This is a genomic window from Sorangiineae bacterium MSr11954 (genome assembly GCA_037157815.1).
Taxonomy (GTDB): Bacteria; Myxococcota_A; Polyangia; order Polyangiales; family Polyangiaceae; genus Pendulispora; species Pendulispora albinea.
The window spans coordinates 3,705,343-3,820,685 of record CP089984.1; the positions used below are offsets into that span (position 1 = coordinate 3,705,343).

Genomic DNA, 115,343 nt, shown 5'->3' on the forward strand with positions numbered 1-115,343 from the left:
AGACCATGGCGGCGACCGGGAGACGCCGTCGCCGGTCGCCCGTGAAGACGATGGCGCACCGACGATCATCCGCCGAGAGCGCGCGCGCCGTCTCAATCCCCGAACTGGTGATAAGCCTTGGCGATCACCTTCCAGCCATCCTCGAGCTTGAGGAGGGTGAGAAAATCTTGGTACTGCGCGCCGAGCGCCGCCTTCTCCATATCGACCCGCACCACCGCGGTGGTCGGTGTAATGGCGAGGACATCGAGCCGCGTCGTGACGTCGGGCGCGCCGCCGACCTTTTCGATGATGTCGTAGAGGTTCTTGATCGAGCCGCCGATCAGCTCACCGGCGCTGAAGCCGTACATCACGGCGTCCTTGTGAAAAGCCTCGGCGAGGCGCGCGGGCCTCCCCGTGCGCAAGCCCTCGACATACTTGGTGACTACCGCGATGACATCCTCGAAGTCTTGGGTGGACACGAGCTTCGGATTCTTCGACATGGCATCTCCTCGGGAAGTGGGCCATCATCTGTAGGGGTTACTACAGAGACATATCTGTAAGGTTTGATACAGGCCGTCAACCTTTTTATGCACCGAGGCAAAGAACGCGAACAAGCGAACGAAAATGGCGAGGCAAACGACGATTCCTCCGCATCGGAGCAAAGGAACACCGCGCACCTTCGAACGAAGAGCCGCACTGGCGCGCGCGCTCGACGTCTTCTGGCGGCGGGGCTACGAGCCCGCGACGATCGCGGAGCTCTGCGCGGCCATGCAGATCAACCCGCCCAGCCTCTATGCGGCGTTCGGCAACAAGGCGCAGCTGTTCATGGAGGCCGTCCAGCACTACCAGCACGTCTACTGGGACGCCGCCTGGGAGCGCATGGAGAGCACCGCGAGCGTTCACGAGGCCATGGCCGGCTTCTTCGACGACGCCGTCCAGGTCCTCACCTCCCGAGCGGCTCCTCGTGGATGCCTCGTCATCTTGGCCGCCACGAACGTCTCGGCCTCGGCCGAAGCGCAGCAGGTGAACGATGCGCTCCGGGCGCTCCGTCGGGAAGGAAGGGCCCGTTTCTTTGGACGGCTGAAACGGGGTATCGAAAACGGGCAGTTACCCTCGGGGACCGATCTCGAAGCGTTGGCTTCCTCATTGAACGCCATGCTGGCCGGAATGTCGCTGCTGGCGCGCGATGGCGCCTCGCGTGCCGAGCTGGATCGCATTGCGACGACCGCCATGGCGCTGCTCCCCGCCAAACGAAGGACGAGGTCGCGCACCGAGTGAGCGCCAACTCGTGCTCGCCTCGACGCCCAAATGTCCACCGTCGTGCCTCCTATCGCTGCTCATCCTCGAATGGCAAGACCTCACAATGGTCCGTTGGCATGAATGCTCGCCGGAGAGGTGGCGCAAGCATTCACTCCCATTCGCTCCCATTCGGTGCCGACGAAGGTGGACCGGATAGGGCTCGATGTTCAATGGGACCCAGGTCCGTGCCGACCACGAGGCGATCGTACCCATGGGCTCACGCCGAGGCGTGCGTGCACCGTCTCGCGCGGGCTAAAATTGGATCGAGGAAAGGAGGCGCGATGAGCCATCTGCAACGATTCGGAAAGGTCAGCACCTACGAGCTCGAAGACGACTCCGAGACGGTGTACGGGATCGAAGCCGTGACGGGAAATGCGGCGCTCGCGCTCTCGACCGAGCCGTCGCGGCGGCTCTCTGCGTTGGATGTCGCCACCGCCCACGATCAATCGGTTTATTATTACCGGCAGGCGGCGGATATTCTGGCCGACATCGCGGCGTGGGCCTACTCCGACTGCCAGGTCCTCCTCGACGAGCTCCGCCATCGCGGCATCGTCGGATGCGGGGCGACGTGCAAGCAGGTCTCCGTCGCCAACCACCCGATGTTCGTGGTCGCGACGGCATTCTTCATTCGCGCCGGGAATGTCGGGGTCATTGCGTTCCGTGGGACGGAGCCCGCGAACGCGATCAACTTCCTGACCGACGCGAGCTGCAAGATGGTCGACTTTCTCGCCATGGGGCGCGTGCACGGTGGGTTCGTTCGAAATGTGCGCGCGGTATGGTCCGAGCTGGCACAAGACGTCCAGAAGGCGATCGACGAGCCCTCCGAGGAGAAGCGCCTCAAGGCTCTTTACATCACGGGGCATAGCTTGGGCGGGGCTATGGCGATCGTGGCCGCGGCCCTCATCTTCGGGCGCCCCATCTATGTGAATTGGCGACCGCTCGTGCGTGGCGTCTACACGTATGGCCAACCGATGGTGGGGGACAAAGAATTCGGAAAGACGTGCGCGCGATTCGAAAAACTGGTGTTTCGCCACATCTATGGAAAGGACCTGGTGACGCGGCTGCCGCCGATCACGGTGGGCAATTTCCAGCACTTCGGCAACGAGTACCACGGAAGCGAAGATGGTTGGACGCCGCGGAGCAAGGTGTCGCAACAAGTCGTGTCGGTCGCGTTGAGCCTCCCGATCGGGCTCGCGGCGTGGGTGTTCGATCAAGTACCGCTCTTGCATCGGGTCCGCCTGCCGTATTCGGTGGGCGACCATTCGCCCATCAGCTACTTGCAAGCCTTCCGCGACGCACGCGAGTGAACGCGCGGCCCGGGCGGCGTGGTGCCGTCGCTCACGTCATCCACCTCGCTCACCCACCGCCGCTCAGGCGTTGATCCGGCGATCGACGCGAAGCACGCAGGCGAGCAAGGCGCCGTGGATCCCGAAGATCGCGAGCGAGGAGATCACCGTGGCCACGCCGAGATCGCTCTTTCCGGCGAGGGTCGCTTCGAGCTCCGCGCCCAGGAGCCACAATTGCAGAACGACACCGACCCCCAAAAGGGCGAGCACGAAGGCGAAAATCGAGAGAGCCTGGCGGCGAAGCTGGATGTTCATGTCGCAACCCCCGTTGCATGGATATGGCCATCACGAATGGTGAGCAGGATGCGCGGTAGCGGGCGTTCGGGCGGGCCTTCGAGCGGCTCGGCCCCCGCGGTGCCCTCTTGGCAGGCGAAGACGCCCTGGTGGCAGGGACAAAACAATCGATCGTCGGAAGGACGGTACACCACGGCGCACGACAAATGCGTGCACACTTGTGAAAACGCGGCCCATGCGCCGGACTGCGTTCGAACCAGGATGCAGGGATCGGCGTCCGTCGGATAACGGAACAAGAGGGATTGGCCCGGCGAAAGCTCGTCGACCGCGCAGAGGCGCTGCTCGGCATACGCCTGGGTGGTGCGTGAGCGGCCGACCAAGGCGATGGTCGCGTTGGCTCCCACGAGAATGGCCGAGCCCAAGGTCAGGAATTTCGCGAGCTCGCGCCGGGTCACGTAATGGTCTTCGTCCCAGCGGATGGGGAAATCGCGGCTCCATTTGGGAGGAAGTGTCGGCAAATGAATACGCGGTTTCACGTTCTCGCTCATGGCAAAACCTCGTTCTCCAGCAGCGCGGCGACATCGTCCGACGGGACCCGGGCCTCGGGTCCGTTCTTTTTGGTGCGAAGCGCGGTGAGGCCCACGTCGATGCGCTCCGTGGCCAGCGGTACCAACACGAACACCTTGGTGCGCACGATCTCGTCTCCGAACTTCCACTCGTTGATGGCCCGGCCGCGCCGGGTCCGTTCGACCTCCTCGCGCGTGGCAAAGGTGAGCGCTTGCGATGGGCAGACGGTCGCGCACATCGGCTTCTTTCCGGTGCTGGTGCGATCGTAGCAATAATCGCACTTCATCATTTGATCGATCGACGCTTCGTATTTGGGGACGCCGAATGGGCACGACATCACGCAATTCTCACACCCGATGCACCGCGGCTTGAGGGACGATTGGGTGACCCCGTCGGGGGTCTGCTTGATGGCGTCGGCCGGGCAAACGCGCGCGCAAATGGGATCCTCGCAGTGCATGCACATCTGCGGCGCGGTCTGCACGGTGTTGCGGCGCTCGATGGTCTCCAAGTGGATCATCGATGTGCCGCGGTGGGTGTCGCACTCTTCGCACGCCTGCACGCACGACCGGCACCCGATGCACCGCGAATAATCGATGAAAAACGCCAGCTCGCTCATCGCAGTCCTCCCGCTTCCGGTCCAAGCTGCACGTTCTCGTCCGTCGGCCGGGAAGCTCGTTTCACGCGTACGGCGCAAATCTTGAATTCGGGTATCTTGGAGACGGGATCGATCGCGCGAATGGTGCAGTTGTTCACGGCGCGCTGAAGTGGCCAATGGTAGGGCACGAAGACGTGGTCCGGCCGAATGGTTTTGACGATCATCGCCCGCAAGGTGGTCGTTCCGCGGCGGCTCTCGATGGCGACGAAGTCTCCATCCTCCACCTCGAGCTTCTCCGCCAGGCGCGGGTGCATTTCACAATAAGGCTCCGGGGTCTGCTTCACCAAGGCCCCAATGCGCCGCGTCTGATTTCCGGAGAGATAATGCGCCACCACACGGCCGCTCGTGAGCGTGAGCGGATATTCCGCGTCCGGCTCCTCGGCCGCCGGCCTCCACTCGACCGGCTGGAAGTGGGCTTTCCCATCCGGGTGGGCAAACTTGCCTCCTTCATAGAGGCGCGGGGTGCCCGGGTGATCGAGATCGGGGCATGGCCAGAAGACCCCCTGGCGCTCGTCGATCTTTTCCCAGGTGATTCCATAATAATCGGACGCGCCGCCGCGCGACGCGGCGCGCAGCTCCTCGAAGATCGCTCGAGGTGAATCGAATTCGAATTTGTCCTTGGGGCCCACCCTTCGCGCCAGATCGCAAATGATCCGCCAGTCCTCCCGCGCCTCTCCCGGCGGGTGCACCACTTTGCGGTGGCGGATGACCCGCCCTTCGACATTGGTGGTCGTCCCTTCGTCTTCCTCCATGAGCGATCCGGGGAACACGACATCGGCGAAGCGCGCCGTTTCGGACAAGAAGAAGTCGATGACCGCGAAGTGCTCGAGCTTCTCCAGCGCCTCGCGGATGAAGCCTTGGTCGGGCAACGAGACCATCGGGTTGAAGCTCATGAGGAGCATACCTTTGATGGTGCCGGCGTGGGCCGCTTCGAAGATCTCGAGCGCGCTCAGCCCCTTGTGCGGAATGGTGGCCTCGGAGACGCCCCACACTCGGGCCATGTGCTCGCGGTGCGCCGGGTTCTCGATATCGCGATGACCCGGGAGCTGATCGCATTTCTGCCCTTGCTCGCGCGCGCCTTGCCCATTGCCTTGCCCGGTGATCATGGCGTAGCCGGAGCCTTCGCGGCCGATGCGGCCCGTCGCCACCACCAGGTTGATGGCGGCCATGCAGTTGTCGACGCCCTTGGTGTGGTGCTCGATGCCCCGGGAGTGCAAGAGGAAGCTGGACTCGGCAGGGCCCCAAAGCTCGGCGGCCCGCACGATCATCGAAGCCGGCACGCCAGCTATCTTCGCGGCGTATTCGGGGGTGTACCTTCGAACGACCCGCTCGACCTCGTCGAAGCCGGTGGTATGTGCGTCGATGAACGCCCGATCGATCCAGCCGCGCTCGATCATGACGTGGAGCATCCCGTTGAAGATGCCGATGTCGCCGCCGGAGCGCACCGGGATGTACAGATCCACCGTGCGCGCGATGGGGGTCATCCGGGGGTCGAGCACGATGATCTTGGCGCCCGCCTCGCGCGCGGACCAAAGGTAGTCCGTGGTGATCGGCGCGCACTCCGCGATGTTGGCGCCGGCCACGAGGATGCATTTCGACTTGCGGATGTCGCTCCAGGGGTTGGCCGCGCGGTCGTAGCCCAGGATCTTCTTGGACGCGGCCGCCGCCGAGACCATGCAGAGCCGCCCGTTGTAATCGATGTTCGCCGTGCGCAATGCGACCCGGGCGAACTTGCCCATCAAGTACGCCTTTTCATTGGTGAGCGAGGCGCCGCTCAGGACGGCGAAGGCGTCGTTTCCGTGCACGGCTTGGATGCGGTTGATGGCCGCGGCCGTGCGGTCGAGCGCGGTGTTCCAATCGATAGGACGAAAGCCTTTGCCCGGGGCGCGCTCGAGCGGCGCGAGCAGGCGATCGGGGTGGTCGCCTTGCAAATAGCGTTTGACCCCCTTTGGACAAAGCTTTCCCGAGTTGAACGAGAACTCCTCCCAGGGGTCGAACCCCACGATGCGCTCGTTCTTCACCTTCAGCTGGATTCCGCATTGCTGCCCGCAAAAACAGCAATGCGTTTTGACCACCCGATCCGGCTCCTCGGCCGACGTCCAGCCGCCGGGCGGGGTTTGATGGAGGTGGGGACCGAAGGACTCGACCAACTGCGGAATGGCGATGGGAAGTTTGGCCATGGGTCATTCTTCGACCGGAAGGTGCGCGTCGCGCGTGGCCCGCCAAAGCGCGTCTTGGGCCAGCGCCAGCATCTTCCGGCGGCAGGGGGGACAGATATCTTGATAATGCCCGTCCGAGGTGTCGTAGCGAATGTCAAGTGTTGCTTGCACACTCTTCAAATCGGCCGTGTGCAGCTTGGATGTATGGCCGCTGGTGCCACAACGCGCGCAACGCGCCATTCCTTCGCGCACGCCCTCCTCTTTGTAGAACTGAATGGAGAGCTGTGCCGGCCGTTGAAAAATGTGAAAGAACTTGCCGAACGGCAGATAGAGCAATGTGAAGATGACACTTATCGCGTGAAGCTCGGACAAAAACGAATAATGCACTCCGCGCAAAAGATGCGTGGATAGGGTGAGGAAGATCCCGGTGAGCGCCACCGCGAAGAGGAGCATCAGCGGCACCAGGTCGTTTGCCAGCTGCTGAAGCGCCAGCGCGCCGCGATCGCGCACCCTTCTCCAAAGTGAGAGCGCGATGCCGGCGAGGACCATGAGCGCGGCGATATCGAGCACGTTGAAGACCAGCGGGGCGATCGGGCCATTGCTGGCGAAATGCATCACCTTGATGCCCGACACGAAGACATCGTACATGAGGGGCGCCGCCGGCTCGCTCTCGAACCGAATCCAGCCAAAGGTAAGCGGGAAGGTGACGGCCGCGGCCAGCATACACCCCCACGCGATAAGCAGATGGGCGGCCCAGCGAAGGCGCGAGCGTTTGCCAATGAATCGCTGCGCGACCACGTTGTTCCAAATAGCCCCGAACAAGCGGGGCAAATTGCTTGGCATTCGTCGGATGAATGTCTGCCAACCGCGTCTCCAGTACATCCGTGTAGGCGGACGGCAGAGCCACATGCTGTAGCGGTATCCGATACCGAATGCCGCGAGCACCGTGGCCCCCGCATACGGCACCAATGCAGCGTCGAAATCGCGCAACTGACGACTTCCGACATAGATGCCCAGCATGACCAAGCCTGCGCTGGCCAAGCCCCACGAGGTCGCGTATCGCCCGTAGGAAAACGTTTGCGCGTTTGCCATTGCGCGCCGAACCTTAGAATCAACGAATCACGCCGACAACCTATTTGAACGAACTCGGCAAATCATGGATCGCCAATGCCGAGTCTTTGTACGTACATTAAATGCGTGTAAGGTTTCATGGAGCAACGCGCCGCGCACATGGATTTAGCTTGGAATGGTCATCCCCACATCGCTCGCGCGTTTTATCGAGCGGAAGGCTGGTGTTGAATCCGTGTGACAGTACGAAGAGGCAGCATAACGAAATAGCGGAAGTTTTGGTGTTGATGCAACATCTATTGCGACGGGCTGCGATCCTGCCGCCGTCGGGGTCACATCGGGCTTTCGTGCTTTGTTCCTGCGATGTTCCTGCCGGGTTTTCCCTGCTTTGAAGATGGGCGGCGCCGTCGGCCGGAGACCTCTCCCGCACGAGCGGCGTGCAGAGAGCGTCGTTCTTCTCACGAAAGCATCCTCCGCTTGGCGATTATGCCAAATTAATTAAATCGCCGATGGTCCAACGGCGAGCCGGCCGCCTTTCTGAAATCGGCATTGTCGCGGCGTCGAGATCGTCGCAATGGCGCGTGCGGCTGTTTGGATATGGATATTCATGATCCGCGTGCGTGTTGTATGCGCCGGCGTCTCGCTGCGGCCCCTCGCGGTCCATAGAGCTCCGTCGCCATCCGCGATGGGCATGCGCCGTTCTCGTCCGTGAAGGCGTCCTTCCCGGCACGGGGAGGTGCTCGCGGGCGCTGCTTGGGCGACGTTTCGGCCATGGGATGAGCTGGTCCATGGTACGATCGCGGCGACCCTCGATCCTCCACCGCCTAGAGCCCGCTGTGCACTCCGAATCGTTCCATGCGTGCCCCGCGCGTGAAGCCCGCGCGTTCCCCGAAGGAGCCGGGGACCGTTGAGCACGCCGGCGCGCCTGAAAGGAACGCTGTTCGTGTCGGGGACGCGTTTGCTCTACGTGGGCCCCCTCGTGGCCACGCGGCGCCATGCGCACCACGCGGCGCAGATTGTCATCGCGCCGGGGGGGCTGGACATCGAGGACAGCGTCAGCGGACGCATTCACGTTGGCGGGGCGGTCATTCCTCCGCATGTGCCCCATGGGCACGGCGCGTGTGCTCACGCGGCGCTGCTGTTCCTCGACGGCGACGAGCGGGCAAGCCGGGGGCTCGCGCGTGACGCCGAGCCTCGGTGCGAGGCATGGGGCCGTGACGCCCTCGACGTGATGGTCCCTCGCGATCCGACGCCGGAGATGGCGCGCGCGCTCATGGCCTCGATCCTGTCCGCCGTCGACCTGGGGCCGCCACCGGGGCCGCGACACCCGGCGGCTCGCCGGATGTGCGCGCTCCTCGATGGCTCCGGCACGGACGACGTCGACCTCGCGAGCCTCTCACGCGAGGCCGGGCTCTCGCCGCGGCAGATGCGCCATGCTTTCACGCGCGATGTCGGGCTCCCGATGCGCGCCTATCTACGGTGGAAGCGCTTGCGTCGCGCCGTCGCCGCGGTGGAGGCGGGCGCGAGCCTGAGCGCCGCCGCGGCCTCCGCCGGGTTCGCAGACAGCGCCCACCTGAGTCGCGTCTTTCGGGAGCAGTTCGGCATCACGCCCACGCAGGGGCTGAGCTCGATCACATGGCGGACGCTCGACTGACGAGGAACTCGGGGAACCCGTCGCGCGGGCGCGGCATTCCCGTCTGGTACAGGATGGCGTCCACGTTTCCACGATGGTGGATGTTGTGCGTGACCACGTGGAGGATGATCTCGGCGGCGGTCATCGTCACGACCTTCCCATCGGTGAAGCGCACCTCCCGCGGTCGCGCGAGCTCCTCGTCTTGGAGCGAGCTGGCGGTCTCCACGTACCAGCGGTCGATGGCGTCGGACGCGCGATCGAGCTCCTCGAGGGTGGGGAGCACTTCGCTCTGGGTCGCCTTGTAGCTGTGGGGAACACCCTGGAGGTGGGCCTGAAAGATGCGACTGACGATGTGGGCGTGATCGAGGACCCGCACGATCAGGTTTGCGCCGTTCTGCGATGCGAAGGAGTCGACCTTGCCAAGGGCGGCGAAGAGCTGTCGGTTGGCCCACGCGCCGTGGGTGACGAGCGTTTGAAGATGTTGCATAGCTCGAGGGTAGGTTGCGGTGGGATCGGGCGCTTGAACGCAACGGCGGTCTCCGCGTCCGGCGCTCGAGGCCGTCACCGCGACGCGATCACGTGCTTACGCAGCCCTGTTCGTCGCAGCGAGGGCCGTCGCCGCCATGATCGTCGCTGCCATGTTCGTCGTTGCCAAGGCGCGCGGGTTGCGACGGCGCGTTCTCGCCGGCAGCGCCGCGCGCCTGCTTCGATTCGCCCAGGAGCTGCGCGAGCGAGGCCCCGAGCCGTAGGTCATCGTGAACGCCGAACGTCCGTTGCCGGAGCCTCCCATCGGGATCGATGAGCACCGTCGTGGGGGTGCCCTGCATGGCGTAGGCCTTCATCGTCCGAGGAATGGGCCCGCCCGCCGGATCGGGCGCGTCGACGCCGACCGGAAATCGAACGCGGTATTCATGGAGGAACGCGCGCAGCGATTCGACGCGCATGGCCTCGTGGTGCTCGAACACGGTGTGCAATCCAATGACGACCAGGGGCTCGCGCGCAAAGAGCTCGGCCACCCGTTGCATTTGGGGAATGCCGCGCGCGACGCACCCGGGGCAGAGCATCTGAAAGGCGTGCAGCACCACCACGCGGCCTCGGAGCTGCTCGAGCGTGATCGGCGACGGGGTGTTCAGCCACTCCGTCGTGCTCCACGCGGGGGCGAGGGGAGGGATCCTCATGGGAAGCGCCCGCCCTTCACGATGTCCTTCGATAAGCCGGATAGGTCGTTCATGCGAATCGTCTCCTCGTTCAAACGAACGTTGCTCGCGCCGCCGGCCGCTCCTCAGCCGGGGCGAAGGAACTGCGCCCAGATCGCGCTTCGCGTCGTTTCGGGTGCCCGCTCGTGCTCGGGACAGTCGAGCCGCAGCTGCTCGCTCGCCAGGGGCGCGTCGACGAAGGCGCAGTGGTGCGGTGAGGCCCCGGCGCGGACGTTGGGGCGGAAATGTGTGCATGTTACACACATGCCGCTCACGGGGATGAGCCCCTGATCCTGCAGGTTGCGGATCGTCTTCACCACGCCGGAGAAGAACGCCCGCTGCTCCTCGGGCGTCAGATCCTGCACGGCCGCGGCCATGAACTCCGGCCACGAGCGCGCGCGGGCGCCGAGGGTGGCGCCCTTCTTGGTCGGCGTGAGCAGGCTGGCGCGCGGGTGGCGCGGATCCTTCGACTTGGTGACCAGCGACTTTTCGACGAGCACGCGCGCCGAGTCGCTGATGGTCGGGAGCGTGATCCCGAGGCGCTCGCTCAGCTCCGAGCCCGTGAGCGGGCCGTGCGCGACGAGCTCCGCCAGGATCTGCCCTTGCGTGGCCGATAGGCCCTCTTGGTTCGCCTGCTGCCAGGCCTGCTGCTTCATGGCGAGCGCGATCTTGTGCAGGCCGGTCGCGATGCGCGTGGCCATCGGCTCGGTGTGCTCCTCGAAGTAAGGCAGGCGCCTGCCGCTCATGCCTTATCTATGACTTAGGACTCCTAATATGTCCAGCGGTCGCGCTCATCTCCACGATCTGGCAGATGCGCGACAGCTCCTCGGGCGTGTGCGCGGCGAAGCCAAAGCGAAACGCGTTCACCTTGCCCCGCGCGAGGTGCGCGGAGCCCGGGTGGAGGATCAGCGACTGCGACCGCGCGCGCGCGACCAGATCCTCGACGTTCGAGGAGCCGGTCAACCGAACCCAGAGCGCCAGGCCGCCGCTGGGGCGCTCGCACGCGAGCTTCGCCGCGAGCACCGGGCTCGCCTGGAAGCACCGCAGCACATGATCGCGGCGCTGCATGTAGAGCTGCCGCGCGCGGCGGGCGTGGCGTTGCAGCTCGCCATCTTCGATGAGCTCGGCGACGGCGCGCTCGAGCACGACGTCGCCTTGGCGATCGAGGCACTCACGGGTCGCGCGAAGGCGCTCCACCATCGCGGCGCTGGCGATGACATAGCCGAGACGGACGGCGGGGGCGAGGAGCTTGGAGAGCGACGCGATGTAGACGAAGGGCGGCCCGGCGGGCGAGGGGGTCGCCGACATGGGGAGGAGCGGCGTTCCGTCGAAGTGGTACTCGTAGTCGTAGTCGTCCTCGAGGATGCAGGCGCCGTGCTTCTCGCAGATTTGGCGCAGGTGCATGCGCCGCTCGGGCGAGAGCGCCACCGTCGTCGGGTACTGATGGTGCGGCGTGACATAGACCGCCTTGAGCCGGCGCCGGTGCTTCTTGGCGACCACCTCGAGCTCCTCGGTGCAGAGCCCCTGCGCGTCGACCCCGATGTGCACCACCGTGGCGCCGGCGAGCTCGAACGCGCGCCACGCCGGCACGTAGCCGGGGTTCTCCACCGCCACCACATCGCCCGGTTTCAGGAACGCGAGCGCGAACAGGCTGAGCGCCCCTTGGCTGCCGTGGGTCAGGAACACGTGATCCATCGAGCACGACAGGCCCCGGGCGTGGTTGACGAAGCCCGCGAGCACCTCGCGCAGCACCGGATCGCCCGCGGGATCGCCGTAGCCGAGCCCGCCGGCGCGCGCGAGCGATCGAAGGGCGCGCCGCTCCGCGCGGGCGAGCGCATCGACCGGCGCGAGGCGCGCGTCGGGGTGCCCATCGGTCACGCGCACGGACGCTCCGCCGCGAACGACCGCGCGCGGAGCTCTCGCGCGCCGCGCTTCGGCGTCCCCCACGGGGAAGTTCGGCAGGTTCAAGGCCACGCGGATCCCGCGCGCCGGCAGCGCCTCCAGCCATCCTTGCGCCACCAGCTCGGAGGCGGCGGCGACGACCACCTTGCGATTGACGCCCACCTGCGCGGCGAGCGTCCGGCTGCCCGGCAAAAACGACCCCGGCGCGAGCCGCCCGCGCTGGATCTCGGCGACGAGCGCGCGCGCGAGCTGCGTCGTTCGGGGGACGGCGGCGTGGGGATCGAGCGCGAGATCGAAGCGCCACGGTCGTTTGTCTGGACCCGTCGACATATTCATTCTGGAGCCTCGTAAGGGACCAGTCTTGCGCTACGAGATACGAGACGCAAGCGCGGCATCGCCGCGGCAGCGGGTGCCGCCCCATCGGCGGCCGAGGAGCCATCATGCCCGACACCTTCCATTCTGCGGATTTCGACAAGACCCCACCCCGGCCACGGGTGGTGATGCCCGAGAAGCTCGCCCATCCAGCCGTGGAGACGGCCGGCGCGCACGGCGACTACTCGAGGGCCCGAAAGCACCCCGTCTTCTTCGTCGACCTGCCGTCGCACGCCATCAGCATGACCATCGGATGGCTCGACGCGGGCCAATCTTCGAACCGGCACCGCCACACGTACGAGACGGTGATCTACATCCTCGAAGGCGAGGGTTACTCCTATGTCGGCGGCAAGCGGGTCGCGTGGAAGCAAGGCGACGCCATCTATGTGCCGGTGTGGGCTTGGCACAATCACGTCAACACCGGAGAGGGCCGCGCGCGCTACCTCGCGTGCGAGAACGCGCCGATGCTGCAGAACATGGGCGGCGTGGCGCTGCGCGAGGAGGTCCCCGATCGCGGCGACCGACTCTTCGACGAGGACCACGAGATCGAAGGCGGTGCACCGTGAGCGCGCCGCTGCGGGGCATCGTCGCCTACCCCATCACTCCGTTCACGGACGCCGGGAGGGTCGACGAGCGCCTCCTCGAGACCCTGGTCGATCGCATGCTCGCGGCCGGGGTTCATGCGCTCGCCCCCCTCGGCAGCACCGGCGTGCTCCCCTATCTCTCCGATCCCGAGCGCGAGGCGGTGGCCGAGACGGTGGTGAAGCGGGTCGCCGGGCGTGTGCCGACCTTGGTCGGCGTCTCGAGCCTGACCACCGAGCGCACCGTGCACCACGCGCGGCACGCGGAGAAAATCGGCGCCAGCGCGGTGATGATCCTCCCAATGAGCTATTGGAAGCTCACCGACAGCGAAATCGAAGCGCACTTCGACGCGGTCGCAAAAGCGATATCCATTCCCATTGCGCTCTACAACAACCCCGCCACCGGAGGGCTCGATCTCGCCCCCGGCACCATCGCCCGGCTGCTGCGCATCCCGAATGTCACCATGGTCAAAGAGAGCACCGGCGACGTGAATCGCATGCATCGCCTGGTGCAGCTCTGCGGCGAGGATGTTGCATTCTACAACGGAAGCAACCCGCTCGCCCTCGCCGCCCTGGTGGCCGGCGCACGCGGCTGGTGCACCGCCGCGCCGCACGTCATTCCCCGCCTGAACGTCGAGCTGTACGAGGCGGTGGTCCGTGGTGACTTGGAGGGCGCCCGGCGGTCCTTTTACCGGCAGCTGCCTTTTCTGCAGTTCATCGTGGCCCACGGGCTCCCGCGCACCATTTCGGCGGCGCTCGAGCTGATGGGCACGCGCGTCGGACCGCTCCGCGCGCCCCTGCGGCCGCTCGAGCGGGAGCGGGTCGAGGAGCTGCGAACCATCCTCGTCGATCTCCAGATTCTTTCCGCATCATCGCGCTGAGCGATCGCGATCTGGGGTCCCGCCCGACGGAAGACATTCAATCGGGCAATGCAAACGCCACCACCGCATTACCGAGGGTGGTGCCCAAGCTGCGATGTCCGCCCGCGGCGATCGCCACGAACTGGCGACCGCGGGCGGATTCGTAGGTCATGGGGGTCGCCTGCGGGCCCGCGGGGAGCTCGCCGCGCCGGCGAGGCCGAACCCCGCGTTGGAAGGTGCGCCCGGCGCGAGCCCCGGCCCATCGTCGCAGAGCTCGATGCAAATGCCTTTTGGCGCGCGCCGCACGGTGAGCTCGAGGATGCCATCGTTCGGCAGCTCCAGCCCATAGCGGAGCAGCGCCCATTTTGGGTCCGCCTGGTCCGCCTGGTCCGCCTGGTCCGCCGTGAGCCCGAGGAGCGGAAGCAGCCACGTACGCGTGAGCCCGACCAAGGTCGTATGCGCCGCGGAGAAGGCGACGAGCGCCGCCGCGTGAAGGGGAAGATGAAGCGGCCAGCGCGCGCCGGCCCCGCGCGAAAGAGGCGCCCGTCGCGCCATCCACGCCACCGCCGGGAGCAGCACCAAGGCGCCATAGACGCCCGCGAGATCCATCACCAGGTGCTCGAGCGCGGGCTCGCGACCACCGCGGGCCAGTCGCTCCGCGTTCCAGCGGCCGAAGAGGAGCAGCCCAAACCCCATGGCCGCCGCCACCATGCCGAGGCGGCGAAGCCAGGCGGGGCGCAAGGTTCGGGGACGCCGTGCTGCCCTGCCTGTCCATGCCGCTGCCGAAGCGCTCATCCACCATGGGTTAGCACATGCCGCGCGCCGCAACATGACCGCACGCAACGAGGCCACGAATATCCGGCACGACGAGCACACCCGACCATGTCCGAGAACGAGCGAATGTCATATGCGACATTCCATTTCAATTCGAGCGCGAACGCAAAATAGATATCGAGCGCAAAATAGATATCGAACGCAAAAATGGATATTGAACGCAAGATGCGTATTGAGTACGTGAATCGATTCGTGAATGAGACCGAATTCGAAGTTGGGCCATCCCTTCGAATGACCATGGTGGCTCATCGAAAAAGCTCTCGATGTCGAACGCGTAGAGACAGAGACGGGCGCGCGCCTCGACGTGAGCTCGGGCATGGAGGGTCACGCGCAGGGAGATGATTGTTCGACATCCCGAAAGGGCTCATTTTCGAGGGGTGGGACGTCTTATCGCTTTGGCCGAGCGAATCGATCGCCGCGACGTGATTCGTGCAAGACTTGCCCAATGAAATCGAAGGATGAAGCCGAGCCTCCGGAGGCGCATTGGAGCTCTGCGCAAAGGCCGAGTCCCGACGAGGGCCGGGGCGGATCCCCGTACACCATCACGGACAGCGTGCGGGTCTCGGTCGACAATCGCACGCTTGTGTCGGTCGCTCCCCCCAAAACTCAGCCGGCATTGGGATGGCGCTTGGGCGGGGCCGATGGAACGCGGTTCTTGCTCCTCGAGCGCTTGGGTGGCGGCGGAATGTCGATCGTATTCCTCGCGCGCGATACGGTGCTCGATCGCAGGGTCGCCATCAAGTTTCTCGTCAACGAAGCGCGCAGCACCCCCGAGGGGCTGGAGCGCCTGCAGCTCGAGGCGCGGGCGTGCGCCCGGTTGAATCATGAAAATATCGTTCGCCTCTTCGATATGGGGATCGACCGAGGGATCCCTTTTCTCGTCATGGAATACCTCGAAGGGCGGCCGCTCGACGAGGTCGTGCGCGAGGGCGCGGTGGATGCCCGGCGCGTGGTTCGGATCATGGCCGACGTGGCCAAAGGACTCTCGCAAGCGCACCGGGCGGGCATCACCCACCGCGATCTCAAGCCGAGCAACGTGTTCATTGCAAAGGACGGCACGGCCAAGATCCTCGATTTCGGCGTGGCCATCTTTACCCACGAGCCGGGGGCCATGAACCAGGGGCTCTGGGGGACGCCGCGCTACATGTCCCCCGAGCAGTGGAAGGGCGAGCCGCAGGACGGTCGCAGCGATATCTGGGCGGTCGGCGTCATGTTCTTCGAGCTCTTGACCGGCTCCGCGCCGTTCGACGGCAGCACCATCACGGAGATCCGCGATGACGTCATTTCGCCCCAGCCCGCGCCCTCGCTGCGCGCGATCCGCCCGGAGATGCCGGAGGAGGCGGATTGGATCGCGCAGCGTTCCATGATGAAGCGCGCCGCCGATCGCTTTGGCACCGCCGACGAGCTGCTCGATGCGCTCGTCAAACTGCAGGTCGCCCTCACGCAGGTCATGCGCGCGCGGACCGACGACACGAACCTACGCGCGGCCCCAAAACCCGAAATGCGCCAGGTGACCGTCTTGTCGTGCGCCCCGGGCGACGCGCCCGAGCTCATGGACGAGCGGGGGCTCGAGGAGGCGACGGCGTTGCTCCACGACTTCTTCGAGGTTTGCTCCACGGTGGTTCGAGAGCTCGAAGGGACCATCTTGTTGCTGCTCGGGCCGCGCTTCGTCGCCTGCTTCGGATATCCGACCACCCACGAAGACAACGCCCCGCGCGCGCTCCGTGCGGCGACGCTCATCGTCGACGCCATGCAGGGGCGCGGCGGCGCGCGCATCGGGGTGGCGACCAGCCTCTCGATCGCGAGGCGCACGGGCCACGCGTCCGCGTCGGTGGCGTTTCAAGCGGAGGCGCTCCACGTGGCGCAAGGGCTCGAGGGGCGCGCGGGGCGAAATGAGATCCTCATCGGGCACACCACCGAGGCCCTGGTGCGGAGCAACTTCGAGCTCGAACGCTGCGAGGAAACCAGAGAGACCGGGCGCTGCTACCGCGTCCTCCGGCCCACGAACACGCGCTTCGATGGGATCGCGGACGGCCACCGGATCCCGCTGGTGGGCCGCGAGCGCGAGCTCGAGGTGCTCCGCGAGCTCTCGGAGCGGGTGAAGGCGGGCAAGGGTCAGTTCGTATGGATCGCCGGCGAGGCCGGGATCGGCAAATCGCGGCTGGTGGCGCAGCACCTCGAACGGGCCGCGGTCGATTCGCAGTCCATCGTGCGATGCCAGTGCTGGCCGCATTTTCAGAACAGCGCGCTCGAGCCCATCTTCGACGGGATCCTTCGCAAGCTGGGGCTGCGCCGCGACGCTCCCGCCCATGAGAAATTGGGCCTTTTGGAGGCGGCGCTCGCGGCGGCGTCGCTCTCCTTGCCGGAGCATCTCCCGCTCCTCGCGCGGTTCTTGGGGATCCCGACGGGCGATCGGGACGCTCCTTTGTTCATCAGCCCGGATCTGCTCCGAAGGCGGATGCAGAGCATCCTGGCGACCCTCCTCGAGCACATGGCCCTTCAAAGGCCCCTGGTGCTGCTCGTGGAGGACGCGCACTGGAGCGATACGTCGACCCTCGATCTGCTCGAGGTGCTGTTGGATCGCATGGTCGCCACCCGGGCGATGGTGCTCGTCACCGCCCGGCCCGAGTTCGATCCGTCGTGGCCGCGCTCTTCGCACCTGCACCGCATGGCGCTCGCGAGGCTGTCGTCCGAGGAGGTCGGCGCCATGATCGCGTTCGCAAGCCAGGGACGGAGCCTGCCTTCACCGATCGTCGAGCAGCTCGTGCAGCGGACCGATGGCGTACCGCTGTTCGTCGAGGAGCTCACGCGGAGCGTCGCGGACGCCTTCCACGAGGCCGAGCAGCGAGGGCTCCCGATCCCGCTCGATGCGTTCGCGTCCGGGAGCATCCCGGCCACCCTCGAGGATCTCTTGCGCGCGCGTCTGGGGGCGCTCTCCCGGGAGGGCCAGGACGTCGCGCGCGTGGCGGCCGTGCTCGACCGCGATGCCACCTACGACATGATTCGAATGATCTCGGGGCTGGCGGAGGCGTCCTTGCGAATCGGTCTCATGCAGCTGGTGGAGACGGGCATCCTCCGCAGGCAAGCGCACGGCACCTCGTCGGCGTACGCGTTCAAGCACGCGTTGGTTCGGGACGCCGCGTATCGATCGCTGGTCAAAAACGAGCGCCGGGAGGTCCACCGGCGCGCGGCCGAAATGCTGGTCGAGCACTTCCCCGAGAGCATCGAACGGCACCCGGAGCTCGCGGCCATGCATTTCATGGAGGCCGGCCGTCACGAGCAAGCCGCCATCTACTTCGAACGAGCCGGAGAGCGCGCCTCCGATCGTCTGGCCAACACCGACGCGGCCGCGCACTATGCGCTCGCGATCGCGCAGCTGCGCATGCTGGCCGAGGGCGAGGCGCGCGATGGGCACGAGCTCTCGTTGCAGCTCGCGCGCGGTATGGCGCTCATGGCGGCCAATGGGCCCATCTCTCCGGACGTGCAAGCACCCTATGCGCGGGTGAGGGAGCTCGCGCCCCTCGCGCGAGGCCGGGACATCGCGTCGTTTCAATCGCTTTTCGGGCTCAATCAATTTTATCTGGGCGCGGGCGATCTCGAAGCCGCGGCCGAGGTCGCGCGGGATTTGATCGCGCTCGCGGACGAAGCCGGCGACGAAGAAATGTGGATCCTCGCGCGGGCCGCGCTGGGGCCATGCCTCTCGTTCCTCGGGGACTTCGTCGAGGCCCGCCGATGCTTGGAGGCGGGGTTCGCCCTCTATGACGTGCGCAAGCATGGAAAGCTGGCCATGCGGATCGGCTTCGATCCAGGTGTCACTCTGGGGCTGCTTCTGGGGGAGGTCCTTTGGTTTCTGGGGTATCCCGATCGAGCGCTCGAACGGTCACGGGAGGTGGTGTCGCTCGCGCGCGAGGTCGGGCATCCGTTCAGCCTGGGGCTCTCGTTGGAGTTCCTGGCAAACTGCTGCGGTTATCGTGGAGCTTACGACGAGCTGCGGGGGGTGGCCGACGAAGCGATCGTCACGTCGGACAAATATGGTCTTCGTTTGGTGTCGACCCTCGGGCGGGGGTGGGCGCGCATCGGCACGGGCGATCGGTCGGGCATCGAGGATATCGAGCGGAGCGTGGCCGACTACCGCACCTTGAGCATCCGATTGGGATTTCCGCAGGTCCTCGCCGTGCTCGCGTGGGCGCAATGGCAAATCGCCGCGTTCGACGACGCGCTGCGCACGCTCGATGAAATGGCGGCCTTCATCGAGGCCACCGGCGAGCGCCAGTTCGAAGCCGAAATGTTTCGACTGCGCGGCGAAGTTTCGATGGCATTGGGCGCCGACCCCTCCCTTTCGCAAGAGTGCTTCGAGCGCGGCCTCACGGTCGCGCGCCGGCAACGCGCGCGGGGCCTGGAGCTCCGGCTCGCATATGGGTACGCGCGTCTTTTGATGAATCAATCCCGACCGGCCGCGGCGCGTGAGCTGCTGGCCCCCATCGTCGCGCACTTCACGGAGGGGAGTCAGACCGTCGACGTTCGAAGAGCGCGTGAGCTGCTCGCGACGCTTTGACTCGAAACCGCGACACATGACTTGACGGATTCGCCACGGTCGGCGATGTGACATATGCAGGAGGTCCAGTGCTCATGGCAGCCAAGGCGAAGCCGAAGGCCAAGGGAACCACGCGTCCAAGCGTAACGCGTACATCCACGGCCAAAACGAAGAAGACCGCAACCGCCGTTCCCAAGGTCAAGGCGCCAGCGGCCGCGAAGCCGGTCGCGAAGAAGGCGGCCGCGAACGCGAAGTTGGGCGCAAACGTGAAGCCGGGCGTGAACGCGAAGCCGGGCGTGAACGCGAAGGTGGTTACGAAGGCGAAGCCGGTCGCGAAGAAGGCGGGCGCAAACGTGAAGCCGGGCGCGAACGCGAAGGTGGTTACGAAAGCGAAGCCGGTCGCGAAGAAGGCGGGCGTGAACGCGAAGGCGGGCGTGAACGCGAAGGTGGTTACGAAAGCGAAGCCGGTCGCGAAGAAGGCGGGCGCGAACGCGAAGTCGGGCGTGAACGCGAAGGCGGTTACGAAAGCGAAGCCGGTCGCGAAGAAGGCGGGCGCGAACGCGAAGTCGGGCGCAAACGTGAAGCCGGGCGCAAATGCGAAGGTGGTTACGAAAGCGAAGCCGGTCGCGAAGAAGGCGGGCGTGAACGCGAAGGCAGTGACGGAGGCGAAGGCGGGCGCGAATGCGAAGACGGAATCGGCCTCCTCCCTCATCGACCAGCGGATCCGCGATCTCGATGGCTGGCGCGGGGAGACCCTTGCCCGCATGCGGGCGCTCATCCTGGAAGTCGACCCCGAGGTGGTCGAAGAGTGGAAGTGGATGGGCACCCCCGTATGGTCGCGCCGTGGGATTATCTGCACCGGCGAGACGTACAAGCAGGTCGTGAAGCTCACGTTCACGCAGGGGGCCATGCTCCCCGATCCCGCGAACCTCTTCAATTCCAGCTTGGAAGGGAACGTGCGAAGGGCCATCGATATCCGTGAAGGGGAAAAGGTCGATGCGCGCGCATTCAAAGCGCTCGTGAAGGCCGCCGTCGCCCACAATGCCGGGAAGGCGAAGCCCGCACGCGCGGCCGGCAAGTCGAAGCCAAAGGCCTAGCCGCCGCTTTTGCGCAGTGCAGTTTCAAGCGCACGTTTCGAACGATCGAAGGACATGGGGCGAGAGGTCCATCTCCTTCGAATCGAGCTCTGGATTCATCTCGAGGTGACGAGGCGACGAGGCGACGAGCTGCTCGCGCATGGACCGATGCGCTTGCTCGCCGGCTCATCGCACCGACCGGTGTGCCGAGCGCGCTGCGCCATGCGCATCGCGTTGAATGTGCCTTGACGTTCATATGACCTCGAGCGTATATACTTCGCATGGAATCTTCGTTCGCGATCCTCGCGGAGCCAAACCGCCGGACCATCCTCCGTCTGTTGGCGTCGTCCGAGCGATCCGTCGGCGAGATCGAGCAGAGCCTGGGCATGCCCCAGACATCCGTGTCCAAGCACCTCCGCGTGCTGCGCGAGGCCGGCTTCGTGGAGGCGCGGGTCGAAGCGCAGCGGCGCGTCTATCGATTGCGGCCCGAGCCGCTGATGGAGGTCGACGCCTGGCTGGAGCCGTTCCGGCGTTTCTGGACGGTCCATGTCGATGCGCTGGAGCGCCACCTCGATAAGATGGAGCTGGCATCCCGGAAAGGAAAGAAGCGATGAGCAAGCGTGAGCAGTACGCGCCCGGCGGGGCGACCGGGGCCAAGATCGAAAAGGACGGCGAGAAATGGACCTTGGTCCTCGTCCGCGATCTCCGCCACCCCCCGGCGAGGGTTTGGGAGGCGCTCACGGAGCCCGAACACCTCCGCGAGTGGGCTCCGTTCGACTCCGACCGGAGCCTCGGCACAGTGGGCACCGCAAAGCTCACGGCCGCGGGATCGCCGAAGCCGCAGGTCTCCGAGAGCCGCGTGAAGCGGGCGGACCCGCACAAGGTGCTCGAGTTCAGCTGGGGGGCCCAAGACGTCCGCTGGGAGCTGGAGCCGCTGGGCAACGGTACGCGCCTCACGCTCTGGCACAACATCGAACGCGGCTTTATTTCGTGGGGCGCCGCGGGCTGGCACATCTGCTTCGACGTGCTCGATCGACTCCTCGCCGGCGAGCCGCTCGGCCGCATCGTCGGCGGCGAGGCGACGAAGTTCGATTGGCAGCGCCTCACCGCCGAATACGCGGAGCAGCTCGGGGTGGTGGCCCCGAGGTGGAAAGGCGCACCGTCTTGAGCGCGCTGCCCATGATCCCGCCGGGCCTCGAAGGGCCCATGCGCTCTCCATTCGGCAACATCGAAGTTCGCGGCGCGCGCGAGAACAACCTCAAGAACGTCTCGCTGGATATCCCCCGCCGCAAGATGACGGTGTTCACGGGCGTCTCCGGCAGCGGAAAGAGCTCCCTGGTCTTCGACACCATCGCCGCCGAGTCGCAGCGGCTCATCAACGAGACATTCTCCACCTTCGTTCAGACCTTTCTTCCGCATTACGGCCAGCCGGACGCGGACGCGCTGCACAACCTCTCGACGGCCATCCTCGTCGATCAGCAGCGGCTGGGCGGCACTCCGCGGTCCACCTTGGGCACCGCCACCGACGTGTACACCATGTTTCGCGTGCTCTTCGCGCGCATCGGGGCGCCCAAGGTGCCGCACGCCCTCGCGCTCTCGTTCAACGATCCGCGCGGCATGTGCCCCGAGTGCGAGGGGCTCGCGCGCGTCTCGAAGATTGATCTCGACGCGCTGGTGGACAAGAACAAATCGCTGGCCGAGGGCGCGATCCTCTTCCCCACCTTCGTCAAAGACGGATACAACTGGTCGATCTTCGCCAACTCCGGCTTCTTCGATGTCAAGAAGAAGCTGCGCCATTACACCAAAGCCGAGTGGGAGAAGTTTTTGTACTTCGACGATCCCAAGGTGAAGGTGAAATCGGTCGGCAACATGAAGAGCCCTTACGAGGGGCTCCTCGTCAAATTCAAGCGGGTCTACCTGGGCCGAGACGCCGAGCGGATGACCTCGAGCCTGCGGGAGCATTTCGCCCGGATCGTCACGCGCGGCCCGTGCGATGCCTGCGGGGGCACGCGGCTCGCCGAGCCGGCGCGCGCATGCAAGATCGATAAGCACAGCATCGCGGACGTATCGGCGATGTCGATCCGCGAGGTGCTCGGGTGGATGAAGAACCTGGTCGTGCCGTCCGTGGCGCCGCTCCAGGCGCGCATCGTGGAGCGGCTCGAGCACCTCGTCGCCATCGGCCTCGGGTACCTGACCTTGAGCCGTGAGACGGCCACCCTGTCCGGCGGCGAATCGCAGCGCGTGAAGATGGTCCGCCACCTCGGCGCCGCGCTCACCGAGATGACCTACGTCTTCGACGAGCCGACCATCGGCCTCCACCCCCACGACATCGAGCGCCTGAGCGACGTGCTCCGCATGCTGCGCGACAAAGGCAACACCGTCCTGGTGGTGGAGCACAAGCCGGAGGTGATGGCCATCGCCGATCACATCGTCGACATGGGCCCGGGCGCCGGGAAGGAGGGCGGGGCCATCGTCTTCGAGGGGACATTCGCGGCGCTGAAGAAGTCGGGCACCAAGACGGGAAAACACCTCGCGCAGCGCGCGGCCCTCAAGACCGAATACCGCGAGGCGAAGGGGCATCTCGTGGTCGAAAAAGCGACCTTGAACAACCTGCGCCATGTCACGGTGAAGATCCCCAAGGGCGTGCTCACGGTGGTGACGGGGGTCGCCGGTAGCGGAAAGAGCTCCCTGATCCACGGGTGCCTGATCCCGCGCCACCCCGAGGCGGTGGTGGTCGACCAGTCGCTCACCCCGGGCTCGCGACGGAGCAACCTCGCGACCTATTCGGGCATGGCCGACGCGATCCGCAAGGCCTTTGCGACGGCGAACAAGGTAAAACCTGCGCTGTTCAGCTCGAACTCCGAAGGCGCCTGTCCGGCGTGCGAGGGGCTCGGCGTCATCTACACCGATTTGCAGCATATGGATCCCGTCGCCACGCGCTGCGAAGCGTGCGATGGCCGCTGCTTCACGGGCGAGGTCCTGGCGCTGACCTTGCGGGGAAAGAACATCAACGACGTGCTCGGCCTCTCGGTGAAAGAGGCGCTCGGGTACTTCGTCGAGAAGCCGGTGCTGGCCATCCTGCGCACCCTGCAGGACGTGGGGCTCGGTTATCTCGCGCTGGGGCAGCGCTTGAATACGCTCTCCGGCGGCGAGCGGCAGCGGCTGAAGCTCGCCGAAGAGCTGGGCAAGCCTTCGGACATCGTGGTCCTCGACGAGCCGACCACCGGGCTTCACATGGCCGACGTGGCGGCCCTCATCCAATTGCTCGATCGCATGGTGGACAATGGCTCGACGGTGATCGTGATCGAGCACAACCTCGATATCGTGGCGCGCGCGGACTGGGTCCTGGACATGGGACCGGGCGCGGGGAACGAAGGCGGAAAAATCGTCTTCGAAGGCGTACCCGCCAAGCTGGTGAAACACCGCGCCTCGCTCACCGGGCAACACCTGGCAAACCGCGTGGCATAGCGCGCCCGCGAAAAAAGACGTTTTGGTTCGTTATTGAAAGTAGGAGAGAAACATGAAGATCAAGCTGACCAACGTATACGTCGACGATCAGGACAAGGCTCTGCGCTTCTATACCGAAGTACTGGGCTTCGTGAAGAAAGCAGACTTCAGCAACGGCCCCTTCCGCTGGCTCACCGTGGCTTCGGCCGAGGAGCCGGAGGGCACCGAGCTGCAACTGGCGCGGAACGACAACCCGGCGGGAAAAGCCTACCAACAGGCGCTGTTCCAACAGAACCAGCCCGCGGCCAATTTCTACTCCAGTGATCTGCAAGCCGACTACGAGCGCATGAAGGCGCGCGGCGCCGAGTTCACCATGCCGCCCACCGACGTGACCGCGTCCAAAATCGCCATCTTGAACGACACCTGTGGGAATTTGATTCAGATTACGCAGTTGACGCGCGGGTAGCGCGGATATTCCACCGAATGGGCGCCCCGGTGGGGCGCCCAGCTGGACGGGCGCGTCATTCCCCGGTCTCGAGTACGCTCGCCAGTGCCTTTTGTATGTTCAATGTGCCAAAGCCGGCTAGGTTGTTGGGAAATACGTCGTCCGCGATTCCGCCGCAGCTCTGACCCGCGGGGGCGGTTGCATCGGCGCTGCTCGCGATGGCGTTCGTCACCTGTTCGAAGGTCATGTTCGGACTGACCGAAAGCAAAAGCGCGACCCCGCCGGCCACGTGTGCAGCGGCGAACGCCGTTCCACTCTTGGTCTCATAGCTCGTGTCGCGGGTGAGACCCGCCGAGAGTACGTGCGATCCGGGCGCGACGAGGGTCGGAGCGATCCGCCCATCCACGCTTGGACCCCGGGACGAAAACGGTGAGACCTCCCCGTTCGGCGTCGTCGCGCCAACGCTGATGATGTTGGGCTGATCGCCGGGCGAGTGGGCCGTCGCGCAGCTCGGGCCATGATTCCCGACGGCGAATACCGGGATGATCCCGGCGGCTCTCCACGCGTCAATGATCTCATTGTAGAACGTGTGCCCCCGGCCACCACCAAACCCGGCCACGACGACATGGGGTGCAGCTTCGCAGGCGTCTCCCCTAGGACAGAGCATGAATTCGCCGCATTTCAAGAGAGCGGAGTCCGCGCAGCCCTCGCTCCGGCATGCTGCGCACGCCATCCAGCGTGCGTCCGGCGCCATTCCAATACCGTTTGCACCCACGGCAATGCCAGCGATATGCGTGCCCGTGCCCACGGGGTCGTAAGGTGTCAAGAGCCCATCCACGGCGTCGTACCAGCCATGGTTCTCGAGCCCGCGAAAGTTTCCGCGGAGCGCTTCATGGGTCCCGCGTACCCCCGAGCCGATGAGACCGACCACGACACCCGCGCCGGTGAAGCCGCTCTCCCAGGCCCGAGGCGCCCCCGTCCGCTCGATACCCCACGCGATCCCTCGAGCCGAAGGTGAGACGGCCATGGTCTCCACGGCCGCATCCGACGCGACGCGCGCGTCGAGAGCAATCTTCGCGACATCTGCGCGCGCAGCGAGCTGGCGAAGAAGGTGCGGCGCCGCCCCCTTCACGAGCACGGCATTCACGATGTGAAATGACGTCGTCGCGGCGCCCTGTTCGGTGAGCCACGTCCGGAGCGATTGCTGCGCGTTCACGGCATGCGCGACCAGACGGCGATGCACTTCGGTCGTGCGCTCGGCCCGCGAGGTCGGGAGCGCCTCGCTCCCCAAATCGGCTTTGCCCTTCGCGTATACCAGCACGTCGGAAGGCGGATGGCCGTCGACCATCGCCCGCGCGACGCCGTCGCCTAAAAGCGCGGCGCCCGATGGCGACGCGAGACCCGACGATTCGAGACCGGACGACGCAGGTGTCGAGCTGCATCCCGCGCTCAGCGCCAGCGCGAAGATCCATGTGTCGATGGCAAACCGTTTCATGATTGGACCATGCCCCCCGATTAAGGCGATGCCCTCGTCACGGCGCGGGTTCCCCGTTGCGGCCGCCGGCTCGAACACTTCGTGACAGCCTCGTGCGCCCCTGCGAGAATTTGGTGTCAATTAGACATCTGTAACTACCGCTCTCTCCGCTGCCCGTGGCCCGTTGCGCGAGAGGCCATTGCGCGTCGCGACGTCCAGCGTCGTAACGCGCATTGTGCCTCGAAGCGAAAACGAACGCCCCCCGAATCGCGGTGTGGCGTCTCGTCTTCTCTTTCTCTTCTCGTGGAGCCCCTCCATTGTACGCGACAACCCCCCAGGTGATGGCGTTACGATGGCCGTTTCCGCGCGCAGCCCGCGGCGGATAGGAGGGGTCACATGCCGACAATCACCGTGGAGATGGTTCGGGAGATGAACAAGCGCCTCGAGGCTCGGGGCAGCACGGTCTTCATCGCCGAGCGGGAGTTCGACGGAGCAAATTACGACAAGCAGATGATCGCGCACCCGCCGGACTCGATGGTGGCGCCCTTGCTGATCGACGAGATCGTCTACAGCAACTGTTCGTCGACGGCGCAAGACGTCAAGGCGAGCGTGGACAAGACGGTGACCAATCAGGTCAAGTGGTACGTCAAGGCGGGGACCAAGATTGGCTGGAAGGTCGGCTTTGCCGTCAATGCGCTGTTCGTAAAAGCCTCGAGCGAGTTTCAGTTCGAGATCTCGCTGGAGGGTGGCAAAGAGGGGACCGAAACGGAGGCCATCGCCTACAAGTTCGAGACGCCGCTGCGCATCCCAGCCATGAAAAAGCTCGTCTTTCAAGCCATTTTGCAGCAGGAAAAGGTGCAAGACGTGCCCTTCACCTTGCACGTGTTCCTGATGAACGGACAGGTGGCCGTGGTGCCGCGGGGCCTCCGGCGATTGCGGCGCTATTGGAACGGGAACGAGCACTTCTACACCATCCACGAGGAGCACCCGGAAGACGGCGGTTACGGCGAGGAGACGTCGCCCGGGTACATCTTCGAGACCCAGCAGCCGGGGACGGTGCCCCTCTACCGCTATTGGGATGGCGGCGATCATTTTTACACCACCAACTACGGCGAGCTCGGTGAAGGGCGGGGCGGCTACACCAAGGAGGGCATCGCCGGATACGTGTACTCATCGCCCGAGAATGGCGCGATCCCCTTGTATCGTTATTACAACGGCAAGGATCACCATTACACGTCGGACTACAACGAATTGGGTGAGGCGCGTTACGATTACGTCAAGGAGGGGATCGCCTGCTATGTCGTGCCCCAAGCGGTCGCGGAGTCGGGTTACCCGCGGGACGTCGCGTCGCTCCTCCCCTCGTTGGGCGACCGGACATTTACCCTGACCGGCAACTTCCGCGGCGAGTCGACCGTTCGCAACGCGAGCATCCTCACCTTCGAAAAGGAGCTGACCGCCGAGCAGTGTGCCATCCTCGGCGGCAGCGTTCAGTCCTTCTCCGCGGGCCCGAACCCCGATGCACCCGTGGCGCTGCTCGCCCCGGGCTTCTACATGCAGCGCACCGGCGAAGCCAACCGTGAGAGCACCGAGATCTTTGCGGCGGGCCAGCCCGGCGTTCGCGTGATCGACGCGGCGGCCTCCGACTTCCGCGCCGTCGACCCATGATTCGAATCACGAAAGCGTAGCCACGCGCAGGATCGATCCGAGCGCCCCTCGGCGCTCGGCGATCCCTGCTCTGCACGGGCCTGCGTTCGGCGTCACTCCGGGATATCGCCGAACTTTCCGGTGTTGACGTCGTGAATCGCTTGCTCGATTTGCTCGACGCTGTTCATGACGAAGGGGCCATAGGCGACGATCGGCTCATCGAGCGGCTGGCCGGCCAGGACGATGACGTGCGCCGCTTCTTCGGCGACGAGCTCGAGGCGCGCGCCGTCATTGGCAAAGAGGATGAGCTCCCCCGCGCCCACGAGCGCGTCGCCCGCCCGCACGCGGCCCTCGGCGACCACCGCCAGCGCGTTATGGCCGGACGGAAGGATGACGGGCCATCGCGCGCCCGCCGCGAGCTGGGCATCGAGCATCGTGACCGGTGTAAAGGTATGGGCCGGACCTCGGGCGCCGGCATGCTCCCCGGCGATGACCCGGACCTCGCCGCCTCCTTCGACGGGGACCGTCGGGATTTGCGACGCCATGATGGGTTGGTATCCGGGCGCCGCCATCTTGTCGCGCTTGGGGAGGTTCACCCAGAGCTGCATCATGTGCATCTTTCCGCCGCGGCGGGTGAAGCCCTCCTCGTGGTACTCCTCGTGAAAGATCCCGGCGCCCGCGGTCATCCACTGCACGTCGCCGGGCCCGATCACGCCGGCGTGCCCCGCATTGTCCCGGTGCGCCACCGCGCCCTCCCACGCCAGGGTGACCGTCTCGAACCCGCGGTGCGGGTGCCATCCCACGCCGCGCTTGCCGCGCGCGAGCGGCGCGAACTCCTTGGCGGGGCCATAATCCATGAGCACGAAGGGGCTTACGCGCTCCGCGGGGACCTTCTCGCTCGGAAAATACGTCGATACGTGGAAGCCGTTGCCGACCCAGTGAAAGCGATTGCTCGGAACGACGCTCTCGACGGTGCGAACCTCGTGTGCGCGCGCTCGTTTCGACGTGACGGATGCTGTGGTCTCGGTGCTCATGGCGCTCAATCTACGGACGGGGGGCGACCTCGCGATACTGCAGGTGCCGTGAGAGGTTCCATCACGTCGTGTGATGGGTCGCGCGGCGCGCCACCTCGGGCTCGATTTCGCGGAGGCATAGCTCGGAGAGGCGCTGCTGCGCCCATCGCGCCACCGGGCCGAGCACGGCCCCGCGCCGCCAAACGAGCACGAGCGAGCGCCGCAGCGGGCTGCTGCCCCAGGCATCGAGCAAGAGCTCCACCAAGCGCCCCGCGCGCAGATCGTCGCGAACGAGGTGCTCGGGCATATGTCCCCACCCGAGGCCGCTTGCGATGAGCGCGTGCTTGGTCGCTTGGTCGACCACGCGCCAGGTGCGCGGTGAAAAGACGCCCTGCACGTCGGACGTGTCGGCCGTATCGCGATGCTCGCCGAGGATGATTTGCACCGCGTCCTCGAGGCCCGCCGCGTCGATGGCACCGACCCGCTTCGCCAGCGGGTGCTCGCGCGCCGCGACGGAGACGAGCCGCACGTCGGCGATGGGGCGCCGCTCGAGATCGCGCGCGTCGGCGTCCTCCACCGCGATGCCCCACGCCGAGCGCCGCTCGCGCACGTGGGCGGTGACCGCCGAGAGGACGTCGGTAAAGAGCACCAAGGAGACCTTCGGATGCTCGGCCGCGAAGTCCTTCGCGAAGGGCACCAGCGAAGCGGTGGGAAACAAGGCGTCGACCACGATCGACAGGGAGGTCTCCTCGCCGCGTTTGAGGTGCGCCGCCAGCTCCTCGAGCGCGTCCACGTCGCCTTCGATCTTTCGCGCGGCGGCCACGATGGCCTCGCCATGGCGCGTGAGCCGCGGCACGCGCCCCGATCGATCGAAGAGCCGCAGCTCGAGCTGCGCCTCCAGCCGGTCGATCGACTGACTCACCGCGGCCTGCACGCGCCCGAGCTTTCGCGCCGCGCCCGAGAAGCTCCCAGCCTCGGCGACCGCGCGCAACGTGCGCAATTGTTCGATGGTGACCCCTTCGAGCATGGTTGCACCCTATCCGTTACCGCACGCGATGGGGGCACGAAGTTGTCCTCGCGCGCCGCGGGCACTCACGGCTGACGGACGCGCCCGGCGATGACATCGCGATAGAACGAAACATACGAGCGCTCGACCGTCACGATGCGCGGTTTGACCAGCTCATGGAGCTTGCGGACGTTCCACATGGGTACGCCGTGGTGATAATGATGCGCGGTGTGCAGATCATTGCCATTGACGAACCAGCTCACCAGCCGCGACGTCTCCATGGTCCGCGTATTGGCGAGCACGTCCGGCTCGGACATGGCGTCGAGGCCAAAGTGCTCGGGCAGCTCGATCAAGAAGTGGACGCCCTCGGCGATGAACAGGGTCGGGATCCACCAGGCGAGGGCGAACGGCAGCCGCAGCGCCGGCCAGCGGGCCGCGGCGGCGAGGGAGGCGAGCCAAAGGACGAAGTACAGCGCGTATTCATGCTGAACTTTGCGGTTCACGGCCGGCTTGTCGATGCCGGGCACGGGGCGGCCAAGGAGGGTGCTCCATAGAATGTGTGCGATACGCCGGTAGCGACCCAGGTCGAAGATGGCGCGCACGAAGCCGGAGAGCGAGTGGAGGTTCGCGTACCGGTAATTGAAGTGCTCCCGGTTCTTCGGGGTACCGAGCCACGCGTGGTGGCGCACGTGATCGTAGCGGGAGTGCGAGTGGGAGATGGACATGAAGGCTCCGCACGCCACACCGAACAAGCGATTCATGGCGGGCGCGCGAAAAATGTGATTGTGCAAACATTCGTGCTGCAGCTCGATCAGGTGCGCAAACATGAAGCCATTGACGAGCATCGCGACCCCGACGATGGCCCAGCTCGAGCACACCACGATGGCCGCCGTCGCCGCCGCGATCAGGCCCATCGCAAAAAAGAACTTGGAGACGAACCGCAGGGGGCGGCGCTCGAAGAGCTCGGGCGGCAGCTTGCGGCGAATGTCTTCGCCCTTCGCGGACGCGAGCTGGATCTCGAGATCGCCTTCGAGCTCGCCCCCAGGGGCGCGGGTGCGAGGGAGCGTATGGAATGCGAGCGGATTGGTCGTCATGGGCGGGGCGCGATCTTAGCGAGAACGAAAACGCTTGTCCGAGGTGGAGGTCGACCGGATGTCGACTTCTCGCCACGCTTCGTCTTTTTGCGTCGTCTTTTCGACCCCAGGGACCGGGTAGCACCTTGCGTCGGCGCGTGTGGGCGCGCTCCAATGCGTCAAAGGTCGACGCCGACCGTCCTTTGGCAGAATTTGCCCGAGAGGCGCGCGCCGTTTTGGGCCAGTTCGGCCGGACAAGCCTCGGCGCGGTAGTCGTGCGGGGGCGCATGTACAGTGCCCACGACGGTGACGGCATCGCTTTTCATGACCAGCGCGCTGGTCGTCGAGGGCTGCACGGCAATCGTTCCATTCTGGCGGATGGTACCGGTGGTGGTCAGCGAATAGTTTTGACGCGGCTCCTCGTCCTTCTCCAGGTATGCGCAGTGGTCGAGGACGTAAGTGAGGTGGACTTCCGTTGCCCCCTGAACGGGATTCGAGGTGGCGGTGCCAAAGATCCGGGCCGTTCCTCCGAGGGGGCAGGGGATGGTGCGATCGTGCTCCCCCACCGGCTTGCCCTGCAAGGTCAGATTGAAGACCAGCTTCATGGTCTCCCGAACCCCGCGAAGCGCGATGGACTCCTGGCACACCTCGTCGCAGGGTGGGGGAGCGGGCGTGGTGCCGCCGTCTTCGCAAGAGGTCGCGACGAGCCCGAGGATCCCCGCCGCGACCATGCCCCGTGCTCGCGTCATCTCAAAATCCTCCCTCCAATCCAATGCTTGGAATCGTGACCGGCCCGATGGTCTGCACGTCGCAGCCGCGAAGTGTGCAGTTGGTGGAGACGGCCTCTTTGGTCAAGGTGGCGTTCATCCACTCGGCCACCAGCGCGAGCCAGCCGCTCTTGCCGATCGACCAGCGCTTCTCCAGCCGAAGGTCGACCCGAAAGAACGCGGGCAAGCGGCTCGTATCTTGGCCGCTCGCATCGGCCGCGCGCGGGACACCCGTGTAAAAGACCAGCCGTGTCCCCGCGCGCCAACTCCGGCCGAGGTCGAAGGCGACGGCGGCGTTGGCCACGTGCGTTCGGTCGAACGACGCGATGAACCGCTCGCCGCGGGCATAGCGCGTCGAGCGCGAGAGCGTATAGGAGAGAAACCCGCCGATTCGTTGGGTGAGCTTTCGCTTCAAGAGAAACTCGAACCCGTACGCGGTCCCTTTGCTTCGCACCTCGAAGACCTCGACGGCGCGCTCGTCACCGCGGCTGCTCGCCGCTTGACCTCCGCCGCCGCTGCGATCGGGGCCGATGGTCCCGATTGGAAATCGCGGCCCGCAATAAGGCGTCCACCCGAGGTGGCGGCCGGCGTTGTCGCCCCCCAAGGTGTCGGCCGGAAAGGCGCCGGGCGGGCACCCTCCGGGATCTTGGGGCAGAGAGCCGAGGGGATCGCTCATATCGAAGAACGTATTGTGAAACGTCGACATGGTCAGGGTGGTCCCGGTCCCCAAGCCGACCTCGAGGCCGAGGCTCTCTTGCACCGAGCGCTGAAGCCCCCCGCTCAATCCGCCCGGCTGAAATCCAGGTATGGGAATGACGAACGCGGGCGGCTGGTGGGCGACGCCGAGCGCGGTCAGGACGCGAACGTGATCGCTCACCGCCGCGCGGGTCATCAGCCGTGGGTCGGCGCCGAGCGCGGTGGCTCCCTGCGAGGCGAAGAGATCGAGCCGCGCGCCCGTGGTGACCTCGAAGCCGCGAACGGGCTCGTAGACGACGTCGCCGCGCACCCCCATGGTCAAGTCCGTGCGCGAAGGAAAGTAGCGCGCCGCGCGTGACGCCGTGGGCGAGAGCTCGTCGTCGTTGACGAAGACCGCATAACTGTCGAGCTGCACGTCGCTCCCCGCGCGCACCACCACGTTCGGCGACACGCGATGAACGATCTCGGTCCGGGTGCCCATCATGCGGTCGCGCATGAAGCGCCCCTCGGAGAGGCGCGTTCGATCGAGGCCCAAGGTCAGCGCCGTACGCAGGGTGCTATCGGGCCCCAACCGTCGTTCGTAGCGAAGATCGAGGCGGTGAAACTCGGTCGCAAAGAGCGGTAAGGTCTCCGTGGGCGTCTTCTGCGCCAGAAAGTCGTACGAGCCAAAGGTAAATAGACTGATTCGATCGCGCGAGGTGAGGTCGTAGGCGGCGCGCGCTTGGTAATCCCAATAATCGAGTATCGTGTCGGACGCCAGCCGCGAGAGCAGGGCCGCCGTATAGGAATATCGCCCGCCGAGCGACACGATGCCGCGTTGGTTGGCGAAGGGGGTCTCGATCCAGGCGCCCGCGTCGAAGAGCCGGACATTGAGCTCGCCGCGCGTCTCCGGGCGAAGCTGCGTCATTTCCCCGGAGACGATGCCGCCCGCGAAGCGTCCAAAGCGGGCCGGGTATCCGCCGGGGTAGAGATCCACCCGCTCGATGATGGCCGGATGGATCACCGAGGGGCCCGCCCCGACATGAAAGAGGAGCGGGACGCGCACGCCGTCGATGAAGTACCCCACATTGCCGGGCGGCGCACCGCGCACGAAGAAGAACGGGAGCCCGGACACCACCGGCGTGACCCCTGGCATCATCTCGATGGCGCGAAACGGATCTCCGAAGGCCCCCGGGATCTCTCGGACCTCCGCGCGCGACAAGCTCACGGTGCGCGAAGGCTCCCCGCGCTCCCCGCGCACCCGCACCTCTTGGATCTCCGAATCGGAGGCGGGGGCACGCGCGCGCGGCGCGGCCGGCGGTGAGAGCGGCGGGGCCTCGCGCGCGCGCTCGTCTTCGGGGGGCGGGGGAGGCTCGCGGAACGCGATCTCCATTCGAATCTTGGATGCTACTGCAATGCCATCGCGTGTGGCCGGTTGAAAGAGAAAGAGCGAGGCGGCCGCGACGGCCGCGGAGGCAAAGGGCTCGGCGCCCGTCTCCACCACGGCCGAACGAACGGTGCCGTCGAGGTTCACGGTGATCACCACGACGACAACGGCCTCACCGCGCGCACCTTCCGGATAAGGAACCTCGGACTCCGAGACGAGCACCGGCGCTGCCGTTTGCGATTGACCCCAAGCCTGCCCGCCGAGGCTCGTGAGGCTCGCGACGAGCGCCCCCATGAGCCCGCGGCGAATCGCGAAGGACCTTGGGAGAGGGAGCCGTGGCATGGATCCCATAGAGTGACTCTTCGGCATCGAATGGGCGCTGCCAAAGTGCACGGAGCAGGAGCGATCGTCGCGGGCACCATGACCTAGATTTCGAGCGTGCGGCCTACGTTCTCCCGGACATGGAGCTTAACCGATTATCCGACCAGAAGCATGAAATACGGAATTTGACGCGGCTCGATCGTCCCCCGTCGACTAGGATCCCACCCCGAACTTGGAGGGCGCGCGCGGAGAGACTGCGCCGGTTCAAGTTCGAGGAGCGAGATGAACGAACAGACCCCGCCCGGGCCCTTGTTGCGCTGCCAGGACGTGCGCGTGCGCTTCGGCGGGATCCTGGCGCTCGACGGTGTCGGCTTCGATGTGAACGAGGGCGCGATCGTGGGCATCATCGGGCCCAATGGCGCGGGCAAGACGACTTTGTTCAACTGCATTAGCCGCCTGTATCCCGTTCACGGGGGCGATATCTCCTTCGCCGGGCGCTCGCTCCTCGCCACACCACGACATCGGATCGCCGCGCTCGGGATCGCCCGCACGTTTCAAAACGTGGCGCTGTTCGACACCTTGAGCGTCGCCGAGAACGTGATGCTCGGGGCGCACCGCCGCTTCGGTCGTGGGTTCGTGGCCGATGCGCTGCGCCTGCGCTCGGCCGTGCGCGCCGGGCGCGAGCTGTCGAACGAAGCGGAGCGATGGCTGGCGATGCTCGGGCTCGAAGGCGTGGCCCAAAGGCGGGTGAGCGATCTGCCGTTCGGTACGCGAAAGCGCGTCGAGCTGGCGCGCGCGCTGGCGGGCAAGCCGCGCTTGCTGATGCTCGATGAGCCGGCGGCGGGTCTCAACCACGCGGAGGTGGAGGAGCTGACCGTTCGCATCCGCTCTTTGAAGGAGCGCTTGGGGCTCACGATCTTGCTGGTCGAGCATCACATGCACGTCGTCATGAGCCTCTCGGATACCGTCATCGCGCTCGACTTCGGGCGTCGCATCGCCGCCGGCACACCGCTGCACGTGCAGCAGCACCCGGACGTGATCCGCGCCTACCTCGGGGGCCCGCCGCACACAACACGATCCTCGAGCGCGAAGGTGGCGTCATGAGCTTGCTCACGGTGCGCGCGTTGAACGCCGGCTATGGCCCCATCCAGATCCTTCGAGGCGTCGATCTCGACGTCGCCGTCGGCGGTGTCACCGCGGTGCTCGGAGCCAATGGCGCAGGCAAAACGACCCTGCTCCGAGCCCTCTGCGCGATGATCGAGCGCGACGGCGAGATCCGTTTCGATGGGGCGCGCATCGATCGCGTGCGCACCGAAGATCTGGTCCGCATCGGCATCGCGCACGTGCCCGAAGGCCGAGGGACGTTCGCGAACTTGACCACCGAGGAGAACCTCCGGCTGGGCGCCTACACGCGCCACGACCGGGACGGCATCGCGCGCGATCTCGAGCGCATGTACCGGCACTTTCCCCGCCTCCAGCAGCGGCGCGCGCAGCAAGCCGGCACCCTCTCCGGCGGCGAGCAACAGATGCTCGCCCTCGGGCGCGCCCTCATGTTGCGGCCGAAGCTCATGGTCCTCGACGAGCCCTCGTTCGGTCTGGCCCCGCTGGCCGTCAAGGAGGTGTACTCCATCCTGGAACGAATCAACGGCGAAGAAGGCGTCAGCATCCTCGTCGTCGAGCAATACGCCGCCATCGCGCTCGACCTCGCCGACCATGTTTGCCTTTTGGAGACCGGGCGCGTGGTCATGAGCGGCTCCCCTCGCGATCTGCGCCGCGACGAGTCCATCCGCCGCGCCTACTTGGGCTATTGAAATGGAGGCGCTTTTGCACCAGGTCTTGGCCGGCCTCGCCAACGGAGGCATTTACGCGAGCCTCGCGCTGGCCCTGGTCATGATTTACCAGGCGACCCACCTGGTGAACTTCGCGCAGGGGGAGATGGCCATGTGCTCCACCTATGTGGCCTCGGCCATGATCCAAGTGGGGTGTCCCTATTGGGTCGCGTTCGTGGCGACGGTCGCGGTGTCGTTTGGGATCGGAGCGCTCATCCAACGATTCTTGCTCCGGCGAACCGAGCGCGCGCCGGTGCTCTCGGTGGTGGTCATCTTCATCGGCCTCCTGGTGACCCTCAACAGCCTGGCGGGCTGGATTTTCAGCTACACGATCCGGACATTTCCCAGCCCGTTCCCCGCGGAGCCCATCTTCGGCAATCCATATCTGGGCACCCACGAGCTGGGCGCCATCGGCACGACCTTGGTCGTGCTTTTGCTGTTGTACGTGTTCTTTCGCTTTACCTCGCTCGGCCTGGCGATGCGGGCGGCGGCGCAAAACCCCGACTCGAGCCGGCTGGTCGGGGTTCGCGTGGAGGTCATGCTGGCGCTGGGATGGGGGCTCGCCGCGGCGGTGGGGGCGGTGGCGGGGATGATGGTGGCGCCGATCGTCTTTCTGGATCCGAACATGATGTCGGGGACTATGCTGTATGCCTTCGCGGCCGCCCTGGTGGGGGGCATCGACAACCCGGCGGGCGCCGTCTTCGGCGGCTTTGCCGTCGGCGTGCTCGAAAACGTCCTCGGCACCTATGTCGTCGGCACCGAGCTGAAATTGACGGTCGCCCTCGTTCTCATCCTCGGCGTGTTGATCGCGCGCCCCTCCGGGGTATTCGGCAAAACCCTGGTGACGAGGGTCTAATGGCCAACAAGCCCGTGGCCTCCTCCCTGGGACTGCTCGCGCTCGGCGCTCTTCCGTTCGTGCTCAGCGACTACCGGGTCTTCCAGCTCACCATGGTCATGATCTCCTCCATCGCCCTCTTGGGCCTCAATCTGCTCACCGGCTACGGCGGCCAGATCTCCCTGGGCCACGGCGCCTTTTATGGAATCGGCGCATACACCACCGCGATCCTCGTTCACGAGCTCCAGGTGCCCTATGGGTTGACGATTCCATGCGCGGGCATCGCGTGCGCGCTCCTCGGCTTCCTCTTTGGCTGGCCCGCGCTGCGCCTCGAGGGGATCTACCTTGCCCTCGCGACATTCGCGTTGGGGGTGGTGCTGCCGCAGATTCTCAAGTACCGCGGCATCGAGGGTTGGACGGGCGGCGTGCAAGGCATCACCTTGACCAAGCCGGAGGCGCCGTTCGGGCTCCCGCTCTCGGCCGATCATTGGCTGTACTATTTGTGCCTCGCGATTGCGCTGCTCTCGTTCGTGGTGGCGCGGAACCTGGTGCGCGGGCCCACGGGCCGGGCGATCGTGGCCATCCGCGACCACCGCATCGCCGCCTCGTCGGCCGGTATCGACACGGCCATGTACACGTCGATCACGTTCGGGATCAGCGCCATGTACGCGGGGATCGCGGGATCGCTGGGCGCGCTCACGGTGCAGTTCGTGGGCCCGGACAGCTTTTCCATTTATTTCTCCATTGGCTTGCTGGTCGGGATCGTGGTCGGCGGAGTCGCCACCATCTCCGGGGCCATCTATGGGGCGCTCTTCATCCAATTCGTGCCGAACATCGCGGACGATGTCTCGAAGGCGGCCCCTTGGGCCATCTACGGCATCGTCCTCATCGCCTGCGCGCACGTCATGCCCTCTGGCGTGGCCGGATGGCTCGAACGGCTCTCCGCCCCGCGCAAGGTGCTCGAATCCACTCGTGCCGAACGTATGACATTGACCCAGGAGGAACCATGAACGAGCGATCTTTGGCGGTATGGACATTCGCGGCGGCCTCCTTGCTCGCCCTCGGATGCAAAAAGGGCGAGGCCGGCGCAGAAAAGAAGGCCAGCGCGCTGAGCGAGCCTGAAATCAAAATCGGGCAAACGATGCCGTACAGCGGCCCGGCCTCCGTCTATGGAACCATCGGTAAGCTCGAGGCAGCTTACTTCAAGAAAATCAACACCACCAAAGGCGGTGTAGGCGGGCGCAAAATAAACCTGATTAGTGTGGACGACGGCTACAGCCCCCCCAAGGCCGTGGAGCAGGCGCGCAAGCTGGTCGAGCAAGATCAGGTGCTGCTCCTCTTCCAGCCCCTCGGCACGCCATCGAACGTGGCCATTCAGGATTACCTCAATACGAAAAAAGTGCCGCAGCTCTTCGCGGCCACCGGCGCCACGCGCCTGGGGGATCCGGAGCATCACCCGTGGACCATGGGGTTCAACCCCAGCTACCAGCTCGAAGGCAGCATGGTGGCCAAGCAGATCACCACCAAGCAGCCCGGCGCCAAAATCGCCGTTCTCTACCAAAACGACGACTACGGCAAGGACTACCTCAAAGGCCTGAAAACCGGCCTGGCCGACAACGCCAAAATGATCGTGGCCGAGGCCACCTACGAAGTCTCCGACCCCACCGTGGACTCCCAAATCGCCACCCTCAAAGCTTCGGGCGCCGACACCTTCGTCAACATCGCCACCCCCAAATTCGCCGCCCAAGCCATCCGCAAAGCCTACGACATCGGCTGGAAGCCCACGCAATACCTCAACAACATTTCCGCCTCCGTGGGCACCGTGCTCACCCCCGCGGGCCTGGACAAATCGGTCGGCCTCGTCACCGTGGCATACTACAAAGACCCGGTCGACAAGCAATGGGACGACGATCCCGCCATGAAAGAATGGCGCACCTTCATGAAGGAGTATTATCCGGAGGGCAGCCTAACCGACAACATCAACGTCTACGCCTACATCGTGGCGCAAACGATGGTGCAAGTGCTGACCCAATGCGGCCCCGATCTCTCGCGCGAGAACATCATGAAGCAGGCCGCCAATCTGGACTTCGCACCCGACTTGCTCCTCCCCGGAATCAAGCTCAAGACGAGCCCGACCGACTTCTTCCCCGTCGAGCAACTTCGATTCGTGCGCTTCGATGGGAAGGACTGGGTTCTCTTTGGGGACGTGCTCAGCGTGAATTGAGCACGAACGCAGGAGGCCCGCCGGAGCTCCCGCCCTCGAGATCCGGGGTTCGAGACGGATTCGAGAGCGGGAGCTCGTATCGTGAATGACTGGGTTCTCTTTGGGGACGTGCTCAGCGTGAATCGAGCACGAGCACGTGGGGCCGGCCGGAGCTCCCGCCCTCGAGATCCGGGGTTCGAGATGGATTCGAGAGCGGGAGCTCGTATCGTGAAAGACTGGGCTCTCTTTAGGGATGTGCTCAGCGTCAATTGAGCACGAACACGTGGGGCCCGCCGGAGCTCCCGCCCTCGAGATCCGGGTTCGAGACGGATTCGAGAGCGGGAGCTCGTATCGTGAAAGACTGGGCTCTCTTTAGGGATGTGCTCAGCGTGAATCGAGCACGAGCACGTGGGGCCGGCCGGAGCTCCCGCCCTCGAGATCCGGGGTTCGAGACGGATTCGAGAGCGGGAGCTCGTATCGTGAAAGACTGGGTTCTCTTTGGGGATGTGCTCAGCGTGAATCGAGCGCGAGCACGTGGGGCCGGCCGGAGCTCCCGCCCTCGAGATCCGGGGTTCGAGACGGATTCGAGAGCGGGAGCTCGCACACGTGAATGGGCGAGTTATTCGAGTTTCGAATAGAGCAGTTTGTTCGGTGAGCCGGTCCCTGGATTTTTGACGACGTTGGGGGTGCTTGCGCGGAGGATGGCGCCGACCACTTCGGCAGGGGGCGCGGTGGGGTGTAAGCCAAGATAAAGAGCCGCGACGCCGCCGACCAGCGGCGCGGAGTAGGAGGTGCCGCTATCGGTGGACGTGCCCGAGGTGCCGGAGCGGCTGGGGCCCGTGATGTTGACGCCGGGGGCAAAGAGGCCGACGCACGTTCCCGTGTTGGAGAAGATGGCCTTCGAATCGCGTTGATCGGTGGCCCCGACGGTGAGCGCGCCCTTTGCGCCTGCGGGCGAGCTCTGGCAGGCATCTCGGAAGTCGTTTCCTGCCGCGATGGACCAGAAAATGCCGGCTTGGACCGAGCGCTCCACCGCCTTGCGCATGTTGGTCATGTTGGGCTCGACTAGATCGGAGCGGAGGCTCGCGTTGGCCACCGCGGGCTTTTTGGCGTTGGCCGTGATCCAATCGATGCCTTTGATGATGCCATCGTCGGGGCCCGAATTGTCGGCTTTGAGGACCTTGACCTCGACCAGCTTTGCCTTCTTGGCCACGCCGTAGGTCTTGCCGACGAGGAGCCCGCCATCGAGGCTGCCGTGGCCGTGGTTGTCGGTGCACGTCGGGCCCTCGATGAAGCTCACGCCACATGATGCGCGGCCTTCGAAGTCGCCGTGTTGCTGATTCACGCCGCTGTTGAGATCGTAAATCGTGACGCCCTCGCCCAGGGCGGAGTAGTTGTAGTTGGCGTCGAGGGGCAAGTTTCGCTGATCGATGCGATCGAGGTGCCAGGGCGGGTTCGGCTGGGTGCCATCGGTGGAATCGATGGCCAAGGGCGCCTCCACCCCGCCTCGTACGTAATGGGATTGCGTGACGGATTCGACGAGCGGATGGCGCGCCAAGAGCTCCGCGCCGCGTTCATCGAGATGGGTCACCGAGAAACCATGCAGGACCGTGGTGTACGTGAACCCCAGGGTGCCGCCCACCCGGGCGAGGAGCTCCCCCGCGAGCTCGGTCACTTGGCGCTCGGCGTCCAGGCGCGCTCCGGGCGGGGCGCCTCTCAGGACGACGACGTACCTTCCCTCGATCGCGTCGGGACCGGCGCCTCGAACGAGCGCGCTTTGCGATGAGGTACCCGTCACAGGATCGTTCGTGTCCGTGGCGCATCCGGCGATGACCAGCGCGAGGCCGGCAAGAGCGGTGAAGCATCCATAGTGTGTGGCTTTCATGGCATTCCCCCTTCACGTGAAAGTTCGTCCGTTGATTGTTCCGAGCTGGTGAAACCCGTGTTGACCAAGAGATTCGTCGTATCGAGGCCCGCCCCCGTCACCTTGGCGACCGCCCCCGTAACGAGGGCGTCCCGAACTTGTTGCGGGGTCGCCGATGGATGGCCGGCGAGGTAGAGCGCCGCGACGCCCGCCACGTGCGGTGTCGCCATCGAGGTGCCGTTCATGGTGGCGGTGGTGCCGCTCAACCCCGTGGAGACGACGCCGGTGCCGGGGCCAAAGAGATCCAAGCATCGACCGTAGTTGCTGCCGTTCACGCCGTTCCAGTCGCTCGGAAGCGCGCGGCCGTCTTTTTTGTTGGTCGCGCCCACGGTGACCAGCTCGCTCACCCGCGCCGGTGAGTACGAGCTGCAGGCGTCCCGGTTGTCGTTGCCGGCGGCGGTGAAGAAGACCACCCCCGCCGCCGAGACCTTCTTGGCGCCTTCGTCGATGGCCCTGTCGCCGGAGGCGAATACGATGCTGTAGTTGAGGACCGCGGGGAGCTTCCGGTTCCGAACCACCCAATCGAACGCCTTCAACGATTGCTCGCTGGTGCCTCGCCCGTCGCATCCCAGCACCCGCAGGGCGACGCCCTTCGCCTTTTTGGCCACCCCGTAGGTCTTGCTCAACACCGTGCCGGCCGTGTGCGTGCCGTGGCCGTGGCAATCGTTTGGATCCGCGTCGTTGTCCACGAAGTCGTAGCCGGCCGAGACGCGGTTCTCGAAGTCCGGATGCGACCGCTTTACGCCCGTGTCGAGCAAATAAGCCGTCACGCCCTCGCCCGCGCTATCGGGGTAGGTGTACGAATTGCTCACCGGTAGATCCCGCTGGTCGATTCGGTCCAAGCCCCACGGAGGGTTTTGCTGGGTCGCGGAGAGCTGGCTGATTTGAACGCGGGACACGTAGCGCACCTGCGGATTGGCCGCCAGCGCACGGGCCGCTGCCTCCGGCATGCTCACCGAGAACCCTTTGATGGCGTGCGTAAAGGTAAACCGCGCCTGGCCACCGTACTGGGCCACCAGACCGTCCACCGCCGGCTGGAGGGCGTCGACGTCGTCGCGCAAGGCTACGATGTAGCGCTCGGGGACCGCCTGATCGAGCGTCCCCAAAATGATGTCCGAGCCCGAGCCTGAACCTATTGTAGGTACAACCGATTGGCGATCGGAGCCCGGTTGCGGCTCGTCCTCCCGAGGCTCGTCGGACGCGGCCCCGCTGCAACCCGCCGCCCCCAGGAACATGGCCGCAGGAACCGTCCATCGTGCAATGAAACGAAGCTTCGAACGTTGCATGAATACCTCCCTCGCATCGATTTTTCGCGCGCCGAGCACGCGCCGCCGCTCGCGCGACGTTTGCGCGGTTGCGGACGTCGGGAGTGCCCGGCGATTCGACATACGATGTCCGTCGAATGGTTTGTCCGAACGACTCTGGCGTTCGTTCGGTGATAGGATTTCGTGACGTCTTTTCGTGTCGCGCGCAGCGACCGTTGTTCACGATCTTGGAATTTAAATCAATATGTTTAATGGAGTCGATGCCGTGCGTTCATTTCATGATACGAGACGACCAAAAACGCGCGCGCCGGCGCGCGATGCAACGATTCGTGGCGTCGATTGTGATGGTCAATGGTCGTCGTTAAATGCCAATCAACGACGCCGTCGACGGACATCCGTAGAGCTGTATGGCGATGGGTTGCGAGCTCGATGGCGACGGTTGAGCAATCGTTGAAATGAATCCATCGCGTCGATGGACCTACGTCCGGATTCATCGCGTGGCGAAGCTCGTCGTCATGGCTTGCGTTGCACCATGACGACAATCGACACGCTCGCGGAGCCACGCGAGCGACGAATGTCGGGACCCCTGCGACGATTCAGGATCACGTCCTGCACGGCCGGCGGCTTCCTCATGCGTTGTACATGGCGCAGAAGCGCGCGCCGGCATTGCCGCGCACGTCCTTCCGCCAAGCCCATCCACGAGGGCACCGGTTCCCAGCGCATTGTCGTGAGCGATTTCGAGACTTTCGGGACGAATACTCCTTTGCGGGAAAACCAAACGGTCGATACTCGAGCGCCAGGCGGTGGAGTTGGATTTGCAACCTACCCGATGCTGGATGCTCGATGGGTCGAGTGGAAAACGGTGAGCTTCTAAATACGAGCATTCCAGGAACAGTCAAGTTCCTCAATCGTACGCATGGATACCGTCGCAAGACGCGCAGTTGCCTTGACTCGTCGCGTTATTGAAATCGTGGTATGATGGGGAATGATAGCCGTTTCGTACAAGCCCCCGACTCCGGCGATAGCTTATCGTTCACTTGCGCTCGGGCCGTAGCCCCATATCGCGCTCGGTCATTTTTACCCACCCCAGATTCACACTCGCCCACACGCCAGTCGGGAGGTCGTATGAGGCACGCATCCTCGTCGCTACTTGGAATCGCTATTGGTGCAACCATGTCGGTGGCGTGCGGTGCAACCGCCGACGCGCCCGATGAAAATGCCGGCCTGGTCGGCCAATCCGTATCGACCCTGGCTGGGGCGGCGCCGACCACCGGCTCGAGCGGGGCGGGGAGCGTGTCGGCCGCCGCGCCGGGGGTCGTTCCACCGAGTCAGGACCCATTCTATGACGTGCCCTCGGACGTCGCGCGCTACGCGCCCGGCGCGGTGATCCAATCCCGTGAGATCGTACCCAAGTGGGCTTTGGGAACTCTTCCGGCGGTGCACGCCTGGCAAGTTCTGTATCGCACCAACGATGGAGAGGACGCACCCACCGCCACCGTCGCGACCATCGTGATTCCAAATGAGCCATGGCGCGGTCCCGGTACGCGGCCGCTCGTCTCCTATCAGAGCGCGGAGGACTCGGTGGGCATCGACTGTGCTCCCTCGTACTCGTGGCGAAATGGGATCTTTGCCGGGCTGGGTGAGCCGCTGGCGGATCCCTTGGCGGTCGCGCCCGCGCTGCTCGCGGGGTGGGCGGTGGTGGTGCCCGACTACGAAGGACCGAAGGGCATGTTTGGCGTGGGTCGGATGGCCGGTCACGGTGTGCTCGATGGGATCCGCGCGGCTTTGAGCTTCGCTCCCGATGGCTTGAACGAAGGAACCAAGGTCGCGACCCTCGGGTACTCGGGCGGCGGTCTCGCGACCGGGTGGGCCGCGGAGCTTCAAGGCAGCTACGCTCCCGAATTGAACTACGTCGGCTCGGCGACGGGCGGCACCCCCGCCAAGCTCCTGGACGTCGTAAAGTGGCTCACCGGTCCGGGACGATATGCGGCCGGCCTCGGGGCCGGAGGGATCATCGGCATCCTGAAGCAATATCCGGAGCTGAAGAGGTTCCTGAACGACAAGGGCCGCGCCATGTTCCAAAAGTACGAAAACGCATGCGCCCTGCAGTTGGTCGCGGGATTGCCTTTCGCCGACATCCAACAATACACCAGCTCTCCGGACCTGTTCGCCGAGCCGGACGTCGTCGCCGCCGCCGAACGCCAGAGCATGGGCCGGCAAGCGCCGAAGGCCCCCATGGCGAACTACCACGGCATCATCGACGAGGTGGTCCCGTTCGCGCAAAGCAAGCGGACGGTCAAGGAATGGTGCGCGGGCGGCGCGACCATCAAGGTGGACTGGCCGCTGCTCGCGGAGCACGGTTTGGGCGTCGTGCCGTGGTACCTGGATGGCTACCAATTCCTGCACGGGCGTTTTGCGGGGAAGACCCCCGTCAACGACTGCTGGTGGGCCGGTCGCTGATGGGCTCCCGCCCTTCCCACGCCCGCGGAAGATGCGTCGCGCCGCGCGCGAAGCCGCCATCGTGACCTTGCCGGCCCTGCACACGTTGCTCTACGTCTCATGGCATGACCATGTCGCATGGGAGCTCGTTGGAGAGCACGCTTTTGCAGCTTCATGTCGAGGCGCTGTTCACGCACGATTCCAAGGAACGCCTCCTCTCGACCAATGAGATCGGCCCGGTGGCCGCGCCCCGCTTTTACCTCGCGCGCACGACCACCGGCCACCTTTGGCGCGTACGGCACGACGTGCCCGACACCATCGCCCGCTCGCTCGTCGAGCTCGCCGCCAGCGAGCCAGCGAGCTCGGACCTCTCGGCGGCGCCCCGGCACCTCGATGCCTATCGCGAGCTTTTGGAGTCGCTGCACCCGGTCGACGAGGTGAGCGCGGGGCCCGCCTTCTTCTTCCCTGACGAGGTCGAGCGGCCCGAAAATGTGGTCACCATCGATCCCACGAACGCCCATTTGCTCCACCCATTTGGGTTTTCGCCGTACGAGCTCGCCGTTGGATTGGAATCGGGCCGCCCGTTCACCGCGATCGTCGAGGATGGCGTTGCGCGATCGATGTGCCATTGCGCGCGCTTCACCGATCGCGCGGCGGAGGCGGGGGTGCGCACGCTCGCGGACTTCCAAGGCCGCGGCTACGCGCCCGCGGTCGTCGCCGCTTGGGCCTTGGCCGTGCGCGCGGTGGGACGAATTCCACTTTACAGCACCTCGTGGAGCAACCTGCGGTCGCGGGCCGTCGCGCGGCGGCTCGGGCTGGTGACATATGGCGCGGAGTGGAGCCTCCTGTGAGGTCGTAGGCGCGCGCACGCGGCGGCGAAGTCGAAAGATCGGTTCACGCCGAGAATAGCCTCCCCATACAAGTGTCGCCGGCGGCGCCTTGATACCTTTGGATATGCGCTTTGGCGCCCACCCATTCAGCGCTCGTTTTTACCTCGCGCGTGAGCGCTACAAATCTAGAGGTGCCTCCGTGAATCATTCCATCCTCACCCTAGTTTCACTATTTGCTATTCCCGCCGCGCTGGGGGCTTGCTCCGCGGGCGGAGAGTCGAACCAAACCTCGCGAAATACGCTCGATACGGTGAGCGAAACGGCGCTCGATTCGCCCTCCGAGTCACGCTGCGCGGAGACGCCGACGTCCGTCAAATGCTCCAAAAACTCCACGCGCATCGACGGACGAGAGGTCCATTGGCAAATTCCCGTTGGAACGCCGCCGGCGGGTGGGTGGCCCACGGTGCTGATCTTCCAGGGCTCTCTGTTCACGGCGGAGTTGACGTGGCAGGCGGAAAAGGGACTACCGTTTGGTGCGTATTACCAGACATTGGTCGTCAAGCGCCTGCTCGATCATGGCTTTGCCGTCATCGCCCCCGAGGCGCACGGTGAAGGCACGACGTTCTGGGATACGAACAACCCGCTCTTTGCGCTCAATTGGAAGGCGTCGGGCGACCATCGGCTGATGCTCGCGATCTTCGACGCGATCGACTCCGGCAAGTTTGGCCAGCTTCGCGGTACACGCATGTACGCCACGGGGATCTCCAGCGGCGGCTATATGACCAGCCGCATGGGGGTCGCCTATCCGGAGCGGTTCGCCGCGCTCGGAGTTCAATCCGGCTCGTATGCGACGTGCGCGGGGCCCGTTTGCTCGGTGCCCGCGCTGTCCAGCGATCACCCCCCGACATTGCTCCTTCACGGGAGCGCCGATCTCACCGTTCCGCTCTACACCGCGAGGCGCTACGAAGCTGCTCTGAAGTCGGCGGGCATCGACAACGACTTCATCGTCCGCTCGGGCGCCGGCCACGAATGGATCGCGGAGGCGCCGGACGCCGTGCTCCGGTGGTTCCAGAGCCATCCTTGAGCGAAATGCCGTTCCGCTCGGAGCGGTGTCGCCGGCTCACGAGCGCGACTTGTACCTCAGGCTCACCAACACGGTGCGCGGCGGCCCTGGGGTGAGCTGCGAGTCGTTGATGGATGACACGTAATAGCGCCCCAACCCGAGCAGGTTATCGCCGTTGACGGCGATTTCCATGGGCCCGACCGCGTAAAACACGGCCGCGCTCACCAGGGCATACGCGGGCATCTCCACGGTGTTGGAGGCGTCGGCCCACTGATTTCCGATCACGCGCAGCCCCGCGGCGGCGCTGAAGCCCAAGGGGAAGACGTATTTTCCCCACGCGGAGAACGTGTGATCCGGAACGTTGGCGGGCGTCTTTCCCGTGAAGTTTCCGCTGGACGAGAGGTAATCGTCGTAGCGGGCGCGCGTATACGCATATCCGAGGCGAAGCGAGAACGACGCGATGGACTCGAGCGTGATGCTCGCCTCGACACCCCGCGAGCTCTGGGCGCCGAGCTGCTCGTAAATGTTGGCTTTGCGCGCCACCACCATGTCCGTCTTGCGCAAGTTGTAGGCGGCGAGATCGACGTGCATGCGGCGCTCGAAGGCATCGATGCGGGCGCCCAGCTCGTACTCGCGACCGCGCTCGGGATCGAAGGTGCGGCCGTCGGCGGAGACCGTTCGTACGGGGGTGAATCCCGTCCCCGTCATGCCGTAAAAGGTGAGCCAATCCGCCGGCTGCAGCACCAGACCCGCGCGAAAGGTGGCCGCGATGAGATCGCGATCCTGCGATGTCTGGGAGCCGCCAGGGGTCACCGCCGTGTCGTACATTCGGGTCGTGGAGTCGTACTCCCATCGATCGAGGCGCCCGCTGAGCGAGAGCTTGAACCCCTCCGCGAGCTTGACGGTGTCGTGCGCAAAGAGCGAATGCGTGGTCTGATGGCGCGTGACGCGCCCGACGCGCGTCGTGCCATAATCGCCTTGCGGATCCGGAGCATCGGCGAACGGAACGGGCGCCAGATCCGTGTTCCGGAGATCGAAGCGCGGGGGGCGCGCCAGCAGGTAGCCGAAGTCGTATCCGAAGAGCGCGCGGTGCGGCACCAGCAACGTGCCGCGCACGTGCGCCTCGAGCTGCGCGGATACCGCGTCCCACTCCTGCCCGAGGGTAAACCATTGACGATCGACGGTTTGCCCGCGCCCGACCGTCAAGAACTCGGCCGATTTGTAATCGTACGGGTTGCGGCTCACCCCCGCGCGCGCCACCAGCTTGACGTGGTCGCTGGCGGTGTAGGCGTACTCCAGGCGCCCGTCGTAGAACGCGCCATCGAGGTAGTCCCACGGCGTATTGAAGCGTCGTTCGAGGGCGATGCCGTCGGGCACCTTTCCGTTCTCGGTCGGCAGCCCCGTGTCGGCCGAAAAGTGAAACTTTTGATAACCCAGACGCACGAGGACGCGATGCCGATCCGCGGGCCTCCATTCGACGGCGCCGGTGATGTTGGCGTTGGTCGATCGATTCCGGCGAAACCCCTCGTCATCGACGATGCCGGCGTCCACGCGCGCGGCCAGGGTGTCGTCGATGGGCCCGGTGGCTCCCACCGAGGCGCGGCGCAGGCTGGAGGGACCTCCCACCGAAAGAGAGCCCTCGTAACCGAAACGTCGCGAGGGCAATTTGTGAAGAATGCTCACGACGCCGCCGATACCGCCATAGCCATAGAGCGCCGACGCCGGTCCCTTGAGGACCTCGATGCGGTCGATGCCGGCCAGGTTGCCCGAGGGCGCGGAGTCGGCGAGCTGGTAGCGGTCGTCGCGCATGCCATCGACGACGCTCGTAAATTCTTTGAAGCCTCGAATGGTCATGGACGTGAATCCGCCATATTCGAGTTGGGGCTGCACACCGGGAACCCATGAAACGGCGCCGGCCACGTCGGACGCACCATGCTCCTCGATCTCCCGGTCGGTCACCACATGGACCGTGGCGGGGATATCACGAAGAGGTTCCTGCATGCGCGAGCCCACCGTGGGGCCCCGGCGCCCGCTGACCTGCACATCGGCCGGCGCGCCGGGAGCAGGGGTCGATGTCGCGGTTTGCGCGGAGGCCAGAGCGCTCGCAAATGTGGATACGAAGAAAGCAGGCAAGGCCGGCCGCGAGGCCCGCGCAAGACGATTCATGCGCGCCTTGCTACCCGACCTCGCGAGCCGCCGTCCAGCGACGATTCGTCGCACCTTCCAAGCAGGTAGGAGCGTCCGCGCGCGGCGATGTTCTAGGGCCGAATGTGACCGCCCGGCGCGAGCCCGCTGGGCACCTTGGCGGGGATCGTGCGATCGAAGTCGCCATCGCTCAACGCTTCGAAGAAGGCCATGAAATCATCGTGGCTGCCATCGCCGAATCGAAGGTCCTCGAGATCGGGATCCTGCGATTTTCCCGAGCTCACGACATCGGTGTAGAACTGGAGCACATCCTCGATGTTCTTGTGGAGCCCGTTATGCATGTAGGGCGCCGTCTTCATGATATTTCGAAGTGATGGAGTGCGGAAGTGTCCCTCGCCGGCCCCGGGATCGGGGGTCGCGCCGGGCAGCTCGGGGACCCCCAGGCGATGCAATTTGAAATCCGACAGCAGCGGGCCCGAATGGCACGAGCCGCAGCCGGCCGCGACGAACGCCGCCAGGCCTCGTTTGGCGACGTGGGAGAGGGCGCCGTCGTCGCCGGCCATGAATCGGTCGAAGGAGCTGCCGCGGTCGACGAGGGTGCGTTCGAACGCCGCGATGGCCTGCCCCAGCTTTCGTTCCGTGATGGGGCCCGGGCCGAAGGCCTCGTCGAAACGGGTGCGGTATTCGGCGATGGCCCCGAGCCGCGAAAGAATCTCCGGCAGGATGGCGGCTTCGTCGAAGTGCTCGCCGCGCATCTCGTCGAGGTTGGCCATCGGGCGCAGCGCCTGCTCCTCCAACGACACCACGCGATGATCCCAAAACATGGGCGCCTTTTCGGCCGGGGGCTGGGTGGTCGAGGTCACGCCATTCCAGACTACGTCCAGGATCGTCATGGCATTGCGGTTCGTTCGATGATGCCGGGCGCCGGGTTTCCTTGCCGCGCCGAGGCCGGCGCCCCCCACGCCGATGGAAACGTCGAGGCCATCGGTGTAGGCGAAGCTCGGATGATGGCAGGTGGCGCAGGCGATATCGCGGTCTCCCGAGAGCACGGGATCCCAAAACAACGCGCGGCCGAGCTCGACCTTCGCCGGCGACGTTGCATTGTCCGCGGGGTGAATGGCCGATGCGGGGAGGGGGTGAATCGCCTTTTCGGGCGGCACATGGGGCGCGGAGCACGCCGCGAGCGTGGAGGCCGCGAACATGGACGCCATGAGCGCGAGAGGCGCCAGCGCGGAGGCCGCCAAGGCGGCGCCTTTCATAGGTGGCCTCCGAGCGCCAGCGCCCAATAGCGGAATGTGCGGGGCTGATCCTCGGTGAAGACGGCCAAGGTGTGGCGGAGCGAAAGATCGATATGGCGTCCGAACGTCCAACCGGCTTCGACTTCGAGCGGAAAACCAAATCGCATATCGGTGGATTCGACGGTGCGCGCCGGGAGCTCGAGGGCGATGCGATCGCGGGCGACGAGCAGGCCCGCGCCGGCGCCGACGTGGAGCCCGACCCCGCCGCCTGCGCGAAATGGATAGAGCCGATAGCTCGCGCGCGCAGACACCACGTCCAGATGGGCGCCCGTGACGACGCCGGGAAGATCGATGGACCAGCTGGAGAATCGGGCGTAGTCCCCGGTCACCGTCAATCGATGCTCCGCGGCGCCGGTCTGGCCCAATCCGAGGTCGGCGCCCCCCCGAAAGGACAGCGCCGGGCCGGGTTTGCGGGGCCATGCTGGCCGCGGCCATGGCGCGCGCCCACAAAGTGTCGGATCCCGAGCGATTCGCGTCGATGGCCTTTCTGATTTGGCAATTGGGCGAATCGACCATGCGGCTGGCGATTTCCGTCGATCGCAACGAGGGAGCTGCCCTGGTTGCGGCGTACAAGAAAATGACCATGCGCGAGATCGTGCATCCGCGCCCGTGAAGGCCAAGGCGCGAGAAAGCGCACCTCTCCTCCTCGCGCTCCGACATCCCCGGAACGGCTGACACAGGTTGGCATGCACGCCCTCGCGCTTCTTCGGCGGATTTCGCGGGTCGTGTGGGCACGCGCGTTGCTCGACCAGCGTGCATGCTTGCTCTCCTGCGATGGGGTCTCCTTCTTTCAATCTCGGCGACGCTTGCACCGCTCACCTTGGGGTGTGGGAGCGAGAGCCGTTTCGATGGCCGGCCATCGGGGCGATGTGGGGTCACGAGCGACACGTCCCTGAAGCCCGAGCCAAATGGCATGCATCGCTTTGCCTCCGAGCAGGAGCTCGATGCCTATGTCGCCGAGGCGGAGGCGGAGGCCGCGAAGCAAGGCTGCGACAAAGGCGCCAATGGAGATTCGTACAACGCAGGGGGCGTCCCGGGGGCGGGTCCCCCGAACGAGAACGTCACGAACAACCAAGAGAACGGCGTCGACGAGGGCGGCATCGTCAAGAACATTGGCAACTACCTGGTGGTGCTCCGCAAGGGGCGGCTGTTTGCGGCCGATGTCCGCGACGGACGAGCGCCGGCCTCGAGCGACTCCGTGCGCGTGGCCCGGACCGACGCCCTGAACCGGGGCGTTTGGTACGACGAGATGCTCGTCAAAGGCGATTTGATTTACGTGGTCGGCTACCGCTACGCGGTGCCCGGGTTTCGCGGCGCGACCGAGATCGACACCTTCCGGCTCACGGCGGGGAAGCTCGAGCGCCTCAAGACGATGTTCCTCGAGTCCAACGATTATTACTCGGGTCGAAACTACGCGAGCCGCATGGTGGACGGAAAGCTCCTCTTCTACATGCCGCACCTCATCGGCCGCCGCGACGCGGCCCTCGCGTATCCGCGGCTCCTCGAGATGAACGACGAGGGCCAGGTGCGCGCCGTAGGGCCCTTGTTCGGTGCGCTCGACGTCACGACGTCCCTCCATCGTCCGATTTTTCCCACCTTCCATACGATCGTGCGCTGCGAGCTGCCCGCGAGCGGCGAGCTGGCGTGCGACGCGAAGAGCGTCATCGGAGGTTGGTGGCGCGAGACGTACGTCTCGACGAACGCCGTGTATCTGTGGGCCTCGTCCCACGTTTACCGGTTCGATTTCGCGTCCCTCGACGTCACCACCCACCGCGCCAACGGTTCGCCGCTCGACCAATTCTCGTTTCGCGAGTCGCGAGGCGAATTGTTGGTCGCCGTGAACGCGGAGAGCAAGGCCTCGCTCGCGTCGTTGCCGCTCGCGGCGTTCGATAAGAAGGGGCTGCAAGACGTCGAGGCACGCGCGCTCGCGCCGGGTCATCTCGCGACGAACCGCTTCGTGGGCGATGTCCTCGTCGCGTCGGTTTCGGGCGAAGGCGCGCGCCTGGTGACCCTCGATGCGCGGACGGGCGCCATCTCCTCGGCGCCCGCCGAGGGCATCGTTCGCGTCGAGCCGCTGGGCGATCGGCGCGCGCTGGTCGTAAGCCGGGCCCGGAGTGGTTTACGGCTGCGCGCCCTCTCGGTGGACGACGTGGAGCATCCCCTGGGCGAGCTCGCGCTCGAGGGCCTGACCCAAGGCGAGGGAAGGAGCCATGGCTTCTTCTACAAGCCCGGCGCCGGCCAGGCAGGCACCTTTGGATACGCCGTCATCAACGAGCCCCGTTCCGGCGCCAATTGGGGTTGGGGAAATGGTATTTCCAACTTGGGATTCTTCGATGTCGCGCCCGATGGAGCCCTGGCCCCGCTGGGCATCGTATCCGCCGGCAATGTCGCGAGCCCGTGCGAAACGTCGTGCGTCGACTGGTACGGCAACACGCGGCCCATCTTCTTGCGCGATCGCGCCTTTGCCCTCATGGGCAGCGAGCTCGCCGAGCTCTCCTTGCGCCCCGCCGCCGCGCGCATCGGCGCCGCCGTCGTCCTCACGTCGAACTGACCGAGGACCGCGGCGGACGGCCGCGGCCTATGTGGTCGCGACCAACAGCTCCTCCGAGACCGCCGGCCGAAGTCCGTCCGATCGACCGGCGAAGTAGCGCTGCGTGAGATCGGCGCCCGACACACACCGGGCCTCTTTGAAGCCGCATTCGCGGGCCAACGCCCGGATCTCCTCGGGCGCGAAGAAGCTGATGAACGGCGTGCCGGAGGCCGCCGCGCCGGCCTCCGCCTTCAGGCGCCCGGGCCGCTCTTCGGGATCGGCGAGCTCGATGGGCAGCATGTACGTCATGGCCAAGGTGGAGCGCGGGGCCAGCGCCGCGACTTGGCGCAAGGTGGCGGCGATGGCGTCCCTCGTAAGGTACATGCTGACCCCCGTGGAGGCGACGACCGCCGGCTGGCCCGCGTCGAAGCCGGCTTTGGTGAGCGAGTCCCACCACGATTCGCCAGCCTCGAAGTCGACCGGTACGAGCTTTAGCCACTCGGGAATGCCATACCCCAGCTCCAGCAGCCGCTGCCGCTTCCAAGCTTGGGGACCCGGCTGATCGACCTCGAACACGCGCAGCTTCGCGGCGATCTCGGGCCTGCGTTGGGCGAACGTGTCGAGGCCGGCCCCGAGGATGACGTACTGGTGAACGCCGCGCGCCGCTTGCTCCTCCGCCAGATCTTCGATGAAGCGCGCGCGGGCCACGATGGAGGCGCGGAAGCTTCGGGTGAACGCCGGGTTCATGTCGAAACGGTCGCGCCAATCCTCCGCCGGCGCCACCAGCCGGAGGCCTATTTCGTCCTCGAGCACGTGCGGCGCCGCATCGAGCTGGACGTGCAAGGCCCGCCACAAAGCCACGCGCTCCGCCGTGCTCTCGACCTTCGGAGCGCGATCAGCCACCATGGTGCTTCTCCTTCGCCGCGTCGCCCGCCAGCGGTGCGTGCACGCTGATCTCACGGCCGTCGGGATCGCCGAGCACCATCTCGAGCACCGGAAAATGCTGCCGCTCGAAGGGACGAACGACCACCGCGGCGCTCGGCGGCGCGAACTTCGCGGCGTCGCGCACGCCGATGGCCAACTGGACCTTGAGCGCTTGCTCCTTCGGCCGCTCGGCAACGAAGATGTAAGGTCCGCCGCTGGGGTGGCGCAGCTGCCCCGAGCAATGATCGGTCTCGAACTCCAGCTCGTAACCGAGCCCCTTCCAGAAGGCGACCGTCTTACCCCAATTGTGCGTCTCGATGAGCAAACCTTCGATGCCGTCAGTCTCCATGCTTCCTCCGTTTGGATCGCCGGTCGTCGAGGTAGGCGCGCAGGGCGGCCGCCACGATGGCCGATAGCGATTGCTCGGTCTCGACGGCGTGATGTTTGACCTCCCGAATCAGCTCGGTCGGCAGGTACACGTTGAATTGTTTCACGTCGTCGGCCATCTGGGCGGAATCCTAGGATGCTAGCATGCTAGCGTCAAGGCTCGGCGAGCGGGGCGAAGCGCACGAAGACGCTCACCCTTTGCCAAAGGACATGGCGAGCTGATTCAGATAGTCGACCAGCGACGAGGCCATCTTGCGAGGCATCGCGTCGCGCTTCGTCTGCGTATAGATGGCGCCATCCGCCGGGTGGAGGATGGTCCACGAGCGATCGTCCGAGCCCTGCCCATCACGTGCGTCACGCAAATCATACAAATGACCTAAATCGTGATTCAGAACGATCCCGTCGCCGCGGCCGCGCGCGTGGTGCGCCAAGAGCCTCTCGAGGGGCATGAAGACGAACGACTCTTCACCGCGATCGAGCCTCCGTTCACCTCCGGGGGCGGCGACGGGGCCCGTCCAGAGGCTGTTCATCGCACCATAGAGCGCTTCCAGCGCACGGGGGAGCGGCGCGAAGCGGCTCTCGAAGCCCGCGAGCAGCTCACCGGCGTTCGCGCGCGGCGGCTCGAAGGTGTGGCCATGCACGTCGCCCTCCGCGAGCCAGCCCCGCTTTCGCCACTCTACCGTCGCGGCCTCCACATCGGCGAGGCGCGCACGCAATCGCGCGACCGCCCGAGCCACCGCGCCGCTCGTGCGGAAAATTTTCGATGACGGCTTCTCCAGCTCGTCGGGATCCTGCGCCCGCGCGATGCCCGCATCGGCGGTCATTTCTCGTTTCGGAATCATGCACCGAGTACGTAGGGTCTCGGTCGATGATTCCTCCCGACGAGGAGCCTTTGAACGAACCGCGTTGCGTTTGGCGCGGGATGTCGCCGCACATCGAACCGCGCCACCGCTCGCGCCACTCGGCAGCTCGCGCTAAGACGAAATCTACAGATATCCCAACAGCCAGAAGCTGCTACGGCGTTTGAGCCCCATGTACCATTTGCATGCAGGGTAGAGCGCCGCCACCGCCGCCAGCCACATGAGATAGACCATGGGCAAATCCCAGCCGTAGTTGGCGATGGGCGGCCCCGAGAGGGCCCAAGCCGGGGTCCATGGCAGGGGTTTATCGACGGCATATGCCAGCACGAAGGCCATGATGTGAAGCAAGAAAATGTGCGCCAAGTAGTAAAAGAGCGGCACCCGCCCGTAGATGAGAAGCCAATTGGCCACGCGCCCCTTCAAGCCGTCGAGCGCGGAGAGCAGGAGCAGCATCGGCCCCAGGGTCATCGTGAGGAAGAGCAGCGAGGGTGGATACTTCTCGGTGGTGAGAAAGGACATCACCGTGAGGATGGGGCTCGCCTGGGGGGACCAGGGGTGCCGATCGCCATACACATTGGTGAAGCGCAAGACCATGAAGCCGAAGGTGAGCGACAGGCCGGTATAGAAGAAGAAGCGGCGCCGCCGCGCGGGATCTCCGCGCACGATGGGACCCATCGCATAACCCAACGCCATCACCCCCGCCCAGGGGATGAGCGAATACCCAACCCAGAGGATGGGGCGCTCCGGTGTGCCAACGAAGCCGCCGTGGAGAAATACCCAAATGAACCGCAGCGGACCCCAACTCTCGCCCGTAAAGGAGTCGAGCAAGTTGTGAAAGAGCACCATGGCCGCGCCGACCACCGCCATCCCGCGGATGGGCAGATGAATCAACGCGCTCAGCGCGATCATCGACCAACCGAGGCCCCACATGGTGCTCCCGTCGATGGGGAGGCCGTAGAGCTTGAACCGCCACGCGATGCGCATGATCGTCTCCTCGGCGATCACGAGCGCCAGGCCGCGGGTCCAGAGGAACCGGGAGACCTCGGCGCGGCTCTTTCCACGCGACAGCGAGAGGTAGGCCCCTGTCCCCGCCAGGAGCATGAAGGTGGGGGCGCAAATGTGGGTCACGATCCGGGTGAAAAAGAGCGCCGGCGTGGTCTTTTTCAGATCCGTAGGATCGAACATGGCGCCGCTGAAAAAGTCGCGCGAGTGGTCGATGGCCATCACGATCATCACCACCCCGCGAAGCAGATCCACGGCGTCCACCCGCGCCGCCTTGGCGATCGGCCGCGCCTCGGCTTTGGCGATCGGCCGCGCCTCGGCCGGCGCGCGCTCACCCTGATCGGGCCATGGTGGCCCCTGTCTCGTCTCGACCTGCGGATCCATCATGCGGGCCATGCTGGCACCGCCGCTTGGAGCGCGCGCGCACAAGCGGCCGGCCCTCGGTCCAAACGGATGATTTTCGAAGGGAAGGCTTGGCCTCCCGAAGTCGCCTAGGGTAGCCCCCAGCGCTTGGCGTCGCCGTTGGCCGTGACGTCGCGCGGGGAGGTGTTCGGCGTCTGTCCGCGGGGGGTGATCAAGGCGGTGTCGCCGCAGCGTAGGTCGATGGCGATGGCATCCGGCTCCGCCTGGCGCCAGGGCAGGGGCCGTCCTTGGGCATCGCGCACGTCGATGGTGCCGGCGATGCGGTGGCGAAGGAGCAGCGGCGAGCCGGCCTCGCTACGGATGCGGATCCACTCCGTGCGGCCCTTGCGCCGCGAGGCATCGACCAGAAACGCCCCTTGGGTGCGCAGCTGGGCGAAGGACGCGTCGGCCCAGGTGGTCGACACGGAGGGAAACACGTCGACGACTCGGCCGCTCTGCACCAGCATATCGAGCACCGATTGCGCGGCGGCGAGCGGGCTCTCGATGGCGAAATTGGAGCCTTCGCGGTACATGGTATTGGGCGTCAGCTGGCATTTGTCGACGATGTTGCCGTCCAGGAAGAACCGCAGATGCGAGAGCGCCTCCTCCGGGGCCGCCATGCGGGAGGCCATGCTCGACGCGGCCGCAAAGCTGAATCCATGCCAGAGATCGCGCATGCTCGCCCAGTGATCGAAGCTCGCCTTCATGAGCGCGCGGTCCTCCGGTCGCTCCCAGCGCAGCTCCTCCAAGGGGTAGAGCCAGAGCAAATGCGAAAAATGACGGTGCGATTGCGCCAGGGGCACGCCGCGCCCGATCAAGGTGCCGCGTTCATCGCGTTGGTACGGAACGAGGCGCGCCAGGATGTCGCGCCACCGGGGGAGCCGCGGATCGTCGATGCCCAAGGTGCGGGCCGACTCGACCAGCGTCGCGCATGCCCAGCGCACCAGCGACAAATCGTAGGTACAGTCCTCGGCGTCGGCGTACTCGGGCGAGCGCGTGAGCGGCAGGTGCAGCGCGCCGTCGTTGCCCTCGGCCAAGAACCGCGCATAGAAGTTCAGCGCCTTTCCCAAGATGGGATAAAGCACGTCGCGCAGCACGGTCTTATCCATACTGTGCCGGTAGGCGAGCCAAACGTTGTGAAGGCCCCAAATGAGATTTCCCGTTTGGTCGGTCTTCTTGCTGGTCCCCGGGATACCCACCGTGCGCGTACCGCCAGGGCGCAAGGTCCAATCGCCCGGATGCGAGAGCGCGTACGTCTCGCCATCGCGGTAGGCTTCGGGCACCGACAGAGGCAAATTGCGCTCGAAGCGACGGAACGCCGCCGTGACCGCGTCCAGCTCGGGGTGATTGGAGCTTTGGACCAGCGGATAGGAGACCTGCACATTGAGGTTCCACCACACCGCCGTCCAGCTGTTGCCCACCTCGGGAAACCACGGCCCCCACTCGGACAGCACCGGCGCATCGGCGCGGGTCGCCGACGCCATCTTGTAGAGTTGAATCCAGTAAAAGCGCTGCACCCATTTGTCGGGGACGGAGACGAAGCTGCGCGCGTAAAAGCCATTCCACCACCCCCGGTGGCCTGCCACCAGCCCATCGGGCGGGGTCGCCAGCACCTGGCGAACGGCGGCCGTGGCCTCGCCCAACCCCGTCGAATCGGGGTATCCGTACACCACGGTGGCGGCCAAGAGGCGCCGCGTGCCCTCGCGCTTCTCTTGCCACGCCGTGGTGTAGCCGCCGCCGGCGAGGAGCGTTTGCTCCGCATAGCGCGTGTCGCCCGATGTTCCGATGTTTGCCGGAGGATTGCCCACATAGTCCTCGGGCACCCGGATCTGGCGCGTGGTCTTCGAGGGCAGGGGCTGAAATGCCCAGGCTGCGGACGCCTCGCCCGTGCTCGGCACCATCGACACCAGGAGCGCGCCCTGCTCCTTGAGCACCAACGCCGAAAACTGGATGCTCCCCTGCGTGGTGGTGACGGTCCCGGTCAACTCGGCATTCCACAGGTCGAGCTCCCAATCGATGCCCGTGATGCCCCCGGCCATCGTCAATGTGAGATACCCAATGGGCAGCCGCGAGAGCCCGATGCCCGCCTCCCATTGGGCGCGTTGATCTTGGACCTCGGAGTGACTGAGCATGAACTTCAACACGCTGCCCGTGGCGGCCGCGTCGCGGTAGATCTGCACACCCAATCGCGCATTGGCGAGGAACGGCGCGGTCTGCCAACTCTCGGGCACCTTCTTCCACACCATCCGGGCGTCGCGCACGACCTGTTCGTGCAGGCCCGCGACCGCCGCATCCGCCGTCGAAGCCCGCTCCCACCCGGTCGCCGACTCCACCGAACAGCCTGTGGCGATAGATCCGATGATTACTGCGCTGCCTTGCAGAAACGCCCTTCGGTCAAGTTCGCTCATGGACGAATGGTGCCAGAATCACGCCACGGCTGCCTGCCTTTTGTCACGCGGAAATAATAAAGGTAGGATGACTCGTTGCGTAATAAGGCAAATGGCGCCAAAACGGTAGCGCCGATCGCGGGACGTCCGCGGGGGAAATCGTCCACGGCGCTCTGAATGCCTCGGGGCGGTTGCCTCCGAACACCAAGGATGGCGTCGTGGCGGCGCGCGCAAAAGCACCTTTCGGCGCGCGCCAAGGGTGGACGGAGCGCCTCGCTCGTCATGCGTGGACCAATGAGCTCCACGAGGCCCGTCGAAGCCGGCCGTGGCCGACGGCGTAACGCGCGCTTATCGGATTACGCCGTTCGGCCACACCATGTTTTCGGGTTGCTCGTTACTTGATGGCGATGCTGACCGCGGTCATCACGCCTTCATTGTTCACCGCCTCACGCGATCCGGTGGGGCCGGCGGCGGCGATGGACTCGTCCTGGAGGCTGTTGGCGTCGAAGTTCGAGCGCTCGGTCATGCCCGGCGCGATGGACCAGTTGCCCGCGGTCCACCCGGTGAACACGGCCACGAGGCGCTCGTTGGTTTGCGATGTGGTGACGCTGGGGGCCGCGATGGCGCCGCCCGTGGTGGTGGTGGACGCCACCTTGTCGATGGCGCTGGCGCCCGAGTAGGCGGCGACTTGAACATCGACATACACGTCCTCGCTGGGACGTTGGAACGTGTACTCCGAGGGCTCGCTCGCCGTGGCGACGCGCGAGTAGACGAGCTCGTGGAACACCTGGTCGGTGCCCTCGCCCGCGATTTGATCGGCGACCAAGGTCCAGCCGGGCGGCGGCGTGATGTTCACCGGGTGCGCGCAGTATTGAATGGCGGCGACCAGAAGATCCCCGGCCGCGACGCCGTCGGGCGCGAAGACGGTGGGGTTGTTGACCGCGCTGGAGATCGACACGAACTGCGGCCCGACCGGGGGCGCGCAGTCGGGGGTCAGCACCAGCGCATGGAACGTACCGTTGCTGTCGACGCCAGTGGCCGCGATCTGCCCGGAGTTGTTGATGTCGCGCGCGTCGGTGATTTGCCAGCCCGAACCTTGGACCAGATCGTTGAGATCGCGCAGGCTGCTGCCGTCGTGCACGAAGCCGTGGCGGACCACGATCTCGCCTTGACGGTAGGTCATGTTGCCGACGACATACCCCGCGTCGTTGATGCCGTACGCCGCGCCGGTCTGGAATTTCGGCGCGAGCCCCAAGTCGATGACCGCGCCGCCACGGTAGATGACCGGGTGGCTCGTGGTGTTGTCCACCCGCGCGCTGCCGGCGACGACCCCGGAGGCGTTCACCGCGCTGGCGCTGCTCGAGCAGTTGCGCGTGCACGCGGCCAGCACACCGAGATCGGTGATGGTGCCGTTGGACCATGCGGTGGCGCGCACAGGCCCGCTGGCGCTGTCCGAGCTGCCCACGACGAGACCGCTGTCGTTGATGGCGGTCGCGATGCTGTTCGACTCCAGACCCCCGCGCAAGGTGCCGAGATCGACCACCGCTCCATTTTGAAAGCGCACGGCGCGCTCGAAGCCATTGGGGAGCCGCGACGTGCCCACGGCCACGCCGGACGCGTTGACATCGGTGGCGCTGCTGTTGTCGTAGATGTCGGTTCCGCCGAGGGTGCCGAGATCGTGGAGCCCGCTCCCGTCGTGGAGGAACGCGTGCGTTCCGCCGCCGGCGACGTTCGACTGGCCCACGACCCGACCGCCGTTGATCCCTTGTCCGAAGCTGTTCTCCCCGCCGAGCGTACCGAGGTCGGTGATCCCATTGCCATCTCCGGCGAAGGCATGGACCGGCGCTGCGACGCTCGTGACCCACGCGGTGCCCGTCACATGGCCGGCATCGTCGATCGCGTCGGGGGTGGAGTTGCGGCCGCCGGGCAAGGTCCCGAGATCGGTCACGGTGTAGCTGGAACAATCGGCTTTGGCTGCGCGAACCGCCCGCGTCTTGGTGCGGGTGCCGCTGAGCGCGGAGGACTTCGAAGCACGTTGCCCGCCTTCGGGCGCGTCGGTCGACGATGCCGTGCACGCCGAGAGCAAGAGCAAGAGAATACCAGTACCAGAGAGGGTAGGCCTTAGAGTCATTGCAATGATCGTCCTTCTGTGGAGACGCAGACAATCCGCGTCTGCCTGACAAAAATTCGGCACTATACAAAATAAACCGGATCCGTACTTACTAATTCGACTCGACCGCAATACGAATTAGTTCGAATGAACGTTCGTGGCGCGTATGTGACGGAAACTGGCGCGGTTGTTACGGTGGTGCGCTCTTCGCGCGCCGAGGGGCACCATGACAGTGTGATTTTCGGTCGCGATTGGCAAAAAATGGCCCTTTGCGACCACGCGAGTCGGGCGCTGTGCGACGAACGCGCTCCTCGTGTCGTGATGGATAGCAAACCTCGCGCGGTCGTTATCGGGCATACGACGAAACGCGCCGTGATGACGCGAGGCCATATCGTGGTCCGTATCGCGATGTCCAAGGACATGCATTGAACGATGCCAAGCTCATCGCCCGCGCGGCCACAGGTACCTTTGCGCGCGCTCGCGGGCTCGATGTGTTGCGCTCGATGTGCTCATTCGATGATGTGAATAGGTGTCGCTCGAATCCCCGAGCGTGAATCGGAGCTGCGTGAGCCATTTGCATGAATGCAAATGGCCATCCTGTACGACCTCGCGCGTTCGGCGGGCGCGTATCCTCCGCCGCCCAATCGTATCCGTACCCGAAGCGTCATCTGCACGGAACAGGCATGATTAAATGACATCGTAGATCGCCCTTTACGGGACGCACGGCGAATGGTTTGCGTACCGAGCGGTCACCGCCAATACTCAATGCGATTTGGGTCGTATTCATCATCGTGCGCAGCACGAACCCGCTGAGCACCAATGGGAGGATGACCATGAGCCATCGGAAGCTATTTGGATGGATGACGTCGGCCACAGTCGCGACCGTGCTCGCAGGCTGCACCATGGGTGGGTCGCCGGATGCGGACCTCGCGCCCGATCCCGAGGATGAGGGCGGCGACCTTCGGTCCTCCGAGGGAACGGCCATGGTCGCGCCGGCGGGCGTGCTCCAGTGCCGAGGCACCGCGCAGACCGTCTTTGCGGGGGATCCCGCGGAGACACGCATCGCCGGGGGCATTAGCACCCTGCGCCAATGCACGGGTGCGAACACCTCGATTCGATTCGTGAAGTATCGCCTCGACGATACCGTGGCGGTGGACTGTGAAAACCATGTTCTTCAACGAGGCTCCGGCGCAAGGTTGACCTTGGGCTGGAGCGATGGCGAAACCAGCGTGGCGCTGAGCCCCATGAACTACGCCGTGCGCACGCAAGCCGGCGCCGGCGGGCGCGCCGATCTCGTCTTCACGGTGGCGACTCGGATTCAACGCGGTCCATTCGTCGGCAAATCCGTGACGCTCAGCTTCAAGGCCATGCCGGCGGGGATCGCGTGCAGTGGCAGCTACCCCGAGAGCGCCTTTGCGGTCGCGGGGCTTGCGACCCTCGAGATCCTCTAGATCTCTACGGCCACGCCCTCCAAGCGCCGCCGAGCCCGGCGAGCCGGCCGCGCGCACGATCCTCGTGGGGCGCGCTGGAATGCGCGCGCGAACGCATGCTAACGATGACCCATGCGCGGATGGCGGTATGGAGTGGCGTGCGGTTGGCTTTTGACGATGGGTGCATGTGGTGGCGGCGGCGCCCGGCCCCCGGAGGCCGCGGCGCCGAGGTCGGTGGCCGCCGCCGCGGACAGCACGGCGCGCAGCAACGAAAACGCCAAGGTGCTGCTCGATTTGGAGGCGCGCTTCGAGCCCGAATCGGCCCACGCCGGCGGGCTCGAAGGGGCCGGTGAGGAAATCGTCGATCTCGGACCGGACCTCGCGGAGCGCTCGCTCCGAGCGTACCGGGAGGCCGAGACCACCTTGGGCGAGCGTCTCGCCCGCGAGACGGATCCGGCGGTGCACGCCGATCTGGAGCTCCTGCTTCGCGCCGCGCAGCTTCGCCGCAAACGCATCGAGCTCGACGCGAAATGGCTCGTCCCGCTCACGGACGTAACGGACATCGTTCTTCGTGGGATCCGGGCCGCCGGGGAGCGCTCGGCCCTGGTCCGCCTGCGGCGCTACACGGGAATGGAGCCCGGCCGGCGCCCGCTGGTCGATCTGGCCATCGCGCGCACGCGCGAACGGCTCGATCGTCCGGGCCTCGTCTTTCCGGCCAAGGTGCGCGTCGAGAAGATGCTCGCCACCATGCCCATCCTGGCCGAGGGCGTCGCCAAGCTGCTGGCGAAATCCTCCCCCGCCGGCTACGAGGCGCCGCTCGCGCGCTGGAACGAGCAGGTGGCGGCCTATACCAAGTTCGTGCGCGAGAGCATTTTGCCGCGGGCGCGCGCCGATTTTCATCAGCCCCCGGAGCTGTATCGGCTGGCGCTGGAGGAGTCGGGCATCGACGCGCCGCCGCGCGAGGTCGCCGCCAAGGCGCGCGAAGCGTTCGCCCGCGTGCAGGGTGAGATGCAAGAGCTCGCGCCCCGCGTGGCACGCGAAAAGGGCCTGGCGGCGACCGATTACCGCGATGTCATTCGCGCGCTCAAAAAGACGCAGCTCCACGGCAGCGCATTGCTGGACACGTACCACCGTCGGGTGGCGGAGATCGACGCCATTCTCCGGCGCGAACATTTGGTGACCGTGCCCGCGCGCGCCATGCAAGTTCGATTGGCGACCGACGCAGAGAGCGCGCAGATCCCGGCGCCCTTCTTCGATGCGCCGCGCCTCATCGGCAACACCGGGGAAGAGGGCACGTTCGTCTTGCCGGACCGGCTCTCCGCCGATCCGTCCAAGCGCCTCGACGATTTCAGCCACGACGCCGCCTCCTGGTGGCTCACGGCGCACGAAGGCCGCCCCGGCCACGAGCTCCAATATTCGAGCATGATCGAGCGCAACGTCTCCATCGCCCGCGCGCTCTTCGCATTCAACAGCGTCAACGCCGAGGGCTGGGGCCTCTACGCCGAGGACCTGATGCGGCCTTATATGCCGCTCGACGGCCAACTCATTTGCCTGCAAGCGCGTCTCATGCGCGCAGCGCACGCCTTTTTGGATATCGAGCTCAATCTGGGGCTCCTCGACACCGGCGAAGCGCGCCGCGTGATGCAGCAAGACGTCGTCTTCTCGGAAGCGTGGGCCAATTCGGCCGTCGACCGCTATACCTTTTGGTGGCCGGCGCAGGCCCCATCCTACTTCTACGGCTACATGCGCCTCATGGAGTTACGCGCCGACACCCAAAGGGCCATGGGCGCGCATTTCAATCTCGCATCGTTTCACGATTTCGTCCTCGCCCAAGGCATGGTCCCGCCCGCGCTCTTGCGCCAAGCCGTCTTTGCGCGCCTGGTGGCCAAGAGCGGTTAGCATGGCGAGGGAGCGAACCCATGGCGCACGTTGACACATGTCGATGGCGCGCCACGCTCGATTTGGTGGGTATTCGAGCGGGCGAGCCGGGCATATGATTTGCGCGAGGAGGGAACATGCGAATCGCGCGAACGTCGTTTGGGTTGGCTTTCTTGCCGTGTCTCATCGTGCTCACGTCCCAATGTGGAAATGACGATGGCTCCGACCCCCGTCCCGGCGGGGAGGAGGGGCCGCCCGTCACGGCCCAGGAGCTTTGCGCCAAGATCGATGCGCGCGCGGCCGCCTGCGGCGGGTCCAAAGGGAGCCTCGAGCGTTGCGCGGAGCATATCGCGTTTTACCAGTGCGGCTACAGCAACCCCGCCGTGCGCTCGTACGCCACCTGCCGCGGTAGCACGGTCTGCGCGGAGAAGGCGACCGACGATGCATGCGCCATCGCCATGGGCATCACCGCCGACGAACGGGCGGTGAACGACTGCGCGGCCAAGGCGAAGGGCTGCGAGGCGACGGCGAAGTGGAGCGCGGAATTTTGCGTGTATCCGGCGCTTCGCACGGAGTTCAAATCGAAGGTCGGCGACTGCGTCGGGCGCGCGACGTGCGCCGAACAGAAGCAATGCCTGGACGAGTTTGCCGCGAACTTCAAGGCGACGTGTAAAAAATAAGAGCCGCGCCGCGCCCGGCGCCTGAAATGTGATACGTCTTGTATACCATTTAGGAAGGGAGCGCGCTCGATGCCGGTCTTCGATTTTTACGGGACGCCCATCGCGTACGATCAAGCCGGCACGGGGGACCCCATCCTGTTCCTTCACAACCTCGGCGGCGACCGCACCATCTGGTCGGCCCAATACGAGGCGTTGCGGGCGACGAACCGGGTGGTTGCCCTGGACTGGCTCGGCTACGGCGATTCGGCCATTCCCGATAGCGGCTACACCATCGACACCTACCTGCGGTTGCTCGGCGACTTCATCGAGCATCATGCCCTGCGCCAAATCACCTTGGTCGGCCATTGCTTCGGCAGCGCAATGGCCTTGCTCTACGCGCGCCAATGTCCGCACAACGTGCGCGCGCTGGTCCTGAGCAGCCCCCTGACGGCGGCGACCCTTCGCCCCACCCCGACGGGTTGGTCCGCGCGCCTCGGCGAGCGCCTGCAGCTCGACTCCGCCTTTGCGGGGATGCGTCTGCCCTCGGCCATCGCCGCGTGGATCGTGCGCGCGCAGCTCGGACCGCGCGGCCGGCACATGCCCGCCGAGACGTTCGCGTCGCTGCGGGACCGATGGTCCGCGCCCGGCCGGCTGCTCCCCATCGCCGCGATCGCGCGTGATTTGCCGCGCCTCGCGGAGCTCGATGCCTTCCGGCCTCCTGCGTCGTTTCCGCCCATCACCACCTTGTGGGGCGCGAACAACCGCATCCTCTCGCCCGCCGCCGGACAGCGCTTGAACACCGTCCTCCAGCCGGTCCAGGCGCTCACCTTGCCGGGCTGCGGTCACCTCGTCATGATGGAAGAGCCCACCTCGGTCACCGCCACCATCCGCGCCGCCCTCTGCGCATCGCGCGCGCCCTCGCGTTCCGCGAACCCCGCGAAGCAAGCCGTTTCACATTGAACCGTGCGCCGGATCGTTGCGTCGGCGCGTGACGATCCCGCGTCCGCCGCCGACGCGCCCCATCGGCTGCGGTCCTGCCGCTGTCACGTGCGGCGTCCCGTGCAGCCCATGCAGGGAGCGGAGCGTCGCCGTTCCCAACGGCGGCACGATCGTTGCGAACTCGACCCGCGCAACGAACCGCGAACGAGGAGCCGTCGATGGATAACGTGATGGTCGGCTACGATATGATTCTGTCGATTGGCCAAGACGAAATCAATTCCCAGTTCGAACGGCTGGCGCGCGCCGGATTCATCGTCTCCAAGGTCGCGAGCAATGGGGTCATCGTCGGCGGGATCCTCGGCGGAAACACGCCAAAGTTGATCTCGTACCTGCGCGGGTGGGTGCACCCTCCGCAGGTGACATTTGGAAAACGCAATGACACCCAGGAGGTGGAGTTCGCCTTTTCCTTCATCGCGCACGATGTGCAACCCAATGATCCCGAGGGCTGGACCTCGGCCGAGCTCGAAGCCGCGTTTGCAGCCCAAAGTGCGACGGCCACCGACGCCGTGCTGGAGCGGCGGGAGGACATCCCGGTTCGCGATCCCGTGAGCACCCTCTCGAAACAGCGGATCCGTTATTGGCTTCGAAGGCATACGGTGACCTTGGGGACCACCAAGGTCCAGCGGTATGCGATCGTCCCCGCCATCTCGTACACGTCGTCGGCGTCGGAGCGCCCGATCTTGCTGTCCTTGGAGGGCCTGGAGCTTCGCTTCGCCGTGCAATTGAATCAGATCCCGGTCACGGCCAAAGACTTCGAGGCCGGCGTCGCCCAGGGCAGGGTCCCGCCCGAGGTGCTCAAGGCGGTGACGGATCATGCGTTCAACGAGGACGTCTTCGGCCTTCAGCAGCTCTTCTTGGATTTCGACACCGTCGACTTTACCCAATGGGATCTGCGCGATCCGGCCGACGCGCTGGGATCGACCGTGTCCTTGGTGGTGTTCGGCGACGGCGGCTCGTACACGGTCGATACGGGGGTGTCGCTCAAGGTGCTGATGCAGCAAGATCCCCAGTTCTCGGTGGAGTTGAGCACCAACCTGCAGGACGTCTTCGGGTTTCAGGACAAGAACCCGGGCGGGCGCACTCCGTATATTTTGGGGGTGGCGGTGGCGCAGCCCAAGGGGCAGGTGGCGACCGTGGTCTCGGGGACGGGCGCCGCGCTCGAAAATAACGCGCAGGCCAGCTTGGTCCCCATGTGGATCGGCTATTCGAGCACCCCCAACCCGACCAACGACGGGTGGAGCACCATCAACTACGAAGTGCTGGGCGGCCGCGATCCGAACTTCGAGAAGCGCATTCCCCGAAACGCCGATAAGAGCGTCCGCCATCTGACGACGCCGCTGATTTCATCGAACGACTTTTCGGGGGTCCTGCTGTTCGCGCGCTCGGTCTTCTTCGACCCCTTGCTCTTCGGGCCCGTTCAGTCGGCGCTGGCGACGGGGGCACCTTGGACCCAGGACGGCATGACGTTCACGTCGGTGTTCGACGACGCGAAGAAGCTCGACCATGAGGACGATACCTGGGGCGTTTGGAAGGCCAAGATCGGATACAAAGCCGACATCACCCAGACGGATCACCACACCTACACCATTCGGGTGGCGGGCAACCGGGTGACGGTGAGCATCGATTTGCACCGGCACGTGGAGCTGACGGCCAAGCTCTATCTGGGCATCGACGACGATCTGAAATTCAGCTGGACGCGCGACTTTCGCGGCTCGAGCGAGGCGGTGCTCGAGACCTATGTCGACCAAAACGAGCACCTTCACTTCAAGGTCACCCCGCCGCCCGACCTTCGAATCACGTGCAGCGAGAAGAAAGACTCCCTGGCCCATGTGGCCGATAAGATCATCGATGGGCTGGAAAAGTTCGCCATGCGCAGCTTCAACCCGGCCAGCGAGACATTGAACGAGCTGGCCGCCGCGGCGGTCACCAACTTTCGCAGCCACGCTGACGCATTGAAGCAATTGGTCCTTCGGTCGAGTCACACCCACTTCATCTCACCGACTGGGCAAATCTTCTTTCTGAACAATCCCCACTACGATGACGATTTGAATCTCCAAATGGACGTGACCTACGACGTCTGAAAACGGACGGATCAGCTACGAAAAGAGGAACCCGCGGGGGCCGAAGCGACTCATGATGGAAGAACCGTGAATGCGCACAGCACCGAGCAGCCCCTGGAGCGCCGCGAGCTCGGCACCGACGAAGATGTCGTCCGCCGCGTTCTCGCAGGGGAGGTCCATCTTTACGAGGTGATCATGCGACGCCACAACCGGCGGTTGTACCGCGTGGCGCGCTCGATCTTACGCGAGGATGACGAGGCCTCCGACGTCATGCAGGACGCTTATGTGCGCGCTTACGAGCACCTCGCGCAGTTCAAAGGTGCGGGGACGTTCTCCACGTGGCTTACGCGCATCGCGGTCTACGAAGCGTTTGCGCGGCTTCGGCGTCGCGGACGGCATGCATCCTTCGACGAGGAAGAGGCGGAGCACGAGGACTGCGTTATGGCAACGAACCCGCGAACCCCGGAACAGAGCGCACACGATGCCGAGCTCCGAGCCTTTCTCGAGCGTGCCATCGACCGGCTCCCGTCCGATTTTCGAACCGTGTTCATGATGCGGGCCATGGAGGAAATGAGCACGGCGGACGTCGCGCAGGTGCTGGATATCCCCGAGGAAACGGTGAAGACACGGCTGCATCGCGCGCGCGGGCTCCTGCGCCGGGTGCTCACGCAGCGGCTCGAGATGTCGTCGAAGGATGCGTTCTCGTTCGCGGGGGCGCGCTGCGATCACGTCGTCCGGCAGGTGCTGCGGCGTATCGGGCGGTCGTGAGCCGGTGAAACGCGGGTCCCACCCGAGAAGCTCGGGAACCTCGTTCCTGCTCGCGACTCGTCCATGCATCCCGTTTCCATCCGGCCTGTCCGGATTCATCGAGGAGGCGATTCCGATGATACGAAAGCTCTTGCGCGCATGGGCGCTGGTTGCATGTGCGGTCACCTCGTTCGCCTGTGGAGGCTCGAACCAACAGTCTGCCGCGTCCGCGACGACGTCGGCGGGGACGGCCGATGGCGAGGCTCAAGCCGAGCGCGGTGCAAAGCTCTATGCCGACAACTGCGCGGGGTGCCATGGCTCGGCCGGCCAAGGCTCCAAGAAAGCGCCGCCGGTGGTGGGCACGAACGCGCTCCCCTTGGATCCCCGTCCGGAGCAAAAGTATCGAAAAGCGGCGTTCCATACGGCCCTCGATGTCGCGCAGTTCGTGGTCAAGAGCATGCCGCCCGAGAAGCCCGGCTCCCTGCCCGAGAGCGACTATTGGGACATTCTCGCCTTCGATCTCAAAGCCAACGGCGTGCCCGTTGCCGGCAAACACATCGACGCCCAAACGGCCGCTGACATCAAACTTCACTGACGGCGGCCGGGCGGATCATCTCCGAGCTTCGCGATTGTGGCGCGCCAGCGCGTGGAAGGATTCCTTTGGCTCCCAGCGGTAGGGGGACGAGGGATCCGCCCGCCGTTCGCGGACCACTTTGACGAGGCCGAACGAAGCCATATCGAGATCGTACTCCCGCTCCGCGGCGTAGGGCGAATCCGGCGCCATGAACGTGTAGACGTGCGCCCCGAGCAGGCCCTCGGCCTCGAAGATCGGCATCAAGCGGGCGATGTGATCCGCTTGCGCCCGCTCCGATCGAACCTCGCTCCCCCGGATGCGGGGCGGATCCTGCTCGTAGTCGACGATGGCGTAACCGCTACCTCCTTTTTCGGGGGCGCCTCGGTAGGTGCAGCTCCCGAACTCCAAAATCAGGATCGGTTTACCGTGTCTCCGATGACCTTCGAGATCCCGATGGTACTCCGCGGGGGTTTGGAAATACTCGTAGTAGTCGAGACCGACGAAGTCGAAGAGGGACCAATCGACGTCCTCGAAGGTGGCCGCGGCGTAGGTGACGGGGCCATCGAAGTTCTCGCGGGCGACGCCCGCCGCCTTGCGGATGAACGCATGGAGTCGCTCGAAAATGGCTGGATAGTCCTCCTCCGGGGTCTGACCGAACCGCTCGATGCGCTCGGTGAATCGCTCGCCGGGCGCGATGCCCGGCACGAAGAGAACGTACTCGCAGCCGATGATCAGGGTGACGCGGTCGCCGTAGCGCTCTCGTAGACCTTGCACTTCGCGCGCGGTATGCGCCAAGTGGCGAAGGATTTGCTCCTGGGGATGATCGTACAAGCGGGGCTGCACGAACACGGTCAGGTTTTGCTCGAGGGCGGCCCGGGACGTGTCGACCAGGCGTCCGATATCGCTTCCGAACACGGTGATGGAATTGCAATGGAGTTGCTCTCCGATGACGCGCACGTCCGCGTCCATGCGCCCTCGGTCCCAGATGGGTAGGCTCGATGGTTCGCCTGGGCCGCTCACCAAGCCCGTTTCGTAGCAAACGCCCCGGTAGCGCAGGCCCGTCCCCGGAGGCCGTCCCGCGCCGCCCTTCGCGCCCGCAGCGGTGCTCCCGGCGCAGCCCGCGCCGGCGCCCGCCATCGGCGCCGCTCGAAGCCACGCCAACCCGCCGAGGATGAACGCCCGCCGCGGCACGCGTGCACCTCCCGTAGACAGCTCCTTCCTTCTCGAACTCCTCGCGCTCCTCGAACCCATCCAAGCCATCGAAGCCGCCATGGTTCCTCTCGACGCAAAAGGTAAGTGGACGGGGATCGGCCGCCCTGGTTACACATTCAGCAGATTAGTCATGCAACCAAAAATTAGGTCACGCAACAAAAGTACGCCTTCGTTCATCGAGGCCGCCCGGCGCGATCAGCTGGTGGAAGCCGCGATCGCGACCATCGCCGAAGTCGGGTATGCCAAGGCGTCTTTCGTGCGCATCGCCGAGCGCGCGGCCATCAGCCCGGGGCTCATCAGTTATCACTTCAGCACCAAGGGCGAGCTGCTCGAGCAGGTGATCGTGCACATCACCACCACGATGGACCGGGCCATGTCCGCGCGCGCCGAGGGCGCGAGCGGCTACGTCGCCGCGTTGCGCGCCATGATCGAGGCCTTCGTGCACTACTGCGCGGGGCACCGGCCCGAGATGCTGGCGCTGCTCCAACTCTCGTCGAACGCCGAGGATCCCGAGGTGGCCAAGGAGCTCGCGCGCACGCAGGAGACGGGCCTCTCGGAGCTCGAGGAGATGTTCCAAAAGGGGCAAGAGGCGCGCGCGTTTCGTGCGTTCTCACCCCGCACGATGGCGGTGACCTTGATGGGGGCCCTCGAGGCGGTGCCCCGCGAGCTGGCCCTGCGGCCCGAGACGGACGTCGATGCGTATGCGTGCGAGCTCGCCACCGCGTTCGAGCTCGCGGTTCAGCCGCTCCCCCACGCTCCACGCGCCAAGCACAAGAAACGCCGATAAGCCTCGCCGGCGTGCGACGAGCTAGGGATGAAGCGGCCAGACGCGATCGGCGAGCAACAGGGCCTCGCTGGCGTGGATGCGGACGATGGTTTGACGGAGGGTCGCCACCTCGCGGGCAAAGGCCTCTTGGCCCATGAGATCGTTCTCCTCGTCGGGATCCTGCGCCAGGTTGTAGAGGTGCTCCTGCTCGGCCGACTCGTGCACGGCCAGCTTGAACGGCCACTGCACGGCGGCGAGCTGCACCCCGTCGTAGGGCTGCACCAGCGGAACGGGGGGCCGCGGATCGTCGTCGGCGACCAGCGAGCGCCCCGCAAAATGCGTCGGCGCGCGGATCTGGAGCAGATCGACGATGGTCGGCGCCAGGTCGATCTGCGAGGCTGCCCGATCGGTGATCACGTGCGGCGCCACGTGCCCGCGCCAGTGCAGCGCAAAGCCGATGCGAAACGCCTCCTCGAAGGAGCCCAGGCCATTGAAGTGGATCCCGTGCTCGTCCGCCGGGAAGCTATGATCCCCCACCAGGATGACGATGGCGTCGCGGAAGGCGGGCCTTCGGTCGAGCGCTTCGAAGAACGTGTTCAGCCATGTATCGGCCGCCGTGAGCGACGCCGTGTAGTTGCGCCGGTACTTGCTGGACTTGCCGTCGTCCTCCGGATCGGGGACGTGCTTCGGGTTCTTGTCGAAGGGGTAGTGGTGCGACGCGTTGGCGAGCACCGCAAACTGCGGCTTGCCCGGCTCGCGCGCCACCTTGGCGTCGAGGCTCTCGAAGAAGCGCTCGTAGAAGACGTCGTCCTGGAGCCCCACGCCCCAGAACGCGGGATCCTGCGAAACTGTGTGCTCCTGTGCGAAGCGGACGTCGTCGAAGCCAATTTGCGTAAGGTATTTGGCCGCGGAGTCGAAGTCCGGCTCGTCGCTCGCGGAGTGGAACGATGTGGCGTAGCCATGCTCGCCGAGCACCTTCGGGAGGCAATGGACGCGGGTGTTCGGGATATCCACGAACTCTTTCGCGTGCACCATCGGGATCATCGAGCAGAGCGTGGCGAAGTGTCCGCGGCTGCTCTGCACGGAGTTGCCGTAAAAGTGATCGAAGGTGAGCCCCTCGCGTCTCCATTGGTCGAAGAAGGGGGTGAACTTGCGGCCATCGGGCCGCGCCTTGTCCGCGTACTGCGCGCTCCACGACTCGAGGAAGAGGAGAAGAACGTGGGGCCGCGCGCCATCGGCGGCAGCACCCGCAGCCGCACCAACGCCCGCGATCGCGCGGGCGCGGGCGCTCGGGATCGACTCGTGAACCAAGGGAAATTCCGCGCCCGGGAGGGTGGCGGCGGCGGCGCGCCGCACCGCATGAAAGCGAAACGCCGAGATGGCGAAGTCCGTCAGCGGCTCGTGTGTACGAATGCGCGCCATCGGCGCACCGATTAAGAGCAGCGCGTACACGCCCAGCGCCACGCGGCGCGCGCGTTCGGTGCCGCGCCACGGTCGGGCAGGCCAGCGCATGAACGCAGCCATGAACGTAAGGGGGACCAGAAGGAAAACGGCGATCTCCCACGGGCGCACGTTTGCAAGGACGATGCGCCGGCCAAGCGGTGTGGCAAGCTCGCGGACGTTGGCATGCACGAAGCCGTAGTCGAACGAGCCCGTGGTCTCGAAGTGCGCAAAGTGAAACGCGACGAAGAGCACGTACACGAGGGCGGTGATGCGCCATGCCCAGCGCTGCGAGCGCACGAGCAGGTGAATGGGCCCGAAGAGGGCAAATACCGTGGCATACGTGAGGACGACGCGGAGTCCCTCACCGCTGCGCGCAACGTCGTACCCATCGCTGGCCGCCAGGGCGATCAGAAACACCGTCTGGACGAACGCCGCGATCCAAAAGCTCGTTGGGATCCACGCACGCACCCATGCGCGGACCCGGCCAAGGCGGGGACCCACCATCGATAGGTCGATACACCAGGAGCGACAATATGGCAATGAGGTGACGGTGGTATGACATTCCGACGTCCCATCCACCGGCCCTCGTTTTGCCGGGCGCGTAAAATGGCCGCGCACCCAAGATTCCGTCGGCGCGCCGCCGCCCCTCGATCTCCAAGGCGAATCGGACACCGTCGCGGCGTCCGCCTCTCCACGAATGACCCTGGCGCGCGCCGCTGCGCGCGATCAAGGGGCGAGGGGAGGGCGCACCCCCGCCGCGGCGCACCCGCCGCGGCGATTGCCTTCGAACCGGGCCTTCAGGTCCCTTCGAGCAGATAACGCCGCAGAAACTTGACGGCAATCGAGCCGTGGCCGATGAGCCCCTCGTTGAACGCCCGCTGGCGGAACGCCGCGCCCTTTTGGGTGCGGTAATCGTTTTCCAGTGCGCGGACCTCGTCGAGGCCGAGGAAGTATTGAACGAGCTGGGTGGAGTCCAGCTTGGCGCGCAGAAGCTTCTTCTCCGCCATGGCCGGCTCTTGGAAGCCCTCCTTCACCATGAAGCGCACGGCCTCCTCATCGCTCATTTGGCCCGACTGGAGCTTCATGTCCAGGATGGCGTTGGTGCAGGCGATCATCTGGCCCCGAAGGTCGTAAAAGCGATAGCGGTCGTTCGACGCTTCGCCCCACCCCAGCTTCACCATCAGCCCCTCGGCGTACACCGCCCAACCTTCGACCATCGCCGCGTTCCAGAGGACGGCGCGCAGGGGATTGAGGTTCTTCTTCGAATAGAAGTACTGCGTGTGGTGCCCTGGATAGGCCTCGTGCATGGCCACCAACTGCACATCGTAGTCGTTCTGACCGCGCAGGTAGGACTCGACCCGATCTTTGGCCCATGTGGGATCGATGGGGTCGACGTAGTACGTGGCATGCCAGGTCGGCTTTCGATCGAGGACGCCGGGCGCCAAGTACTCGGCCGCGACCGAGCCCCGTTTGAACATCGGCATGGGGGAGACGATCAAGGTCTCCTTCGGGGGCAGCCCGAGAAGGTCGTTCTTTTCGATGAAGGCGCGCATGCGATCGAGGTTGCGACCGTGCGCCGCCACCAGCTCGTCGGGCGCGGCGTGGTTCTTGGCGAGCTCGTTCTTGACCTTGTCGATGATCGCCGTATCCGCCTCGGGGCTGCTCTTGGCGGCCAGGGGCTCCTTGGGCCAGAGCTGCAGGTGGAGCTTCTTGGCTACCTCGAGCAGCTCGGCGCGGGTCGCACGAAAGGAGCTCTCCGCCGCGGCCAAGACCTGCGAGGGCGGCCGATCGGTTTGAAGGGCGAGCGGAAACTTCTTTTCGTAGAGCTCTTTTCCAAGTCGCCAATCGCCATCGGCCACGGCCGAGAGCTCCTTCTCCATGAACGCCTGGTACTTCTTGAGCGCCTCCACCGCGCCCGCGCGCGCCGACTCGGCTTCGCGATCGTTCTTGGTGAACTCCTTCACCTCGGATTCGAAGAACTCGATGCGCCCGAGGTTCTCCTTGATCGCGTGCTCCCGGTAAACCTTGGGCGTCCGTCGTTTGCCCGAGGGGTGGGCGAGCGCCTCGCGCATCTGGGAAAGAAAGCGCGGGAGCGCGAGCAGCTCGGCGGTCACGCTGGCTCGGCGCGCGTCCTCCGGGGCAAAATCGCCGTGGATGATGTCGGAGAGCCGGCCGGCGATGACCTCGCGCGGATCGTAATTAGGAAACGAATCGTTGATCCGGGGGTCCCACTCCCAATCACGAATTTCGCGGAGGTACAAAAGCTCGAGGGCGATTCCATCGGCGAGGATGGCCCCGTCGATGCGATCGTCCAGGCTCGTTTTGGGCGCTCGGGAGAGCTCCGCCTGCAGACCGACCAGCTCCTCCTGCCTGCGCGCCAGCGCGGCGGCGCTCAGATCCGGCAGCGCGCCATCGAAGCGATGATCGCCCATGAAGGTGGCAAGGTGCGGCTTGGCCCGAAAGAGGCCGTCCAAATAGCGCTGCGTGAGCGGGCGCACCGCGGACGCGGCCGGCGCGGGAGACGATGCCGCGTCGGACGGTGCGACGGGACCTGCCGTTTTGGACGGTTCGGCGGGGTGACAGGCGACGAGGATTCCAAGGGCGAGCCAAGCTTTGCGCATGGCCGGCAAGCTAGCACCAACCTGCTGGGGGGGTGATGACATCTTCACACCGATGGATGGAGCCACCGCCATCATCCTGGCGAATTCGCGACCCGATCCCTCGCATCTCGATGGTGCGCCCTTATAGTGAGGGTCCCTATCCGCTTTTTGCGAAAGGATCTTTGCGATGGCAACACTGCCCAACGGGCCGGCGTGGCCGCGCCGCGCGCAACTTTTTTGGTGGATGTTCAATCCCGGATCCTTCCTGGATCGCTGTCACCGGCAATTCGGCGATACATTTACAGCGCGCTTTGGTTCCTATCCACCCAGCGTGTTCGTTAGTCATCCAGAGGACATCAAACGCGTTTTTCTTGCGAGCTCCGACGAGGTGTCGGCCGGCGAAGCCAATACGAATCTCATGGGATTCTTGTTTGGACAGAGCTCGGTCCTCAGCCTCGATGGCAAATCGCATCTCCGCGCCCGCCGGATGGTCATGCCGCCATTTCATAGCGAGCGCCTTCGCACCTATTATGGATCCATGCGCGCGCGGACCGATGAGGCCATCCGCCGATGGCCCGTGGGAAGGCCCTTTTCCATGCACGAGGAGATGCATCGGCTCACGTTCGACATCATCCTCGGTATTCTCTTCGGTCCGCAGGAGCGGGAATTTTACGAGCCCTTTCGATCGCTGGTCGCGGAGCTGGTCAAGCAGACCGAGAGCCCGCTCTTCCATGCGCTCTTTGCCATGTTGCCCTCCGAGCAGCTCACCGCATGGCTCACGCGGAGTCCAGCGCGCGTGTCCCTCGGACCTCTTGGAGAACGCGATATCACGCGCATTCTTCCGGGCGGGGCCATCTTGCGCGCCAAACATGGTATCGACGCGATGGTGTACGGAGAGATCACACGTCGCCGCGCCTCGCCGTATCGCGGTGATGATGTGTTATCGACCTTTCTCGATGCCAAAGGCGAGGACGGCCGCGGCATGAGCGACGCGGAGCTGCACGATCAGCTCATCACGCTGTTCATTGCAGGGCACGACACCACGGCCACTGCGCTCTCATGGGCCTTTTATCATCTGCTCAAACAGCCGGGGGTGCTCGGCAAACTTCGGGCCGAGGTCAATCACGTACCGGCCGACGACGAAGCTTGGGGTCATCGCATTTGCGAGCTTCCCTATTTGGATGCCTTCATCAAAGAGACGATGCGCCTTACACCGGTGGCGCCCATCATCATTCGCATTCTGCAGCAGCCGCTCACGATTGGGAAATACGAGATCCCTGCCGGCAGCTATGTGACACCGTGCGTCTACCTGACGCATCGCCGTCCGGACGTGTGGCCGGAGCCGGAGCGCTTTCGGCCCGAGCGCTTCCTCGGTACCAAGACGAACCCCTACGAGTTCTTTCCCTTTGGCGGCGGCGTTCGCCGGTGCTTGGGGGCGAGCTTTGCGCTTCACGAGATGAAGCTCCTGCTCGCCCAGGTGATTTCGCGCACCGAGCTTCGCCTCGAGCCCGGCCCGGACGAGCCCATCGCGCGCAAGGGGCTCTTTCTGGCGCCTGGACGCGGGGTGTCGGTCATCGTCGATGGCCGCCCGAAACGTCGCTCAGCGGGAGGCTCCGGTGACCAGCCAGGAGCTGCCGCGGGCACGTAGCGCAAAGGCCACCAGGCGTACGGTGAGCCATAGGGCGATGGCGAGCCAGAGCTGCACGAGGCTGCCGCCGCGGGCGAAGAGCCACCATGCGGCGGGCAGAAAGACGATGAGCGCGACGGTCTGGGCCAATGCCAAATAGCGCTGATCGCCTGCGCCAATCAGGACACCATCGAGGACGAACGCGGCGCCCGCGATGGGTTGCATGCAGGCGATGACCACTAGCGAGGCGGCGAGCAAGCCTCGCACATCGGGATCGTGTGTGAACGCATCCGGAATCCAGGACCGGGTGACGAACACGACCAGCCCGAAGACGATCCCGCTGGCGATGCCCCACTCGATCATACGTCGCGTCGCGGCCCGGGTGCCGGCCACGTCGGACGCCCCCAGGTAGCGACCCGTGATCGATTGCGCCGCGATGGCGATGGCATCGAGGGCCAAGGCCAGGAACATCCAAATGCGGGAGCCCACCGTATACGCGGCTGCCTCCGCATTGCCGGTGTGCGCCGCCACGGACGTTGCGAGAACGAGGACGGCCTGAATGCTCACCGTGCGAAGGATCAACGCGAACCCGGCGGTGGCCGCGGCCCGCACCCCGGCGAGATCGGGCCAGAGCGGCACCCCGTGGGCCCGCACCCCCCGCACGACCACCGCCAGATAGGCCACCGCGCTGCCCACCTGCGCGAGCACCGTGCCCCACGCGGAGCCGGCGATCCCCCAGCCGAGCACCAGCACGAACAGGGCGTTGAGCGCGAGGTTCACGACCGAGGCGGCCACCGAGACGTAGAGCGGCGTGCGGGTGTCTTGCAGCCCTCGCAGCACGCCGGTGCCGGCCATCACGACCAGCATCCCGGGGAGCCCGAGGAGGCTAATCCGAAGGTAAATTTCGGCGTGCGGGGTCGCCGTCGCCGAGGCCCCGAATGCGCGGACGATCCATGGGGCGAGCGGCCACCCGAGCACGATGAGCGCGGCGCCGATGGCCAGGGCCAACCCGATGCCGTCGATGCCTTGGCGGAGCGCGCGCGCCCGATTGCCCGCGCCCAGTTGCCGCGCCACCGACGAGGTCGTGCCATAGGCGAGAAAGACGCAGCTGCCCGCGATGGTCGCCAGAGCCTGGCCGGCGATGCCCAGCCCTGCTTGCTGCGCCGTGCCCAAGTGGCCCACGATGGCCGAATCGGCGAGCAGGAAGAGCGGCTCGGCGACCAACGCTCCAAATGCCGGGATCGCGAGGCGCACGATCGCGCGATCGTGGGGGTGGCGCAGGGTCGGTACGAGGCTCACGGGGGGGCCGCATCGTCGCAGGTCGGACGCCATGAGCAATGGTCAATGTACCTTCGACCGCGGGCCGCGTCGCGGGCGGGGATGGGCCCGCGATCGTACGGCGCGCCACGAGGTCTGCACGGGTCTGCGCACGGGGCTCTCGCCGAGCGCCGAGGCCGCCATCGTGGCGGGTGGAGGCCGGTGCGGCGTGAGATGCGTTTGCCGGCAATGACCGCGGGCGCCGCGCCGCCCGGCGCTAGTTGCGCGTCATCTGGAATGTCATGCGCGAATGCCCGGGGGCCGCTGCCGCGTGGGATGCGCTTGCCGGCCATGATCGCGGGCGCGCGTGCACCGCGCCACCCGGCGCTAGCCGCGCGCAATCTGGAATATCATGCGCGAATGGCGTGCGTCGCGTTTGCGGACGGTGAGCTGACCGCCCACGTTCGAGTAGGCGCCGCTGCCGCCGGTGATGGGGATCGTGAAGGTGCCGGCGAGCTCGCCGAACGTGATGGTCGCCAGGCCCTGCGCGGCGATTTGTCCGTCACCGAGATCGGCGGTGAGGTTGCAGTTTACGGTGATGGTGCGCGCCGCATCGTCGATGCGAACGTCGGTGCAGAAGGCGCCGGCCGTTCCAACGGGTTTGCCGTCGGGCGACGTGAGGTTTTCGCTGTAAGCATATGCGTCGCCCGGGGTGGGCCCCGGCTGACCGAAATCGATGTTCTCTTCCTGGACGATGGTCGAGGATAGCTCGAAGGTCCGGGCGCGATCCTCGCGGGCGGCTGCCGATGCGTCGACGTGGAGGCCTCCGAGGGCGCCCGCGAAAATGGCAAGAAGATATCGTGTTTGCATCTTCCGACTATATTGTCCGAAGTCGAACAATCAACTGCCGCTTTCGTCTTTTGTTTGGCAGGCGGTGCCGTTCGAAACGGTCAACCATTTACGGAGTCGTCGTTTGCGGCAAGCAGCCCATCGCGCCAAGTGGGCATTCGTGTCATATGGCAAATGCCTGTTCCCATCATGCCCATGGGACTCCGCTGGGAAGCTCAGGCCAAGGCGTGCTCGAGTCCCATGCCGGGATGTGCCATCATCCATCGCTGCGATGATGCGATATGCCCCGAAGCGCGAAACGGTGGTCGCCCTGGGCGGCGTCGTTCTTTCGACGATGCTGTCATGCTCCGGCTCGAAGCCGCCGCCTCCGGGGCCCGCGGGAAAGGGCGCCGCCGCGGGGAGCGCGGAAGGAGCGGGGGATGCGGGGGAGGACGCGGCGGCGGACACCGCGTACGAGACCCTCGTTTCGGGTGGGCTGCGGCGGCATTATCGGCTGCACCTGCCGGCGGACGATCGCGCGGGCCGGCCTCTTCCCGTGGTGCTTGCCTTTCATGGGCGGGGCGAGAGCGCGCGCAAAATCCAGAGCTACGCCGGGCTCGATGGCCTCCCCGCCATCGTCGGTTACCCCCAAGGTGAGCCCAGCAAGGACGAAGCGGACAAGCGCAGTTGGCAAGGCGCACCGTATGCGGCCGGGGCCGACGATGTGCAGTTCGTGCGCGATCTCTTGGAGCACCTGCAGCGCACCCGCGCGGTGGATCCCAAACGCGTGTACGCGACGGGCAAATCCAACGGCGGCGGCTTCGCGGCCCTCTTGGCGTGCCGGATGGCCGATCGCATCGCGGCCGTCGCGCCGGTGGCCGGTGCGTATTATCCGCCAAGCCCGCCGTGCCAGCCCTCGCGACCCGTTCCCGTGCTGGAGCTCCACGGAACGGAGGACCCGGTGATCGCGTACGAGGGCAACGCCAAGAAGGGCGTGCCGCCCATCGGCACATGGCTTCGCGGGTGGGCGGAGCGCGATGGTTGCACCCGAGGGCCCACCGTCTTCATGAGCCAGGCCGACATCACCGCGGAGCGCTGGTCGGGCTGCGCCGGCGGCTCGGCCGTCGAGCACTACCGCATCGCCGGGGGTGGCCACACCTGGCCCGGGGCGACCGTTTCGAGTGGCCCCGGCGCGACGACGCACACCATCGATGCCGCCAAGGTTCTTTGGTCGTTCTTCATCGAGCACCCGTTGCCGCCGTAGCGGGGGGCGCCGCATCGAGCTCGCCGGCGATGCGCATGGCGGTGTCGCGCAGCCAGCGGTGGGCGGCGTCTTGGTCGTAGGAGGCGTGCCAGAGCATGGCGATGGAATAGCCATTGAGCGGAAAGGGAACGTTGGCCGTCGCGAGGCCGAGGGATGCGGCGGCGACGAGGGCGGTGCGGCGGGGCAAGGTGGCCATGGCGCGCAGCTGCTGCAGAACGAAGGGGACGCTGATGGCGTGGGGCGTATCGAGGAGGATGCGGCGCTGGTAGCGTCGTTTGGCGAGGGCGGCGTCGATGGCGGCTTCGCACTCGGCGCGCGTGGAGACGCGCACATGGGGGAGCGACGCGTAGTGGGCGATGGTCAGGCGCTCGGCGGGATCGTGGGCCGCGCGCGGAAAGAGGCAGAGAAAACCGTCGCTGCGGCAGAGCACCCGGCGTTTGTGGTGCGTGCGGCCTTGGTGGAAGACGCCCACGGCGAGATCGAGGCGGTCGTCGTCGATGCTCTCGAGCAGGCGCTCGGGGTCGAGCTGCTGCACGTCGAGGCTCACCCCCGGCGCCGCGCGCGCGATGTAGGCCAGGAGGGGCGGAACCATGGCCACCTCCAGATCGTCGCGGATGCCCAAGCGAAAGCGACGCTCGGCGCGGGCCGGATCGAACGCACCGTCGGGCCGTAGGGTGGCTTGCACCTCGGAGAGGGCCGCGCGCACGTGCAACGCCAGCGCGCGGGCGCGGGGGGTCGGCTGCATGCCCGACTCCGAGCGCACGAACAGATCGTCCCGAAAGAGCTTTCGCAGCCGCCCGAGGTTGTGGCTCATCGCCGACTGACCGATGCCCAGCCGCGAGGCCGCGCGCGTGACGTGCTGCTCCGTCAGGAGCGCGTCGAAGGCGACCAGCAGGTTCAAGTCCAGGCGGGCGAGATGATTGTAATCAATGATCATGATGATTCGTATCGATTGGCGTCATGATGCACCACGGTTTATCTGAGTGCTCGGGGATTGCAAACCAGCCTCCCCGCACCCGCACCAAGCCCGCTCGACCGGCGGGCGAAAAGGAGCCTCATGCTCTCGGTTCGCATGGCGCACGCTCGGCCGCGCCCGTGGTTCTTCATCGCCTTGGCCCTCTCGGCGCTCGCGTGCGCCCACCCCGAAGGCGCAGCCTCACCGGCAGCTCCGCCGGCGGCCGCGACCGGCGCCTCCGCATCTTTCGCGTCCTCCGCGTCCTCCGCGTCCTCCGCGCCCTCCGCGTCCCTCGCGTCCGCGACCGTCGGCGATGCGGGCGCGCCGGCGACCGGAGCTCGGGATGCGCTGCCCGCCACGCTGCCTTACACGCCGAGCACCGTCCGGACCCCGGACGGTCTCACCATCGCCGTGCAGACGTGGGGTCATTCGAAGGGGACCCCCATCGTCTTCGTGCACGGTTTGGCGCAGAGCCATCTCTCGTGGGGGCGCCAGACGTCGAGCGAGCTCGCGCGCGATTTCCGCTTGGTCACCTACGATTTGCGCGGGCATGGCGACTCGGACAAACCTTTGGGGGCGGCCTACTACGAGGAAGGCCGCCGCTGGGGCGATGAGCTCTCCGCGGTGCTCGATGCGCTGGGACCCAGCCGGCCCGTCGTGGTGGGCTGGTCGCTCGGGGGCGGTGTCATCGTCAATTACCTCGCGGCCCATGGCGACGGGCGGCTCTCGGGGATCGTCTTCGTCGACGCCGTGACCCGCGCGGATCGCGCGGAGCTCCCGGGGGTGCCCCCGATCGGCTCCCCCGATCTCGCCACCCGGGTCGCGGCCGGCCGTCGCTTCTTGCTCGATTGCTTCGCGGTCCCGCCGGCGGGCGAGGCCTTCGAGACCATGCTCGCCTACAACGCGCAGGTCCCTCGGCACGTGCTGGCCACCACATTTCGCTCCTTTCTCGAGGGCACCGACCCCGCGCTCGCCGCCACCCGGGTGCCCGTGCTGCTGGTGCACGGCACGGAGGACAAGCTCGTGAAAGTCGGCATGTCCGAGAAAACGGCGGCCCTCGTCCCGGGCGCGCGGCTCTCGCGCTACGAGCGCACCGGGCACGCGCCGTTCTACGAGCAAGCCGGCCGATTCAATAGCGAAATCGCGGCCTTCATGCGCAAGGTCGAAACGGAGCGAGGACCGACGACCCCGCCTCGGGTGTCCTCTTCGAACCCCTGAGTCGATCCGACCACCTTCGCGCATGCGCGACTTACGCGACGCGCATACGCGACCGTGGTGAGCGCGTGGCCACCGCCGGGGGCCACGACTCGGTTGCGTCGGAGAAAACGAAAACGAGACGCACCCACCGTCTGCGTTTCTGTTGTAGGCTCCACTCTCCGCGAGAGTACAGCCGCCGCATGAAAAACGTACCTGGTGCCCGCTACCTCAATTTCCGTTGCACGGGGTGCGGCAACTGCTGCAAAGACCCCCTGCTTCCCCTCACCGACGATGACATTCGTCGCATCGCAAAGCGCACGGGCGACACGCCCGACGTGATCGCGCAGGTCGTCGATCGGCACGCGATCCACATGGATGACGAGCCCGAAGCCTTCGCCATGCTGAGGCAGGGCAAGCGCGTGCTGGTGCTGCGCCACGAGCACGGTCGATGCCGTTACTTGGGCGACGACAACCGCTGCACCATCTACACGAGCCGCCCGCTCGGGTGCCGCATCTACCCGCTCGACCCCGAGTTCAACTCGAAGAAAAAACTCCGCCGTCTGACGATCGTTCAGGCCACCGAGTGCCCCTACGAGATGGATGGCGCGGTCGATGTCGACTCCCTTCACGAGCTTCAGCAACGCTATTGGGCGGCGCACGAGGCGTACAACACCAAGATCGCCGAGTGGAATCAGGTGCAAAGGCGGCGCAAGCGTGCCGGCCGTGCCGCACAGACCGCGCGCGAGTTCTTTTCCTTTTTGGGTCTGACCGACGGCGCAAAATAACGCTGCGCGCGGCGCCTTCGGGCTCGTGGGCGCGTGGGCTCGTGGGCGCGTTGCAAGGGTGGGCCACGGTTCGCCCAGTCGGTAGGAAATCGGCAGGATTTTGCCGGGATGACATCGATCCGGCACAACATGGGCGCGCCGGGATCGCTTAGCCTTTTCGCATGAAGACGCGACTTTCCGTTCTACGGGATGGTGGGTGGGAACGTATTGGGTGGGGGCTTTTGGCGGTGGGTGTGGCGTCGGCATCGGCGTTGGCCGCCTGTGGCGGGCTCGGTGATCCCGAATCGGCGGAGCCCGTGCAGGCTCCGCCCTCCGAGGATGCGCTCCAGGCGGACGTACCGGTGGCCGCGGCCACGATCCCGACCGACGCCAACTTGAAGGTCGCCTTCATCGGCGACACGGCGTCGGGGGAGGACTTTCGCGCCGTGCTCCAGCTGGTGAAGCGAGAAGCGGCCGATCTGGTGATGGTGCAGGGCGATCTGACCTACGACGGGGAGACCCCGCCGGAGTGGTTCACGGCCATCGACGCCGAGATCAACACGTCGTCCTCGAAGATCCCGTACTTCGCCTCCAAGGGAAATCACGACAGCGGCTGGAGCCAGATCGGCTCGGGCCTCAAGACGCGGATGTCGAGCTGGAACATCCCGCCCGAGAACAACGATCCGACGAAGAAGAACTATTCGGTCGTGTACAAGGGGTTGAAGGTGGTCATGGTGAGCGACGAGGAGACCTCCTCGCCATCGCGTGCAGACTACATCAATCAGCGTTTGTCCGGCGACGAGCACATCTGGAAGATCTGCTCCTGGCACAAGAACCAGCGGGCGACCAATGTGGGGCCCAAGAGCGACGAGATGGGCTGGACCGTCTACGAGAACTGCCGCAAGCAAGGCGCCATCGTGGCGCAGGGGCACTCGCACACGTACTCGCGCAGCAAGACGATCGTCGCCGACAGCGCGCAGACCGTGGACTCCACCTGCAGCGGTCCGTTCGATCTGTGCGTGGCGCCCGGCAAGCACTTCTTCTTCGACAGCAGCTTGGGCGGGCACGACATTCGTTCGAAGAACAGCACCGTCGCCAGCAAGAGCTACTGGGGCACCACGTACACCGGGAGCTTTGGCGCGCTGTTCATCGAGTTCCATGTCGACGGCGATCCGCGCAAGGCGCGCGGGTACTTCAAGACGGTGAACGACGTCATCGTCGATCCGCCGACCTCGAGCGGTCGGACGAGCTTTACGATCACGCGCGCTCCGTGACGGGGGAGGGGGCGCATCGTTCGGATGGGGTGAGGGGCGCGCGGCTCCTAGGCGCTTTTCGTGGCCCGACCTTAGGCGCCTCTCGCGTCGCGTCGGTGCTGCGGGCCGCTCGCGTCGCGTCGGTGCTGCGGGCCTCTCGCGTCGCGTCGGTGCTGCGGGCCTCTCGCGTCGCGCCGGTGCTGCGGGTCTCTCGCGTCGCGTCGGTGCTGCGGGCCTCTCGCGTCGCGTCGGTGCTGCGGGCCGCTCGCGTCGCGTCGGTGCTGCGGGCCTCTCGCGTCGCGTCGGTGCTGCGGGCCTCTCGCGTCGCGTCGGTGCTGTGGGCCTCTCGCGTCGCGTCGGTGCTGCGGGCCTCTCGCGTCGCGCCGGTGCTGCGGGTCTCTCGCGTCGCGTCGGTGCTGCGGGTCTCTCGCGTCGCGTCGGTGCTGCGGGCCTTGGGCGCTTTTCGTGGCGGGACGCGGTTAGGGGCTTTTCGTGGCGCCGGTGCGGGCGAGCAGCGACCGCGCTTCTTCGTGGCGCCCGAGCTTTTGCAGGGCGAGGGCGCGCAGGGTGAGCGAGTCGGGGAAGGCGTCGGGGCGCGCCGTCTCCGGCTCGAGGAGGCGCGCGGCTTCGGCTGCGTCGCCGGCGCCGAAGGTGGCGGCGGCCAGATCGTGGACGAGCTCGCGCAGGTTGCGTTCGCCTTTTGCGCCCGCGAGCGCGGCGCGAAAGGCGCGCTGGGCATCGGTGAAGCGGCGGAGCTCGAGGAAGACGGTGCCCAAGTTCTGCAAGGCCGCCGCGCGGTCCACATACGCGAGAACACCGGGCCAGGGGGCGAGCGCCGCCTCGTACTCCTTGGCGGCGGAGGCGAATCGTTGCGCCTGGCGCTCGACCTCGCCCAGGTAGAAGTGCCCCTCGCGGCACGCGGGCTGCGCGGACACCTCCGCGCGCCACAGCGCTGTGTCGCTGCCGAATCGGCTGCCATCGAACAGGGTGATGCCGGCGAAGAGGAGACCTACGCCCAAGGCCGCGGCGTTGGCCCGCCCCACGCCGTTCGGGCGGGCGCTCTGGCGCGCATCGAGGCGCTCCATCGCCTCGGCCGCCAACATCGACGCGAAGGCGAGCGGCAGGTACGCATAGTGCGGCGACCACCAGCGCATGATGGGGACCAGGTGCAGCGACGGCAAAATGGAGAGCGCGAGCAGGAGCGCGGGGCCGCGCCTTCGAAGGGCCCATCGCACCACGGCGAGCGCCACCGCGAGGCCCAAGAGCGACAGCGGGTGCCAGGGCGGCACGATGCGAAAGGCATCGCAAATGTGGCGGTCGACCGGAAAGAAGACCGCCCCCGCGCTCTTCGCCAGGGCGCCAAACCGCGTCCCCAGCGCGTCGAGCGCCGCGAGCGGCTCGTGTGCCGCCCGCCACGAGGGCGCAAACCGCAGTCGCAAACCCAGCGCCCCGGCGAAGGCGAGCGCCTCCGCGATCCAAAGACGTCTCCTGGAGGCCCGCGCCCCGTCCCGCGCATCGGCGCCCCGCGCATCGGCCCCCCGCGCTGCGTCCCGCGCCGCGCCCCGCGCATCGGCGTCCCGCGCATCAGCGTCCCGCGCATCGGCCCCCGGCGCATCGGCGCCCCGCGCTGCGCCCCGCGCACATGTCCACTCGAGCGCCACGATGAAGGCCGGCGCGAGCACGAGGGCCACCTCCTTGCTCAACGCACCGAGAAAAAGCGCCAGGGCCGCGAGCAGCGGCTTCCCGCGAAGGTGGGCGGCCACCAGCCCCAAGAGCGCGACCACGATCATCGCCTCCGAGCGAAACGCAATGACGTGGGCCGGCAGCTGAGCGACCGGATGCACCGCAAAGAGCACCCCGGCGACGGTCGCGGCCCGCCGCGAGAGCCCGAGCGCCTCGGCCGCGGCGACGACCATCACCGATGCGGCCGCGTGCCACCCGAGGTTGACCGCATGAAAGGCGAGGGGAGCACCCACGAGCGCATCGATCGAGAGCGACAGCGCCATGAGCGGCCGATAAAATCCGGTGCCCGCGAAGCCCTCCGCGAACAGCCCGGCCCACCGCGAAGGCGGAGCGATCGCCAATTTTTCCTCGATGTGCGCGTGATCGAGCCACACGAACCCCGCGCGCAGCGCCGCGGCATGCGTGAGGAGCGCACACGCCGAAACGAAGAGCCACCGCCCCATCGCGCGCAAGTTACCACGATCGACGGAGGCGCATCGTGAGCTTCCGATCGCGGCAGCTCCTGATCCCATTGGCCATCGGCATCGTTGGCGCAGCCGCCATCCTCGCGGTTCGCGCGCGGCACACCTCGGACCCTTCCACCGCGCCCGAGCCGCCGGCCTCCTCCGGATGGACACCGCCGCCGGCGCCAGGACCGCGCGGCCCGGTGACCGTAAGCCTGTACGACGATGGCGCGCCGCTCGCCGATCGCTGGGTCATCTTTCACGATGCCACCGGCGCCGTGATCACGGAGGCCAAGTCCAACGAGGCCGGCAAAGCCACGGCCGACGTGCCGCGCGACGCGATGGTCACCGTCGCCTACGGCACCAGCATCCGCCAGCTCGTCACCATCACCGGCGTTCAGATGGGCGACGAGCTGGTCGTGGGCGAAGAAGAGGACGAGGGCGAGGCGGCGCGCGTGGTGAACACCGCCCGCGTGACCCTCCCGGGACCGCAAAAGAACGCGGCGCGCTACACGGTGAGCCTGGGCGTGGGCGCGACCGAGGTGGCCAAGCTCGAAGGGCCGCTCCCGCTCCCCATCGCCAAACGCTTCGTCGCCGATGGCGAAACCTTCCCCGTGCTCGGCGAAGCCATCGACCCAAAGGGCGAGCCGATCGCCTACACCTTGGGCTCGGGCAAGCTCCCCAAGCCCGATGTGCGGCTCCCCGCCTGGAGCACATCGTTCCGCGCGCTCACCTTCGTGTTCTCCGATCTCCAAGAGGGCATGACCTCGGTCGATGGCGATCTGGCCATCGTCGCGCACGAGAACGATCGCTTCGAGCGCCCGCGCCGCACCGCCACCTTGGCCGAGGACGCGTTGCTTCGCTTCTCGGTGCCCCGCGCCCTTCGCGGCAATGTCACCTACCGGCTCGAGTTCTCCTATGGAAGCTCGCCCGACAAAGCCGTCCTCTCCCAAAATGTGGTCACGATGCCCGACACCACGCCCCTTCACCTTCGCGAGGCGCTCTTGCCGCGCGTCTCGTCGGCCACCGTCGAGCCCACGGACGACATCGCGCGCCCGGTCGTCCGCTACCGAATCGCAGGCGATCCCTCCGCGGCCGATGCCGCCGTCGTTCGCCTGGCATGGCCGGAGACGCGCGAGCACCTCTGGACGTTTCTCACCCCGCCGGCCGGCCCCGCCCGCGTTCGCGCCCCCGAGCTGCCGGCCCACCTGGCCGACTGGCGTCCCTCGACCAAGGCCGTAACCGCAGCCGCGGCCCTCGTCGAGGCGTCCTTCTACGCGGGCTTCGACGACGTTCGCCACGAGGGGCTCGGCGAAATCTCCGAGGACCCCAAATCCGACGAGCCCCGCTTCTTCCGCTACTCCGCCACCGGCGATCTCACGTTCTAGCGCGAGGTTCGCGCCGCGGGGTTCGCGCCGCTACACGAGCCCCACGAGCAACGCCGCGCCCAGCCCCGCAAAGATCACGGCCGCGACCCGCTTCGTCAGGTTGGCGTCGAGCAGCTTGCCCGCCCGATTGCCCACGAGCACCGCCAGCGCCGCCACCGACCAGAGCGCCAAGGTCGCGGCGCCGAACACGAGCAGCGGCGCCTGGTAGCGCGCGGCGAGAGCCGCCGTTCCAAGCTGCGTGAGATCGCCCCACTCGGCGGCGAACACCACGCCGAACACCGTTCCAAACGATCGCCAAAACGTTGGAGCCTCGGCGCGCGCATGCCCGGAGCCCTCGCCCGCGGCCTCCTTCTCCTCTTTGCGAAGCCACATGAACACCGCCGAGGCGAGAAACAGCAGACCGGCGCCGATGTGGACAGGCCGGGCCGGCAGCAACGCGAGCAGCCCGCCGGCCGCGACCGCCACCACGCTCTGAATCGTCAATGCCAGCGCCGTTCCAAGGAACACCGGGGCCGGTTTGTGCCGTGTGGCGAGCACGAGGGCCGCAAGCGCGGTCTTGTCCGGAAGCTCGGCGACGAAGATCACGCCGAAGACCGAGAGAAAGACCGAAAAATCCGACAGCGGAGAGGCGGCCGAGGCCGACGAGACGGCAAAAACGGAAGAAACAGAAGAAACGGAAGAAACAGAAGAAGCGAGGAGAGCGGACATCGCGGAGCCTTTCGTGCCGACCGAGATGCCTGCCAAACGTCAGGGGAGCGTTCGAAGGGCACACGAGACCTCGGCCAGCGTAAACCTGACGGTTGCTGGTCGAAGGTCTCGTTCGCCTCGTGCGAGGTGGGGGACCGGGAGCTTCCGAAGAAGCGCCAGTGTGTCGATCGCCCCGCGCCGCGGGATGCGGCGGAACTACTCCCCTTGCGTGCCGCGTACTGTATGCGAGTTCGCGCCTTCGTCAAGGTCGACAGTTGCGCCGCCGCGCTCATGCGCACCCGCCCGTTCGGTGGCCTACCCTCCGTGGGCGCGAATCCACGCGGCGAGCGGACGCCACGCCCGCTGCGGCGCCTCTCGGCCGTACAAGATGTCCCCGTGACCGAAGTCCTCCGCCTCGCGCTCCACCGGGAACCGGCGCAGGACGAGGGTGGTCACGTCCGTCGAGCCGACCCGGGTCGTCGAATACAGACCGTGATCCCCGAAGCCGCCCGCGGTCCCGATGTAGAAGAGCGGCACGCGAATGCGCTCGAGCGGCACGTCCACGGGCAGGGGGCCTTCGTTGCACCAAAGCGCATCGAGCTCGGCCCCTTCACGCATCGACTGATGGAAGGCCCCGCCCGCAAACCAACGCGCCACCACGTCCTCCGACGACTCGCGAAGCCCGATCACCTTTCCCCGCTCGATGACACCCGAGGCCAGATGGTAACGCGGCGCATACAGCGGCGGGAGCGGCTCGAACAGTCGGTACGTCTGCCCCACCATGTGCAAGAGGGCCTCGCGGTTGGTCAGCTGCAGCGCCTCGAAGTACGGGGAAGGGGCGTTCGGCGCCGCCAGCGCGCGCCCGCCCAAGTCGAGCACGAAGCCATTGTCCGCATCGACGATGCCGTCGGCCAGCGCCTGGCGCTCGAAATCGCGGCTGTTGCAGGCGGCTTTGCGCAGCGCCTCGTCCTCGGGCGCGATCGCGGCGTACACGTCGAGCGGCACCAGCCCTTTCACATGGCGCTCCCGCGCGGGGCGCTTGGCCTCCGTCGAGGCATAGGCATAGGCGAGCTGCCCTCCGTGTGAAAATCCCGACAAGATCAGCTGTCCGGCGCCGCCGCCGGTGGCCGCACGTACCACCCGGGCGATCCCGAGCGCCCGCCCGATGTCGTCGATCTCCTGCGCGACCCCCATGTCCCCGAAGTCCGACGTGTCGGTGCTCGTCGCGGGCACCCGCGCCCAGCGCCGATCGACACCCCACACATCGATGCCGCGCTCGGCCAGGTACACCGACAAGCCCGTGCCGGGCGAAGGCGGCGATCCGAGCGAGGGCGCAAAGTTGGTGACGAAGGTGGCAAAATCGCCGTGCAAGAGCAGCACGGCGTCGCGCGCGGGGCGCGGTTGCCAGGGGCGAATTTCCCGCGCCACCCGGTGAATCCGTAGCTTGGCGTTGGGGGTCTCGCCCACGGAGAGGACGAAGGCATAGTGGTACACATCGCCCGCGACATGCTCGCGCGTCAGCTCCGTGATGGGCGCTCCCCCCGTGCCGAGCACTCCGCCCGCGCCAAGCGCAAAAGGCAGGGCCGCGCCCTCGGTCTCGGACCGCTCGCCGGACACCCCGGCCTGTGCGCGGTCGGCTTCGCGGATCCCCTGCGGAGACTCCGATTCGGATGCGGCGCTGCAGCCGCCGAGCACGGTGAGCGCCATGGCGGTCAAGAAACCCAATCGGTTCATGAAGAGCCCTCCTGTCCCCAACGTTCCGAGCGTCCCCTCGGACCCCCGGGCAAACCCCAAATAGTAAGCATCTCCCGCGCACCTCGGAAGCCCTCGCGTGGTAGACCGTGCGCCGAATGCGTCGTTTCGTCGTCATCGGTCAGAAGGCCACCGCGTCCCCCGACTTTTCACTCCTCGACATCGCAGGAACGAGCGGCCGCCTCGATGTGCTCCTCCGCTGCATCCGCGCCGCGCTCCTCGTTTCACACGGCCTGCGCGGTGATACGGTCCTGTACCTGGTGTTGCTCGGCGGCCCGCGCGCACCCCGGGCGCTTCGGATCGAGGGCTCCATCGTGCGCTTCCTCCGGCCCGACGAGCGCACCCTCGGCGTCTTGCTGCAGAAGGCCCTCTCCGTACCCTCCGGCGAGGACGTGGCCGGGGCCGGCGCGTTCGTTCCGCTGAGGCGCGGCATTTCGGTTGTGGACGGCGGGCTCGAGGCCGTGCTCCACGATATCGGTCCTGCCACCTACTACGTCCTGGAGGAGGGCGCGCCCGACGTCCGCGGCGCGCGGCTCGACGTGGAGAACCCCGTCTTCGTCCTCGGCGATCACCAAGGCTTCGACCCGCCCACCCGCGCGCGCCTCGCCGAAATCCAAGCCGCCGCCCTCGGCCTCGGCCCCGTGAGCATCCACACCGACGACGCCATCACCGTCGTTTCGAACGAGCTCGATCGGCGCCTCGCGGACCGCGGTGCAAATCCAGCACCCGCACCGCGGAGCTGACCGCGCGCACCAAGTCTTCGCGCGTGATCCCGTCGCGCGCTTGCAGCGATAGCCCCTGCATCACGGTGGCAAAGTGCATCGTCAGAGCCCGCGTGTCGGTGCCTTGGGCGAGCTCGCCCTCCTGCACGGCCCGATCGAGCCGCTCTTGGAGCCGCGCCGCGGTCTCGGCGCGAATGCCGATCAAAAGGCGGCGCAGCGGCTCGTTCTCCGGCAGCACGTTCACGACCCCCAGGATCAAAAGGCACCCCCCGCGCCCGGGCGCGGCCAGGACGTTGTCGACGCTCTGGAGCAGCATCCCCTCGACCGCATCGCGCACCGAGCCGCCCGCGTCCAGCGCGCGAAGCGTGCTCGCGCCCACCGTACCCCGATACAGCTCCACCGCCTCCCGAAAGGCCTCCTCCTTGGAGCCGAACGCCGCGTAGAAGCTCGGCGGGTTGATCCCCATGGCGGCCGTCAGATCCGTGAGCTGCGCCCCCTCGTAGCCCTTGGCCCAAAAGACCTCCATCGCGCGATGAAGCGCGTGCTCACGATCGAACGTGCGCGGTCGCCCTCGGTTGGAAGTGCTCATGGTTTATGTAGTAAAAAATACATAAACCCATTGACCTCCGCCGGCAAGGGCCCATCATTGTGTAGTAGCAATGACAGAAATGAGGAGCCCATGCCGACCGACGTGACCCGCGCGATCATCGACGACTATTTCACCACCTACCGAGCCTGGGGCGATCCCGAGGACACGGCCGCCTTCTTCAGCGACGATGCCGATTGGGACATCCCGGGCCCGGTCGAGCGCGCCTTTTGGATCGGCCCCCGCAAAGGCCGCGCAGGGGTCGCAGCGTTCATCCGCGACCTTCGCGCGGCCATCGAGCCGATTCGTTACGAGATCAAGTCCATCGTGGTGGATGGAGACACGGCCGTCGTCCTGGGCGAGCTGAGCTCGCGCATCAAGAGCACGGGCAAGGTGTTCGAGAGCGAGTTCGCCACCGCGTTCACGATCGCCGATGGACGCATCGTCCGCTACCGCATGTACGAAGACGGCTACGGGTTGGCGCGCGCCTGCGAGCCCGACCCCGCGCCCTGACGGCGTCGAGACCGCGGATGGCGGTCAGTCCGCGCGCGCAGCCTGGCCGAGGTGCTCGCGGAACGAGGTCACGCTGGTGACGATGGAGTCGCCCGCGAAGTTCAAGCTGGCCACGGAGCGCTCGGCGGCCGCGTCGTGGCCGCAGCCACAGGCGTCGCGCACGATGACCGGAATGATCCCCAGATCGGCCGCGTGGCGGGCGGTCGGCTCGATGCCCACCTCGATGGCGAGGCCGCAGATGGCCACCGCGCGAATACCGCAATCGCGCAGCGCCATGGTGAGCGGCGTGCCTTCGAAGGCCGACATGGCGAGCTTGTCGAAGATGGCCTCGTTCGGCCGCGGCTCGAGCTCGGGGACGATGTGGAAGCCCGGCGTATCGCGGAGAAACCAAGGCTTGACCAGGTCCGGATGGTCGACCCGCTGCCAGGCCATGGCCATGCGGTACTGAAAGGAGCCCATGAGCTCGCGCGGGAGCGAGAGGTGGCGCGTGAAGAAGGTGCGCATGTTCACGCGCCGCGCGGCCTCGAGGACCTCCGCCACCTTGGCGACGACCTCGGGGCCGTTCTTCACCTGGCTGACGATCCCGACTTGCATATCGTAAACGATCAGCGCCATTTCACGCGGGTTGCAAATGTCTTCCAAGTTGCGCGGAATGGTGAGCCCGAATGCCTCGTTCATATCAGGCCTCGCCGCTCACGCCGTTCGAGCTATTCGAGCCGTTCGAGACGGATTGGCCCCGCGACCATTCCAGCTCCGAGTCGGGCATTTTGACCCGTTCGAGGCTCGCTTGGTCGAACATGGCTTCGAGCGGGAAGGGGACGGTGACGGGGATGTAGAACCATTCGAGGTATCCGGCTTTGGTCATCGGGAAATCGGCCAAGATTCGTTTTGCCGCCTCCACGTTCTCCACCTCGAGGACGATGACGACCCCCGGCTCGTCGACCCTCGAATAGTTTTCGCGAATGATGCCTTGCTTCCAGAGCCTCCAAGCGTGGGCGACTTCTTCGGCCAGCAGCGGCTTGATGGTCTCCATCGTCACGCCGGGTCGGAATCGATCGTACGTAATCACCTTCATCTGCGTCTCCTCAGCATTCTTGGGGACGGCGAAAACTCGTCCCACGTTACCTATAGCTCATCCGTAACGATATGGGCATCGATAATTGCCATAGCAAGCATCGATGACACGAATGGAGGCTCGCGGCCCATGGGCCACCGAGCATCGATGGCGTGCATGCCAGGTATGGGAAGTATTCATTCCCACTTTGCAAAGTCCCCCGCCTAGGGTGCACGCCCTGCGCCTTCGCGGCCGACCGCGCTTGACAGCTGGCGAGGTCCGGTGCCCTTTTCGGGGATGCTCCTTCACGGCATGGATATGAACCTCATCGTCGCTCTTCGCGCGCTCCTGCACGCGCGCAATGTCACGCGCGCCGCCAAGAGCGTGGGGCTCAGTCAATCGTCGATGAGCCATGCTCTCGGCCGCTTGCGCGCCCACTTCGACGACGCCTTGTTGGTGAAGGTGGGGCGATCCATGGTGCTCACGGAGCTCGGGAAGTCGTTGATCCCATCCGTGGATTCGGCCGTCGCGCAGCTCGAACGTGTCTTCGTCCGCCGCGAGAAGTTCGACCCGCTGACCGCCGAGCGCACCTTTCACATCGTCGGCACCGACAACCTCGAGCTCTACCTCTTACCGAGGCTCATGGCCCTGCTCGCGCGCGAGGCCCCGAAGATCGATCTTCGCGTGCACCGCCTCCCGGACGACTGGGTCTCCGTGCTCGAGCGGGGCGACGCCGACTTGAAGCTCGGGCGCAAATACAAAATTGCGCCCACCTTGCGGAGCCAGGATCTCTTGGAGGAGCGCTTGGTCTGCGTGGTTCGAAAGGGCCACCCGATCGCGAACAAGAAGCGCCTCACCGCGGCCGAATACGCGGCCCTCGCCCATGTGGTCGTCGCCCCGTGGCTCGCGCTCGGCAGCCCCGCCGTGAGCGTGGTGGACGAAGCGCTCCTCAAACATGGCCTTGAGCGAAGGGTGGTGCTGACGGTGCCGAACTTCCTGGTCGCGCCCTTCGTGGTCGCCCAGAACGATCTGGCGCTCACCGTGTCCGAGCGCCTCACGCGAACGTTCGAGCGCTCCCTCAAGCTCGAAATCATCGAGCTCCCCATCCGCTTGGCGCACTACAAATTGACCCAAGTGTGGGCCGAGCGCGCCAACGACGACGATGGCCATCAGTGGCTCCGTCAAACCATCGTGCGCGCGCTGTCGAACGCGTAGGCGCGCCCGTTCGACGCGCGCGCCCGTTCGACGCGCGCGCCGTCATGACCTCGGAGCTACTCGCCGATCTGGCGCCGGATGATCTCGGTGAGCTGCTCGGGCGGGGAGCCCAGGGCCCAGAGGTAATCGGAGAGAAAGCTCTGACGCAGGCGCGTGCGCCCGCTCGACGGAAAGCGCGCCGGGTTGCCGAGGATCGCCTCGCTGGTGAGATCGGTGGAGGCGTGCTGGTGGCAACCGATGCAGTTGGTCTGCGCGTTGTGCGCGCCCCGCTCGATGGACGGGTTGCTGCACCAGGTGGGCGCAGACGCGCCCCCGTGCACCGCCTCGAGCGCGTCGCCGAGGGAGCCCTCGTAGCCGCCGCGCGGATCGGGATCGCGCTCCTCGTACGAGGTCACCACGCACATTTTGTAGTGCGACCAGGGCCCGCCCAGCCGCCGGATCGCCTCGGGCCGGTCGGCGCCGAAGTCGCTGTCGGGATCGGGCGACCACCACAAGGTGATCCAGAGCCACTCGCGCAGCTCCTTGGTCATCAGGTGCATGCCCGCCAGCCGGTAGCTCGCGCGATCGGTCAGCCGAATCGTATAGATCTCCGTTGGGGCAGGCGATGCGCTGCCGGTCCCCGCGCCCCAACCCCCGTCATCGACCTCGCCGCGCAGCCGGCCGGCGAGCGCCTTGGCCGACGTCTCGTACACGGGCACGTTTTGCCCGAAGTTGGCGCGGCTCCACGACGTCTTCACCACCGCCGCGTCGGGGGGCATCTCCTCGCCCAAGCACGGCGCAAAGCTGGTGGGCGAGGGGACCGGATCGTCCGTACGCGGCGTTCGGCAGTCGCGCGTGTGCGCGTAGCTCTTCATCAGGTGCGCCACCGCGCCCGGGCTGTATGACACGCGCGCGTTGCCGCCGATGCCCTCGAGCGCCGGGCCGTCGACCACCAGCGCGAGCCGGTTGGCGTAGTCGCTGCCCGAGGCCGAACCGCGCGACCTCGCGTTCTTGGCGAGCGCCGCCGCGATGGCATCGTCGCCGAGCGCCCGGCGTTTTTCGCGGTCCTCGGGGCTCATCGCCGAAAAGGCGGTGGCGAAGGCGCGCTCGAAATCGTCCTTGCCATACCACGTGCGAAACGCCGGCACCTTCGCCGCCGCGCCGCTGTCGCCACCGTCTCCCCCATCGCGCGCATCGGCACACCCCGCATCGAGCGGGAGCGCCTGCTCCGCGATGGCCACCGGCGCGAGCGCACGCGCCACCGCTTCCCAGGCGGCGGCGCGCCGCGCCTTGATGGAGCCATCGAGCTCCGTGGTTCGCGCGCGGAGCCCCCGATCCGCGGGGTACGGCGCCGCAGGGCCCAGCATGGTGCGCTCCATGGGCCGCAGCGGGTTCTCGTCGCGTGCGACCGACTCATCGCGTGCGACCGACTCGCCCCCACCGCCAAATCCCGAGCACGCGGCCCCCCACCCCGCGAGCGCGATCGCCGCCACGCCGATGGCCGTACCGGAGCGCACGACTACGGGCTCTCGGTGGGCGGACGCCGCAGCGCCACGTCGGTCGCGGCCACGTATTCCTTGCGATTGGCCACGTCGCGCACGGTGAAGTAGAGCCACCCATCGGAGCGGAAGTGCGGAAACAGCGCGAACTGCCCCGGCTTCATCCGCGTCACCCGCAGCTTCTCGCCGGTGACGAAGTCCGCCAGGTAAATGTCGCTCGCGGGCGAGCGCCGGTAGGGCGCATAGTCCGCATCGGACGCGAAGTCGGCGCGGGTCAAGTAGTGGTATGTCACGAGGAACCGCTCGTCGTACGAGAAGTTCGCCTTGGCGCCCGGCATGCAAATGCGGCCCGCCTCGCCGAGCACGAACGAATAGCCCGTATCGTTCATCGTCGCCGAGACCCGCCGGATCGTATATCCGAGCTGCATGTCTTGGCCATTGACGTTTCCATTGACCCGATTGGCCAAAAGCTTCGACGTGGGCGACATCATGGTGTCCCCTTCATATGGCGTGCGCACCCGCACCGTTTGCCCGATGCGGTAGCCGGAGCCATCGACCGAGCCGCCCGTGAGCACGTGGATCTCCTGCGCGGCATCGGGCCCGGCGCTCGGCTGCGTATCGGTTTGAACGCTGTAGCCCCCGTTGTCGCCGACCCACGCGCTGTTCACCACGAAGCGATCGCCCAGCGAGTTGTCGCCGATTTGCTGGCCGACGGTTTGATACAGGCTGTTGCTCCCCAGCCCCGAGCACGAAGCTTCGCGGAAGCTCACATAACGGGTGCGCGGATCGGTGAGCAAGCTCTGGCCACAGATCGAGAGCCCGCGCGGCGTCGCTTGAAAGAGGAAGCCGGTGTTGTCGGGGTAGAAGCTGGGATCGTACGAGGCGTTGAGCCAGATGTCGCGCGTGCGCGGCCCCGCGGGATCCAGCGCCGCCGCCAGATCGCTCACCGCCGCGTGGTAGCCGGCCGGGCCTCCGCTGGAGACCCCGGTGCCCACGAAGCGCCCATCCGCGGAGCTGCGCGTCCAGAAGCTGCTCTCGAAGGCCCAGGTGCGCAGGATGCGCACGGTGGTCCCGGCGGCGGCCCAGGTGCTTCCGTAGGTGGTGGTCTTGGCGTCCGGGAAGATGTCCTTGCCGTTGTACTGCTGCTTGAAACAGTCGAGCGGCGCGCTCCCCGCGGCGCACGCGAACATGGGCATATGGTTGTCGCGGTTGACGGCGGCCCACCCCGTGGTGAGCATGGCCCGGGCGTGGTTCTTCAAGTCCGCGAAGTTGTCCACGCAGGTGGTCGGCTGGCCGTCGGCCGGCACCAGCTCGTCCAGCTTGGGCATGCCTTGCTCGACCCACGTGAGCACCGCCTCGTACTCGGTGGCCGTGAGGCGCTCGTAGGTGGGATCGATGGGCATCCGCACCTTCTCGCGGAAGGATGCATAGTCGTCCTCGCTCGCGAACAAGCTGGCCAGGAGCTTGCTCTGCGCGAGCGTCTTCGGGTGCCGCTCGGGGTTGACTTGGGGGCCCACCCCGAAATGCGCGCCGCCCGCCAAGAAGCCAATTTTGTCCGGCACGAACGGCGAGCCGGGATCGTTCGGGTTGCGGCGAAGTTGATTGACCCGCTGCGCGGCTGGCTTCGATGAATCGCGCAAGGTGGCCATGGTCGCGCTGTAATGCGCCGCCCACTTTCGCAGCGACGTTCGGTTCACGTCGTGGCAGCGCGTGCACTGCTCCCGCCGTCCCTCGACCTTGCCCAGCGCGGCGAGGGCCGCCCTCGCCAGCTCCTCGGTCGTCAACGACGCAGCCGCGATGCCGACGTCCTCGTCGCCATGGCGCGCGTCGCCCTCGCCGGACTTGGACGGCGCCGAGGAGCACGCGGAGACCAGCGGCAAGGCGAGCGGCAGCGCGAGGAGCGCCGCGCGCGGCGTCTTCGTGAAATGTGCAAACTGCATGAATCGTGTCGAACGGATGAATCGCGTGAATCGCATGATGGGTTGCGTCCTGTCGGAAGGTCGTCGGAGAAGGGACGGGCTAACGGCTGCCGCGCGGAACATCGTCGAAGATGCAGCCCGCGCTTCGGGGCGCGTTGCCGCACGCCACGATATGGTCGGTGGCTTTCTTCCACTTCGACGTTTGCCACGATGCTGCGTCCCACATGTCCACGTTGGTCGGCATCCAGTGCGATTTCTTGAACGAATTTTTGTACGAGTCGGTCACCTTGGCGAAGAACGGATCGGTGTCCACCGAGGTCGCCGTTCCCCACGCCGAGAACTTGCTCATCATGGTGGTGCCGGCCACGCGGTGGCACGTGGTGCAGGCGGAGGCCTCCTCGCTCACCAGCTGCTGCCCGATCGACCAGCCGGAGCCTTGCGCGTCCATGTTGACCACGGAGTACGGCGCATCGAGCCAGCTGATTGGAAAGTCCGGGTGCTCGCCCATCTTGGGAACGATGGTGTTGCCGTTCTTGCGGAGGGCGCCATCGATCCAGGGGCTATGGATGTAGGCATCGGCCGAGTGGCAGCTGCCCATGCAGTAGCCTTTGGGCGTATCCCAAACGTTCTTGGACTTTTCGAGGTCGGCCGGGTGCGAGACGTGGGCGCCGTCCTTGGTCAGGCCCAGCTTGTTCTGGAAGAAGCACGTCTTGCCCGTCTTGGGGTTGTGGCCAATCATCGCCATATCGCGGAAGGTCTTCGTCTTCAGCATCGCGCCGTCGGTGGTGTTGCCGACGTTGGCGGCCACGTCGGCCGCGCGGCAGAGGAGCACCCAGTGCGTGCCCTTGTCGTTCTTGGCCGTGCTCACCGTGGGGCCGGGCTCGCAGGCGCTAAAGAGGTTTTGCGGCTTATCGCACTTGGTGACGCAATCGTAGTTGGCGCTGGTGTCGTAATCGTAATGCCCCTTGTTTCGGTCGCACTTGGTCTTGGGCACGTCAAAGGCCGTGAGGGGGATGAGGGCGCCCTCCACCTCGGGCAGCGCCGAGCCATCCTCGCCGTTCTTGAAGTCGCGGCAGTCGTAGGTGTCGTAGCGACCATCGCTCTTCTTTCGAAAGAAGGGGATCTCGCCGAGCTCCGCCACACAGAGCGCCGCGTACTCCTCCATGCTATCGATGCGGACGCCTTCGCGCAGCTCGCGCACCTCGCGCACCTCGCGTGCCGCGCGTGGCCCGCCCGCACCGGCATCCACCGCCGCGACGTGCCGATCCAAGCTCGCGCCCCCGAGCTCGCGCCGCCCGAGATCCATCGCGTACCACAAGGTCGTTTGCACCTTCGCCTGCACCCGCTCGCCTTTGAGCACGCACCCTTCGACGATCGCGTCCGTACCCTTTTGCAGCTCGTCGCGCATCGTGTCGGTGATGGGACCCGTGAGCCACACCTCGGAGTCGAACATGGTGCGCAGCGCCAGCAGCTCTGTGGCAACCTTGGGCCCTTCGAAGCGCACCGTGCCCGCACGCCACACGCCTTTGCCCGCGGCGGTGTCCGGCTGCGACGCGAGATCGGTGCACGCGAGATCGTGTTGCGTTTGCTCCGAGAGGGTGCCGCGCCGAACGCGAACGAAGAGACGTTCGTCGTCTTCGAGCGGACGGTTGGTGCTCGCATCGACACGCTGCGCTTGCTCGTCGTACGTGAGTCGCAGCCCGAGCCGATTGCGAAGTCCCGTGACCTTCTCGTGAGCCTCGGAACCCTCCGGAGGCGCGTCGGGCTCCGTGCTGATCGAGCAACCAACCCCGGTGCCCGCGCACGCCGCCGCGGCAAGAACACCTGCGAGCACGAACCCCAGACGCCCCTCGGGAAGACGCGAAAGAGGCAGTCGCGAAAAACGAACGAAACGCGCAAAGCGCGAAATCAGAAGAGAACGCTTCAATCGCACGATGGACGGGACCTCCACGCGCGGCGAACGTGCGCCGGCGTCGTTGGCGGATGGATGCGGCCCCCCAGACCCGCGCGTAAAAGTACGGCGTGCCTGTGCACGCAGCGTGCCGCTGCCTGCTAATGGCCACTTACGAGGAACGCCAGTTATCCTTCTTGGACAATCTTGTCCATGCGGATCGTCGAGTGTGGCTAAAATGTTTTGCTGGAACTTAAATGAGTCCACCCACTCCCACCTATCCTGCTGGCGCGAGCTCGCGCCCATCCATACGGCTGGCAGTCGGACGAGGATCCGGTGCGAATCCGGGACTGCCCCGCAGCGGTAAGCGGGCGATGAAATGGCGGTCGCCGTCTCCGCCATACCGAACCGCGCGCTCGGCATCGCGCCGCGCCCGGTGATCCCCGGGCCGGTGACGTTTCTCCTCGGGTCGAAGCTCGCGCCCGGTCATGCGCCAGGCGCCTCCACGTTGGCTGCGCTGGAGGACCTCCTGCTCATCTACGAGCAGCTGCTCGCCACCCTGGCGGCGAAAGGTGTCGCGTGGGTGCACCTCGACGACCCGTACCTGGTGCTCGATGGGGACGCGCGCGTCCATGCCGCGCACCGGCGGGCGCTCGCCAGCCGTCGCGCGTGGTCGCGAACGAGGAACCCCGCGGTGCGCGCGGGTCGCGGTCGTGGCCAAGAGCACGCACGCGCCTCGCACCACCCCGAGCGGGCGCGAAAGCAGCGCGCGGTTCGAGCTGCCGCTCTTGCCCACCCCGACCGTCGGCTCCTTTCCGCAGACCGGCGATGTGCGGGGAGCACGGGCCGCATGGCGCGCGGGGCAGCTGGACACCGCGGCCTATGAAACGTTCCTGCGCGAGGAGACGCAACGCTGCATCGCCAAGCAGGAGGAGCTCGGGCTCGATGTGATCGTGCACGGCGAGTTCGAGCGCGCCGACATGGTGGAGTACTTCGGCGAGCAGCTCGAGGGCTATGCCTTCACCGAGCAGGGTCGGGTTCAGAGCTATGGCTCGCGTTGCGTCAGCCGCCCATTCTCTACGGCGATGTCGCGCGCCCCGAGCCGATGACGGTGGCTTGGTCACGCTACGCACAATCGCTCACCAGAGGTCGCCGATCTCGAGGCGGCGGGCATCTCGATGATTCGAGTCGACCAACCGCCATCCGCGAAGGCCTCCGCTGCGCCGCGGCGATTGGCGCGTGTACCTCGCGTGGGTGGTCCATGCCTTCCGCCTCGCCACCGCGGGGGCGCGATGAAACGCAGATTCCTACGCACATGTGCTACTCGGAATTCGGGGCCATCCTCGAGGCCATCGCGGCCATGGATGCGGATGTCGTCCCCATCGAGACATCGCGCTCCCAAATGGAGCTCTTGGGGACTTCGGTCACTTCCGCTACCCGAACGAGATCGGCCCAGTGTCTATGACATCCACTCGCCGCGGGCCCCCACCCGCGAGGAGATCGTCGGCCTCCTCGCCCGCGCTATTAAGGTGATCCCCGTGGGCCGGCTCTGGGTGAACCCGGATTGCGGGCTCAAACGCGCGGCTGGCCCGAGGTCGAAGCCGCGCTCGGCCATATGGTCGCCGCCGCCCGCGAGCTGCGCGTAAAAAACCGCGCATCCGTAGCCCCGCCCGGCGCCTCGCCCGGTCCGGTGTACCGCGCCGGCGGTACATTTCGCGCCGGTTGGTACGGCTCGTTGGTACACCGCACCATCGCGGGCGAGGCTTTTTGCGGTACACGCGAGCGGCGCGGATTGGCATATGAATTGATTCATCGGGGGGGATGCATCCACGAAAACGAGGCCCGCCGTCGAAGCGTCAAGGTGCGCGCGCGCAACGTCCACGCGTGCACCCGCGTCGAAGCGGCGGCGGAGGAATTTGACGCCGCGCGCGCATGCGACCATTCTCGGCCCATGCCGCGCGGTACCTTGCAGTGGATCACCCTCGCGCTCGTCGTCGCCGCAGCATGGGCGTGTTATCCGATTTGGCCGGCCCTGCTCCTCGGCATTTGGGCCGCGACCATGGCGCGCCCTCTGCTCGAGCGCGTCTCCAAGATCACCGGAGGGCGCAAGCGCGCGGCCGCGGCCCTCACCGTCCTGCTCGTGCTCGCGCTGGTCGTGCCCATCGTGGTCGCGGTGGTTCCACTGGCCCACGACGCGAGCACCCTGGTCGCGAAGCTGTCCAAATCGGAGGGCGCCCAGACCGCCCTTCGTGCCCTGGTCTCCAACTCTTCCCCCACCGGCGATCCCGAGGCGCCCCCGGAGCCTTCGACCGATCTTTTCGTCCCCGTGAAATCGCTGCCGGGGCTCACCGACCTCGTGCGCGAGCACGGCGCCGCGGCCATGCGCGTCGCCGGGCAGCTGGCCGGTGTTTTCGCCAACGCGCTGCTCCTCTTCTTCCTTTTCTTCTATGCAACCTACACGTTTTTGACCGACGGCCCGGATCTCTACACATGGTTCGAGTCGCACATGCCCATGGCGCGGCCTCACACGAGGCGAATGGCCGCCGCCTTCAACGAAACGGGCCGAGGTCTCCTCGTGGGCGTCGGCCTCGCGGGCTTGTCCCAAGGTCTGGTCGCCACCGTCACCTATGTGGCGCTTGGCATCCCACGCGCGTTGGTGCTGGGGCTCCTCACGTGCGTCGCGTCCCTGTTGCCCTCGGTCGGGACCGCCCTCGTTTGGGCGCCGGTGGCCGTGGGCCTCGCGCTCAGCGGCCGTACGGCGGCGGCGATCATCATGGCGGTGGTCGGGGTGGCGGTGGTCGGCAGCATCGACAACCTGCTTCGCCCCGTCTTCGCGCGTTATGGACAGCTGGAGCTCTCCACCTTTGCACTCCTGATATCCATCTTTGGCGGCCTCGCCGCCTTTGGCGGCTGGGGCGTCGTCCTCGGACCGCTCCTTTTTCGCATGACGAAAGAAGCGCTGGCCATCCTCCGCGAGGGCCGCGCGCGCGATGTCCCGGCGCCCGATCCCCGTGTGCGCGATTCCGACACCGAAACCTAGACCTATATCGAGATGATGGGGACCGACGCCTCGATCGCCGCACCCATGGTGCGAATGGCTGCAATTTTCGACTCGAACGGTGCCCAATCGTCGCGTTCGTCGATGGCGCTCCAGATCGATTCGATTTCATCGATCAACAAGGTGCACGGCGCGTCGCCCGCGAAGTACGGATGGTCGAGCGCCTCGGGCCTTTTGGCCGCATAATGCGCGATGGCGCTGCGGAAATTGTCGAAGGCACCACCCGCGTAATGCGCTTTGGCCTGCCCGGCCAACGCGTGCCCTTCGCGCGTCATTCCCCCGTACCAATCGAAGAAGAACCGCTCGTAGCCGAGCCCCTTGGCGAGGTCGAGGAAGCCAAAAATGGCATCGACGAGCCGCGCGTCCTCGTCCACCCCGCGCGACGCGAGACCGAGCCGCGCGAGAAATCGCGATTGCATCGCCGAATGAAAAGTATCCTCGAACGATTGCAGCGCAGCGCGAAAATCGCCATCGGGGGCCAGCGGTCGCAAGGCCTCCGCGAGCCGGGCCACGTTCCAGAGCATCACGGTCGGCTGTCGCCCGAACGCGTACATGCCGGTTTCGTCGAAGTAGGCGGCCACGAAGCTCGGATCGTAGGTCGGCAAAAAGCGGTACGGCCCGTAGTCGAAGCTCTCGCCGGTGATCACCATGTTGTCGGTGTTGAGCACGCCGTGCACGAAGCCCGCGGCCATGAAGCTCGCCGCCAAATGCGCGCTCTTTCGGGAGGCGGCCGCCACGAACGCGAGCGCGCGCGCTTCGAGGCCGCTCGCCCCGCGCGCCTCCGGGGTATAGTGCTCGATCGCGTACTCCAGGAGCCGCTCGAGCCGCGGCAAATCCCGCGCATGGGCATGGCGCTGGAAGCTCCCGAAGCGCACGTGCGAGTGGCTCAGACGAACGAGCACCGACGAGCGGGTGGGCGAGGGCTCGTCGCCGCGGAAGAGCATCTCGCCCGTCTCGAAGAGGCTGAACGACTTCGATGTGGGCACCCCCAGCGCCTCGAGCATTTCCGTGGCGAGCACCTCGCGCACGCCACCCTTCAACGTGAGACGTCCGTCCCCTCCGCGCGACCATGGGGTTTGCCCGCTCCCCTTGGTTCCCAAATCGAGCAGCCGACCGTCGTCGTCGCGCAGCTGTGCGAAAAGAAATCCACGCCCATCCCCCAGCGCGGGGTTGTATACGCCGAATTGATGGCCATGGTATCGAAGCGCGAGTGGCGACTCCAAGTTGCCAATTAAGGGTGAAAATTTGGCGAAATGGTCCTCCCAGGCCATGTCGTCGAGATTGCCGAGCCCTACATGCTCGGCCCATCGTTGATTTCGGAAACGAAGGCGATGCGTCGGAAACCGCGCCGGGAGCACCGGATCGTAGAATCCATCGCCCAAGTTGGTGACCACAGGTGCAGGGAGATAGGATGACACGAGCAGCGGAGCTACGCGGGATCGCTCGAACCCGCAACGAGTTGTCGAAAACGGCTCCATCCGTTAAGCTATGGGGCCGGTCGTTTTCCAAGTTCGACCGCCCGTAGGTTTCGCATGGCGGGGCAAAACCGCACGAGCAACGATAATTTTCCGACCACTCAGCAGTCTGCGCTCTTCGGCCTCCGAAGCGCGGACTCCGTTGAGCGGAACCGTTCGCTGGGCCGCCTGGCGCGCGCCTACTGGAAGCCAATCTACAAGTACGTCCGGCTGCATTGGCACAAGGAGCCTGCCGAGGCCGAAGAGATCACCCAAGCCTTTTTTCTTCGCACGATCGACAAGGACACCTTCGCCACCTACGAGCCGGAGCGCGCCCGATTCCGAACGTTTGTTCGCGTTTGTGTGGATCGTTTCGTGCTCGATATCGCGCGACGCGGAGCGGCAAAGAAGCGCGAAGGGGAAATGCGGGCGCTGCAGTTCGATTTTCAGGCGGCGGAAGGGGAGCTCTCGTCGGAGGAGAACCTGGCAGGTGCGGCGGCGCTCGACCCTGAAAAGCTCTTCGAGACCGAGTGGGTCCGCCATGTCTTCGAGATGGCCATCGAAGCGCTCCGCGCGTCCTGCATTCAAAAGGGCAAGGAGATTCACTTTCGCGCGTTCGAGCTGTTTCATCTCGACGATGCCGCGCGTCCTCCTTCGTATGCCGCGGCCTCGGCCGAGCTCGGAATGTCCGTTACCGATTTGACGAATCGACTGAGTTACGCGCGCCGTGAATTTCGTGCCCTCGTGCTGGACATCTTGCGTGAACTCACCGGGAGCGAGCAGGAGCTGCGCAACGAGGCGCGGGCCGTGCTCGGCCTCGAGCTTTGAGCACCTCGTCGAAGGCGTTCGTCGAAGGGCTGCGTGACATCGGGAGCGAGGCGACGATCTTTGCGTCGCGCTTCGAGATCGAGAAGGAAGCCGGCGTCGGGGGGATGGGCATCGTCTACCGCGCCTTCGACCGGGTCACCGGGCGCACGGTGGCCCTCAAGGTCCTGCGCAACGCCGATCCCTCGGCGGTGGAGCGCTTCGCGCGCGAGGCCCAGGCCATCGGGGAGCTCGATCACCCGGCCATCGTCCGCTACTTCGCGCACGGGGTCTCCGAGGAAGGGGAGCCCTACCTCGCCATGGAGTGGATCGAGGGCGAGAGCCTCAGCATCCGCCTCACGCGCATGGCCGACGAAAAGCAGCTGCTCGCGCTGAGCGAGGTGGTCGATCTCGGCCGGCGCCTGGCCGGAGCGCTGGCCGCGGCGCACGCCCGCGGCATCGTCCACCGCGACGTCAAGCCGAGCAACATCTTGCTCATCGGCGGGCAGCTGGGCGAGCCGAAGCTCGTGGACTTCGGGATCGCGCGCGCGAGCACGGCCAAGGACATCACCGCCTCCGACACCGTGATCGGGACGGTCGGGTACATGGCGCCGGAGCAAGCGCACGGCGAAAGCGACATCGACGGCCGCGCGGACCTGTTCTCCCTCGGGTGCGTTCTCTACCGTTGCTTGACGAACACCGAGGTGTTCGAGGGCGCAGGCCCCGTGCGGGTGCTGGCCAAGCTGCTCTTGCACGAGCCGTCCCGCGCGTCCGAGCTGCGGGCCGAGGTGCCGCCCGCGCTGGACGATCTGATCGCGCGCCTGCTGGCCAAGGATCGCGCGAAGCGCCCCGCGACCGCGCAAATCGTGCAGGACGCGCTGGCCCGGCTCGCGGCCGAGGTGGAGACGGGGGTCACGCGCCGCCGCCCATCGTTCGTCCGGGTGCGGCAATACGTGCTGGGCGCCATGGTGCTGGCCTTGGCGGTCGGCTTCTTTTTTTTAGGCGCCATCTTCGATCCGCCCCCGCCGGGGATGACCCCGGTCACGCCGCCCGCACCCGCCCCCACCGGCATCACCGCGCTGCCCGCATCGGCCACCTGCATACAGGGGGCCGCGAGCCTGTACCGGCAAGGCTTGCAGGCGCTGCGCGAAGCCGGTTGGGCGCGGGCGCACCGTCTGTTCGAGCGCGCCGCGGAGCTGGACGGTGCCTGTCCAGAACTTCAGTTCCGGCTGGTCCTCACCGGTGCGTTCCTCTCGCCGCCGCTGGTCGAGCGCGAGCAGCTGCGCCGCGCGGTGGCCGTGCGCGATGCTTTGAGCGAACGCGACCGACTCGTGCTCGATGCGTGGGCCCTCATCGTCGCGTCGGACACCCCGCGCGAAGAAGAGGCGGGGCGCCTCCTCGAGCAAGCGGTGGCCCTTTTTCCCAAGGACGCCGAGCTCCTCGCGCTCACCACCATCCGCAAACTGAACCTGGTTCGCGGGCGAAAAGAGCTGGAAACGGAGCTCGATCGCGTGCGCAGGGCCACCGACGTGGACCCGGGCTACGCCGATGCCTGGCAGCTGCAAGCGCGCATCCTCACGCGCCTCGGTCGGGTCGACGAGGAGCTCACGGCCCTCGAGGCCTGTCTCAAGGTCGCGCCCGGGGCGGTCGACTGCATGCAGGAGCGGGTGATCGCCCTTCGCAACCGCGGCCAGTGCGGCGAGGCCGCCGCCGAGGCCCGGCGCTGGATCTCGTGGGACCCCGAGGAGCCCAAAGCCTACCGCCAGCTCGCATACTGCCTGGCATCCGACCACGCGTCGCGCGCGACGGTCGAAGAGGTGCTCAGCCTCGGCTGGAGCCGGCTGCCGGCCGACGATCGTCTACCGGTTCGGCTGTTTCAGCGCTCGCGGCTCGCGGCCTGGGTGGGCGACTTCGACGATGCGCTGCGCACGTCGGACGAGCTGGAACGCAGCGCCCAGGGCTCGGCCGCCGGCGAGTCGCACTGGCATGCGGCGCATACCTCGCTCGACATCTTGACGGAGGTGGGACAAGCGGCACGGGCCGCGGCGGTCGCCGAGCGGGCGATCGCCCGCAAGGACGTGTGGGTGCGCGGGGACGCTCGGGTCGAAGATGCCAGCTACCTCGAGCCCATGATGTTCGCGACCCAGCTGCACGCAGGTCGGATCACCCTCGACCAATGGCGAGCCTCGAACGATGCGTGGGAAAAGGCGAACATGCATCGGGTCCGCGCCTTCGAGCGCTGGGCCATGAAATGGGGTACGGCCGTAGCCGGTTGGGGCGAGGGGGGCACCACCAAGGTGAAGCTCGATTTGGGCGAGGCGATGAAGCAAGCCCCGGAGGACGACGCGCGGGGCGCGGGGATCGGGGCGCTGAACAGCGGCTTTCATAGCCATGTGCTGGACGCCTACGAGGGGCGGCTTCGCCTCGCCGCGGGGGAGAACGCGCGCGCGGCCACCTTGCTGGAGAGCGCGGCCCGGGCCTGTCAAAGCCTGGATTTTCCCTTCCTCAATGTGCGCGCCCACCTCTGGCTCGGCATGGCCAAAGAAGAGCTGGGGGATGTCGAAGCGGCATGCGGCGCGTACCGTTTCGTACTGGAGCGCTGGGGTCGGTCGAAGCCCGCTTCGGTCTCCGCGCGGGAAGCGGAACGTCGAGCCCGCATTCTCTCCTGCAAATAACGCGAAAAATCAGCGTTCGAACCTTTCGACGAAAGTTGCCTATACGATTCGGACCGGCCTGCGTATGGAACTTCGGAGGTCCTCTTATGTCGGCGGTGACGTCCAAATCAATATCGGACTACGGCAACAGCAATATCTTATTCCGTTCACAATCCCTCCCTCTGTTGTTCGATTGGGTTCGCAAGAACGATGGCCACGCCATCGAAGCCAACGTGCGAAGCCAACTCGAGCTCCCAGAGGCAACGGGCACTCTCCTCAAGGAGATGACCGTTCCACTCCACGTGTACCGCGCGGCGGGCGATTTGACCGCTGAGCTCATGGGCGACGACTTCATCGGTTTGCACGCGGCGGGCGGAACGCCGCGCGGCAGCTTCGGCATTTTGGAGTTCGCTGCGCGCAGCGCCCCCAATGTCGATCAAGCCCTGAAACGAACCGCACGCTATTGGCGCTTGCTCTCGGAGACCATCCGTCTGGAGCTGGAGCGATCGCCAGGCGAGGTCGCTCTCGCATTCCGCATCCCCAACGAGCCGCTGTGCATGGGTCGGCAGGGCAACGAGTTTGCGGCCGGAATTTTCCATCGCTATCTCAACGAGATGACGCAGGTCGGCCTTCACGCGACCCGTGTGGAGTTCGCGCACGCGCCGCCCCGCGAGACGGGGGCGCTCGCCGAGTTCTTCGGCACGACCAACCTGCAATTCGAGTGCGGACGCAACCGTATCGCGTTCGACGAGAGCATCCTCGCGTTGCCCATCCCGGCCAGCGACGAGCGGCTCCTACCCTGGCTCGACGGCTATGCCGACTCCCTGCTCCCCCCCGAGTCGGTGGCTGCCCAAGCCGTCCCCGGTCTGCATCGCCAGATCCGGCACTGCCTACAAGATGGGCGATCGCCCACCGTGGCCGAGGTTGCGCGCCGCCTCCGGGTGAGCTCGCGCACCCTACAGCGCCGCCTGGGCGAGGTGAGCATGTCGTTTTACCGCGTGCTCGAAGAAATCCGACACGAACTGGCCGAGTCCTACCTGCGCGATCCGCGGCTGAGCATCTACGAGATCGCCTTGCGACTCGGCTACGCCAACGAGCGAGGGTTCGAACGTGCCTTCATGAAGTGGCACGGGACGACCCCCCGAGCCTACCGGCGCCAGCTCCCGGCGTTCCAATCGCGCACCCGTTCCTCCCAGCCGCCCGCCGAGTGCGTGCAGGCGGCAGGGTGATCGCGGGCGCGGTCGACTATTTTCTTAGCTCTAACTTGCCCCTCCTTCTTTTGCCTCCCTCGTACGGGGGGAGGCACGAGGAGGAGGGGTCGTGGTTTTTGTGGTACGCTTCACGTTGAAGTGGGGTGTTCCATGCTTGGTGACGGTACGCCAAGGGCAAGGCGGCGCGGGATGCACGTGGCATCGCGTGCGGGCGTGGGGGCGGTCTCTTTCGGGTTCGCGGTGTTTTTGGCGCTCGCACTGGGCGCGGCGGGCTGCCAGCCGCCCAAGGTCGCCCCGCCGGGAACGACGGTGGCGGAGCTCGTGGCCGACGCGCGGGCGCGGGGGCTCCTGTTCGAGAACCCGATGGAACTGAGCCCCGACATGCAGCAGGACGTGGAGCTGGCCATCGGCCGCCGGGGCGAGCCCCGCGAGCGGCTTCACAAGCTGGTTCGCCACCTGAACGATCGCAAGATTGGCTTCGAGCAGGTCCAGGGGGTGTCGTTGCCGGTCAAGCGCGCATACCGCGAGCACCGGGGCGACTGTATGACCTACGCGATGCTCTTCGTCGCGCTGTCGCGTCATCTGGGGCTCGAGACGCACTTCGTTCACGCGAGCCAGGTCCTCTCCTACTACGAGAGCGGCGATTCACTCTTTGCCTCGTCGCATATTGCGGTTGGCTACGGCGAGAGCCCCGGCGAAATCGTGGTCGACTTCTCGCGCGAGTACGACGACTGGCACCTCGCCTCCTACCGCCGCATCGACGACGCGGCGGCCATCTCGCTCTACTTCAACAACGTGGCCGTCTACACCATGAACGAGGGCCGCACGGACCGCGCGCAGCGCATGCTGCAGTTCTTGGTGGACGAGCGCCCGAACCTGGCGGAGCTGCACAACAACCTGGTCGTCACCTACCTCCGCCAAGCCCAATGGAACGAGGCGCTCGACGCGGCGGCGCAGGCGATGAAGCTCTTTCCCAATTACAAGCCGCTCTACACCAACGCCATTCAGGCGGCGGCGTCGGCGGGCAAGCCCGATCTGGCGCGGCGGTTCGAGCTGCGGGCGCAGGAGATCGCGGGGAGCGATCCGCTCTATGTCTTTGCGCGCGGGCTGCAGCACTACCAGCGCACGGAGTATTCGCTGGCGGCCGAGCAGTTCGAGCGGGCGCTGGCGGGGCACAAGGACAGTGTCCTCATCGGCGCGTGGTTGGTGCGGGCGCATCTCTCGGCCGGGCACCGGGAGGAGGGCCTCGATGCGTTCGTCCGCGCGCGCAAGCTCGCGCCGAACGATCGGCGTCTGCAGGAGCTCTCGGAGCGGTTTCCCGAGCTGCGGGGCTTGTGATCCCTCACTCGTAAGGGACGGTCGCGCGCATGGAAGGGCGTTCGGAGAAGCGCTCGTACCAGGCGGCGACCTCGGGGTGACCTCGGCGAAAGTCGCCCGCGACCATCCGGAAATCGAGCCAGCCGAGCATGCACCCGACGGCGATTTGCCCGACGTTCAGGGCGTCGGCCGTGAGGGCGCTCGGGCCTTTGGCGGCGCGTTCGAGCAGGTCGAGACAGCGGTGCACCTTGCCCAGCTGCGCGTCGGTCCAGACGGACCACTGGTACGCGGCCGGGCGAAGCGACTCGTAGCGGCAGAGGATGCCCGCGTCGAGGGCGCCGTCGCCCACGGCTTGCAGGCGAAGGACCTCGAACCTCGGGGCGCCATCGCGCGGGATGAGCGGCGCGCGGTCGTGCAAGGTGTCGAGGTACTCACAGGCGACGCGCGAATCGTAGAGCCATTCGCCATCGTCGGTCTCCAGCGACGGCATTTTGGACAGCGGGTTGCACGCCGACAGCTCCGGATCGGGGGTGGTCGGCATCGTCTTCACCGGGATGCGCTCGATGCGTGGCTCGAGGCCCGTCTCGAGCGCGAAGACGGTGACTTTGCGGACGAAGGGCGACGTGGACGACCAGAAGACGCGCATGCGCGCCATCCTACGCCGGAGCGGCCGCTGCGTCAGCGGGAACGGGGCGGTCGCGGTTCGACGCAGGTGGCTGCAGCGCGACGCAATACCGTTCTCGTACACGTTCCCGTCCCGTACACGTTCCCGTTCCGGAGGACCCCGGAGAGGAGAGCGGGAACGGGAACGTGGACGCGGAGCACGAGAATCTACGTGAATGGCCTGCAGTTAGACGAGGGCGGCGAGCCGGCCGATCGACTCGACCCCGAAGGCGACCACCCCCACCGGGACCCGGCCGCCGGTGGCCTCGATCACCTTGGCGGCGATGGTTGGCCCCAGGGCGCCGCAAAGCTCGATGAGCTGGACGCCGCCTTCGACCAGCCCCACGGCGACCTGCGCGGCACCCTCCGGGGTCGGCACGGCGACGAGGGTCGTCTCGAGGCCATCGTGGTTCAGCACCACGCGATTCGTGGCCGGATCGGAGCCCGGGCCGAGGTAAATGAATCCCCAACTCGAAATCATGTTCGTCGTACCTTTCTCGATTCGCTCGAAATGCTCCCGAACATGTACGGTGCGGCGCCGTGCATGAGAACTGGCGGCCTTTTGGACGCGCTGGTCAACGGAATGGACAATGCTGGACCTGAATCAGGCACTCACATTTGCGATGGTGGCGCGTCATGGCAGCTTTGCGGCGGCGGCGCGCGCGCTCGAGATCCCGCGCTCCACGGTGAGCGCTCGGATCGCGGCGCTCGAAGAGCACCTGGGCGTGCGCCTCTTACGGCGAACGACCCGCCATATGGCGCTCACGGACGAGGGGCGCGCCTATCACGCGACCATCGCGGACGCGGTGGACACGCTCCTCGGCGCCGGCGCCGGCGCGGCCGGGCGCGAGCGGGGCCTCTCCGGGACCATCCGGCTCACCGCGCCCGTCGAATATCCGCAAACGATCTTGAGCCGCGCCATTCGCGCCTTCCGCCGCCGCCACCCGCGCGTTCGATTCGACGTCCTTCTCTCGAACCGAACCTTGGACTTCGTCGCCGACAACATCGATATCGCCATTCGCGGGAGCGCGCCCGGGGGGCCAGGGCGGATCGCCACCAAGCTGGGCGTCATTCCATTCGGCTTGTTCGCGAGCCCGCGCTACCTCGCGGTCCGCGGCCGGCCCGCGCGGCTGGCGGATCTTCGGGAGCACGATCTTCTGCCCTTCGTGGGCCGCGATGGATTGCGCCTTTTGGGACTGTCTTCGTCCGCGCTGCGGGCCGATCGCGCGTCGGGGACGAAGAGCGATGCCCATCGTCCATCGGAGGCGCCCGTCAGCTCCGACAGCATGACCTTCTTGAAGCGCCTCGCGAAGGGCGGCGCCGGCATCGCCATTCTCCCCCTGCACCTTTGCACGGCGTCGCTCCGCCGCGGCACCTTGGTGCATCTCCTCCCCGAGTGGAGCGGCTCCGAAATTTCGTCCACCTTCCTCGTCTTTCCTTCGCGGCGCGACATCAGCCCGCGCGTGCGCGCCTTCGCCGCCTGCCTGCGCGAGGTCGCCACCGCGTTCGCGCCGCCCGCGTTCGCGCCGCCCGCGTGAGCGCGCCGCCGGAGCGCAAAAAAAACGGGGCGCCGCGACCCGGACGGTGCCCCGGTACTGCTCAACGAAGCTGGGATGAAGGCGCGCATTCGGGCCGCGCCGTGGATCAGTTCTCGTCGATGAACTTTTGCGCCAAGGTTTGCCCGAGCTGGGTCGCCTTGGCGTGGCTCTCGATGGGGGACACCTTGGAGTTCTTGAACACGATGTATGTCACGCCGCTGTCGGTGCCGCCGGTGGCCGGATCGGGATCGATGCCGAGCGCTTTGGCGGCCGCGTAGGACGCCTCGCCGATGATCTGCGTGGGGCCCGTATCGCCGACCACCGCGTAGAGGACTTGGTTCTTGTAAATGATGGCCACCACCCCGCCGCCTTGGATGCCGAAGTTCTTGTAGTTCCAAATGTTGCTGGGGCTGGGCACCACCACGTAGGGGAGGGTCTCCGCGTTCAGCGGCTTGCCATCCGATTGATGAAACGCCGTGTCGTTCTGGTACCAGGGATCCGTGTTGATATTGCACTTCGCTGTGGTCTGGCCGTCGCAGTCGATATCCATATCGGCCTTCCAAAAGACCGCGCCGTTCTTGTCACACACGGCGATGCTGGCCGATGTTTCGCTGTCCGTCCTGTATTTGCCATTCGAAATTTGCTTGCAGCTGGTCACCTTGGCCAGCAATTGGGCCGCGGTCGGCCCCGCGGCAGCGGCGCCCGGCTCGCCCGTGAGCGGTTCGTCCTCCGTGGAAATGTTTTCGGCGGGCGCGCTGCTGCACCCGATGGCGCTGACGAGCAAGGTGGAGAAAAGAAACACCCCGTATGCCGCACGATGGGAGCGCAAAAACATGGTGGGTCTCCTTGGTGGCTGCTGCGTTGCGGTGGGCGCGGGGCGACGTTGAAAAAGACCGCCCTTTCGCGCGGATCTATTTGTTAAGAAAGTTTCCTAACTTGTACAAGACTGATCGCACCGATCAGGCACGTGATCGTCTGGATCATGTAGGCGCACTGCGGCGAACCGAGCGCATTGGTCCGATTGTGGCGCGATTGTGCTGAAATTTCGCGCAATGGCCAATTGGTATCGCCATTGCTCTAGCCATCGCGACGTGATTGCACATCGAACCGCCGTCGCCTCGAGCCATCGTCGCCTCGGACCGCTGCCGCCTCGAGCCGCCGCCGCCTCGAGCGGCCGTCGCCTCGAGCACCCCACCAGGAGCGCGCCATGATCCGTAAATTCTCATCGTCTTCGCCGGCCTCGATGGTCACGTCGGGAGGCTTTGCCGGCAAGCGCCTGGAGGTCGACCCATCGAGCGACTTCGATTCCACCTCACCGGAACCCATCGACGACGCCATCGCGTCCGATTGGATCACGGGCACCTTCCGATTCGGCCGCCCGCGAAAGCCCATCGCCGGGCGACCCAAGAGGCGCTTCGGGGCAGGGATTCGATGTGCATGATCTCCGTACCGCGAGCGTGAGCGGGCGGCGAGCGATGAGCGGTGACGATCCGACCCGACACGCGATCGTCCCGCTCGGTGCCCTGGGAGTCCGGCACTTGGAGGGCTCGCCGCTCGCTTACGCTCGCGGTACGGAGACTCGACGCGTAGCACACGCACACGTGGCGCGCCGTTCGATCCCTTCGCGCGTCACGTGAGGTGGAGTTTTTTCAGCGCCGCCTGCACCGAGGTGGGAAAGTCTTCTTCGGCGAGGTTCACGTTGCGGGTCGGCCGCGCCCAATCCTGACCGGGGGCGCCTTCGTCGGCCATCCTCGCCAATGCGGCCCTAGGCGGCCCCGATTTGCGCTACGCACACGATGTGAAGCTCACGCAGCTCAATGCGCTCCTGGCGTTCGTGACGGTGGCCGAGAAGCGCGGATTTTCGGCGGCGGCGCGGGCGCTCGGGGTTTCGGCTTCGGCGCTGAGTCAGTCGGTGCGGTCGCTGGAGGATCGGGTGGGTGTGCCTCTTTTGGTGCGCACCACGCGGAGCGTCAATGTGACGGAGGCCGGGAGGCGGCTCTTGGAGCGGAGCGCGGGTGGGTTGCGCGAGGCGCTCGATGCCATCGACGAAGCGGCGAGCCGAGGAGGGGAGGTGCAGGGCAAGCTCCGGATCAGCGTCCCTGGGATTACGATCCCCATCCTCGTCGAGCCGCTGCTGCCCTTGCTCGTGCAGTCGCACCCGGGGCTCGAGCTGGAGATCAGCGTCGATGACCGCTTCGTCGATTTGATCGCCGAGGGCTACGACGCGGGCTTCCGTTTGGGCGAAGCGATCCACAAGGACATGGTGGCCATTCGCGTCACCCCGCCTTTTCGGTTCGTGGTCGTGGGCTCGCCCGCGTATTTGACCCGCAAAGGCCGGCCCAAAAAGCCGCGCGATCTGCTGAAGCACGAGTGCATCGGCTACCGCGGTATGACCTCGGGCGCCCTCTATGCGTGGGAGTTCCAACAAGGAAAACGCGAGCTGGAAATCGCCACCCGCGGCTCGGTCGTCTGCAACGACGCGCGCATCATGGTCGCGGCCGCGCTTCGCGGGCTCGGGCTCGCCTACCTCCACGAACAGGCCGTCGCCGCCCACCTCGCGGAGGGCCGCCTCGAGATCGTCCTCGAGGCGTTCGCGCCCTCCGTTCCGGGCCTCTTCCTGCATTGCCCCGCGCGCGCCCAAACCATCCCCAAGGTGCGCGCGCTCATCGACGCGCTTCGCGCCCTCGCGTCTTCGCCGTAGCCCGGGTGAGGTCGCGCCGTCATCGCAAGATATGGCGCGCTAGGTCGACGGGCCGCCCAGCGCCTGATCCACTTGCGGATCGCGCAGCCGGTCGGTGAACCAGTTGGGGTAGTACGACGCGTGCGGGCTGCGCTCGTCGAGGGTCTTCATTTCGGCGGCCGAGAGCTTCACCTGGAGGGCGCCCAGGTTGTCCTCGAGCTGGTGCATCTTGCTGGCGCCGAGGAGCAGGGTGCCCACGCCGGCCTTTTGCAGCAGCCACGCCAGCGCCACCTGCGCCACCGACGCTTGGTGGACTTGGGCGATGGGGCGCATGGCCTCGACCAGCTGAAAGCCGGCTTCTTTGTCGAAGGGCAAAAAGTCGAAGCCCGACAATCGATTGTTCTGGTCCTGCAGGTTCTCGCGCGTGTACTTGCCCGACAAGAACCCCGAGGCGAGCGGGCTCCAAATCAGGGTGCCGATGCCGGCGTCGCGCACGAACGGCAGCACCTCGTGCTCCAGATCCCGACCCACCAGCGAGTAATACATCTGCGCGGCGACGAATCGCGCCCAGCCATGGCGCTCCTGCAGGCCCACGGCCTTTGCCGCTTGCCACGCGGCCCAGTTGGAGTACCCGACGTAGCGCACCTTGCCTGCGCGAACGAGCGAGTCCAGCGCCTCCAAGGTCTCCTCCAGAGGCGTGATGGGATCGAAGCGGTGCACGATGTACAGGTCGATGTAGTCGGTGCCCAGCCGGGTCAGGCTCGCGTCGCACGAGCTCAGAATGTGCCGGCGCGACAGGCCCGTTTGCAGCAAATTCGCGCCCGAGCGCATGCCCACCTTGGTGGTGAGCACCACCTCCTGCCTCCGCGTGCCCAGCACCTGCCCCAAGATCCGCTCGGATCCGCCGTCGGCGTACGCATCGGCCGTGTCGAAGAAGTTGATGCCCGCGGCCAGGGCCCGGTCGACCAGGGCACGCGCGTTTCCTTCGTCGACTTTGTAAATGGAGGGGATGTTGCCTGAGCCGAAGGTCATCGCGCCAAAAGCAAGGCGCGAAACGACGAGACCGGTGTTTCCCAAGCG

General features: G+C 66.2%; 98 protein-coding genes, 1 pseudogene and 1 riboswitch (2 of these 100 only partly in view). Of the genes and pseudogenes, 50 read left to right on the forward strand and 49 right to left on the reverse strand.

All coding sequences use genetic code 11. The features are described from left to right. A protein-coding gene (locus LZC94_14710) for a hypothetical protein (GenBank protein ID WXB18480.1) crosses the window boundary here: on the forward strand, nt 1 shows a 1-nt sliver of it. 854 nt of this gene lie to the left of the window's left edge; only 1 of the gene's 855 nt is visible here; its start codon lies beyond the left edge, outside the window; only part of the stop codon is in view: it crosses the left edge, with 1 base visible at nt 1. A 91-nt stretch (nt 2-92) separates the two neighbouring features. Here LZC94_14710 and LZC94_14715 read toward each other — a convergent pair whose 3' ends face one another. Next, nucleotides 93-479 carry a nuclear transport factor 2 family protein gene (locus LZC94_14715; protein WXB18481.1) on the reverse strand — a complete coding sequence of 129 codons (387 nt, stop codon included), beginning with the start codon at nt 477-479 and terminating at the stop codon, nt 93-95. A 124-nt stretch (nt 480-603) separates the two neighbouring features. Here LZC94_14715 and LZC94_14720 point away from each other — a divergent pair, with 124 nt between their 5' ends. Beyond that, nucleotides 604-1,257 (forward strand): TetR/AcrR family transcriptional regulator, encoded by a 654-nt coding sequence (locus LZC94_14720; GenBank protein ID WXB18482.1) that lies wholly within the window; start codon nt 604-606, stop codon nt 1,255-1,257. A 302-nt stretch (nt 1,258-1,559) separates the two neighbouring features. Next, entirely contained in the window at nt 1,560-2,585 is a 1,026-nt protein-coding gene (locus LZC94_14725; GenBank protein WXB18483.1) for a lipase family protein, read from the forward strand. 63 nt (nt 2,586-2,648) lie between these two features. On the opposite strand, the gene LZC94_14730 is transcribed toward LZC94_14725, so the two are convergent. From LZC94_14730 to LZC94_14750, 5 genes are read right to left on the reverse strand one after another with little or no spacing between them, the layout of a single operon-like run. Continuing rightward, on the reverse strand, nt 2,649-2,879 hold the full coding sequence (locus LZC94_14730; GenBank protein ID WXB18484.1) for a hypothetical protein: 231 nt from the start codon (nt 2,877-2,879) through the stop codon (nt 2,649-2,651). Continuing rightward, nucleotides 2,876-3,406, reverse strand: a complete 531-nt coding sequence (locus LZC94_14735) for a Rieske 2Fe-2S domain-containing protein (protein ID WXB18485.1) — start codon at nt 3,404-3,406, stop codon at nt 2,876-2,878. Before LZC94_14735 ends, LZC94_14730 begins: the two co-directional genes overlap by 4 nt. Further along, nucleotides 3,403-4,041, reverse strand: a complete 639-nt coding sequence (locus tag LZC94_14740; GenBank protein ID WXB18486.1) for a 4Fe-4S dicluster domain-containing protein — start codon at nt 4,039-4,041, stop codon at nt 3,403-3,405. The genes LZC94_14735 and LZC94_14740 overlap by 4 nt, the downstream gene beginning before the upstream one ends. Continuing rightward, on the reverse strand, nt 4,038-6,260 hold the full coding sequence (locus LZC94_14745) for a molybdopterin oxidoreductase family protein (GenBank protein ID WXB18487.1): 2,223 nt from the start codon (nt 6,258-6,260) through the stop codon (nt 4,038-4,040). The genes LZC94_14740 and LZC94_14745 overlap by 4 nt, the downstream gene beginning before the upstream one ends. A gap of 3 nt (nt 6,261-6,263) precedes the next feature. Further along, nucleotides 6,264-7,331 carry a hypothetical protein gene (locus LZC94_14750; GenBank protein WXB18488.1) on the reverse strand — a complete coding sequence of 356 codons (1,068 nt, stop codon included), beginning with the start codon at nt 7,329-7,331 and terminating at the stop codon, nt 6,264-6,266. A gap of 883 nt (nt 7,332-8,214) precedes the next feature. Between LZC94_14750 and LZC94_14755 the strand changes: the two genes are divergently transcribed. Further along, nucleotides 8,215-8,961, forward strand: a complete 747-nt coding sequence (locus LZC94_14755; protein WXB18489.1) for an AraC family transcriptional regulator — start codon at nt 8,215-8,217, stop codon at nt 8,959-8,961. Here LZC94_14755 and LZC94_14760 read toward each other — a convergent pair. From LZC94_14760 to LZC94_14775, 4 genes are all read right to left on the reverse strand, one after another. After that, entirely contained in the window at nt 8,939-9,427 is a 489-nt protein-coding gene (locus LZC94_14760) for a DinB family protein (GenBank protein WXB18490.1), read from the reverse strand. The genes LZC94_14755 and LZC94_14760 overlap by 23 nt on opposite strands. Nucleotides 9,428-9,515: 88 nt before the next feature. Continuing rightward, nucleotides 9,516-10,118: a TlpA family protein disulfide reductase gene (locus LZC94_14765; protein WXB18491.1), complete on the reverse strand. Its 603-nt coding sequence runs from the start codon at nt 10,116-10,118 to the stop codon at nt 9,516-9,518. A gap of 104 nt (nt 10,119-10,222) precedes the next feature. Beyond that, nucleotides 10,223-10,882, reverse strand: coding sequence for a MarR family winged helix-turn-helix transcriptional regulator (locus tag LZC94_14770; GenBank protein WXB18492.1), 660 nt, complete (start codon nt 10,880-10,882; stop codon nt 10,223-10,225). A 7-nt stretch (nt 10,883-10,889) separates the two neighbouring features. Continuing rightward, nucleotides 10,890-12,374 carry a PLP-dependent aminotransferase family protein gene (locus LZC94_14775; GenBank protein WXB18493.1) on the reverse strand — a complete coding sequence of 495 codons (1,485 nt, stop codon included), beginning with the start codon at nt 12,372-12,374 and terminating at the stop codon, nt 10,890-10,892. A gap of 104 nt (nt 12,375-12,478) precedes the next feature. Here LZC94_14775 and LZC94_14780 point away from each other — a divergent pair, with 104 nt between their 5' ends. Next, nucleotides 12,479-12,976: a cupin domain-containing protein gene (locus tag LZC94_14780; protein ID WXB18494.1), complete on the forward strand. Its 498-nt coding sequence runs from the start codon at nt 12,479-12,481 to the stop codon at nt 12,974-12,976. Continuing rightward, the gene (locus LZC94_14785) at nt 12,973-13,872 is read left to right on the forward strand and encodes a dihydrodipicolinate synthase family protein (protein ID WXB18495.1); all 900 of its coding nucleotides are present in this window, start codon (nt 12,973-12,975) and stop codon (nt 13,870-13,872) included. The genes LZC94_14780 and LZC94_14785 overlap by 4 nt, the downstream gene beginning before the upstream one ends. 147 nt (nt 13,873-14,019) lie before the next feature. Here LZC94_14785 and LZC94_14790 read toward each other — a convergent pair whose 3' ends face one another. After that, nucleotides 14,020-14,646, reverse strand: a complete 627-nt coding sequence (locus tag LZC94_14790) for a hypothetical protein (GenBank protein ID WXB18496.1) — start codon at nt 14,644-14,646, stop codon at nt 14,020-14,022. A 484-nt stretch (nt 14,647-15,130) separates the two neighbouring features. On the opposite strand from LZC94_14790, the gene LZC94_14795 reads away from it, so the two are divergent. The 6 genes from LZC94_14795 to LZC94_14820 all read left to right on the forward strand — a co-directional run bounded on the left by LZC94_14795 (nt 15,131) and on the right by LZC94_14820 (nt 24,208). Then, nucleotides 15,131-19,240, forward strand: a complete 4,110-nt coding sequence (locus LZC94_14795) for a protein kinase (protein WXB18497.1) — start codon at nt 15,131-15,133, stop codon at nt 19,238-19,240. Between the two features lie 635 nt (nt 19,241-19,875). Then, nucleotides 19,876-20,316, forward strand: coding sequence for a DUF1801 domain-containing protein (locus LZC94_14800; GenBank protein WXB20193.1), 441 nt, complete (start codon nt 19,876-19,878; stop codon nt 20,314-20,316). Nucleotides 20,317-20,576: 260 nt separating this feature from the next. Next, complete coding sequence (locus LZC94_14805) at nt 20,577-20,909, forward strand: metalloregulator ArsR/SmtB family transcription factor (GenBank protein WXB18498.1); 333 nt, start codon at nt 20,577-20,579, stop codon at nt 20,907-20,909. Then, nucleotides 20,906-21,463: an SRPBCC family protein gene (locus LZC94_14810; protein WXB18499.1), complete on the forward strand. Its 558-nt coding sequence runs from the start codon at nt 20,906-20,908 to the stop codon at nt 21,461-21,463. Before LZC94_14805 ends, LZC94_14810 begins: the two co-directional genes overlap by 4 nt. A 38-nt stretch (nt 21,464-21,501) precedes the next feature. Further along, on the forward strand, nt 21,502-23,763 hold the full coding sequence (locus LZC94_14815; GenBank protein WXB20194.1) for an excinuclease ABC subunit UvrA: 2,262 nt from the start codon (nt 21,502-21,504) through the stop codon (nt 23,761-23,763). Nucleotides 23,764-23,815: 52 nt separating this feature from the next. After that, the gene (locus LZC94_14820) at nt 23,816-24,208 is read left to right on the forward strand and encodes a VOC family protein (protein WXB18500.1); all 393 of its coding nucleotides are present in this window, start codon (nt 23,816-23,818) and stop codon (nt 24,206-24,208) included. A gap of 55 nt (nt 24,209-24,263) precedes the next feature. Here LZC94_14820 and LZC94_14825 read toward each other — a convergent pair whose 3' ends face one another. Next, nucleotides 24,264-25,682: a S8 family serine peptidase gene (locus tag LZC94_14825; GenBank protein WXB18501.1), complete on the reverse strand. Its 1,419-nt coding sequence runs from the start codon at nt 25,680-25,682 to the stop codon at nt 24,264-24,266. A 375-nt stretch (nt 25,683-26,057) separates the two neighbouring features. On the opposite strand from LZC94_14825, the gene LZC94_14830 reads away from it, so the two are divergent. Next, nucleotides 26,058-27,326, forward strand: coding sequence for a hypothetical protein (locus tag LZC94_14830; GenBank protein WXB18502.1), 1,269 nt, complete (start codon nt 26,058-26,060; stop codon nt 27,324-27,326). Between the two features lie 92 nt (nt 27,327-27,418). Here LZC94_14830 and LZC94_14835 read toward each other — a convergent pair whose 3' ends face one another. The 5 genes from LZC94_14835 to LZC94_14855 all read right to left on the reverse strand — a co-directional run bounded on the left by LZC94_14835 (nt 27,419) and on the right by LZC94_14855 (nt 33,520). Continuing rightward, on the reverse strand, nt 27,419-28,339 hold the full coding sequence (locus LZC94_14835) for a pirin family protein (protein ID WXB18503.1): 921 nt from the start codon (nt 28,337-28,339) through the stop codon (nt 27,419-27,421). 61 nt (nt 28,340-28,400) lie between these two features. Continuing rightward, nucleotides 28,401-29,345: a LysR family transcriptional regulator gene (locus LZC94_14840; protein ID WXB18504.1), complete on the reverse strand. Its 945-nt coding sequence runs from the start codon at nt 29,343-29,345 to the stop codon at nt 28,401-28,403. Between the two features lie 65 nt (nt 29,346-29,410). Next, on the reverse strand, nt 29,411-30,418 hold the full coding sequence (locus LZC94_14845; protein WXB18505.1) for a fatty acid desaturase: 1,008 nt from the start codon (nt 30,416-30,418) through the stop codon (nt 29,411-29,413). Between the two features lie 158 nt (nt 30,419-30,576). Then, nucleotides 30,577-31,146: a hypothetical protein gene (locus LZC94_14850; protein ID WXB18506.1), complete on the reverse strand. Its 570-nt coding sequence runs from the start codon at nt 31,144-31,146 to the stop codon at nt 30,577-30,579. A gap of 1 nt (nt 31,147) precedes the next feature. Further along, nucleotides 31,148-33,520 (reverse strand): TonB-dependent receptor plug domain-containing protein, encoded by a 2,373-nt coding sequence (locus LZC94_14855; GenBank protein WXB18507.1) that lies wholly within the window; start codon nt 33,518-33,520, stop codon nt 31,148-31,150. A 309-nt stretch (nt 33,521-33,829) separates the two neighbouring features. On the opposite strand from LZC94_14855, the gene LZC94_14860 reads away from it, so the two are divergent. The 5 genes from LZC94_14860 to LZC94_14880 are packed head-to-tail and all read left to right on the forward strand — an operon-like array spanning nt 33,830 to nt 38,435. Next, nucleotides 33,830-34,651 (forward strand): ABC transporter ATP-binding protein, encoded by an 822-nt coding sequence (locus LZC94_14860; GenBank protein ID WXB18508.1) that lies wholly within the window; start codon nt 33,830-33,832, stop codon nt 34,649-34,651. Next, nucleotides 34,648-35,358, forward strand: coding sequence for an ABC transporter ATP-binding protein (locus LZC94_14865; GenBank protein ID WXB18509.1), 711 nt, complete (start codon nt 34,648-34,650; stop codon nt 35,356-35,358). Before LZC94_14860 ends, LZC94_14865 begins: the two co-directional genes overlap by 4 nt. A 1-nt stretch (nt 35,359) precedes the next feature. Then, nucleotides 35,360-36,232, forward strand: coding sequence for a branched-chain amino acid ABC transporter permease (locus LZC94_14870; GenBank protein ID WXB18510.1), 873 nt, complete (start codon nt 35,360-35,362; stop codon nt 36,230-36,232). After that, the gene (locus LZC94_14875) at nt 36,232-37,221 is read left to right on the forward strand and encodes a branched-chain amino acid ABC transporter permease (GenBank protein ID WXB18511.1); all 990 of its coding nucleotides are present in this window, start codon (nt 36,232-36,234) and stop codon (nt 37,219-37,221) included. Before LZC94_14870 ends, LZC94_14875 begins: the two co-directional genes overlap by 1 nt. After that, the gene (locus LZC94_14880; GenBank protein WXB18512.1) at nt 37,218-38,435 is read left to right on the forward strand and encodes an ABC transporter substrate-binding protein; all 1,218 of its coding nucleotides are present in this window, start codon (nt 37,218-37,220) and stop codon (nt 38,433-38,435) included. The genes LZC94_14875 and LZC94_14880 overlap by 4 nt, the downstream gene beginning before the upstream one ends. 598 nt (nt 38,436-39,033) lie before the next feature. On the opposite strand, the gene LZC94_14885 is transcribed toward LZC94_14880, so the two are convergent. Together LZC94_14885 and LZC94_14890 are read right to left on the reverse strand one after the other, a co-directional pair. Next, the gene (locus LZC94_14885; GenBank protein ID WXB18513.1) at nt 39,034-40,299 is read right to left on the reverse strand and encodes a S8 family peptidase; all 1,266 of its coding nucleotides are present in this window, start codon (nt 40,297-40,299) and stop codon (nt 39,034-39,036) included. Continuing rightward, nucleotides 40,296-41,624, reverse strand: coding sequence for a S8 family peptidase (locus tag LZC94_14890; GenBank protein WXB18514.1), 1,329 nt, complete (start codon nt 41,622-41,624; stop codon nt 40,296-40,298). Before LZC94_14890 ends, LZC94_14885 begins: the two co-directional genes overlap by 4 nt. 1,152 nt (nt 41,625-42,776) lie before the next feature. Between LZC94_14890 and LZC94_14895 the strand changes: the two genes are divergently transcribed. The 3 genes from LZC94_14895 (at nt 42,777) to LZC94_14905 (ending at nt 45,956) form a co-directional block, all read left to right on the forward strand. Continuing rightward, on the forward strand, nt 42,777-44,063 hold the full coding sequence (locus LZC94_14895) for a lipase family protein (GenBank protein ID WXB18515.1): 1,287 nt from the start codon (nt 42,777-42,779) through the stop codon (nt 44,061-44,063). Nucleotides 44,064-44,167: 104 nt separating this feature from the next. Beyond that, nucleotides 44,168-44,893: a hypothetical protein gene (locus LZC94_14900; GenBank protein ID WXB18516.1), complete on the forward strand. Its 726-nt coding sequence runs from the start codon at nt 44,168-44,170 to the stop codon at nt 44,891-44,893. Between the two features lie 178 nt (nt 44,894-45,071). Then, nucleotides 45,072-45,956, forward strand: a complete 885-nt coding sequence (locus tag LZC94_14905) for a prolyl oligopeptidase family serine peptidase (GenBank protein ID WXB18517.1) — start codon at nt 45,072-45,074, stop codon at nt 45,954-45,956. Nucleotides 45,957-45,992: 36 nt separating this feature from the next. Here LZC94_14905 and LZC94_14910 read toward each other — a convergent pair whose 3' ends face one another. The 3 genes from LZC94_14910 to LZC94_14920 form a co-directional block, all read right to left on the reverse strand. Continuing rightward, entirely contained in the window at nt 45,993-48,101 is a 2,109-nt protein-coding gene (locus LZC94_14910) for a TonB-dependent receptor (protein WXB18518.1), read from the reverse strand. Nucleotides 48,102-48,193: 92 nt separating this feature from the next. After that, nucleotides 48,194-49,339, reverse strand: a complete 1,146-nt coding sequence (locus LZC94_14915; protein WXB18519.1) for a hypothetical protein — start codon at nt 49,337-49,339, stop codon at nt 48,194-48,196. After that, nucleotides 49,336-49,713 (reverse strand): hypothetical protein, encoded by a 378-nt coding sequence (locus LZC94_14920; protein ID WXB18520.1) that lies wholly within the window; start codon nt 49,711-49,713, stop codon nt 49,336-49,338. Before LZC94_14920 ends, LZC94_14915 begins: the two co-directional genes overlap by 4 nt. Nucleotides 49,714-49,796: 83 nt before the next feature. On the opposite strand from LZC94_14920, the gene LZC94_14925 reads away from it, so the two are divergent. Beyond that, the gene (locus LZC94_14925) at nt 49,797-49,991 is read left to right on the forward strand and encodes a hypothetical protein (protein ID WXB18521.1); all 195 of its coding nucleotides are present in this window, start codon (nt 49,797-49,799) and stop codon (nt 49,989-49,991) included. Between the two features lie 300 nt (nt 49,992-50,291). Continuing rightward, the gene (locus LZC94_14930; protein ID WXB18522.1) at nt 50,292-51,929 is read left to right on the forward strand and encodes a beta-propeller domain-containing protein; all 1,638 of its coding nucleotides are present in this window, start codon (nt 50,292-50,294) and stop codon (nt 51,927-51,929) included. Nucleotides 51,930-51,956: 27 nt separating this feature from the next. On the opposite strand, the gene LZC94_14935 is transcribed toward LZC94_14930, so the two are convergent. From LZC94_14935 to LZC94_14965, 7 genes are all read right to left on the reverse strand, one after another. Beyond that, nucleotides 51,957-52,814, reverse strand: a complete 858-nt coding sequence (locus LZC94_14935) for a class I SAM-dependent methyltransferase (GenBank protein WXB18523.1) — start codon at nt 52,812-52,814, stop codon at nt 51,957-51,959. Next, a complete protein-coding gene (locus LZC94_14940) occupies nt 52,804-53,181 on the reverse strand; it encodes a hypothetical protein (protein ID WXB18524.1) in 378 nt (125 codons plus the stop codon). Before LZC94_14940 ends, LZC94_14935 begins: the two co-directional genes overlap by 11 nt. Beyond that, nucleotides 53,171-53,338 (reverse strand): ribbon-helix-helix protein, CopG family, encoded by a 168-nt coding sequence (locus tag LZC94_14945; GenBank protein ID WXB18525.1) that lies wholly within the window; start codon nt 53,336-53,338, stop codon nt 53,171-53,173. The genes LZC94_14940 and LZC94_14945 overlap by 11 nt, the downstream gene beginning before the upstream one ends. Before the next feature lie 72 nt (nt 53,339-53,410). Next, entirely contained in the window at nt 53,411-54,061 is a 651-nt protein-coding gene (locus LZC94_14950; GenBank protein WXB18526.1) for a hypothetical protein, read from the reverse strand. 144 nt (nt 54,062-54,205) lie between these two features. Continuing rightward, the gene (locus LZC94_14955) at nt 54,206-55,477 is read right to left on the reverse strand and encodes a heparan-alpha-glucosaminide N-acetyltransferase domain-containing protein (protein WXB18527.1); all 1,272 of its coding nucleotides are present in this window, start codon (nt 55,475-55,477) and stop codon (nt 54,206-54,208) included. Between the two features lie 95 nt (nt 55,478-55,572). After that, nucleotides 55,573-57,816 (reverse strand): hypothetical protein, encoded by a 2,244-nt coding sequence (locus tag LZC94_14960; GenBank protein ID WXB18528.1) that lies wholly within the window; start codon nt 57,814-57,816, stop codon nt 55,573-55,575. Between the two features lie 448 nt (nt 57,817-58,264). After that, entirely contained in the window at nt 58,265-59,962 is a 1,698-nt protein-coding gene (locus LZC94_14965) for a hypothetical protein (protein WXB18529.1), read from the reverse strand. A 165-nt stretch (nt 59,963-60,127) separates the two neighbouring features. On the opposite strand from LZC94_14965, the gene LZC94_14970 reads away from it, so the two are divergent. From LZC94_14970 to LZC94_15005, 8 genes are all read left to right on the forward strand, one after another. Beyond that, complete coding sequence (locus LZC94_14970) at nt 60,128-60,409, forward strand: hypothetical protein (GenBank protein ID WXB18530.1); 282 nt, start codon at nt 60,128-60,130, stop codon at nt 60,407-60,409. Between the two features lie 404 nt (nt 60,410-60,813). Then, nucleotides 60,814-61,431 (forward strand): hypothetical protein, encoded by a 618-nt coding sequence (locus LZC94_14975; GenBank protein WXB18531.1) that lies wholly within the window; start codon nt 60,814-60,816, stop codon nt 61,429-61,431. Nucleotides 61,432-61,587: 156 nt separating this feature from the next. Beyond that, a complete protein-coding gene (locus LZC94_14980) occupies nt 61,588-63,309 on the forward strand; it encodes a DUF885 domain-containing protein (GenBank protein ID WXB18532.1) in 1,722 nt (573 codons plus the stop codon). 116 nt (nt 63,310-63,425) lie between these two features. Continuing rightward, nucleotides 63,426-63,968, forward strand: coding sequence for a hypothetical protein (locus tag LZC94_14985; protein ID WXB18533.1), 543 nt, complete (start codon nt 63,426-63,428; stop codon nt 63,966-63,968). A 69-nt stretch (nt 63,969-64,037) separates the two neighbouring features. Next, nucleotides 64,038-64,907, forward strand: coding sequence for an alpha/beta hydrolase (locus LZC94_14990; GenBank protein WXB18534.1), 870 nt, complete (start codon nt 64,038-64,040; stop codon nt 64,905-64,907). A 197-nt stretch (nt 64,908-65,104) separates the two neighbouring features. Continuing rightward, the gene (locus tag LZC94_14995; GenBank protein ID WXB18535.1) at nt 65,105-67,027 is read left to right on the forward strand and encodes a hypothetical protein; all 1,923 of its coding nucleotides are present in this window, start codon (nt 65,105-65,107) and stop codon (nt 67,025-67,027) included. Between the two features lie 66 nt (nt 67,028-67,093). Next, on the forward strand, nt 67,094-67,774 hold the full coding sequence (locus tag LZC94_15000; GenBank protein ID WXB18536.1) for an RNA polymerase sigma factor: 681 nt from the start codon (nt 67,094-67,096) through the stop codon (nt 67,772-67,774). A gap of 115 nt (nt 67,775-67,889) precedes the next feature. Further along, nucleotides 67,890-68,348 (forward strand): c-type cytochrome, encoded by a 459-nt coding sequence (locus tag LZC94_15005; protein WXB18537.1) that lies wholly within the window; start codon nt 67,890-67,892, stop codon nt 68,346-68,348. Nucleotides 68,349-68,363: 15 nt separating this feature from the next. Here the strand turns inward: LZC94_15005 and LZC94_15010 are convergent, their stop codons facing one another. Beyond that, the gene (locus tag LZC94_15010; protein WXB18538.1) at nt 68,364-69,518 is read right to left on the reverse strand and encodes a hypothetical protein; all 1,155 of its coding nucleotides are present in this window, start codon (nt 69,516-69,518) and stop codon (nt 68,364-68,366) included. Nucleotides 69,519-69,669: 151 nt separating this feature from the next. On the opposite strand from LZC94_15010, the gene LZC94_15015 reads away from it, so the two are divergent. Then, the gene (locus LZC94_15015; protein ID WXB18539.1) at nt 69,670-70,326 is read left to right on the forward strand and encodes a TetR family transcriptional regulator; all 657 of its coding nucleotides are present in this window, start codon (nt 69,670-69,672) and stop codon (nt 70,324-70,326) included. A gap of 21 nt (nt 70,327-70,347) precedes the next feature. Here the strand turns inward: LZC94_15015 and LZC94_15020 are convergent, their stop codons facing one another. Together LZC94_15020 and LZC94_15025 are read right to left on the reverse strand one after the other, a co-directional pair. Continuing rightward, nucleotides 70,348-72,252 (reverse strand): sulfatase-like hydrolase/transferase, encoded by a 1,905-nt coding sequence (locus tag LZC94_15020; GenBank protein ID WXB18540.1) that lies wholly within the window; start codon nt 72,250-72,252, stop codon nt 70,348-70,350. Nucleotides 72,253-72,545: 293 nt separating this feature from the next. Continuing rightward, a complete protein-coding gene (locus tag LZC94_15025; GenBank protein ID WXB18541.1) occupies nt 72,546-74,369 on the reverse strand; it encodes a DUF885 domain-containing protein in 1,824 nt (607 codons plus the stop codon). A gap of 223 nt (nt 74,370-74,592) precedes the next feature. Between LZC94_15025 and LZC94_15030 the strand changes: the two genes are divergently transcribed. Beyond that, nucleotides 74,593-75,996 (forward strand): cytochrome P450, encoded by a 1,404-nt coding sequence (locus LZC94_15030; GenBank protein WXB20195.1) that lies wholly within the window; start codon nt 74,593-74,595, stop codon nt 75,994-75,996. Here the strand turns inward: LZC94_15030 and LZC94_15035 are convergent. Continuing rightward, a complete protein-coding gene (locus LZC94_15035; protein ID WXB18542.1) occupies nt 75,949-77,274 on the reverse strand; it encodes an MATE family efflux transporter in 1,326 nt (441 codons plus the stop codon). The genes LZC94_15030 and LZC94_15035 overlap by 48 nt on opposite strands. A 345-nt stretch (nt 77,275-77,619) precedes the next feature. Further along, nucleotides 77,620-78,102, reverse strand: coding sequence for a hypothetical protein (locus LZC94_15040; protein WXB18543.1), 483 nt, complete (start codon nt 78,100-78,102; stop codon nt 77,620-77,622). Nucleotides 78,103-78,352: 250 nt separating this feature from the next. Between LZC94_15040 and LZC94_15045 the strand changes: the two genes are divergently transcribed. After that, nucleotides 78,353-79,324, forward strand: coding sequence for a dienelactone hydrolase family protein (locus tag LZC94_15045; GenBank protein ID WXB18544.1), 972 nt, complete (start codon nt 78,353-78,355; stop codon nt 79,322-79,324). Here LZC94_15045 and LZC94_15050 read toward each other — a convergent pair. Continuing rightward, nucleotides 79,299-80,261 (reverse strand): LysR family transcriptional regulator, encoded by a 963-nt coding sequence (locus LZC94_15050; GenBank protein WXB18545.1) that lies wholly within the window; start codon nt 80,259-80,261, stop codon nt 79,299-79,301. The two genes, LZC94_15045 and LZC94_15050, sit on opposite strands and share 26 nt — an antisense overlap. A 120-nt stretch (nt 80,262-80,381) precedes the next feature. Between LZC94_15050 and LZC94_15055 the strand changes: the two genes are divergently transcribed. The 3 genes from LZC94_15055 to LZC94_15065 all read left to right on the forward strand — a co-directional run bounded on the left by LZC94_15055 (nt 80,382) and on the right by LZC94_15065 (nt 83,514). Further along, a complete protein-coding gene (locus LZC94_15055) occupies nt 80,382-81,497 on the forward strand; it encodes an alpha/beta hydrolase (GenBank protein WXB18546.1) in 1,116 nt (371 codons plus the stop codon). 179 nt (nt 81,498-81,676) lie between these two features. Beyond that, nucleotides 81,677-82,261 (forward strand): YkgJ family cysteine cluster protein, encoded by a 585-nt coding sequence (locus tag LZC94_15060; protein WXB18547.1) that lies wholly within the window; start codon nt 81,677-81,679, stop codon nt 82,259-82,261. Between the two features lie 161 nt (nt 82,262-82,422). Further along, complete coding sequence (locus LZC94_15065; protein WXB18548.1) at nt 82,423-83,514, forward strand: metallophosphoesterase; 1,092 nt, start codon at nt 82,423-82,425, stop codon at nt 83,512-83,514. A 458-nt stretch (nt 83,515-83,972) separates the two neighbouring features. Here LZC94_15065 and LZC94_15070 read toward each other — a convergent pair whose 3' ends face one another. Further along, the gene (locus LZC94_15070; GenBank protein ID WXB18549.1) at nt 83,973-85,679 is read right to left on the reverse strand and encodes a hypothetical protein; all 1,707 of its coding nucleotides are present in this window, start codon (nt 85,677-85,679) and stop codon (nt 83,973-83,975) included. A gap of 35 nt (nt 85,680-85,714) precedes the next feature. On the opposite strand from LZC94_15070, the gene LZC94_15075 reads away from it, so the two are divergent. Next, the gene (locus LZC94_15075; GenBank protein ID WXB18550.1) at nt 85,715-87,067 is read left to right on the forward strand and encodes a hypothetical protein; all 1,353 of its coding nucleotides are present in this window, start codon (nt 85,715-85,717) and stop codon (nt 87,065-87,067) included. Nucleotides 87,068-87,097: 30 nt separating this feature from the next. On the opposite strand, the gene LZC94_15080 is transcribed toward LZC94_15075, so the two are convergent. Continuing rightward, nucleotides 87,098-87,775 carry a TMEM165/GDT1 family protein gene (locus LZC94_15080; protein ID WXB18551.1) on the reverse strand — a complete coding sequence of 226 codons (678 nt, stop codon included), beginning with the start codon at nt 87,773-87,775 and terminating at the stop codon, nt 87,098-87,100. Nucleotides 87,776-88,069: 294 nt separating this feature from the next. Then, nucleotides 88,070-89,488, reverse strand: a complete 1,419-nt coding sequence (locus LZC94_15085; protein ID WXB18552.1) for an alpha/beta hydrolase — start codon at nt 89,486-89,488, stop codon at nt 88,070-88,072. 116 nt (nt 89,489-89,604) lie between these two features. Between LZC94_15085 and LZC94_15090 the strand changes: the two genes are divergently transcribed. Then, a complete protein-coding gene (locus LZC94_15090) occupies nt 89,605-90,249 on the forward strand; it encodes a hypothetical protein (GenBank protein ID WXB18553.1) in 645 nt (214 codons plus the stop codon). Here the strand turns inward: LZC94_15090 and LZC94_15095 are convergent. Next, entirely contained in the window at nt 90,173-90,817 is a 645-nt protein-coding gene (locus tag LZC94_15095; protein WXB18554.1) for a TetR/AcrR family transcriptional regulator, read from the reverse strand. The genes LZC94_15090 and LZC94_15095 overlap by 77 nt on opposite strands. A 90-nt stretch (nt 90,818-90,907) precedes the next feature. On the opposite strand from LZC94_15095, the gene LZC94_15100 reads away from it, so the two are divergent. After that, on the forward strand, nt 90,908-91,327 hold the full coding sequence (locus LZC94_15100) for a nuclear transport factor 2 family protein (GenBank protein WXB18555.1): 420 nt from the start codon (nt 90,908-90,910) through the stop codon (nt 91,325-91,327). Nucleotides 91,328-91,351: 24 nt separating this feature from the next. Here LZC94_15100 and LZC94_15105 read toward each other — a convergent pair whose 3' ends face one another. Both LZC94_15105 and LZC94_15110 read right to left on the reverse strand, forming a co-directional pair. Next, complete coding sequence (locus LZC94_15105) at nt 91,352-92,005, reverse strand: cysteine hydrolase (GenBank protein WXB18556.1); 654 nt, start codon at nt 92,003-92,005, stop codon at nt 91,352-91,354. Between the two features lies 1 nt (nt 92,006). After that, entirely contained in the window at nt 92,007-92,402 is a 396-nt protein-coding gene (locus LZC94_15110) for a hypothetical protein (GenBank protein WXB18557.1), read from the reverse strand. 291 nt (nt 92,403-92,693) lie between these two features. On the opposite strand from LZC94_15110, the gene LZC94_15115 reads away from it, so the two are divergent. Then, nucleotides 92,694-93,596 carry a LysR family transcriptional regulator gene (locus LZC94_15115; GenBank protein ID WXB18558.1) on the forward strand — a complete coding sequence of 301 codons (903 nt, stop codon included), beginning with the start codon at nt 92,694-92,696 and terminating at the stop codon, nt 93,594-93,596. 56 nt (nt 93,597-93,652) lie between these two features. On the opposite strand, the gene LZC94_15120 is transcribed toward LZC94_15115, so the two are convergent. The 3 genes from LZC94_15120 to LZC94_15130 all read right to left on the reverse strand — a co-directional run bounded on the left by LZC94_15120 (nt 93,653) and on the right by LZC94_15130 (nt 98,827). Beyond that, nucleotides 93,653-95,092 carry a hypothetical protein gene (locus tag LZC94_15120; protein ID WXB18559.1) on the reverse strand — a complete coding sequence of 480 codons (1,440 nt, stop codon included), beginning with the start codon at nt 95,090-95,092 and terminating at the stop codon, nt 93,653-93,655. Between the two features lie 2 nt (nt 95,093-95,094). Further along, complete coding sequence (locus LZC94_15125) at nt 95,095-97,014, reverse strand: hypothetical protein (GenBank protein ID WXB18560.1); 1,920 nt, start codon at nt 97,012-97,014, stop codon at nt 95,095-95,097. 79 nt (nt 97,015-97,093) lie between these two features. Continuing rightward, nucleotides 97,094-98,827 (reverse strand): hypothetical protein, encoded by a 1,734-nt coding sequence (locus tag LZC94_15130; protein ID WXB18561.1) that lies wholly within the window; start codon nt 98,825-98,827, stop codon nt 97,094-97,096. A 384-nt stretch (nt 98,828-99,211) separates the two neighbouring features. Further along, nucleotides 99,212-99,326: riboswitch (cobalamin riboswitch) on the forward strand. Between the two features lie 334 nt (nt 99,327-99,660). Between LZC94_15130 and LZC94_15135 the strand changes: the two are divergent. Next, nucleotides 99,661-100,028, forward strand: a pseudogene (locus LZC94_15135) (5-methyltetrahydropteroyltriglutamate--homocysteine S-methyltransferase). 420 nt (nt 100,029-100,448) lie between these two features. Beyond that, nucleotides 100,449-101,924, forward strand: coding sequence for an AI-2E family transporter (locus tag LZC94_15140; protein ID WXB18562.1), 1,476 nt, complete (start codon nt 100,449-100,451; stop codon nt 101,922-101,924). A gap of 2 nt (nt 101,925-101,926) precedes the next feature. Here the strand turns inward: LZC94_15140 and LZC94_15145 are convergent, their stop codons facing one another. Continuing rightward, nucleotides 101,927-103,360: a YdiU family protein gene (locus LZC94_15145; GenBank protein ID WXB18563.1), complete on the reverse strand. Its 1,434-nt coding sequence runs from the start codon at nt 103,358-103,360 to the stop codon at nt 101,927-101,929. Between the two features lie 114 nt (nt 103,361-103,474). On the opposite strand from LZC94_15145, the gene LZC94_15150 reads away from it, so the two are divergent. From LZC94_15150 to LZC94_15165, 4 genes are all read left to right on the forward strand, one after another. After that, the gene (locus LZC94_15150) at nt 103,475-104,224 is read left to right on the forward strand and encodes a hypothetical protein (GenBank protein ID WXB18564.1); all 750 of its coding nucleotides are present in this window, start codon (nt 103,475-103,477) and stop codon (nt 104,222-104,224) included. Next, the gene (locus tag LZC94_15155; GenBank protein WXB18565.1) at nt 104,221-106,875 is read left to right on the forward strand and encodes a protein kinase; all 2,655 of its coding nucleotides are present in this window, start codon (nt 104,221-104,223) and stop codon (nt 106,873-106,875) included. Before LZC94_15150 ends, LZC94_15155 begins: the two co-directional genes overlap by 4 nt. 164 nt (nt 106,876-107,039) lie before the next feature. After that, nucleotides 107,040-108,083: an AraC family transcriptional regulator gene (locus LZC94_15160; GenBank protein ID WXB18566.1), complete on the forward strand. Its 1,044-nt coding sequence runs from the start codon at nt 107,040-107,042 to the stop codon at nt 108,081-108,083. A 171-nt stretch (nt 108,084-108,254) separates the two neighbouring features. Further along, entirely contained in the window at nt 108,255-109,403 is a 1,149-nt protein-coding gene (locus LZC94_15165) for a hypothetical protein (protein ID WXB18567.1), read from the forward strand. A 4-nt stretch (nt 109,404-109,407) separates the two neighbouring features. Here the strand turns inward: LZC94_15165 and LZC94_15170 are convergent, their stop codons facing one another. Continuing rightward, complete coding sequence (locus LZC94_15170; protein ID WXB18568.1) at nt 109,408-110,028, reverse strand: glutathione S-transferase N-terminal domain-containing protein; 621 nt, start codon at nt 110,026-110,028, stop codon at nt 109,408-109,410. 204 nt (nt 110,029-110,232) lie between these two features. Continuing rightward, entirely contained in the window at nt 110,233-110,526 is a 294-nt protein-coding gene (locus LZC94_15175; protein WXB18569.1) for a DUF6506 family protein, read from the reverse strand. A 109-nt stretch (nt 110,527-110,635) separates the two neighbouring features. On the opposite strand from LZC94_15175, the gene LZC94_15180 reads away from it, so the two are divergent. Further along, nucleotides 110,636-111,583, forward strand: coding sequence for a LysR substrate-binding domain-containing protein (locus tag LZC94_15180; GenBank protein ID WXB18570.1), 948 nt, complete (start codon nt 110,636-110,638; stop codon nt 111,581-111,583). Between the two features lie 106 nt (nt 111,584-111,689). Here the strand turns inward: LZC94_15180 and LZC94_15185 are convergent, their stop codons facing one another. Further along, nucleotides 111,690-112,418 (reverse strand): glycoside hydrolase family 75 protein, encoded by a 729-nt coding sequence (locus LZC94_15185; GenBank protein ID WXB18571.1) that lies wholly within the window; start codon nt 112,416-112,418, stop codon nt 111,690-111,692. A gap of 372 nt (nt 112,419-112,790) precedes the next feature. On the opposite strand from LZC94_15185, the gene LZC94_15190 reads away from it, so the two are divergent. Together LZC94_15190 and LZC94_15195 are read left to right on the forward strand one after the other, a co-directional pair. Then, nucleotides 112,791-113,024 carry a hypothetical protein gene (locus tag LZC94_15190; GenBank protein WXB18572.1) on the forward strand — a complete coding sequence of 78 codons (234 nt, stop codon included), beginning with the start codon at nt 112,791-112,793 and terminating at the stop codon, nt 113,022-113,024. 339 nt (nt 113,025-113,363) lie between these two features. Then, nucleotides 113,364-114,284 carry a LysR family transcriptional regulator gene (locus LZC94_15195; protein ID WXB18573.1) on the forward strand — a complete coding sequence of 307 codons (921 nt, stop codon included), beginning with the start codon at nt 113,364-113,366 and terminating at the stop codon, nt 114,282-114,284. A gap of 39 nt (nt 114,285-114,323) precedes the next feature. Here LZC94_15195 and LZC94_15200 read toward each other — a convergent pair whose 3' ends face one another. Then, a protein-coding gene (locus tag LZC94_15200; GenBank protein WXB18574.1) for an aldo/keto reductase crosses the window boundary here: on the reverse strand, nt 114,324-115,343 show its 3' portion. 12 nt of this gene lie beyond the right edge of the window; the window shows 1,020 of its 1,032 coding nt (coding positions 13-1,032); the start codon falls outside the window, past its right edge — the gene reads right to left on this strand; its stop codon occupies nt 114,324-114,326.

What these genes read in the sequence shown, in the direction of transcription:
- LZC94_14820 (WXB18500.1), top strand. Translation starts at nt 23,816, where the DNA reads ATGAAGATCAAGCTGACCAACGTATACGTCGACGATCAGGACAAGGCT.
- LZC94_14915 (WXB18519.1), bottom strand. Translation starts at nt 49,339, where the DNA reads ATGAAAGGCGCCGCCTTGGCGGCCTCCGCGCTGGCGCCTCTCGCGCTC.
- LZC94_15125 (WXB18560.1), bottom strand. Translation starts at nt 97,014, where the DNA reads ATGCAGTTTGCACATTTCACGAAGACGCCGCGCGCGGCGCTCCTCGCG.
- LZC94_14925 (WXB18521.1), top strand. Translation starts at nt 49,797, where the DNA reads ATGCTGGCCGCGGCCATGGCGCGCGCCCACAAAGTGTCGGATCCCGAG.
- LZC94_14900 (WXB18516.1), top strand. Translation starts at nt 44,168, where the DNA reads ATGACCATGTCGCATGGGAGCTCGTTGGAGAGCACGCTTTTGCAGCTT.
- LZC94_15170 (WXB18568.1), bottom strand. Translation starts at nt 110,028, where the DNA reads ATGCGCGTCTTCTGGTCGTCCACGTCGCCCTTCGTCCGCAAAGTCACC.
- LZC94_14815 (WXB20194.1), top strand. Translation starts at nt 21,502, where the DNA reads ATGCGCTCTCCATTCGGCAACATCGAAGTTCGCGGCGCGCGCGAGAAC.
- LZC94_15090 (WXB18553.1), top strand. Translation starts at nt 89,605, where the DNA reads ATGCGTCGTTTCGTCGTCATCGGTCAGAAGGCCACCGCGTCCCCCGAC.
- LZC94_15030 (WXB20195.1), top strand. Translation starts at nt 74,593, where the DNA reads ATGTTCAATCCCGGATCCTTCCTGGATCGCTGTCACCGGCAATTCGGC.
- LZC94_14895 (WXB18515.1), top strand. Translation starts at nt 42,777, where the DNA reads ATGTCGGTGGCGTGCGGTGCAACCGCCGACGCGCCCGATGAAAATGCC.
- LZC94_15015 (WXB18539.1), top strand. Translation starts at nt 69,670, where the DNA reads ATGCAACCAAAAATTAGGTCACGCAACAAAAGTACGCCTTCGTTCATC.
- LZC94_14825 (WXB18501.1), bottom strand. Translation starts at nt 25,682, where the DNA reads ATGAAACGGTTTGCCATCGACACATGGATCTTCGCGCTGGCGCTGAGC.
- LZC94_15110 (WXB18557.1), bottom strand. Translation starts at nt 92,402, where the DNA reads ATGAAGGTGATTACGTACGATCGATTCCGACCCGGCGTGACGATGGAG.
- LZC94_15020 (WXB18540.1), bottom strand. Translation starts at nt 72,252, where the DNA reads ATGGTGGGTCCCCGCCTTGGCCGGGTCCGCGCATGGGTGCGTGCGTGG.
- LZC94_15085 (WXB18552.1), bottom strand. Translation starts at nt 89,488, where the DNA reads ATGAACCGATTGGGTTTCTTGACCGCCATGGCGCTCACCGTGCTCGGC.
- LZC94_15150 (WXB18564.1), top strand. Translation starts at nt 103,475, where the DNA reads ATGGCGGGGCAAAACCGCACGAGCAACGATAATTTTCCGACCACTCAG.
- LZC94_14865 (WXB18509.1), top strand. Translation starts at nt 34,648, where the DNA reads ATGAGCTTGCTCACGGTGCGCGCGTTGAACGCCGGCTATGGCCCCATC.
- LZC94_15055 (WXB18546.1), top strand. Translation starts at nt 80,382, where the DNA reads ATGCTCTCGGTTCGCATGGCGCACGCTCGGCCGCGCCCGTGGTTCTTC.
- LZC94_14880 (WXB18512.1), top strand. Translation starts at nt 37,218, where the DNA reads ATGAACGAGCGATCTTTGGCGGTATGGACATTCGCGGCGGCCTCCTTG.
- LZC94_14750 (WXB18488.1), bottom strand. Translation starts at nt 7,331, where the DNA reads ATGGCAAACGCGCAAACGTTTTCCTACGGGCGATACGCGACCTCGTGG.
- LZC94_14980 (WXB18532.1), top strand. Translation starts at nt 61,588, where the DNA reads ATGGGTGCATGTGGTGGCGGCGGCGCCCGGCCCCCGGAGGCCGCGGCG.
- LZC94_14745 (WXB18487.1), bottom strand. Translation starts at nt 6,260, where the DNA reads ATGGCCAAACTTCCCATCGCCATTCCGCAGTTGGTCGAGTCCTTCGGT.
- LZC94_14715 (WXB18481.1), bottom strand. Translation starts at nt 479, where the DNA reads ATGTCGAAGAATCCGAAGCTCGTGTCCACCCAAGACTTCGAGGATGTC.
- LZC94_14850 (WXB18506.1), bottom strand. Translation starts at nt 31,146, where the DNA reads ATGACGCGAGCACGGGGCATGGTCGCGGCGGGGATCCTCGGGCTCGTC.
- LZC94_15180 (WXB18570.1), top strand. Translation starts at nt 110,636, where the DNA reads ATGCTGGACCTGAATCAGGCACTCACATTTGCGATGGTGGCGCGTCAT.
- LZC94_15165 (WXB18567.1), top strand. Translation starts at nt 108,255, where the DNA reads ATGCACGTGGCATCGCGTGCGGGCGTGGGGGCGGTCTCTTTCGGGTTC.
- LZC94_14975 (WXB18531.1), top strand. Translation starts at nt 60,814, where the DNA reads ATGAGCCATCGGAAGCTATTTGGATGGATGACGTCGGCCACAGTCGCG.
- LZC94_14790 (WXB18496.1), bottom strand. Translation starts at nt 14,646, where the DNA reads ATGAGCGCTTCGGCAGCGGCATGGACAGGCAGGGCAGCACGGCGTCCC.
- LZC94_14990 (WXB18534.1), top strand. Translation starts at nt 64,038, where the DNA reads ATGCCGGTCTTCGATTTTTACGGGACGCCCATCGCGTACGATCAAGCC.
- LZC94_14830 (WXB18502.1), top strand. Translation starts at nt 26,058, where the DNA reads ATGCCGACAATCACCGTGGAGATGGTTCGGGAGATGAACAAGCGCCTC.
- LZC94_14740 (WXB18486.1), bottom strand. Translation starts at nt 4,041, where the DNA reads ATGAGCGAGCTGGCGTTTTTCATCGATTATTCGCGGTGCATCGGGTGC.
- LZC94_15060 (WXB18547.1), top strand. Translation starts at nt 81,677, where the DNA reads ATGAAAAACGTACCTGGTGCCCGCTACCTCAATTTCCGTTGCACGGGG.
- LZC94_15185 (WXB18571.1), bottom strand. Translation starts at nt 112,418, where the DNA reads ATGTTTTTGCGCTCCCATCGTGCGGCATACGGGGTGTTTCTTTTCTCC.
- LZC94_14890 (WXB18514.1), bottom strand. Translation starts at nt 41,624, where the DNA reads ATGCAACGTTCGAAGCTTCGTTTCATTGCACGATGGACGGTTCCTGCG.
- LZC94_14875 (WXB18511.1), top strand. Translation starts at nt 36,232, where the DNA reads ATGGCCAACAAGCCCGTGGCCTCCTCCCTGGGACTGCTCGCGCTCGGC.
- LZC94_15065 (WXB18548.1), top strand. Translation starts at nt 82,423, where the DNA reads ATGAAGACGCGACTTTCCGTTCTACGGGATGGTGGGTGGGAACGTATT.
- LZC94_14885 (WXB18513.1), bottom strand. Translation starts at nt 40,299, where the DNA reads ATGAAAGCCACACACTATGGATGCTTCACCGCTCTTGCCGGCCTCGCG.
- LZC94_14795 (WXB18497.1), top strand. Translation starts at nt 15,131, where the DNA reads ATGAAATCGAAGGATGAAGCCGAGCCTCCGGAGGCGCATTGGAGCTCT.
- LZC94_15105 (WXB18556.1), bottom strand. Translation starts at nt 92,005, where the DNA reads ATGAACGAGGCATTCGGGCTCACCATTCCGCGCAACTTGGAAGACATT.
- LZC94_14780 (WXB18494.1), top strand. Translation starts at nt 12,479, where the DNA reads ATGCCCGACACCTTCCATTCTGCGGATTTCGACAAGACCCCACCCCGG.
- LZC94_14955 (WXB18527.1), bottom strand. Translation starts at nt 55,477, where the DNA reads ATGGCCCGCATGATGGATCCGCAGGTCGAGACGAGACAGGGGCCACCA.
- LZC94_14775 (WXB18493.1), bottom strand. Translation starts at nt 12,374, where the DNA reads ATGAATATGTCGACGGGTCCAGACAAACGACCGTGGCGCTTCGATCTC.
- LZC94_14725 (WXB18483.1), top strand. Translation starts at nt 1,560, where the DNA reads ATGAGCCATCTGCAACGATTCGGAAAGGTCAGCACCTACGAGCTCGAA.
- LZC94_14950 (WXB18526.1), bottom strand. Translation starts at nt 54,061, where the DNA reads ATGATTCCGAAACGAGAAATGACCGCCGATGCGGGCATCGCGCGGGCG.
- LZC94_14970 (WXB18530.1), top strand. Translation starts at nt 60,128, where the DNA reads ATGAACGTTCGTGGCGCGTATGTGACGGAAACTGGCGCGGTTGTTACG.
- LZC94_14995 (WXB18535.1), top strand. Translation starts at nt 65,105, where the DNA reads ATGGATAACGTGATGGTCGGCTACGATATGATTCTGTCGATTGGCCAA.
- LZC94_15025 (WXB18541.1), bottom strand. Translation starts at nt 74,369, where the DNA reads ATGCGCAAAGCTTGGCTCGCCCTTGGAATCCTCGTCGCCTGTCACCCC.
- LZC94_14765 (WXB18491.1), bottom strand. Translation starts at nt 10,118, where the DNA reads ATGAGGATCCCTCCCCTCGCCCCCGCGTGGAGCACGACGGAGTGGCTG.
- LZC94_14810 (WXB18499.1), top strand. Translation starts at nt 20,906, where the DNA reads ATGAGCAAGCGTGAGCAGTACGCGCCCGGCGGGGCGACCGGGGCCAAG.
- LZC94_14730 (WXB18484.1), bottom strand. Translation starts at nt 2,879, where the DNA reads ATGAACATCCAGCTTCGCCGCCAGGCTCTCTCGATTTTCGCCTTCGTG.
- LZC94_14945 (WXB18525.1), bottom strand. Translation starts at nt 53,338, where the DNA reads ATGGCCGACGACGTGAAACAATTCAACGTGTACCTGCCGACCGAGCTG.
- LZC94_14910 (WXB18518.1), bottom strand. Translation starts at nt 48,101, where the DNA reads ATGAATCGTCTTGCGCGGGCCTCGCGGCCGGCCTTGCCTGCTTTCTTC.
- LZC94_14935 (WXB18523.1), bottom strand. Translation starts at nt 52,814, where the DNA reads ATGGTGGCTGATCGCGCTCCGAAGGTCGAGAGCACGGCGGAGCGCGTG.
- LZC94_14805 (WXB18498.1), top strand. Translation starts at nt 20,577, where the DNA reads ATGGAATCTTCGTTCGCGATCCTCGCGGAGCCAAACCGCCGGACCATC.
- LZC94_14770 (WXB18492.1), bottom strand. Translation starts at nt 10,882, where the DNA reads ATGAGCGGCAGGCGCCTGCCTTACTTCGAGGAGCACACCGAGCCGATG.
- LZC94_15050 (WXB18545.1), bottom strand. Translation starts at nt 80,261, where the DNA reads ATGATCATTGATTACAATCATCTCGCCCGCCTGGACTTGAACCTGCTG.
- LZC94_14735 (WXB18485.1), bottom strand. Translation starts at nt 3,406, where the DNA reads ATGAGCGAGAACGTGAAACCGCGTATTCATTTGCCGACACTTCCTCCC.
- LZC94_15070 (WXB18549.1), bottom strand. Translation starts at nt 85,679, where the DNA reads ATGGGGCGGTGGCTCTTCGTTTCGGCGTGTGCGCTCCTCACGCATGCC.
- LZC94_14860 (WXB18508.1), top strand. Translation starts at nt 33,830, where the DNA reads ATGAACGAACAGACCCCGCCCGGGCCCTTGTTGCGCTGCCAGGACGTG.
- LZC94_14870 (WXB18510.1), top strand. Translation starts at nt 35,360, where the DNA reads ATGGAGGCGCTTTTGCACCAGGTCTTGGCCGGCCTCGCCAACGGAGGC.
- LZC94_15175 (WXB18569.1), bottom strand. Translation starts at nt 110,526, where the DNA reads ATGATTTCGAGTTGGGGATTCATTTACCTCGGCCCGGGCTCCGATCCG.
- LZC94_15040 (WXB18543.1), bottom strand. Translation starts at nt 78,102, where the DNA reads ATGCAAACACGATATCTTCTTGCCATTTTCGCGGGCGCCCTCGGAGGC.
- LZC94_14840 (WXB18504.1), bottom strand. Translation starts at nt 29,345, where the DNA reads ATGCTCGAAGGGGTCACCATCGAACAATTGCGCACGTTGCGCGCGGTC.
- LZC94_14985 (WXB18533.1), top strand. Translation starts at nt 63,426, where the DNA reads ATGCGAATCGCGCGAACGTCGTTTGGGTTGGCTTTCTTGCCGTGTCTC.
- LZC94_15095 (WXB18554.1), bottom strand. Translation starts at nt 90,817, where the DNA reads ATGAGCACTTCCAACCGAGGGCGACCGCGCACGTTCGATCGTGAGCAC.
- LZC94_15005 (WXB18537.1), top strand. Translation starts at nt 67,890, where the DNA reads ATGATACGAAAGCTCTTGCGCGCATGGGCGCTGGTTGCATGTGCGGTC.
- LZC94_15080 (WXB18551.1), bottom strand. Translation starts at nt 87,775, where the DNA reads ATGTCCGCTCTCCTCGCTTCTTCTGTTTCTTCCGTTTCTTCTGTTTCT.
- LZC94_15100 (WXB18555.1), top strand. Translation starts at nt 90,908, where the DNA reads ATGCCGACCGACGTGACCCGCGCGATCATCGACGACTATTTCACCACC.
- LZC94_14720 (WXB18482.1), top strand. Translation starts at nt 604, where the DNA reads ATGGCGAGGCAAACGACGATTCCTCCGCATCGGAGCAAAGGAACACCG.
- LZC94_15115 (WXB18558.1), top strand. Translation starts at nt 92,694, where the DNA reads ATGGATATGAACCTCATCGTCGCTCTTCGCGCGCTCCTGCACGCGCGC.
- LZC94_15045 (WXB18544.1), top strand. Translation starts at nt 78,353, where the DNA reads ATGATGCGATATGCCCCGAAGCGCGAAACGGTGGTCGCCCTGGGCGGC.
- LZC94_15190 (WXB18572.1), top strand. Translation starts at nt 112,791, where the DNA reads ATGATCCGTAAATTCTCATCGTCTTCGCCGGCCTCGATGGTCACGTCG.
- LZC94_14855 (WXB18507.1), bottom strand. Translation starts at nt 33,520, where the DNA reads ATGGGGGCGCTCGTCGCGAGCCTCACGAGCCTCGGCGGGCAGGCTTGG.
- LZC94_14835 (WXB18503.1), bottom strand. Translation starts at nt 28,339, where the DNA reads ATGAGCACCGAGACCACAGCATCCGTCACGTCGAAACGAGCGCGCGCA.
- LZC94_14845 (WXB18505.1), bottom strand. Translation starts at nt 30,418, where the DNA reads ATGACGACCAATCCGCTCGCATTCCATACGCTCCCTCGCACCCGCGCC.
- LZC94_14760 (WXB18490.1), bottom strand. Translation starts at nt 9,427, where the DNA reads ATGCAACATCTTCAAACGCTCGTCACCCACGGCGCGTGGGCCAACCGA.
- LZC94_14930 (WXB18522.1), top strand. Translation starts at nt 50,292, where the DNA reads ATGCATCGCTTTGCCTCCGAGCAGGAGCTCGATGCCTATGTCGCCGAG.
- LZC94_14940 (WXB18524.1), bottom strand. Translation starts at nt 53,181, where the DNA reads ATGGAGACTGACGGCATCGAAGGTTTGCTCATCGAGACGCACAATTGG.